Raw genomic sequence first — 111,874 nt, forward strand, 5'->3', positions numbered from 1 at the left:
AGCCGCTGGAGGCGGTCACCGACCCCGAGCAGGCCTTCACCGCTCCGGCGCTGCACCCGGACGGCAACCTGTTCCGCCACCTGCCGCTGCGCACCGGGGACCCGGACGCGGCCGGCGAGATCATCGTCGAGGGCCTCTACCAGGTCGGCCGGCAGGACCCGGCGCCGCTCGGCGCCGAGGCGGGCCTGGCCGTGCCGCGCCCGGACGGCGGCGTCGAGCTGCACCTGTCCTCCACCGACCCGCACGGCGACCGCGACCGCACCGCCACCTGCCTCGGCCTGGAGCCGGACCGGGTCCGGCTGGTCGTCACCGGCGTGCCCGGCGCCACCTCGGACCGCGAGGACCTCTCGTTCCAGGTCACCCTGGCGCTGCTGGCGCTGCGCACCGGCCGGCCGGTGAAGATGACGCTCACCCGCGAGGAGTCCTTCCACACCCACACCTCCCGCCACCCCGCGCTGCTGCGCTACCGCCACCACGCCGACGCCGAGGGCCGGCTGGTCAAGGTCGAGGCGCAGATCCTGCTGGACGGCGGCGCCTACGCGGACGTCTCCGCCGAGGCGCTGGCCGCCGCCACCGCCTTCTCGGTCGGCCCCTACGTCTGCCCGAACGTCTTCGTGGACGCCTGGGCGGTGCGCACCAACAACCCGCCGGCCGGCCGGATGCGCGGCGAGGGCGCCCTCCAGGCCTGCTTCGCCTACGAGTCCCAGCTGGACCAGCTGGCCGCCCGGGTCGGCGTCGACCCGGTGGAGATCCGGCGCCGCAACGCGATGGCCACCGGTGACCCGATGCCCACCGGACAGGCCGTCACCTGCCCCGCGCCGGTGGCCGCGCTGCTGGAGGCCGTCTCCTCCGAGCCGCTGCCGGCGCTGCCGGTGGACGACCCGGACGCCGAGTGGCTGCTGCCGGGCGGGCCCGGCGGCGCCGGCGACCCGGCGGCGGTGCGTCGCGGCATCGGCTACGCGGTCGGCATGGTGCACATGCTGGGTGCCGAGGGCGAGGACGAGGTCTCCACCGCGACGGTGCGGGTCAGCGGCGACCACGCCACGGTGATCTGCGCGGCCGTCGACTCCGGGCAGGGCTTCGCCACCCTGGCCCGGCAGATCGTGCAGTCGGTGCTGGGCGTCAGCGAGGTGTACATCGCGCCGGCCGACAGCGACCAGTCGATCGCCGGGCCCTCCGCCCGGGGCCGGCACACCTGGGTCTCCGGCGGTGCGGTCGAGCGGGCCGCGCTGATGGTCCGCCACCAGCTGCTCCAGCCGATCGCCGCCAACTTCGGGATGTCGGTCGAGCTGCTCCAGATCTCCGACGGCAAGATCACCTCCTACGACGGGGTGCTCGGCATGCCGGTCGCCGAGGCGCTGGAGGGCAAGGAGCTCTGGGCCACCGCGCAGTGCCGCCCGCACCCGACCGAGCCGCTGGACGAGGCCGGGCAGGGCGACGCCTTCGTCTCCATCGCGTTCTGCGCGATGCGGGCCGTGGTGGACGTGGACATCGAGCTCGGCGCCGTCCGGGTGGTCGACATGACGGTGGCGCAGGACGTCGGCCGGGCGCTCAACCCGCGCCAGATCGAGGACCGGATCGAGGCGGGCGTCGCCCAGGGCGTCGGCCTGGCCCTGCTGGAGGACCTGCGCACCGAGGGCGGCCTGCTGGTCAACCCCTCCCTCACCGGCTACCGCATGCCGACCGCCCTGGACACCCCCGAGGTCCGGATCGCCGCCCTGCTGGAGGAGCGCGACGTGGTCGCGACCTTCGGCGCCAAGGCGGTCAGCGCCGCCCCGGCGGTGGTCGCCCCCGCCGCCGTGGCCGCAGCCGTCCGCGCCGCCACCGGCCTCCCCGTCGGCCGCCTCCCCATCCGCCCGGAGGACGCCGTCGCCGACTGACCCGCCGGGGGTGGCCCGGCCGGCCACCCCCGGGAATTTCTCCGGGAAATGGAATGACGAATTGCCGGTCGGCGTGATGACGCCGACCGGCAATTCGCTTTCGTGGAGGCCATGACGGGAATCGAACCCGTGTAAACCGCTTTGCAGGCGGTTCCCTAAACCACTCGGGCACACGGCCGTGGGGTGGAGCTGTACTGCGGGTGCGGCTCAGGCGCAGCGGCAGCAGCGACAGGCGCGACAACACAGCGGAGCGGGGACGCAGGCGCGGAGGGCCGCGGGGGCCGCCGTCTTCCTGTCCATTGCCGACTCCTGTCGTCGTTCGCCGTGTTGGTGAATTCATCTTGGCGGAATGGGCGGCGGAACGTCAATATCCCTTTGTAAATTCCGTATGGCGGGTTGTGCTACCGTCGAAGGCAGGTGGTCGTTTTCCGGCCGCCCCGGACGAGCGCGTCGTACCCGGTGACGACAAGACGGCGCAGCACAGCGGCAATCCGGCCGCTGCTGACTGCGGAGGTGCTGTCGTCGTGGCGTGGCTCGTTCTGATTATCTCCGGCGTCCTGGAGACCGTCTGGGCGGTGGCCCTGGACTCGTCCAAGGGGTTCTCCCGGCTCGTCCCCACCGTTGTCTTCGGCGTCGCGCTGGCGCTCAGCATGGGCGGGCTGGCGTACGCGATGCGGTCCATCCCGATCGGCACCGGCTACGCGGTCTGGGTCGGCATCGGTGCGGTCGGGACGGCGCTGTACGGCATGGCGGTGCTCGGGGACGCGGTCACGGCGGCCCGGATCGGCTGCCTGCTGCTGATCGTCTCCGGTGTGGTGGGCCTCAAGGCGCTCCACTGAGGCGCGGCCTAGGTCCTTCGGAGTAGTCGATCACCGACCCGGGTCAGGGGTCATACCACCGGACGGGTCTTACGATGTTACGTATGACCACTGCCTCCCCCACCTCGGTCGATTCCGTCCCGACACCCCGCGAGGAGACCGACGCCGGCGGCGGGGTGCTCGGCGACCGCTACCGGGCGCTGACCCTGGGGATCGTCTCGGTGGTCCTGCTGCTCGCGTTCGAGGCGACGGCCGTCAACACCGCGATGCCGGTGGCGGCCCGTCAGCTGAACGGGCTCGGGCTGTACGCGTTCGCGTTCTCCGGCTACTTCACCACCACGCTGTTCGCCCTGGTCGTGTCCGGCCAGTGGTGCGACAAGCGGGGCCCGATGCAACCGCTGTTCACCGGTATCGCGGTGTTCGGTGCGGGCCTGGTGGTGGCCGGGGCGGCGCCCGGGATGTGGGTCTTCGTCGCGGGCCGGGCGATCCAGGGCCTGGGCGGCGGGCTGGTGATCGTCGCGCTGTACGTGGTGGTCGGCCGGGCCTACCCGGAACGGCTGCGGCCGGCCGTCTTCGCGGCCTTCTCCTCGGCCTGGGTGCTGCCCTCGATCGTCGGCCCGGTGGTGTCCGGCGCCGTCACCCAGCACCTGGGCTGGCGCTGGGTGTTCCTCGCCGTCCCGGTGCTGATCCTGCTGCCGCTGATGGTGATGGGCCCGGCGCTGCGCCGCTCGGAGAAGGAGCGGCCGGTGCTGAGGGGCGCCGACCTCGACCGCCGCCGTACCCGGCTGGCCGCGATGGCCGCGCTCGGCGCGGGCCTGCTGCAGTACGCCGGCCAGCGGCGGGACCTGATCGGGCTGATCCCGGCGGTCGCGGGTATGGCGTTGCTGCTACCCGCCGTACTGGGGCTGCTGCCCACCGGGACGCTGCGCGCGGGGCGTGGGCTGCCGACGGTGATCCTGCTGCGGGGGGTGGCGGCGGGGGCGTTCTTCGGGGCCGAGGTGTTCATCCCGCTGATGATGGTCACCGAGCGGGGCCTCTCCCCGACGCTGGCCGGGCTGACGCTGACCAGCGGCGGCCTCTCCTGGGCGCTCGGGTCCTGGCTGCAGGGCCGGCCGGGGGCGGAGCGGTTCCGGGAGGCGATGATCCGGGGTGGTTTCGTGCTGACCGCGCTGGCGATCGCGGGTGCGGCGCTGGTGCTCGTCCCGGCGGTGCCGGCCTGGGTGGCGGCGGTGGCCTGGGGTGTCGGCGGGATCGGCATGGGGCTCACGGTGGCGAGTGTCAGCGTGCTGATGATGAAGCTGTCGGCGCCGGAGGACGCCGGGGCCAACTCGGCCTCGCTGCAGGTGAGCGACGCGCTCGGCAACGTGTTGCTGACCGGCCTCTCGGGGGTGCTGTTCTCGGCGCTGGGCGGCGGCGCGGTGGCCGCAGCCCATGAGGGGGCCGAGGCCACCGGCTCGACCGGCGCGTTCGCGGTGGTCTTCCTGACGATGACCGGGGTGGCGCTGCTCGGAGCCCTGGTGGCCGGCCGGGTGCGCAGGAGCTGACGGTCACTTGCCCCCGGCGACGGGGGAGGCCGCGGCGGCGGTGGCACTCGCCGGGGCGGCGGAGCCGAGGAAGGTCTCCCAGCCGCCGGCCGGGGCCTGGCCGGGGGCGAGGCTCTGGAGCTTGCGCAGCACCGCCGGGTCCTGCGCCTCCAGCCAGTTCACCAGCTGGCGGAAGGAGACCAGCCGGACGTCGGGCCGGCCGGCGATGGCCCTGAGCGCGTCCTCGACGGCGTTCATGTAGATGCCGCCGTTCCACTGCTCGAAGTGGTTGCCGATGATGTACGGCGCCCGGTTGGTGGTGTACGCCCGCTCGAAGCCCATCAGGTAGGAGTCCCGCGCCTGCGTCTGGTACGCCGGGTGCAGCGAGGGGTCGGCCTTGGTGTTGCTGCCGGACTGGTTGAACATGATGTTGTAGTCCATCGACAGCACCTGGAAGGTGTGCCCGGGGAAGGGGATGGACTGCAGCGGGAGGTCCCAGAGCGCGCCGCCCTGGATCTTCTGCGGCCAGATCTGGGTGCCGTTGCCGCTGCTGTCGTACTTCCAGCCGCGCCGGGCGGCGGTCGGCAGCAGGTTGCGCTGGCCCTCCAGGCACGGGGTACGGCTGCCGATCAGCTCCTTGCGGTAGTCGAAGGGCAGCGCGGGCAGGTCGGTGAAGCCGGTGTTGGTCTTCCAGTTCATAACGAAGTCCATCGCCTGCTGGATCTCGCTGTCCCACTCCTGCGGCGACCACTGGCCGACGCCGGTGGCGCCGCAGAAGTGCCCGTTGAAGTGGGTGCCGATCTCGTGCCCGTCCAGCCACGCCGCGTGCAGGTTCTCCAGCGTGTCGTGGATGTGCTGGTCGCTCAGGTAGCCGATGTCGGAGGCGCCGACCTTGTGCTGCGGCGGGCGGTAGAGGTCCTTCTTGGACTCGGGCAGCAGGTAGAGGCCGCTCAGGAAGAAGGTCATCGACGCGTTGTGCTCCCGCGCGAGCTTGCGGAACCGGCCGAAGAGGCCGTTGTCCAGCTCGCCGGCGCCGTCCCAGGAGAAGACCACGAACTGCGGCGGGCGCTCGCCGAGCTTCAGGGGTTCGGCGGTGGGCTGGCCCGGCTGCGGGCCGGTGTCCGAGGTGGAGCCGTCGCCGATCAGGATGGCGGGGGGCTTGTGGGTCTCGGATGTGGGTGCGGCCTGGTCCGCCGCCGGGCTGGCCGGTACCGGTACCGGCGTGGCCGCCTGCTCGCCGCCCGTCCCGCTGGTTCCGCCGCAGCCGGCCGCGAGGGTGGCTGCGGTCGCGGCACCGGCGGCCAGTAGGGTGCGGCGGGAGAGAGCGTCCATGGTCACTCCGTTCGTGAGGCGTGCGGGCGGCGTGCGACAGCCGGGTGGAGGGGAGTGGTCACACGTCCGGTCAGACAAGTGCGGTGATAGACCTTGGGGCGGGGTCAGCATGGCATGTGGTCGCGATCGGTCGGCGATACACCACGGACGGTCGGAAGTGATCGCCCGATTGATGCAACCGGACTGGCGGCTGAGGTTGTCGATGTCCATGCGGGTGGAACCGGGTGGGTCACTCCGGCGCCCGCTGCTCTCTCTGGGTGGTCGACGGCCTACTCGGAGCACACCTCGGGCCCCCGACCCTGCCAATCGGGGGGTGTCAGTACGACCCTCGTACTGATGTGCCTTAAGGTCCGGTCCGGTTGAATTGGTTCTCAGGGAACTCCCAGGAACCAGCACGTCGTCAGCAGAGGGGAGCGCCGGGTGGGCGCCCAGCAGAGCAGGAGCCCGTGGCCGGGCACCCTGGCGGTCGGCGCCGCGCTCGTCCTCGGTGCCTGGCTGCTGAACCAGGGCGGCCACCTCGAACTGCCCCCGGCCCCGGCCGCCGGCCAGGCCCTCTCCGGCTTCGCCCCGGTCTCCGTCGCCCCTCCGCTCGGCCCCTCCGCCCCCACCCGGATCCGGATCCCCGCCGTCAAGCTCGACGCCCCCGTCACCGGCCTCGGCCTCGACGGCGAGGGCCACCTCCAGACACCCCCGGAGGCCGACCGGAACCTGGCCGGCTGGTACCGCGGCGGCGCCACCCCCGGGCAGCGCGGCACCGCGATCATCGCCGGGCACGTCGACAACCGGACCGGGCCCGCCGTCTTCTATCATCTGGGAGCCCTGCATCGCGGCGACCGGATCGAGATCGCCCGCGAGGACGGCGCCACCGCCGTCTACCAGCTCTACGCCATCGAAGTGCACGACCGAAAGGACTTTCCGGACGACCGGGTGTACCGCCAGGCCGCCGACGCCCAGCTCCGGGTGATCACCTGCGGCGGCGGGTACAGCGAGGAACGCGGCTACCAGGGGAACGTGGTCGCCTACGGCTTCCTGGCCGACACCACCCGGCCGGGAAAGAAGATATGACGCCCGTCTCGCTCGCCGTCCGCTGGAACCCGATCGACTGGCCGCTGACGCACGGCCCGATCCCGCAAGCCGTGCTCGCCGCCGGCTGGGGAGCCCTGCTCCTGCTGGCGCTGGCCCGCGGCCGCGCCTGGTGGAGCCGCCGGCTGCCCGCCGCGCTGCTCGCTGCCGCCGTGCTCAGCCTGCTGGTGGACACGGTCGTCGACGGCTGGTGGCACCCCTTCCCGGAGGGACTGCCGCGGTACGTCCGGTGGTGGATAGCCGTCGCGCTCCTCGCCTGCTGCCTGGCCGGCTTCCGGGCGCCCAGGCTGCCCCGCCGGGGCAAGCTGCTGGCGGTCGGCGGCGCGGCGCTGGTCCTGCTGATGTCCTCCTCGCAGGTCAACCGCGGCTTCGACCAGTACCCCAGCGGCCGGGTCATGCTCGCACCCTGGCTCAACAAGACGCAGGAGCTGACCACCAGCAAGAAGGCCGACACGGTGGCGGCGCCGCCCGGCAAGGCGCTCTCCGAGGTCTGGCACGCCCCGCCGGGGCTGCCGGCCAAGGGCACCGTCTCCCGGACACCGATCCCCGGGACCAAGTCCGGCTTCAAGGCCCGCGACGCCTACGTCTACCTGCCGCCCGCCTACCAGGTCTCCCCCCGGCCGCTGCTGCCGGTGGTGGTCCTGCTGGGCGGCCAGCCGGGCGTGCCCGAGGACTGGGTGAACACCGCCCAGGTGAACGAGTCACTGGACGCCTTCGCCGCCGAACACGAGGGCCTGGCGCCGATCGTGGTGATGCCCGACCAGCTGGGCTCCACCTGGGCCAACACCCTCTGCTTCGACTCGAAGATCGCCAAGGTCCAGACGTACCTGGCGGAGGATGTCCCGGACTGGGTGCACCAACACCTCCAGGCCGCCAAGGGCCGGGGCTCCTGGTCGATCGGCGGCGCCTCCATGGGCGGCACCTGCGCCCTCCAGCTCGCGGTCAACGCCCCCGAGGTCTACGGCTCCTTCCTCGACATGTCCGGCCAGGACGAGCCCACCCTGGGCACCCGGGCGGAGACCGTCAACGCCGCCTTCGGCGGGGACAACGCGGCGTTCGAGGCCGTCGACCCCCTGCACCTCATGGCCCGCAAGCAGTTCCCGGACACCGCTGGCGCGATCGTCGTCGGCCGCACCGACGAGCAGTTCCGCGGGCAGCAGGAGAAGGTCTACCAGGCGGCACTGGCGGCGGGCATGAAGGCCAAGTTCGAACTGCTGCCGGGCGGACACGGCTGGGTGATCTTCCGGCCCGGAATCATCAGCCAACTGCCGTGGCTGGCCCAGCAGACCGGGCTGACGCCGTGATACGGCTCGGAACGGCCCCGGCACTGCCCGCCCACCGGATCGGCCCCGCCGCCCCGGTGCCCGAAACCGCCCGGGAACCGGGCCCGCAGCCCGGCCGGCGGGCCCCCGCCGGGCCGGCCGCCCGGCTGCGCGCCGCGCCGCTGACCCTCACGCTGCTCGCCGTCCTCTGGGCGGTCGGCGGTGCCACCGGCAGCCTGGCCCACGGCCCCTCCCGGGGGCTGCTGGCCCAGGTGGGCGTCGGCCTGCCCACGCTCACCGAGGGGCGCTGGTGGACACCGTTCACCTCGCTGTTCTGGTGCCCCAGCCCCACCTCGTACGTCTTCACCAGCCTGCTGCTGCTCCTCGTCGGACCGGCCGCCGAGAGCCGGCTCGGGCAGCTGCGGACGGCCGGCGTGCTGGTCACCGGCCAGCTGGTGGGCACCCTGCTCGGCACCGGGGTGGTCGCGGCCGGCTCGCGGACCGGCGAGCAGTGGACCGCCGCCGTTGCCGGGCAGACCGCCATCGGCCCGGCCACCGGCCTGTTCGCGCTGGCCGGAGTGCTCGGCTTCCGGCTCACCGTGCTCTGGCGGCGCCGGCTGCACCTGCTGGTGGTGCTCGTCCCGCTGGTGATGACGCTGTACGTCGGCCACCTGCAGAGCGTCCAGCGGTTCGCCGGCGCGCTGCTCGGCCTCGGCGCCGGCGCGCTGCTGGCCCGGGGCCGGTGGCAGCTGCGCCAGCACCGCTCCTCGCACACCGAGACCCGGGTGCTGGTCGCGCTCTGCCTGGTGGCCGCCGCCCTCGGGCCGCTGATCGCCTCGCTGTACGACAACGCCGCCGGGCCGTTCAACACCTTCTCCGAGCTGTACTTCTCCCACCGCCTCACCCCCGACGAGGTGGCCGACTTCTGCGCGCTCTCCGCCCACGACTGCGCCCGTGCGCACGCCGTCGAGCGGATCTTCGACACCCCGGCCCGGCTGATGGCCGCGCTCTTCCCGGCCCTGCTGCTGGTCCTCGCCGAGGGGCTGCGGCGCGGCCTGCGGCTCGCCTGGCGGATCACCGTCGCCACCGAGCTGCTCTGGGCCGCGCTGCTGGTCTGGCTCTTCACCGAGACCGGGACGGGCTCCGGGGACGTCGTGCAGTACTTCGTCGAGGCGCTGCTGCTGCCGCTGCTCACCACCGGCCTGCTGCTGGCCACCCGGCAGCGGTTCGGCCTGCGGCTGCCACGCGCGGTGCTCGGCCGGCTCGCCGCCCTGCTCGGCGGTGCGATGCTGGCCGCCTCCGCCGCGTACGCGGGCCTCGGCCTGCTGCTGGCCGGGCAGTTCGAGCCCGGCGCGACCTTCCGCGGGCTGGTCTCCGGGCTGCCGGCGCAGTTCCTGCCGCCCGCCTACAACGACCTGCTGCCCGACTACCCGATAGCCGTCGGCGGGCCGGCCCGGCTGTTGGAGACGTACTGCGGCCTGACCTTCTGGCTGGTCGCGCTGGCCGCGCTGCTGGTGGCCTTCCGGCGGCCGGTGGTACACGCGGACGCCGCGGACGCGGCCCGCGCCCGGGCACTGCTCACCGCGTACGGCGGCGGCACGCTCTCCTTCATCACCACCTGGGACGGCAACCACTACTGGTTCGACGAGGAGGGCCGGGCGGCCGTCGCCTACCGGGTGCTCTCCACCGTGGCGCTGACCACCGGCGACCCGTTCGGCGAACCGGAGGCCCGCCGCCGGGCGGTGGCCGGCTTCGCCCGCTACTGCGACGCGCGCGGCTGGACGCCGTGCTTCTACAGCGTCACCCCGGAGACCAGGGCCGCCGCCGGACAGCTCGGCTGGCGCTCGCTGCAGGTCGCCGAGGACACCGTGGTCGCGCTGCCCGAGCTGGCCTTCACCGGCCGCAAGTGGCAGGACATCCGCACCGCCCTCAACAAGGCCGGCAAGCAGAGCATCACCGCCGAGTGGTGGTCCTACCACGACGCGCCGCTCGCGCTGCGGGACCAGATCCGCTCGATCTCGGAGGAGTGGGTCTCGGAGAAGGGCCTGCCCGAGATGGGCTTCACCCTCGGCGGTCTGGAGGAGCTGGACGACCCGGCGGTCCGGCTGCTGATCGCGGTGGACGCCGACCGCACCGTGCACGGGCTGACCAGCTGGATGCCGGTGTACGAGAACGGGGCACCGGTCGGCTGGACGCTGGACTTCATGCGCCGGCGCTCGGACGGCTTCCGCGGGGTGACGGAGTTCCTGATCGCCTCGGCCGCGTTGGGCTTCAAGGAGGAGGGTGCGCGCTTCCTCTCGCTCTCCGGCGCACCGCTGGCCCGCTCCGGGCAGGAGACGGCGCCCACCGGCCTGCAACGGATGCTGGACTGGATGGGGCGGGTGCTGGAGCCGGTGTACGGGTTCCGCTCGCTGCTCGCGTTCAAGGCGAAGTTCCAGCCGGAGTACCGGCCGCTGTTCATGGCCTATCCCGACCCGGCGGCGCTGCCCAGCATCACCCGGGCGATAGGCAAGGCCTACCTGCCGCACCTGACGGCCGCGCAGGGCGTCCGGCTGATGCGCCGGCTCTCCTCCTGACCCGTCCGGGCCGGCCCTCCCGGGCGGGGGAGCGGGGCGGCCGCCGACGGGCTCGGCCCTTCTCCCCCGGCCTTCGGCCGGGGGTGCCCCAGCCCGATGGTGGGCGAGGAGGGCGGGACGCGGCCGCGCTCCCGGACACCGGGGCTCCGGCGACCCGCCCTAACCGAGGAGCTCGGCCAGGGCCCGGTCGGCGTCCAGGTGCAGGTGCTCCTCGCCCTCGGGGACGACCAGCCGGCTGCGCCAGAGGAAGCGGCGCAGGTCGGTGGTGTCGAACTGGAGCAGCGCGGTGCCCTCGGGCGCGCGCAGCTCCACCATGGTGCGCCGGCCGATCGCGGGCCGGATGTGGACGTCGCCTACGCCGGCGGGCAGCTCCAGGCCCGCCGAGAGCAGCTGGCGGGCGAAGACCCAGACGATGTCCGGGCCGCCGTCCCGGTCGCCGTCCTGGCCGGTTTCCTGGCCGTCGGCGGGGCCGGGCCGGTCGGCCGGCTCGTCCAGCGAGAACTCGGCCGGGAACGCCATCCGGACGGCGAGCGGGTCCTCCGGGCGGTAGGACAGGGTGACCCGCAGCCGGGCGGAGCGGTGGGTGGAGAGGATCAGGCGGGCCTGGACGTTCTCTTCGACGGCGGTGTGCACGGCGCGTCCTTTCTCAGTGGTGTGGGGCCTTCTCGGTGGCGTGAGGCCGTGGTGACGGCTGTGGAGGGTGGGGCGGCCTCACCTTGGTGAGAGTCGGCCGGGGCGGTTGCGATTACCCGCTTTTCCCGGTCGATTGCCGTGACCCGCGTCACATCCATTTCCGGCCGCGCGGGCCGCGCGCGGGCCGGGCCTGGCCGCCCGAACGGCGCCGGGCCGGGTAGGCTGGGCGGGTTGTCCGATTGCCTCCCGACCGCGGATCAGGGCTGCCAAACCGCCTCTGACCTGCGATGATCCCCCCTCGGAGACCGTGAGTACTGCCGCCGCCTCCTCGATGCCGCTCTTCTCCGACGCGCATGAGCCGCACGCGCCCGTCCGGGCCGCCGGCCATGCGTCGTCCGCCGGCTCGCACCACCTGTCGCCGGCCTTCCCCGGCCGGGCCCCCTGGGGTACCGCCGGCAAGCTGCGGGCCTGGCAGCAGGGGGCGCTGGACAGGTACATCGAGAACCAGCCGCGCGACTTCCTCGCGGTCGCGACCCCGGGCGCAGGCAAGACCACCTTCGCGCTGACCCTCGCCTCCTATCTGCTCCACAACCACCTGGTGCAGCAGATCACCGTGGTCGCGCCGACCGAGCACCTGAAGAAGCAGTGGGCCGAGGCCGCCGCCCGGATAGGCATCAAGCTGGATCCGGCGTACTCCTCCGGACCGCTCTCCCGGGAGTACCACGGCATCGTGGTCACCTACGCGGGCGTCGGCGTGAACCCGATGCTGCACCGCAACCGCACCGAGGCCCGCAAGACGCTGGTCATCATGGACGAGATCCACCACGCCGGTGACTCCAAGTCCTGGGGTGAGGCCTGCTTCGAGGCCTTCGAGCCGGCCTCCCGCCGGCTGGCGCTGACCGGTACGCCGTTCCGCTCCGACACCAACCCGATCCCGTTCGTCCAGTACGAGGCGGGCGGCGACGGCATCCGCAAGTCGGTCGCCGACTACACCTACGGCTACGGGCACGCGCTCGCCGACCACGTCGTCCGCCCGGTGATCTTCCTCTCCTACAGCGGCAACATGCGCTGGCGGACCAAGTCCGGCGACGAGCTGGAGGCGCGGCTCGGCGAGCCGATGACCAAGGACCTGATCGCCCAGGCCTGGCGCACCGCGCTGGCCCCGCAGGGCGAGTGGATCCCCAGCGTGCTCCAGGCGGCCGACCGGCGCCTCACCGAGGTCCGCAAGGCGATCCCGGACGCCGGCGGGCTGGTGATCGCCACCGACCAGAACGTGGCGCGCGCGTACGCCAAGATGCTGCGCGAGATCAGCGGCGAGAAGGCCACCGTGGTGCTCTCCGACGAGGCGGAGGCGTCCAAGCGGATCTCCGACTTCGCGGCGGGCGACTCGCGCTGGATGGTCGCCGTCCGGATGGTGTCCGAGGGCGTCGACGTGCCGCGCCTGGCCGTCGGCGTGTACGCCACCTCGATCTCCACCCCGCTGTTCTTCGCCCAGGCCGTCGGGCGTTTCGTGCGCGCCCGCAAGCGCGGTGAGACGGCGTCCGTCTTCCTGCCGACCATCCCGACGCTGCTGGGCTTCGCCAACGAGATGGAGCTCCAGCGCGACCATGTGCTGGACCGGCCGAAGAAGGAGGGCGAGGGCCTCTTCGACGAGGAGGACCGGCTGCTCGCCGAGGCCGAGCGGGCCAATGACGGGCCGGACGGCGCCGGCGGCGACGAGTTCTCCTACGAGGCGATCGGCTCCGACGCGGTCTTCGACCGGGTGCTGTACAACGCCATGGAGTTCGGCATGCAGGCGCACCCGGGCAGCGAGGAGGAGGAGGACTACCTCGGCATCCCGGGCCTGCTGGAGCCGGACCAGGTGCAGATGCTGCTGCAGAAGCGCCAGCACCGCCAGATCCAGCGCAGCAAGGCCAAGCCGGCCGAGGAGGCCGACCTGCTGGAGCTGCCGGCCGAGCAGCGGCCGGTCGTCACCCACCAGGAACTGCGCGAGCTGCGCAAGGAGTTGAACGCGCTGGTGGCGGCCTGGCACCACCGGACCAGTCAGCCGCACGGCACCATTCACAACGAACTGCGCCGCCAGTGCGGCGGTCCGCTCACCGCGCAGGCGACCGTCAATCAGCTGAAGGCGCGGATTGAACGAATCCGGGAATGGGCGAAGTAACGGTCCGCCAGCCGGTAATCCGACATATCCCTAAGGCCATGTGACAGTCAGGTATACGCGAAGGAATTGTAGAGACATCCGGTGTGATGATCGGCTAGTGTTCCGCGTGCCACGCCGCCCTTCGGGCCGTCAGAGCTGTGCGCCGACCCGCCCGGGACGGCCGCCGCAGCCCCCGATGCGTCAGGCCGGCAACCTCACCGACCCGAGGACGCGACAACCGTCGAGCCCGGGCCTGTCGTCACAAGGAGCACACCGAACGTGTCGTACCCCCCCTACGCCCAGCAGCCCGAGCTGTCCGACAAGTCGAAGATCGTCGCGGGCATCCTGCAGCTCTTCCTCGGCGGGTTCGGCGTCGGCCGCTTCTACACGGGCCACATCGGCATGGGCATCGCCCAGCTGCTGACCTGCGGTGGTCTCGGCTTCTGGGCCCTGATCGACGGCATCATGTTCCTCGTCAGCAACGACCGCACGGACGCCCAGGGCCGTCTGCTGCGCGGCTGACCTTGGGCTTGCCACGCCTGGCGCGCCGCCCCGGCTCCGGCCGGGGCGGCTTCGCCGTGCCCGAGCCCCCGGCCGGCCGGTCTGCCCCGCCCGCCCGGCTCGCCCTGCCCGCCCGTCTCCGCACCGCGGGGCCGCCGCTGGCGGTGGCCGCCGGTGGCCTGGCCGGCTCCGCGTACCTGTGGTCGCGCAACCCGCACCTGCCCGGGCAGGTGCTGCCGTTCTGCCCGTGGCGGAAGATCACCGGGCTGCAGTGCCCCGGCTGCGGCGGCACCCGGATGACGTACGACCTGCTGCACGGTGACCTCGCGGCGGCCTGGCACGACAACGCAGCGCTGCTGCTCTCGCTTCCGCTGGTCGCGCTGCTCTACCTCACCTGGCTGCGGCACGGGCTGGCCGGGCGGAGCTGGCGGCCCCCGCTCGAACGCCGCGGCACGGCGGTGCTGCTCGGCGTCGCGGTGGCCTGGACGGTGCTGCGCAACCTGCTCTGACCCGCCGCGCGGGTGGCGGCGCCCCCACCGGCCCGGCTGTCCGGACTTCGGAGTGTGCTCGAACCTGCGCCCGGTCGGCGCCGGTGAAATATTCGCATTTGCCCGTATTTGGCATGCCGGGCGAAATTGATCATGCCCGAATTTTGGACAAGCACTTCCGCCGCGACAATTCCTTCACTACCTTTCCCACACGCTCTCCCGCCGGGAAACCCCCCGCGAGACGGGCGCCGCAGGACCGCCAGGACGTCAAGGACGACACACCGCGGCCCGAGCGCGGCCACCCGCCTGCGTGCGACACCTTGAGTCCCGGACCGGCGCCGCCGTTCCGGCGACCCGCCGCGGAAAGGAATTGCGCGTCGTGACTGCAGAGACCTCCCAGACCTTGGACCGTGGCGTCCGGGTCCTCAAACTCCTCGCCGACTCCGAGCGTGGGCTGACCGTCACCGAGCTGGCGGCCCGGCTCGCCGTCAACCGGACCGTCGTCTACCGGCTGCTGGCAACCCTGGAACAGCACGGGCTGGTCCGCCGGGACATCGGCGGGCGGGCCCGGGTCGGCCTCGGCGTGCTGCGGCTGGCCCACCGGGTGCACCCACTGCTGCGCGAGGCGGCGTTGCCGGCCCTGCGCAGTCTGGCCGAGGACCTCGGCGCCACCGCCCACCTCACCCTGGTGGACGGCAACGAGGCGCTGGCCGTCGCCGTGGTCGAGCCCAGCTGGACCGACTTCCACGTCGCCTACCGGACCGGGCTGCGCCACCCGCTGGGCGAGAGCGCCGCCGGGCGGGCGATCCTGGAGGCGCGCGGATTCCCCAGCCAGCGCCGTCCGGAGCAGGGCTTCGTCATCACCCGCGCGGAGGAGCAGTCCGGGGCGTGCGGCGCGGCTGCCGCGCTGGTCGGGCTGAGCGGGATCGAGGGCAGTGTCGGCGTGGTGATGCTGAACGGGCTGGTCCCCGAGCGGGTCGGCCCCCGGGTGGTGGAGGCCGCGACGGAGGTCGCCGACGCCCTGCGGTAGCTCCCGGTGTGTTTGGATGCCTCTGTGTCCGACTCCAAGCTGCCCAAGGCCCTGACCTCGCCGCGGACCCGCGCGCTGACGCTCTGCGGGGTGCTGGTCGCCGCGCTGTTCGGCGTGGCCGCCTTCGTCCCGCTGCCGTACACGCTGACCTGGCCGGGTGTGACCGCGGACACCCTCGGCAGCTACCAGGACGAGCCGGTGATCACCATCACCGGCGCGCCGGTGCGGACCACCGAGGGCCAGCTGCGGATGGTCACCATCTCGGCGACCAACCCGGGCGAGCGGACCACCCTCTGGCGCTCGCTGCGGGCCTGGTTCGACCAGGACGAGGCGATCCGGCCGACCGAGACGGTCTACCCGCAGGGCGACCCCGCCAAGGCGGAGGAGGTGACGGCCCAGCAGATGGCGCAGTCGCAGGACAGCGCCACCACGGCCGCGCTCTCCTACCTCCACCTCTCGCCGGCCCAGGTCAAGGTGAAGGTCGACCTCGGTGACATCGGCGGCCCGAGCGCCGGCCAGATGCTGGCGCTGGGCATCGTGGACAAGCTCGCCGGGGACGGCAAGGGCGGCGACCTCACCGGCGGGCTGAAGATCGCGGGCACCGGCACCATCGACGACCAGGGCGTGATCGGCGCGGTCGGCGGCGTACCGCTGAAGACCCAGGCCGCCGCCCGGGACGGCGCGACGGTGTTCCTGCTGCCCAAGGACGAGTGCACGGACGCCAAGGTGAACACGCCCCAGGGGCTGCGGCTGGTCCCGGTGGGCACGCTGGGCGAGGCGGTCTCCGCACTGGACGCGCTGCGCAGCGGCGGTGACGTCCCCAGCTGCTGAGGACGCGGCCCCGGCCCCCGGGCTATTCGGCGGCGGCCTGGTCCACCAGCGGCAGGATCCGGTACGGCACCGGATTCTCCAGTGCGATCGCCGTCGACGACCGGACGATCCCGTCGAAGCCGACCACCCGGTCGATCACCCGCTGGAGATCGGCGTTGGACCGGGCCACGATCCGCACCATCATGTCCCCGCGCCCGGTGATCGTGTGCAGCTCCAGCACCTCCGGCACCGCCGCCAGGTGCGCCCGCACGTCGGCGCCCTGCCCCTGGGAGATCTCCAGCGTGGCGAAGGCCGTCACCGGGTAGCCCAGCGCCGCCGGGTCCACCTCCGGCCCGAAACCGCCGATCACCCCCTTGGTCTGGAGCCGGTCCAGCCGGGCCTGCACGGTGCCCCGCGCCACCTGGAGGCGGCGAGAACACTCCAGCACCCCGATCCGCGGCTCCTCGGCGAGCAGCCTGATCAGCCGGCCGTCCAGCACGTCGATCGCGTCGTTGCTGCCGCCCGCCGGGGCGGAACCGGACTGCTCGGCAGGGGAGTTGGGGTCGCTGGGTGAGTGGGCGGGGGGCATCGCGGGCTCCGTCCTCCGGTGGGCAATCTGTACAGCGGTGCGGCCGATTCTCCCGCCCCGGCGCACACCTTGACCAGGAGGAAACGGAACAGTTGCGCGGCGGTCGGCGCGGCGCCACCCTCCAGCCACAACCCCGTGAGCCGGGCCCCACACCGGCCCGCGGGGTCAGAACGTGGTCCCGTACGCCTACCGGGAGGGCCGTCATGACCGACACCGCCGCCGAACCCGTGCTGCTCACCGCGGGCCGGGAGGAACCCGACCTCGTCCCGATGGGGCGCGCCGACGCGGTGGTCTTCGCGGTCGGCGACGCCGGGCGGGCGGCCCGCCGCTACGCCACCGCCCTCGGGCTGCGCTGTACCGCCTACGCCGGCCCCGAGACCGGCGAGCCGGAGACCGTCTCCTACGTCCTGCACGCGCCCGGGACCAGGTTCGTGCTCACCTCGCTGGTCCAGGTGATCGGGCCGCGCGGCCGGGAACTGGCCGGGCACCTGGCCCGGCACGGCGACGGGGTGGTCGACCTCGCGGTGGCCGTGCCCGACGTCTACTACGCGTACGACTACGCCGTGGACCGCGGCGCCGGCTCGCTCGCCGAGCCCTACGAGGTGCAGGACCGGTACGGGACGGTGGTGCTCGCCGCGATCGGGGTGCCCGGCGGCACCCGGCACACCCTGGTCGACCGCTCCCGCTACCGCGGCCCCTACCTCCCCGGGTACGTGCCGTTCGCGGGGTGGTAGCCGGTCACCGGACGACGGTCTCCACGGTCGGCGGGTGCCCGTTCCAGGCGACGAAGACCGAATTGGCCTGGTCGCCCTTGGTGAAGTCCACCCGCAACCACTGCGGACCGTTCCAGACCTGCATCTGCCAGCCAGGGTCCGGCGTGGCGGAGACCAGCGAGGCGCTGTCCGCCCGGAGGTCCAGCGCCACCCGGCCGCCCGGCACCGGGTAACTGCGCACGGAGGACGTGGTGGTGGCGGTCGGCGCGGGGCGGCGTGAGGAGGGCTGGGCGGTGGTGGGCGGGGCCGCGCTGTGCGAGGTGGCCGTCGAGGCCGGGGCGGACGTCGGGGCGGGCGGCTCCGGCGCGGGTGCGGACTGCGCCTGGGCCGTCGCGGTGGGTGCCGGGGCGGCAGGGGACGGCAGCGGCAGCGCCGTCGGCTGCTCGAACGCGGCGCCGGTCAGCACCGCGTGCACGCCGAACCAGGACAGCGCCACCGCCGCCCCGGTTGCCGCCACCCAGGCGCCGAGCTGTACCAGTCCGTTCCGCATCGTCCGCACATCCTGCCGTATTCCGGGGCACAGCAGGTGGGCACCCCTGCTATTCAGCAGGGAAGTTGCACAAACCGCGAGGGTCGCACCGGAACGGTCCGGGGCCCGGCCCGGGCACCTCTCCCACGGCCGGTCCCGTCGCCGGTCCGGACCCACCCGAGGTACAGACCACCGGAGGCCGATGGCGTACCGTGCAGGGCCATGGCAACAGTGCTCGTGGTCGAGGACGACCCCTTCGTACGCTCCGCCCTCATCCGGCACCTGACCGACACCGGTCACGCGGTCCGCAGTGTGGGCACGGCACTTGAGGCGCTGCGCGAGGTCGCCCAGGTCGGCTGTGACCTGGTGATCCTCGACCTCGGCCTGCCCGACCTGGACGGCAGTGAGGCGCTGAAGATGATCCGCGGGCTGACCAACGTGCCGGTGATCATCTCCACCGCCCGGGATGACGAGGCCGAGATCGTCCGGCTGCTCAACGACGGTGCCGACGACTACCTGGTGAAACCTTTCTCCGGGGAACACCTCAGCGCCAGAATGGCCGCCGTGCTGCGCCGGCTCGGCGGCGGCGCCGCACCGGTCGCCCAGGTGCTCAGGGTCGGCGGGCTCGCCATCGACCTCCAGCGCCGCGAGGCCGCCCTGGACGGCAGGCCGCTCGACCTGACCCGGCGTGAGTTCGACCTGCTGGCCTTCCTCGCCGCCCGGCCCGGCGTGGTCGTCCCGCGCAAGGAGATCCTGGCCGAGGTGTGGCGTCAGACCTACGGCGGCGACCAGACCATCGACGTCCACCTGTCCTGGCTGCGCCGCAAGCTCGGCGAGACCGCCTCCAGCCCCCGCTACCTGCACACCGTGCGCGGCGTCGGCGTCCGGCTGGAGGCGGCCGCGCACCCCGCCGGGCCCGGGCCCGCCCCGGCGGAGCGCCGGACATGAGGAGGTTCGGGCACTCGCTGCGCTGGGCCCTGATCAAGGCCGCCGTGGCCGGCACCACCATGGTCGCGCTGGCCTTCCTCATCCCGCTCGGGCTGATGGTCCAGCAGACCGCCCGGGACCGGGCGTTCACGGCGGCCGAGCGGCAGGCGGCGGCGCTCGGGCCGGCCCTCGCCATCACCACCGACCAGGACGCCATCGCCCGCGCTGTGGCCAGTACGGACGCCGGTGCGCAGCGGCGGATGGCGGTCCACCTGCCGCTGCCGACGGGGGTGGCCGCCCCGGTTCCGCCGGCCTCCCCGGTTCCGCCGGCCTCCCCGGCGCCGTCCGCCCCGCCCGGCGGGCCGGCGGCGATACCGCCCGCGATACCGCCCGCGGCGATACCGCCTGCGGCGACGGCATCCGGAGCGACGGCGATGGTGGGGCCGGACGGCGGCGCGACCATCGGCGAGGCCCGCGCGCTGGCCGCCGACGTGGCCACCGCGGGTGGCCAGGGCCGCTCGTTCACCGTCGAGGTGCCCGGCGGCTTCGCCCTGCTCCAGCCGGTCGCCGTCGACACCGGCCGGACCGCCGTGGTCGAGGTGTTCGTCGCCGACGGCGACCTCACCCGGGGCGTCTCCACCGCCTGGCTGGTGCTCTCGGCGGTCGCACTCGCCCTGGTGGCCATCTCGGTGCTGGTCGCCGACCGGATGGGCGCGCGGATCGTGGCCTCAGCCCGCCGGCTGGCCGCCGCCGCGCGCTCGCTCGGCGCCGGCAACCTCGCCGTCCGGGTGCCAGTCGACGACCGGCAGAGCGCCGGCAGCCCCGAGGAGCTGCGCGAGGCCGGTCACGCGTTCAATGCGATGGCCGACCGCGTCGTCCAACTGCTCGCCGCCGAGCGCGAGTTGGCCGCAGACCTGTCGCACCGGCTGCGCACCCCGCTCACCGTGCTGCGGCTCAACGCCGCCTCGCTCGGCGAGGGTGACGCCGCCGACGCCACCCGCCACGGCGTCTCCCAGCTGGAACGCGAGGTCGACCAGATCATCCGCTCGGCCCGCCGCGCCCCCGAGGACGCTCCCGCCGTCACCGTCGGCTGCGACGCCGCCGAGGTGATCCAGGAGCGGGTCGGCTTCTGGTCCGCGCTCGCCGAGGACGAGGGCCGCCGCTGGCAGCTGGCCGGCGCCGACCAGCCCGTCCCGGTGCCGGTCCAGCGGGGCGACCTCGCCGCGGTCGTGGACGCGCTGCTCGGCAACGTGTTCCGGCACACCACCGTCGGCACCGCCTTCTCGGTGGACGTGCTGGCCACCGAGAGCTCCGTCATCGTCCTGGTCGGCGACGCCGGTCCGGGCTTCACCGACCCGGAGTCCGCCCTCCAACGCGGCCAGGGCCACGGCGGCGACGGCTCCACCGGCCTCGGCCTGGACATCGTCCGCAAGCTCGCCGAGGCCACCGGCGGCGACCTCGCGCTCGGCCGCTCCGCCGTGCTCGGCGGTGCCGAGATCCGGCTGAGGCTCCAGGCCCGGCCCGACGGCGCCCCGGCCCGCGCCAGCCGCCGGCGCAGCCGCAACACGCTGTTCCAGCGGTGAACGCCCGCGGGTGGCGAGCCCAGGTCGGGATCTCGCCCGCTCATTCCGGGCGGTCTCCCTTCCGGGGCTGTCCTTCCCCTCTTTCTTAAGCGGGCCCTAAGGGAGCTGTACCCCTCGCTCAGGGGGCCGGTTTCGGCCATCCGGCACCGCTAGCGTCATCCGCGTCGGTCACCCGACCGAGCCGGGGCACGCCGCCCGCAACGGGTCCACGGACCCCTGCCCGGCCGCGGCGACCCCATCCGGCCCAGCTGCCACCCGCGGAGGTACGCCCACCATGACGACTCAGCCCAACCGCCGTTCAGGCCACCGCCGGCGCAGCCGCAAGGGCGTCGCCATCGGGGCCTCGGCGGTCGCCGCCGCGCTGGTCGCCGGCGGTGTCATCGTCCTCGCCTCCTCGGCCAGCGCCGCCTCGCTCGGCGCCGTCTACAGCCGCACCAGCACCTGGGACGCCGGCTACACCGGCCAGTACCTGGTCACCAACCCGGACGCCGGCGCGATCGAGAACTGGACGCTGGCCTTCGACCTGCCGGCCGGAGCGAAGATCGACTCGCTCTGGAACGCCACCTTCAGCGCCGAAGGCCAGCACATCACCGTCAAGCCCGAGTCGTGGAACAAGCGCCTGGAGCCCGGCAAGAGCGTGGTGGTCGGCTTCGTCGCCCAGGGCGCCGGCGCCGCCCAGGCCGAGCCGGGCAACTGCCTGATCAACAACGTCTCCTGCAAGGCCGGCGACGGCACCGCGCCGACCCCCTCGGGCCGTCCGACCACCACGCCCACCGTCTCGCCGACCGCGACCACGGCCCCCACCGCGACGCCGACCGCGACCGCGACCGCGACCGCCAAGCCCACCACGGCGCCGCCGAGCCCGACCGCCACGGCCAGGCCCACCACCGCCTCGCCCAGCCCCACCGCCGCCCCCACCAGCGCCACCCCGAGCCCCACCGGAACCCCCACCCCGGCGCCGGGGGGCGCCGGGTTCGCCCCGTACGTGGACACCTCGCTCTACCCGCCGTACGACCTCGTCGCCACCGCCAGGGCCACCGGCGTCAAGAACTTCAACCTCGCCTTCGTGGTCTCCGGCGGCGGCTGCACCCCGAAGTGGGGCGGCGTCAGCGACCTCGCCGCCGACGCGGTGGCCGCCCAGATCGGCGCGCTGCGGGCGGCCGGCGGCGACGTCCGGGTCTCCTTCGGCGGCGCCAACGGCAACGAGCTGGCCCTCGCCTGCTCCTCGGTGGCCGACCTCACGGCCGTCTACCAGAAGACCGTCGACACCTTCGGCCTCACCAAGGTCGACTTCGACGTCGAGGGCGGCGCGATCGCCAACGCCGCGGCCAACACCCGCCGCGCCCAGGCCATCGCCCAGCTGCAGAAGAACGCCGCCGCCAAGGGCAAGGCCCTGGACGTCTCCTTCACCCTGCCCGCGCTGCCCTCCGGCCTGACCCAGGAGGGCGTCAACCTGGTCGCCGACGCCAAGAACAACGGTGTCGCGATCGGCGCGGTCAACATCATGGCGATGGACTTCGGCGACGGCGTCGCCCCCAACCCGCAGGGTCAGATGGGCAAGTACGCCATCGCCGCCGCCACCGCCACCCAGGCCCAGGTGAAGAGCGTCCTCGGCGTGGACGACGCCGCCGCCTGGCGCAAGGTCGCCGTCACCCCGATGATCGGCGTCAACGACGTGGCCAGCGAGATCTTCACCGTGGCCGACGCCAAGCAACTCGCCGACTTCGCCAGGACCAAGCACCTCGCCTGGCTGGCGATGTGGTCCGGCACCCGCGACAAGGCCTGTGAGGGCGGCGCCAAGGCCTACGCCGACGCCTCCTGCAGCAGCATCGTCCAGCAGCCGCTGGACTTCACCAGGGCCCTCGGCGCCTACACCGGCTGAGCCCGGCCCCCGGCGGGCCCTTCCCGACGCCTCCCCGGGACCCCGGCCGGCCGTGCTCCGCCCGCAACGGAGCACGGCCGGCCGGGGTGTTCGCCCACCGGCCTGTTCTCGCCCCCTGCCGCCCCCCCTCTCGCTCACTCTCCGTGACGGCTCTGTCGGGGCCAGCCCGACGGGCATCCGGTATCGTCGCTGGTTGGCCCAGCGGTGGACGGAGCGAACAGTGACAGCGGTGCAAGACGAGCGCAGCCCGGTGCAGACCGCACCCGACCCGGCGCCCGCTCCCCTGTCGGACCGCCTCAGGGACGCCATCGGCGCACCCGTACGGGCCCTGCGCGAGGCCCCGCGCCGCCCGCTGCTGGCCGTCTCCGCCGTGGCACTGCTGTCCCTGGTGGTCTACGCGGTGGTCCGGCACTTCGTCCACACCTCGATGGTCGACATGATCGTCTACCGGGCCGAGGGCGCCGCGGTGGCCGACGGCCGCGACCTCTACGGTCTGCGGGTCACCGAGTGGAACCTGCCCGCCACCTACCCGCCGTTCGCCGCGATGCTGTTCGTGCCGACGACCTGGTTCCCGGTCCCGTTCCTCCGGGTCGCGATCACGCTCGGCAACCTCGGGCTGCTCGCGCTCCTCACCCACCTGTCGTTCAAACTCGTCGGCTGGCCGCGCCGCGAACTGCGCCCGCTCGGCGTGATCCTGGTCACCGGCGGCGGGGTCTGGCTCGAACCCGTCTTCACCACGCTGCGCTACGGCCAGATCAACCTCGCCCTGGCCTGCCTCATCCTCTGGGACCTCACCCGCCCGGACGGCCGCCGCAGCAAGGGCGTCGCGATCGGCATCGCCGCCGGCATCAAGCTCACGCCCGGCCTGTTCGCCGTCTACCTGCTGCTCACCGGCCGGATCCGGGCCGCCTTCGTGGCCGGCTTCACCTTCCTCGGCACCTTCCTGATCGGTGCGCTGGTGCTGCCGGACGCCACCTGGGGCTTCTGGACCAAGTACCTCTACGACTCCACACGGGTCGGCAAGACCGAGATCGTCGACAACCAGTCGCTCCGCGGCGCCTTCGCCCGGCTGCTGCACACCGCCGACCCCGGCACCGTCGCCACCCTGGGCGCCGGCCTGATCGCGGTGGCCGGCCTCGCCGTCGCCGCCTGGGCCTCCGCCAGCTCCCGCTGGCTGCCGCGCGCCGAGGCGTGGGGCGTCTGCTGCGCCGCCGTCACCGCGGTGCTCATCTCGCCGATCAGCTGGACCCACCACTGGGTCTGGTGCGTGCCCATGCTCGCCCTGCTCGCCTGTGAGGCGGCGGTCGAGCAGGGCCGTCCGGCCGCCGTCCGCAAGGTGCGCTGGCGCGCCGCCTTCGGGGCCACGCTGGTCGCCTTCCTCTCCTTCGCGATGTGGGCCGCGAAGCCGGTGGGCGCACTCATCCTGCAGCTCTCGCCGCTCCGCCAGATCCCGACCTCCGTCTACCCCCTGGTCGGGATCTGCTTCCTGCTGGCCGCCGCGCTACGGATAAGGGCACGGCGGCGGTCCGCCGGCGCTCCGCTCGTCCGGCTGCCCGGGCAGCGGGCGGGCGGCGGCCACCCGGGCCCCGCACGCGACCGTCAGCAGGCCCCCGCGGCCCGCTGAGTCGTCGGGGCCGGCCGGGACATCGGGGGCTGCCGGGCCGTTGGAGCCCGCTGGGCTGCCGGAGCCTGCGGGGCTCTTGGAGCCTGCCGAGTCGTCGGAGCCTGCCGGGTCGGGCTGCGCGAGCAGGTCGCGCGCACTCACGCGAGCAGCTCGGCGAGCGAGCCGTCCATGTCCAGCGCGGCCATCTCGCTGCCCGGCGGCACCAGTCGGTGCGCCCGCTCCAGCCAGGCGGCCACCGCCGGCAGCGGTGCCTCCAGCAGCGCGTCCCCGGCCGGCGAGCTCAGCGCCATGCAGAGCACGCTGCGCCGGCCCGACCGGGTCGGCCAGATCCGCACGTCGCCCTGCCCGCACGGGCGGAAGGTGCCCTCCACCAGCAGCTCGCGGGCGAACACCCAGGTGACCGGCGAGCCGGTGTCCAGGTGGAAGGTGATGTGCACCGCGTACGGGTCGTGGCTGCCGTAGGACAGCCGCGCCGGGACGGGGACGCTGTGCTCGGGGGAGAGCACCAGGTTGAGCTCCAGCTCGTGCTCCACCACGCTCATCGGGCGCTCCATGATCGGTTCCTCTCTGCCTGCGGTTCGTGCCCGGTTTCGGGCCCTGTGACCTTGGAGAGCGCGGGCCGGGAGCGTTCTTACACATGTTTCCGGGATTTCTTCGCAGAGTTCTGCGGACTGCGGACCGGGTGGGGTGAAAGCGGGGGAGCGGGCGCGCGATCGCCCGTGCGCGCCCTCGTCCTTACCCCGGTAGGGCCAGGGCTGTCCGGTGATTGGCCAAGTTCCAATCTCCGAGCTTCCGAGGTACTACCCTTTGTGACTGCCCGGCGACTGTCCGCCCATCCGGCGGTACCCTCGCGCGCGCCGACGGCGAAGCCACCCGTGTCGCCCGACCCGCCACGCGTGTACTGCTCGCCGGGTGCGCCGCATCGGCCCTGCCAGGAAAGAAGACCCCCATGACGGACCGGCCCTTCGCCGGCGGCGCGGACACGGCCGTCGGCCCCACGCCGGGCTACTACCCCGACCCCTCCGTCCCCGGCTTCGTCCGTTACTGGGGCGGCACGGCCTGGGTGCCCGGGACCAGCCGGCCCGCGCCGGCGGAGGGCGAGGTGCTGGAGCCGCCGCGGTTCGTGGCCCGCCGCAGCGGCATGGCAGCGGCAGCGGGCGCGGCTGCGGGCGTCGGGGCGCGGTACGTGCCGCCGCCTGCGGCTCCGGCGGTTCCGGCTCCGGCGGTTCCGGCGGCGGAGGTTCCGGCGGGCGAGGTGGCTCCGGCGGATGGGGTGGCTCCGGCGGATGGGGTGGACACGACGGACGAGGCGGCTCCGGTGGGCGGCGTGGATGCGGCGGCCGTCATGGAGTGGGCGCCGGAGCCGATGCCCGGGGAGACCGGGCCGGTGTACCTCGACCAGACGGTGGGCGGCGCATCGTTCACCTTCGGGCCGCAGCCGGCAGGCGGGCCGGTGTTCCGGCCGGCGGGCGCGGAGGGTGAGGCGGAGGGGGAGGTGGACGGCGGGGCCTGGGCTGCGGGCGAGGACCCGTCCGGCTGGCAGGCCGATCCGCGGGCGCAGCGGGGCCTGATGGAGACGGGTGGTACGCCGCGCTGGGTCTCCTGGGGTGTGCTGCCCGGGGTGGAGCCGGCGGCGGAGGCGGGCGTGCCGGTGGCCGAGCCGGTGGCTGCGCCGACCGTTGCCGACGTCGAGGTGGAGCCCGTGCCGGTGCCGGTGGTCGTTCGGGCCGCCGATCCGGTACCCGCGCCGGTGGCCGAGCCCGGGTGGGGGCCGGAGCCCGAGCCGGAATCCGTCACCGAGCCCGAGTCGGAGCCCGTCACCGAGCCGGCACCCGTCCCGGTGCAGGAGGCGGCCCCCGCGTCCGCCCCTGCCCCGGCGCCCGCCGCTGCCCCGGCGCCTGCCGCCCGCCAGGTGCGCACGGTGCCCGCAGCGCGTCCGGTGCCCGCCGCGTCCGCGCCGCGCCCGGCCGCCCGCCGTCGGCCCGCCCCGCCGGTCCCGGCCGGCCTCGGGCGCAGGCTGGCCGCGCGGCTGGTGGACACCGCCGTGCTGGCCGTCGTCGCCACCGCCGCAGCCATCCCGCTCGTCAGCTCCGTCCGGACCCACCTCCAGGACAAGCTCGACCAGGCCCGGATGGCCAGCTCGCTCACCCGCCACCAGGTCGATGTCTGGTTGGTGGACGGCGTGGTGGTCGGCAAGTTCGCCGTCCTGCTCGGCATCCTCGCCTTCGTCGGCTTGCTCTACGAGGTCCTGCCGACCGCCCGCACCGGCCAGACCTTCGGCAAGCGGCTGGCCCGGATCAAGGTGATCGACGCGGCCCCCTCCGCCGCCCGCGTGCGGCTGACCTTCGGCCGCTCGCTCTGCCGATGGCTGGTCAGGAACGTCTCGGCGGTCCTGCTGCTCGGCCTCGTCTGGCCGGTGTTCGACCGCCCCGCCCGCCGCGGCTGGCACGACCGGGCCGGCCGTACCCGGGTCGTCCGGGCCTGACCCGGCCCGACGGAGGTTACCGAGCAAAACGGACTAAATATCCGAAGTCCAGAGAATGTGTGATGTTCTACTCGGGACATGAGCACCTACAATCCCTCAGGCCCCGAGCCGGAGGGGGGCGGCAAGCCCTCCTTCGACAAGCAGCCCCCGCAGCCGGCCGGCGGCACGCCGGAAGGTGCGCCGTCGGACCCGGACGGAAACCCACAGCCCGGCGGCCCCGGCGACCGCCCCGGCGCGTACGGCGGCAACTACGGCGGTACCCCCGGCGGTTCGCCGTACGGGCAGCCACCGTACGGCCAGAGCCCCTACGGTCAGTCGCCCTACGACCAGCCGCCGCCCGGCTACGGCCCCACCGGCCACGGCACGCCGGGCGCCGGGCCCGTCCCCGGGATGCCGCCCCTCGGCAGTTGGCCCAACCGCATCCTCGCGCAGCTGATCGACTACGTGCTGGTGCAGGCCGTGGCACTCCTCCTGGTACTGCCCTTCGCCAGCCTCAGCGACCGCTCCGGCTCGGCCGGCGCGTTCTGGCTCGCCTGTCTGCTGTGGCTGGTCTACGGCGGCCTGATGCTCAGCCGGGACGGCCAGACCCTCGGCAAGAAGGCCATGAAGATCCGCGTCGCCATGCTGATCGACGGCAGCACGCCGACCCCGTCCGCCGCCTGGACCAGGGTCGCCGTCTTCATCCTCCCGGCGGTCATCTGCTGCGCCGCCCTCTGGTGGCTGATCGACGGCCTGTTCGGTGTCTTCGACAAGCCCTACCGCCAGTGCGTGCACGACAAGGCCGCGAAGACCGTGGTGGTCTCCACGGTCTGAGCGTCGGTGCACCCGGTACCGCCCGGTGGCGCCTCAGCGCTGCCGGGCGTACTCGTGTCCGGCGGGAGCAGGAGCAGGAGCAGGAGCGGGTATGGGTGCGGTGGCGGGGGCCGGTGCGGGTGCCGGCTTCCGCACGCGGGCCCCGCGCTGCGCGGCGGTGGACAGCGACAACAGCGTCACCAGCGTGCCGAGCGCGAGTGCGAACCCCACCAGCACCGCGACCTCCAGGACGCCCGAGACGCCCGAGACGGCCAGCAGCGCCACGGTGGCGGCGACGACGGTGAAGGTACCGAGGCAGATCTGAGCGGTGGTCGGGCGCGGCATGGCGTCGGTCCTTCGCACGTCGGGGGAAACGGGCGGGTGGTGCCGTACCGAATGTTCCTACCCTGTACGGGAGTTCGGTAAGTGCAGCCTAACCCGCCGGGTCCGGGGCACAGGGGGCGCACAGGCTCACCGCGGGGTCGTCCGACCCGCTCGGTACCGTGATCACGACCGGACCGTCCACACACCCAGGGGGAACCGCCGTGCCCGTCGCCGACTGGCCCACCACCGAGACCGAGGCGATCGCCGAACAGGAACGGCTTCGCCCGCTCGTCCAGCCGCACGGCCCCGCCCCCTCCGGCGCGGCGGACGACCGGCTGATCGCCGGCGTCGACGTCGCCTACGACGACGAGCGGGACCTCGTGGTCGCCGCCGCCGTCGTCCTCGACCTCGACAGCCTCGCCGTCGTCGAAGAGACCACCGCCGTCGACCGGATCGCCTTCCCCTACGTCCCCGGCCTGCTCGCCTTCCGCGAACTCCCCACCGTCCTCAGCGCCCTGGAACGGCTCACCCACACCCCCGGCACCGTCGTCTGCGACGGCTACGGCCTCGCCCACCCACGCCGCCTCGGCCTCGCCAGCCACCTCGGCGTGCTCACCGGCCTGCGCACCATCGGCGTCGCCAAGACCCCGTTCACCTTCGACCACCGCGAACCCGACGCCCCCCGCGGCTCCTGGACCCCGCTCACCGACCCCGTCACCGGCGAAGAGGTCGGGCGCGCCGTCCGCACCCGGGCCGGCGTCAAACCGGTCTTCGTCTCCGTCGGCCACCGCATCGGCCTGTCCGAAGCCGTCGACACCACCCTGGCCCTCGCCCGCCGGTACCGGCTGCCCGAGACCACCCGCCACGCCGACTCGCTCTGCCGCCGCACCCTCGCCGCCCTGCCGGAGGGGACGCCCGCGAACTGACGGCGCAGCAGGTAACCGCCAGGCCGGCCGGCGGTTCGGCCGAAGCGGCATTCTCCCGGCCCGGAGCATGTGTTAGACATGTGTCTCCGGGAGCTGTACAGGACAGCGGAACGACGGACGCACGGGGGAGGCGCCGGAAAGTGGCAACGGGGACCGGATCGACCGGCGGAGCCGGCCGCGGCTACCAGGTCGAGGTCGAACAGCTACGGGCCTTCGCGGCCCAGGTACGCGGACTGCTGGCCGAGTTCCAGCACCACGCCGACGGCACCACCACACACGGCCAGAGCGCCGTCGGCAAGAACGCCCTCGGCACCTTCGCCGAGGCCACCGAACTGCACGGCCGCTACGAGACCATGCGGGACGGCCTGCGCGACGTCCTCAACCAGCTCCAGGACGCCGTCGACGAAGCCCAGAAGAAGGCCGAGCTCACGGCCACCAACTACGAGGAGCAGGAACACCGCACCTCGGGCAAGCTGAAACTCGGCGACGACGGCTGGTCGGTCGCCAGCCCCTCCGCCACCAGCACCGCCGCCTACGCCCAGACCGTCACCCCCGCCAAGCACGGCGGCGGGAAGTCCGAGCGATGAGCGCCCCACGCCGGCAGCCCCGGGAGAACGGAGAAGGCCACCGATGAGCGGCTCGGGCTACACCAAGTTCAACGAGTACAGCCACGCCGAACTCCGGAAGATGGCGCAGGCCCTCAACCCCGGCGAGGTGATGGCCGCCAGCGACCCCTGGCGCCGCGCCGCCGACACCCTCAAGGCCATCCGCGCCACCCTCACCCGCGCCAGCACCGAGGCCGCCGTCAGCTGGGAAGGCAGCACCAGCGACGCCTTCCACAAACGCATGCTCCAGCTCGCGGCCACCATCAACAACGCGTCCTCCTACGCCAACGACGCGGCCAACACCCTCAAGCACCTGTCCGAGGCCATCTCCCAGGCCAAACGCGACATGCCCGAAGAGCCCAGCGGCTGGGAGCAGTTCACCGACGGCGTCGGCGACACGGTCTCGTCCGTCTTCGGCGGCGACGACGAGGACACGAAGACGGCCGTCGCCGAGCAGAAGAAGGCCGAAGCGGCAGCGGTCATGCAGACGCTGGCGATGCACTACCGGGTGGCTACGCCGATGTTGAAGCCGCCGCCGGCTTACTACCGCGGCGACGACGTTCGCGATGTCACCGTGGCCCCTTCCGACCCGTCGGCAGGGGCGCCGGCGCTCAGCGCCGTCATGGCTGGCATTGGCTACACCAGTACGGGAACGGCGCCGACCACCGGCGGGGGTTCGGCGCCGTCGCTGGGCAAGCCTGCTGAGCGACCTGCCCCGAAGCCCGCTGCGACGAAGGCGGCGCCGACGCCGCCGAGGACAGATTCAGGCATCAAGGGTGGCACCGCTCAGGCAGCTCCCAAGCCTCAATCCGTCACGAACTACGGACCGGGCACCGCGATCGACGGTACGACGATCACTCCCTCCAGTACGCCCGGGACCAGCCCGCTGTCCATCAACCCCGGTAACCCGACCTCCAATCCCGGAACGCCTATCGGCGTGCCGGCGGGCGGCAACGGTGGCGGGCCTGGCCCGACCGGCGGTGGGCCGATCATGGGCGGCAAGGGATTGCAGGGCAACGACCCGGGCAAGGGCGGCGTGACGCAGAGCAAGGACGCCTTCGGCCGCACGACGAGCGCTCCCGGCAAGGCCGTCGCCCGCGGGGGCAAGGCCTTCGGCGTGGGCGAGGCCTACGAGGGCGGCTTCGGCACGGGAGGCCGCGCTGCCGCAGGGGCTCGCCCCGGAAGCGGTGTGCCGGGGCGGACCGGAGGCATCGTCGGCGGGGGCGCGCGTCCGGGCAGTGGGTCAGGCGCGAAGCAGGCCTTCACCGAAGGCGGTTCCGGGCTCGGGGCCCGCGGCCGGGCCAGAGGAGAGTTGGGCGCGAACTCCGGCGCCGGCATGGGACCGGGCATGCCGATCGGGGATGGCCAGCGCCGTAAGAAGGACAAGGAGAAGGACGGCAAGCGCCCCGACTATCTCGTCGAGGACGAGGAGACGTGGGCGTCGGACAAGCCGGCCAACCCGAACGTGGTGGAATGAGTCCTGTTTGCTGGTGGACAGGCCAATGATCGGTCGTCCCGTAGGTCGGTGACCTGCGGGACGCCTTGCTGGGTGAGGTGACCAGGCTTGACGAGCGGTCGGGTAGGGCGTGGAGCAGCCGTGCTCGCTGCCGGTGCCTTGATGTGGGGGATGGCTTCATCGCCCGCGGCAGCGGATCAGATCAGGGACTCACAATGGCCGCTGAGGATCTACGAAGCCGAGACGAAGGTCTGGCCGATCAGCCAGGGCGAGGGCGTCATCGTTGCCGTAGTGGACGGTGGCGTCAACCAGGATCACCAGGATCTCATCGGCCAGGTGTTGCCTGGTGCTGACTTCTCCGGAGGAACGTCGGACGGGCGGTTTGATGCAGACGGCCACGGCACTGCGATGGCAGGTCTGATCGCCGGTACCGGACACGGCTCGCAAGCGGGGATTAAGGGTCTCGCGCCTAAGGCGAAGATTCTTCCGGTCAAGCTCACGAGCAAGGACGGGCAGTGGGGGGACCAGGGGCCTGACTTTGCGCGGGCCATCAAGTTCGCAGCTGACCACGGGGCAAAGGTCATCAACATCTCCCTTGGCGGATATTTCCGGACCTCCCAGGAGGCGCGTGACGCGATCAAGTATGCGGTGTCTAAGGACATCGTCCTTGTGGCGTCCGCCGGAAATAGCGGGAACAGATCCTTGCCTGTCGAGTACCCGGCTGCGTTTCCGGGAGTGATGGCCGTCGTGGCAGTCGATCAACAGGGCCGCTCCTGGGAGAAGTCCACCTTTGGACCTGAAACCACGATTGCCGGCCCAGGGGTCGATATTTATCAGGCCACTGCCAAATCGGCATCGGCATACGGCGTCGGCAACGGAACCTCCGATGCCACCGCCTATGTTTCCGCCACGGCAGCCCTCATCCGTTCGAAGTACCCCAGCCTCTCCGCCGGTCAGGTCATCAATCGGATGATCAAGAGTGCCACTCCGCCTCCGGACGGTTCGGCAGTGCCAAATGCCCATTACGGCTACGGGACTGTCTCCCCGGCCAAGGCGTTGGAGCCGAATCCCGCTGTTGACGGGGGCCCGAAGGACAACCCACTGCTGGGCCGGGTCGAGTCGCAGGGGGCTCCGGACGATGGAGCGGGTGACCCGTCCGAAGTGCCGCCCGCAGCGCCGCCTGCCGCGGCGAAGGGGAACCCGGGGATCACGTACACGCTGATCGGTGCAGGGGTGCTGTTCGGGCTGGTTCTGGTCGCCGTCTGTGTGCTGGTGGTGGTGCGTGGGCGGCGGCAGCGGGGGGCGGCTGCGGCGGTGCCCGGTGGCGCCGGGTATCCGTATCCGGTGCCACCGCCTGCCGGTCCTCCCGGGCAGCAGGGCTACGGCTATGGCCCGCCGCCGCAGCAGCCTCCGGTGCCGCCGACGGGGAACCCGTACCAGTAGGTCCGAGCCTGACTCGCGAGCCACTCGCCCCGTAGGGCGGCCGTGTGCAGGACGTCGTGGTACTCGCCGGTCCAGTGGTGGGGGCCTGGCGGGTGCGGCACCGAAGGCGTGCGGGCGTGCTCCGCGGGTGAGCAGGGTGCGCTTGGTGCAGAGGGCGCACACGGGGCTCACCATCGACCGGAGCGCCCCGGTTGACCGGGATTCTGGCCGGGCGGCCCCTGCCGACAGGCCGCGCCGCCTACTCGGCGACGGCGATCTGCTCGCGGTGATGGGCGGGGGCGGTGAGTTCGTCGACCACGGCCACCGCGAGGTCGGCCTGGGCAATCCGCTCGCCGAGGACCTTCGGGCCGCCGGTCCGGTAGCGGCCGGTTCCGGGGGCGGTGCGGTCGAGGTCGAGGGGCGGGGTGACGACGACCCAGTCGAGGGAGGCGTCCGACTCCCGCAGCAGGTCCAGGGCGACGGCGTGGCCGAGCGAGAAGGCGCGGTAGGCCTCGGGGAAGGCGGGGTCGTCGTGGACGGCGGTGCCGGGCGCGGTCTCCAGGGTGGTGGCGACGCCGACGTGGACCAGCCGGCGGACCTCGGCGGTGCCGAGGCCGGTCACCAGGGCGTCGGCGGTGGCCCGGTAGAAGTCCTCGGAGGGCACGTCGGGCGTGTAGACGGTGGAGACGGCGGCGGTGTGCCCGTGCGCCGCGGCGGCGACGTCGGCCGGGTCGGTGACGTCGCAGCGGACGAGGGTGACGCCCTCGCCGGCGAGGTCCCGGTGGCGCTCGGGGTCGCGGACGGCGGCGGTGACCGCCAGCCCGCGCTGCCGGGCCTCGGCGACGACGGCGCGGCCGACCTGCCCGCCCGCGCCGTAGACGACGATGCTGCGGTCAACCTGCTTGCGGGTGCTGCTCATTGCGCTCTCCGTCCGTTCGCCGGGGGGCTTTGTCGCCCGCCGTTGCCGTGACGGTAGACCGGGGGGTGCCGGTTACTTCAACGGTACCGGCGGGGGCCCGCAGGGATACGGGGTCGGCTACCGTCGGTGCCATGACGCAGACCGTGCTCGAACCCCTGGCGCTCGCACCCCTGTCGGTGGACTTCTTCGACCCGGACTGCCCGGTGCAGACGATGCCCGTGCTGGGCGGCAAGAAGTGGACCTGGAAGCTGATGCGCTGTCTGGAGAGCGGCCCGCGCCGCTTCTCCGAGCTCCGGGTGCCGCTGGTGGGCATCACCGCGAAGGTACTGGCGGAGACGCTGCGCGCGATGGAGCACGACGGGGTGGTGAGCCGGACCGAGTACGACGAGAACCCGCCGAGGGTGGAGTACGCGCTGACGCCGCTCGGCCGGTCGCTGCTGGGGCCGATGGACGCGGTCTGCGCGTGGAGCCGCGAGCACCTGGCCGCCCTGCTGGAGGCCCGCGAGGCGTACGAGCGGGACGAGTAGAACGAGCGGGACGGGCAGGACGGGCAGGACGGAGCGGGACGCGTAGGACGTGCGGGACGCACGCGAGGCCGGGCGGCCCGGCTGAGCCTGGCAGCATTTCGGCGGCCGCTGGCGTTATGACCGCTGGTGGGGGCGGTACCCGGGCGGCCATCCTGGGCACATGACCACTCCCGAGAACGCCCCCGCCGCCCCCGCCGACAGCATCGTCCCGGACACCAAGGACTGGACGTGGGTCCTGGAGCGCCCCTGCCCGGACTGCGGACTGGAGTCCGCTGCCGTGTCCCGTGAGGCCGTCCCCGGGCTCATCCGGGACAACGCCGACGCCTGGGTGGCCGTGCTGGCCGGGGACGAGGAGGCGCTGCGCCGCCGTCCCCGCCCGGAGGTCTGGTCGGACCTGGAGTACGCGTGCCACGTGCGGGACGTCTTCCGGCTGTTCCACTTCCGGTTGAACCTCATGCTCGACCAGGAGAACCCGGACTTCCCGAACTGGGACCAGGACGAGACGGCCGTCGCCGGGCGCTACGGGGAGCAGCAGCCGGGGGCGGTCGCGGCGGACCTGGCCGAGGCCGCGCGGGTCCTCGCGGACGCGTTCGAGCAGGTGTCCGGTGACCAGTGGCAGCGCACCGGCAACCGCAGTGACGGCGCGCGCTTCACGGTGGAGTCGTTCTCCCACTACCTGGTCCACGACCCGGTCCACCACCTGTACGACGTGACGGGCGAGCGGGTCTGAGCCTGCGGGTCGGCAGGCGACGCGGGGGAGTCGGGCGCACAGGCCCGGCCGGGATCACCAGCCGGAGGCCTCACGGAGCATGGTGCGGCGGAGTCGGCCGGCCACGCTGGCGGTGTCGGTGCCGATGACGTCGGCGATCTCCGGGGCGGCGAGGCCGACGATGTAGTGCAGGATCGCCAGGTCGTCGTCGGCGGGGTGGCTGGGCCGGGCCGGCGGGTCGGCCCGCAGGGTGTGCTCGTTGACCGTGCCGCGCAGGATCTGCCAGGCGTGCGCGGTCGGATTGGAGCTGCCCAGTAACTCGCGCCACTGGACGGCGATTTCGGCGAAGGCATGCTGGACGGCGCCGGTCGCCTCGGCGTGGTCCGGCAGCCAGACCCGGGCGTAGCTGAGGTAACGCGGTCGGTGCAGCTCGCAGAACGCCGCGAACTCCAGTGGTACGGCGGACGGTTCGCCGGGCGCCGGGGGAGGCTCGGCGGTGCTGTCATGACGGTTGGTCATCTCGGCTTCTCGGCAAGTGAGATGGGCTTCTGACGGTCGATCATCTGTGCTCACTCTACGGTAGGCGCTCGGTGCTCTGGGTTACCAATCGGATTGAATGCCCGGAACGTGCTGCCGCTCGGCCGGTTCCGGCGGTGGCCGGGTGTGGGCCGACGGGCGGCGGGGTGGCGCGGGGCCGGTGGTAGGGGTGGTGCACAGCGCTGCCAGGGTCGCGAGAGTGAGGGCGTCATGGCCGGTCAGCCAGGGTGGTCGGCGAGGGGTGGTGGAGCGGTTGATGGGCCACCGTAGGCGGTCCGGTGGCTCACGTCCACACCCGAGGCGTGAAGCCGCGCCCGCGCCACCGGTCGCGCGCGCGGAGGGTGGGAGCGGGCGCGGATGCGGGTGCGCGGGTGGGTGGTGCGCTCCCGGGGGCGGCGGCGCGCCGGGGGTGGGCGGGGCCGCGTTCCCGGGGTGGCGAAGGGCCGGGGCCGGGGTGGCGGAGGGCCGCCCGGCGCCCGCCGTCCGCCCCCGTCCACGCTGGTTCAGCCGGACTGCCGGGCCTCCGAGGGGGAGAGCCGGTCGTCCGCCGCGGTGCTCCGGCCGAGCTGGGCGGGGAACGAGTCGACGGCCCTCCGCCGCGCCAGTCCGGCCGCCGCACTCTCCTCCCGCCGCCGGACGGCCCCGTTGGCCCCATTGGCCTCGTCGGCTCCGTCGGCCCCGTTCCGCCCCCGGCCGACGGTCGTGCGGGCGGCCTGTTCCTCGGCCGCCTGTCTCGCGGCCAGGTAGGCCTGGACGGCGGCCATCCCGTAGACGGGCTGGATCAGCTGGTGGCCCTTGAAGAAGGGTCTGGCCGGGGCGAATCCGGCGGCGACCACGAGGTCGCGGATCTCGGCTATCTCGGCCTCGCTGCGGGCCGTGAAGCGGACCTCCCAGCCCTTCTTGTACGTATGGCCCTGTTCGCCGCTGCGGCGGGCCGGGTCCGGCCGGCGGACGTATCCGGGCAGGCGGCCGAGGCGGAGCTGGGCCGCGCGGAGGCCGGCGGTCTCGTCACGTGACATGAACTAAGGGTAGGCAATCCGGGGAGCCGGAGTGACGCCCGGAGGCGCTTCGGCGTATGCCCTTGGTCACGCACGGTCAGAAGTGCTGGTCGCCGGTCGGCTTCGGCCGGTGCCGGTGATCCCGTGACCTCCCATTACTCCGAATGGGTGAGGGTATGGGGACTTTAGTGCAGGCTGGTCCCGGTTTCACGACGGTTGGGTAACAGTGCGTCAGGCGGCCGATGGCCGGTCCTGGCCGTTGGGGATGGTGTCGGCATGAGCTACCGGATTCCCTCGCCGCCGCCTTCCCTGGAGGAACTGGCGAAGCGTCAGCAGAACGTCATCACCGCCAGCCAGCTGCGCGCCCGGGGCGTGCCGGCCCGGGTCGTCAGCGGGCACTGTCGCCGGGGCGGCCCGTGGCAGCGACTGCTGCCCCGGGTCTACCTGCTGCAGTCCGGCGAGCCGACCCCGGAACAGCGGATGTGGGCCGCGCTGCTGTACGCGGCGCAGAACGGCCGCGAGGAGGGCCGTGGCGAGGGCGCGGTGATCACCGGCACCGCCGCACTGGCGCTGTACGGCTTCGCCGCGGTGCCCCGGCTGCCGGCCGTCACCGGGGTGGACGTCCTGGTGCCCCGTCAGCGCCGGCTCAAGGATGCCGGGGAGGTGCGGATCCGGCGCACCGAACGGGAGTTGGTGGCCCGCTCGGTGCACGGGCTGGCCTGTGCGCCGGTCGCCCGGGCGGTGGCGGACGCGTTGCGCGAGTGGACGGCCGAGGGTGCGGCGCCGGAGTTCGGCGAGGGTGCCGCGCTGCCGGTCCGCGAGGTGCTGCGGGAGGCCGTGGGCCGGCCCGGCGCCCGGGTGGGGCGGCCCGAGGCCCGCTGCACCGCGCGGGAGCTGGTCGCCGAGCTGACCGAGTCCGGGCTCGCCGCCGACCTGCGGGTGCGGGCCGCGCTGGACGAGCTGCTCTCCGAGGAGCGGGACGCCGTGCTGGCGCGGCTCGGCGAGCTGGCCGACGAGTGGCTGCTGCCCGTCCCGCTGGCCGGCCCGGAGCTGCGGATGCGCGGCGGCACCTACATCGCCGTGCCGGACCTCTACTGGCCGCAGGTCGGCGTGGCGGTGGAGGTCGACTCGGAGCTGCGCTGCGTCAGCGAGGGCGAGGCCGCCTGGGTGCGCGGTGGCCAGCACCGGATGGAGTACCTGGGGATCCGGGTGGTCTACCTCTCCGGTGTCCGGCTGGCCGCCGAGCCGGACGCGGTCGGCGCCGAACTGCGCGAGGCCTTCCGGCAGGGCGGCACCGACGTGGTGGAACTGCTGGTCGGTGAGGGCTGACCGGGCTCAGCCGCGCACCGTCGGCGTGCCGACCAGCTCGACGCCGGCCGCCCGCAGCTCCTCCAGCGCGGCGGCGGTGGTCTGCGGCGCCACACCCGCCGTCAGGTCCAGCAGGACGCGGGTGGTGAAGCCCGCCCGGGCCGCGTCCAGCGCGGTGGCCTTGACGCAGTGGTCGGTGGCCAGGCCGACCACGTCCACCTCGGTGACCTGACGCTCGCGCAGCCAGTCGATCGGCCCGCGGTTGTTCTCGTCCAGCCCTTCGAAGCCGCTGTACGCCGCCGCGTAGGCGCCCTTGTCGAAGACCGCCTCGATCGCGCCGGAGGTGACGGAGGGCGCGAAGTTGGGGTGGAAGCCCACCCCCTCGGTGCCCGCCACGCAGTGCACCGGCCAGCTGTTGACGTAGTCCGGGTGGTCGGAGAAGTGGTCGCCCGGGTCGACGTGGTTGTCGCGGGTGGCGAGGATGTGCTGGTATCCGGGGCGGGCCTCGGCGATCAGGTCGGTGATCGCGGCGGCCACCTCGGCCCCGCCGGCGACGGCCAGACTGCCGCCCTCGCAGAAGTCGTTCTGCACGTCGACGACGATCAGTGCCCGGTGCATGGCTCGCATCCTCGGTTGTGGGGGGCGGTGCGCTGGTTCTGTGCGCTTCCGGTGGGAACTCTACGGTCGACTGTAGGCAGTGGCACCCGGGGGCGGAAGGCCCGGGGCGCACCCGGGTCCGTGCCCCCGGGAGCCCGGCGACCGCGCAGTGGTGTCACAGGATCAGTTCGGTCGGCAGCACCGGGTCGCCCTTGGAGAGCTGGGTGGCCGACAGCGGCAGCCCCGCCCGGGCCCGGACGTGCCGCTCGCGGGCCGCGCTCAGCGGCTCCCGGCCGACCACCTCGCCGGCCAGCACCAGCGGCACCTGCATCAGGTGCGGTTCCAGCTCGGCCGGGACCGGCCCGGTGCCGACCACCTCGGCCTCGGCCACGCCGTCCGCGTCGGGCCGCCGGGCCGCCCACTTGCGGCCGCCGATGCTGGTCTTGCCGCCGGCGGCGCGCTTGGCGACCGGCACCAGCGGCCCGTCCGCCGACTCCGCCCGGGCGACCAGCTTGTAGACCATGGCGCAGGTCGGGTGGCCGCTCCCGGTGACCAGGCTGGTGCCGACGCCGTAGCCGTCGACCGGGGCGGCGGCCAGCGCGGCGATCGCGTACTCGTCGAGGTCCGAGGTGACGATGATCTTCGTCTTGTGCGCGCCGAGCTCGTCCAGCTGGCGGCGGACCCGGTGTGCCAGCAGGGTGAGGTCGCCGGAGTCGATCCGTACCGCGCCCAGCTCGGGGCCGGCCACCTCGACGGCCGTGCGGACCGCCTCGCGCAGGTCGAAGGTGTCGACGAGCAGTGTGGTGCCCTTGCCCATCGAGGCGATCTGCGCCCGGAAGGCGTCCCGCTCGCTGTCGTGCACCAGTGTGAAGGCGTGCGCGGCGGTGCCGGTGGTCGGGATGCCGTGGGTGAATCCGGCCTCGAGGTCGGAGGTGGCGGAGAAGCCGGCCACGTACGCGGCCCGGGCGGCCGAGACGGCGGCCTGCTCGTGGGCGCGCCGGGCGCCCATCTCGATCACCGGGCGCCCGCCGGCCGCGGCGGTCATCCGGGAGGCGGCGGCGGCGATCGCCGAGTCGTGGTTGAGGATCGACAGGATCACCGTCTCCAGGATCACCGCCTCGGCGAAGGTGCCCTCGACGGTCAGCAGCGGCGACCCGGGGAAGTAGGCCTCGCCCTCCGGGTAGCCGTGGATGTCACCGGTGAACCGGTAGTCGGCCAGGAAGCGCAGGGTGTCGGTGTCGACGACGTTCTGGGCGGCCAGCCAGTCGAGCTGCACCGCGGTGAAGCGGAAGTTCTCGACGGCGTCCAGCACCCGGCCGGTGCCGGCCATCACGCCGTAGCGGCGGCCACCCGGCAGGCGGCGGGTGAACACCTCGAAGACGGAGCGGCGGGGCGCGGCCCCGCTCTGCAGGGCGGCCTGCAGCATGGTGAGCTCGTAGCGGTCGGTGAGGAGCGCGGTCGAACCGGCCGCGCGCACTGAAGTGGCGTCCATGGAGATGATGCTACTACCACTTAGCGTCAGTTTGACGATTTCTCGTGCGGGGCGTTCGCGCGGCCATGGGGCGGAATCGCCCCGAGGTCCCCCGGATGGCAGCATGGGGGCTGAAGGTGCAGGTATCCGGAGGAATAGCGAGGAGGACCCGGCGGTGAGTGTCGCGCCCGCAGAGATCGAGCGCCCGGAGGTCGAAGGCCTACCGGTGGCTGAGCCGGACACGCCCTGGGTGACCATCGTGCACAACGACCCGGTCAACCTGATGAGCTACGTCCAGTACGTCTTCCAGGCCTACTTCGGCTACCCGAAGGACAAGGCCCGGAAGCTGATGATGGAAGTGCACACCAAGGGTCGGACGGTGGTCTCCAGCGGGTCCCGCGAGGAGATGGAGCGCGACGTGCAGGCGATGCACGGCTACGGCCTCTGGGCCACGCTCCAGCACGACTGAGCCGCGGGCCGCGCCCCGGCATACCACCGAAGACGACGAAGACGGGCTGACCGATACAGATGGCTGGGTTGTTCGAGAGTGGCGGCGGCGGGAGCGCGGCGATCGCGCTTGACGAGGTCGAGGCCTCGATCCTGCGCTCCCTGGAAGTGCAGATGCTGGAGCTGATCGGCCCCGGCCCGGGCGGTGAGGGCGGGGACCCGCTCGCCGCGCTGTTCGCCGAGGGGCCGAGTGAGGCGCCCTCCGACCCGGCGCTGGCCCGGCTCTTCCCGGATGCCTACCGGGACCCGGAGAAGCCGCAGGACGCCGAGGGCAAGGCGGCCTCCGGCGAGTTCCGCCGCTACACCGAGCTGGACCTGCGGGCCCGCAAGCGCGAGGACGCGCTGCAGGTGGTGCGGGCGCTGGACGGGCTCGGCGGCGAGGGCGGGGTGCTCAAGCTGCCCGCCGGCGACTGCCCGCGCTGGCTGGGGGCGCTCAACGACCTGCGGCTGACCCTGGGCGTGCGGCTGGAGATCACCGAGGAGGACGAGCAGGGCCTGTACGACCTGCCGGACGCCGACGAGCGGAAGCCGCTGGTGATGGCGTACCTGTGGCTGGGCGCCCTCCAGGAGTCGCTGCTGGAGGCGCTCTCGGACTGAATCCTGCCCGGTTCCGGGCAGCCCCGACCCCCCGTCCGCATGCTGGACGGGGGGTCGGGGCTTTTCCGTTCAAAACGGTCGAAACCCTATGACTCCATGCTCAAATATCGCTCAGATGGACACCGCTATACGGAGTGCGCGTGGTACGACTTCTCCACCCCACGAGACCCACCCAGGACGGTGCGCCATGGCCGAGAAGCTCTACGACGAAGTGGTCGACACCAAACCGGAACCGGACGAGGAGGGCTACGAGCGGGGGCTGGGCAGCCGCCAGATCCAGATGATCGCGATCGGCGGCGCCATCGGCACCGGCCTCTTCCTCGGTGCCGGCACCGCGATCTCCAAGTCCGGCCCGAGCCTGATCCTGTCGTACGCGGTGGCCGGCGTGGCGATCTTCGCGATCATGCGGGCGCTCGGTGAACTGCTCACCTACCGCCCGGTGTCCGGCAGCTTCGCCGAGTACGCCCGGGAGTTCCTCGGCCCCTTCGCCGGCTATGTGACGGGCTGGACGTACTGGCTGTTCTGGGTCGTCACGGGCATGGCGGAAACCACCGCGGCCGCCGTCTACGTGAAGTTCTGGGCGCCCGGCATCCCCCAGTGGCTCAGTGCGCTGACCTTCCTGGTCATCCTCTACGCGGCCAACCTGATCTCGGTGAAGCTCTTCGGCGAGATCGAGTTCTGGTTCTCCATGGTCAAGGTCACCGCCATCATCGGCATGATCCTGATCGGCATCGGCGTGCTCACCCTCGGCTTCAGCGACGCCGGTGACACCGCGTCGATCACCAACCTCTGGCAGGACGGCGGCTTCTTCCCCAAGGGGATCGGCGCCACCGTGATGACGCTGCAGATCGTCATGTTCGCCTACCTCGGCGTGGAGCTGGTCGGCGTCACCGCCGGCGAGAGCGAGAACCCGCAGAAGACCCTGCCGCGCGCCATCAACACCCTGCCGTGGCGCATCGCGCTGTTCTACATCGGCGCCCTGGTGATCATCCTCTCGCTCGTCCCGTGGACCGAATTCCAGCCCGGCGTCAGCCCGTTCGTCGCCGCTTTCGGCAAGATCGGCATCCCCGCCGCGGCCGGCATCATCAACTTCGTGGTGCTCACCGCCGCGCTCTCCTCCTGCAACTCCGGCATGTACTCCACCGGCCGGATGCTGCGCGACCTCGCCCTGCGCGGCCAGGCCCCCGGGCAGCTCACCAAGCTCAACTCCCGCCGCACCCCCGCCGCCGCGATCACCCTCTCCTCGCTGCTGATGGGAGCCGGCGTCGTCCTCAACTACCTCGTCCCGGCCAAGGCGTTCGAGTACATCACCTCGGTCGCCACCGTCTGCGGCCTCTGGACCTGGGCGATGATCCTGATCTGCCAGATCCGCTACCGCAAGGCCTGGAAGGCCGGCCACCTCCCGCCGCCCGGCTTCAAGGCGCCCGGCGGCGTCTGGAGCAGCTGGGCCGCGCTTGCCTTCCTCGTGCTGGTCGTCGTCCTGATTGCCCTGGACGAGGACAACCGCATCTCGCTGTACGTCTTCCCCGTCTGGGCCGTCGTGCTGGTGGTCGGCTACCAGGTGCTCAAGCGCCGCAGCCCGGCCGCCGTCCACGCCGTCGCCGACGACCACCTGCACGCCCGCAACGGCGGCTGACGGCCCGGCGGACCACGCCGTGGACGCCCCGGCGGACACCCGCCGGGGCGTGGCTATCCTGACCGCATGCTGACCATCACCCGAGAACTGCGCGACGCGATCGTCGCCCACGCCCGCGCCGACCACCCGGACGAGGCCTGTGGCGTGGTGGCAGGCCCGGCCGGCACCGGACGGCCCGAGCGGTTCATCCCGATGCTCAACGCCGCCCGCTCGCCCACCTTCTACGAGTTCGACTCGGGCGACCTGCTCAAGCTCTACCGCGAGATGGATGACCGGGACGAGGAGCCCGTGATCGTCTACCACTCGCACACCGCGACCGAGGCCTACCCCTCGCGCACCGACGTGAGCTACGCCTCCGAGCCGTTCGCCCACTACGTCCTGGTCTCCACCGCCGACGGCAACGGCCCGGACGACCCGTTCCAGTTCCGCTCGTTCCGCATCGTGGACGGCGAGATCACAGAGGAAGACGTCCAGGTCGTCGAGGCCTACCAGGCCTGACCAGCACCCACCTGGGCGCGGCCCGCCGACTGCCCGCGAGCGGTCGGCGGGCCGGTGCCATCTCAACAGAAGAAACAGAAACATCCGGATCGCGAGACGGGCATGTCGGAGCGCGGTCGGGAATCTATACGATGAGCCCATGCGTTCCGTCGATGTGAGCACCCAGGCCCCGGGCACCCGCCTCGTGGCGCGCCTGCACATCGACCTGTGCCGGCTCGCCAGTGCGATCTGTCCCGGCACGCCCGCGCGCTCTCGCTGAGCCGCCCGCCCAGGCCCGCCGCACACCCCGGGCCCACCCCGCCCTGCCGCGCGCTGCGGCCCACCCACCTCACGACTCGCACAGGAGCGCACCCATGGCCATCGAGGTCCGCATCCCGACCATCCTCCGCACCTACACCGACGGCGCCAAGGCCGTCGAGGGCACCGGCAGCAACCTCGGGGAACTCTTCCAGGACCTCGACGCCCGCCACCCGGGCATCGCCTCCCGCCTGCTGGAGGGCGGCGAGCTGCGCCGCTTCGTCAACGTCTACCTGAACGACGAGGACGTCCGCTTCCTGGCGGGCATCTCCACCGCCCTCGCCGACGGCGACAGCGTCACCATCCTGCCCGCCGTGGCCGGCGGCGCCCGCTGACCTCCCGCTCTCCCGCCCGCCCCGCGCGGGCGGGAGAGCCGCCGCTCCCGACCCTCACCGCCGTTGCCGGAGGCCCCCCTTGCGTTACGACAGCCCGCTCGAAGCCGTCGGCAACACCCCGCTGGTCCGGCTGCCCCGACTCTCCGCCGCCGTCCCCGGCAACACCGACGGCCAGGTCACCCTCTGGGCCAAGCTGGAGGACCGCAACCCCACCGGCTCCATCAAGGACCGCCCGGCGCTGCACATGATCGAGCGCGCCGAGGCCGCCGGACTGCTCACCCCCGGCTGCACCATCCTGGAGCCCACCAGCGGCAACACCGGCATCTCGCTCGCCATGGCCGCCAAGCTCAAGGGCTACCGGATGGTCTGCGTGATGCCCGAGAACACCAGCGAGGAACGCCGCGAACTGCTGCGCATGTGGGGCGCCGAGATCATCGCCTCCCCGGCCGCCGGCGGCTCCAACACCGCGGTGCGGATCGCCAAGGAGATCGCCGCCGAGCACCCCGACTGGGTCATGCTCTACCAGTACGGCAACCCGGACAACGCCGGCGCCCACTACGCCACGACCGGCCCCGAGATCCTCGCCGACCTGCCCACCGTCACCCACTTCGTGGCCGGCCTCGGGACCACCGGCACCCTCATGGGCGTCGGCCGCTTCCTGCGCGAGAAGGTCCCCGGCGTGCAGATCGTCGCCGCCGAGCCGCGCTACGACGACCTGGTCTACGGCCTGCGCAACCTCGACGAGGGCTTCGTCCCCGAGCTGTACGACGCCGAGGTGCTCACCACCCGGTTCTCGGTCGGCTCCGCCGACGCCGTCCGCCGCACCCGCGAACTCCTCCAGCAGGAGGGCATCTTCGCCGGCGTCTCCACCGGCGCCATCCTGCACGCCGCGCTCGGCGCCGCCCGCAAGGCCGCCGCGGCCGGGCAGCGCGCCGACATCGTCTTCGTCGTCGCCGACGGCGGCTGGAAGTACCTCTCCACCGGCATCTACACCGCCGAGTCCACCGAGGCCGCGGTCGAGGCGCTCCAGGGCCAGCTCTGGGCCTGACGGCTCACTGACCGGCCGACATCGCCCGCTGCGCGCGGGCCCAGATCTGCCGGTCCACCACGCCGGCCCGGCGGCGGAAGTCGGCGACCGCCACCTCGCGCAGCTCGTCCGTCTCCAGCCAACTGGTCCGGCCCTGGCGGTCGCCCACCGAACCCGGCGGCAACGGCAGCACGCCCGGGCGGTCGGCATGGTGCTTGCTGGTGATCTTCGCGACGGTCGCGGTACGGCCGTTCACCCGCAGCACCAGGCAGGGGCGGTCCTTCGCCCCCGGGCCGTCCTCGAACGGCACCTGCGCCCACCAGATCTCCTGCGGCGCGGGGCCCGGACGGCGGGGCCCGGGCGGCAGCGGCCGACGCGGCTGCCCGGCGAGGCGGCGCGCCCGGATCCGGGTGCTGATCCAGCCCGCCACCAGCACGCAGACCGTCCACAGCGCGAGCCACCAGTAGTTGGTCATGCGGCAGACCGTACCGGCCACCCCCCGGGGCCACCAGTGTGACCGCTGTGACAGTCGAGTATTTATCCGTCCGCTGCTCCCGGTTCGTCACGGATTGACCACGGCGCCCGTTCCGGGCCGAAGCCGCCCCCGGCGCCCGGGAGGCTGGGCAGGCACCGCCCCCACGCATCCCGGAGGCCCCGTGAGCCGCAGCACCGACCTGTGGTCGTACGCCGAGATCGCCCGCCACATCAACGTCCAGCCGGAGACCGTCCGCAACTACCGCCGGCACGGCCTGCTGCCTGACCCGGACGTCATCGACGGCAGCGGCCACCCCCGCTGGTACCCCGACACGATCACGGCCTGGGCCCGCCGGCGCCCCGGCCACCGCTGAACCGGCACCCCCGGCCCCCGCCGGACCGCCGCCCCGGCGTTCTGGTGATTCCAGCCACAGCGCGGCACGGAGACGGGGGCAAAGTGCCCCTCCGCCCTTACCCTCGACACACGCGAGGGCAGCGCTGCCGGCCGGTTCGCCGGCCGCACTGTCATGACCAGCGGCAGCCAGGACGTGTCGGGGCGGAGGGGCTCGGATGAAACTGACCGTGGTGGGGTGCTCGGGGAGCTTCCCGTCCGCCGACTCGCCGTGCTCCAGCTACCTCGTGGAGGCCGACGGCTACCGCGTCGTGCTCGACCTCGGCAACGGCGCACTCGGCGCCCTGCAGAAGTACGTCGACCTGTACGAGGTCGACGCCGTCCTGCTCAGCCACCTGCACGCCGACCACTGCGTCGACCTCTGTGCCTACTGGGTCGCCCGCAACTACCGCGCCGAGGGCTGTCCCGACCCGATGCCCGTCTACGGCCCGGCCGGCACCGCCGAGCGGCTCGCCCGCGCCTACGACATGCCGGAGAACCCCGGGATGAAGGAGGTCTTCGACTTCCGCACCCTCACCCCCGGCACCTTCGACCTCGGCCCGTTCCGGATCGAGGTCGCCCAGGTCAACCATCCCGTCGACGCCTTCGCCTTCCGGCTCGAACACGACGGCCGCAGCCTCGTCTACTCCGGCGACACCGGCGAGAGCGCCGAACTCGTCGAGCTCGCCCGCGACACCGACCTCTTCCTCTGCGAAGCCGCCTACATGGACGGCCGCGACACCTACCGGGCCGTCCACCTCAACGGCCGCGAAGCCGGCGAGCACGCCACCGCCGCCCACGCCCGCCGGCTCGTCCTCACCCACATCCCGCCGTGGACCGACGCCGAGCACAACCGCCGCGACGCCGCCGCCGCCTTCACCGGCCCCGTCGATATCGCCCGGCCCGGCGCGGTGTACGAGATCTGAGCAGGTAGGCGGGACTTTCGCGGGCGCACGAAAAAACATCCGGGACCACCCGCCCCCCTCCGCCCGGCCCCGGGCGGAGAGGACGACCCGCTCAGGCCACCGGCGTCAGCCAGTGCCGGTAACGCGGGTCGGCGCCCGAGACCGCGGCCTCGTACGCCCCGCGCAGCCGGCCGGTGACCGGGCCGGGCGCGGCCGGCAGCTCGCGGTCGTCGAGCGAGCGGACCGGGACGACACCCGCAGCCGTACCGCAGACGAACACCTCGTCCGCCGCGTAGAGGTCCGAGCGCAGCAGACTCTCCACCCGCACCGCCAGGCCGAGATCGCGGGCCAGCGTCAGCACGGTGTCCTGGGTGATGCCCTCCAGAGCCCCCGCACTGCTCGGCGGCGTGCGCAGCACCCCGTCGCGGACGGCGAACACGTTCTCCCCGGTGCATTCGCTCACCGAACCGTCCGGGCCCAGCAGCAGCGCCTCGTCATAGCCCGCGTCGTTCGCCTCCCGCCGGGCCAGCACCGAGTTCAGATACGGGCCGGTGGCCTTCGCAGCCGGCGGCACCGCGTTCGGGTCGTTCCGCCGCCAGCTGCTGGTCTTCAGGGTGATCCCGGCCTCCGCCTGCGGCAGTTGGCCATGCCACTCCCAGCTCGCGATCGACACGGCGACCGGCGAGTGCCGCATGTCGATGCCCATCGAGCCGTAGCCCAGGAACGCGAAGTGCCGCAGATAGCAAGCCCGGTGGCCGTTGGCACGCACCAACTCCACCGTCGCCTTCGCCAAGTCGTCCGCACTGTACGGGAGTTCCATGCGGATCATGCGGGCGCTGCGGTCCAGCCGGCGCAGATGCTCGGACAGCCGGAACACCGCCGGACCATCCGCCGTCGCGAACACCCGGGTGCCCTCCAACACACCCGTGCCGTAGTGCAGGCCGTGCGTCAGCACATGCGTCCGCGCCTCGTGCCAGGGCACCAGCGCGCCGTCCAACCAGATCGTCGAAGCCTCGGAAAGAGCCATGCGCCCCATCCTGGCCACCGCTGCGCCGCAGGTCAGCCACCCCGGCACTGCCGGAACCGGCCATGACCGGGAGCGGAAACGGCGCCGTCTCGCCCCTCGGAAACCCCGGCCCGGCCAGCCCCCGCCTCACTAGGCTGCGCCGATGGAGCGCACGGAAAGCGCGGGGAACCCCGCCGACAGCGATGCCACCCGGCTCTACGCCCGCCTGCTCGCCGAACCCGGACGCCCGCCCGCCACCCCGGGCCCCGACTGGGACGCGAACCGCCTCGCCGCCGCCACCACCGAACTCCTCGCCCTCGGGCTCCTCCAGCCCACCGCCGCCGAGGCCGGCGGACACGCCGCCGTCTCCGTCGACACCGCCGTCCGCCAACTCCTCCTCGACACGGACACCCAGGTCACCGCCCTCGTCGCCGCACTGGGCCGGGCCCGCGACGCCGTCGACCGCCTGCACACCGGCTACCTGCCGGTCCAGCACCGCCACCACACCGGCACCGCCCTCGAACTCGTCCGCGGCGCCGACCGGATCGCCGCCCTGCTGGAGGACGCCGCCCGTGGCGCCCGCACCGAAGCCCTCTCGCTCCGGCCCGGCCAGGACCTCTCCGGCACCGCCCTGGCCGGCAAACTCGCCCGCGAACGGCTCGCCCTCGCCCACGGCGCCACCCTGCGCACCATCTACCCGGCCGCCGTGCTGCGCCGGCCCGCCGTTCTGGCGCACGTGCGGGAGCTGACCGGGGCCGGCGCCCGGATCAGGGCCGCGCACTCGCTGCCGCTCTGGCTGATCGTGGTCGACGCCCGGCTGGCGATCCTGCCCGCGCCGGGAGCCGGCCCCGGCGGGGACGCCCCGGTCGCCGACTCGGCGGTGGTGGTCCGCGAGCCGGCCCTGGTCGCACTGGTGGCGGAGCTGTTCGAGTACTTCTGGTCGGCGGCCTGGATCCCGCCGGAACTCCTGTCCAGTGCTTGTGGCATGACGGATCGTCATCAAGAGGTGCTGCGACTGTTGGCGGCCGGGCTGACCGACGCGGCGATCGCCAGGAAGCTGGAGGTCTCCGAGCGGACGGTGCGCCGGCTGGTCGCCGAGCTGACCGCCGACCTGGGCGCGGAGAGCCGCTTCCAGGCCGGCGTGCATGCGGCCCGCCTCGGCCGGATCTGAGACTCGGATCCGCTCTCCGGCGTCCGTCGCGGGCCGCCTGCCGTACGGCTCAGCGCTGCCCGGGCGCCGGCAGGCCGAGGTGCTCGCGCAGTGTCGTCCCGGTGTACTCGCTGCGGAAGACCCCGCGCTCCTGGAGCAGCGGCACCACCTGGTCCACGAAGTCGTCCAGCCCGCCCGGGGTGAGGTGCGGGACGAGGATGAAGCCGTCCGCCGCGTCGCTCTGCACATGCTCGTCGAGCTGGGCGGCGATCGTCTGTGCGCTGCCGATGAAGGACTGCCGGCCGGTCACCTCGATCACCAGCTCGCGACTGCTGAGCTTCTTCGCGGCCGCCACCGCGCGCCACTTGGCGGCGGTCTCCAGCGGGTCGCCGATCCTGGTCCGGCCCTGGACGAGGGCGCTGTCCACCACCGGGTCGACGGTGGGCAGCGGGCCGTCCGGGTCGTGGTCGGAGAGGTCGATGCCCCAGACCTGCTCCAGGTAGGCGATGGTGGTCTGCGGCCCGACCTGGGCCCGGCGGATCTCGGCGGCCCGCTCGGCGGCGTCGGCGTCGGTGTCGCCCAGCACGTAGGTGACGCCGGGCATGATCTTCAGCTCGTCCGGCTTGCGCCCGTACGCGGCCAGCCGCCGTTTCACGTCGGCGTGGAAGGCCCGGCCGGCGGTCAGGGTGGCGTGCCGGCTGAAGATGATGTCGGCCGCGGCGGCGGCGAACTCCCGCCCCTCGTCGGAGTCCCCGGCCTGGATGACCACCGGGTGCCCCTGCGGCGGGCGGGGCAGCGAGAGCCGGCCCTCGACGTCGAACTGCGGGCCCCGGTGCCGGACGGTCTCGTCCCCGGCGTCCCAGAACTCCCGGGCCAGCTGGACGAATTCGGCGGCCCGGGTGTACCGGTCGGCGCGGTCGAGGTAGCCGCCGCGGCGGAAGTTCTCGCCGGTGAAGGCGTCCGAGGAGGTGACCACGTTCCAGGCCGCCCGGCCGCCGGAGAGGTGGTCCAGCGAGGCGAACCGCCGGGCCAGCTCGTACGGTTCGTTGAAGGTCGCGTTGACCGTGGCGGCCAGGCCGAGGTGAGTGGTGACGGCGGCCAGGGCGCCCAGGACGGTGATCGACTCGGGCCGGCCGACCACGTCCAGGTCGTGGATCAGGCCCTTCACCTCGCGCAGCCGCAGGCCCTCGGCGAGGAAGAGGAAGTCGAACTTACCGCGCTCGGCGGTCTCCGCGAGATGGCGGAAGGAGGCGAACTCGATCTGGCTCCGCGAGGCCGGGTCCGTCCACACCGTGGTGTTGTTGACGCCCGGGAAGTGCGCGGCGAGGTGGATCTGCTTGAGCGGTCGGTCCGTCATCGGGTCACCTCGGAGGCGCTGGTCAGAGCGGTGGCGGCGGCCGGCACGGCAGGCGCGCCGGCGGCGGGGGTGTAGCGGCCGGCCGGGCGGGCCAGGCCGAGGTGGTCGCGCAGGGTGCGGCCGGTGTAGCCGGCGCGGAACAGTCCGCGCCCGCGCAGCGCCGGGACGACGCGGTCGGCGAGGGCGGCCAGGTCGCGGGCCGGGTCGGCGGGTGCCAGGTGGAAGCCGTCGACGCCGCCCCCGCCCTCGGCGAGCTCGGTGGTCAGCGTGGCGACGGCCCTCTCGTCGGGGAGGGCGGCGTCGAGCCGGGCGAGGATCCGCAGGCTCTCGCCCGCGCGCAGCCGCAGTTCGGTGGCGGCGGTCAGCCGGGTCGCCCGGTCGGGGGCGTCGAGCAGGACGACATCGGCGTGGCGGATCGCGGTCGCGACCCGGGCACGCCCGCCGGGGGAGGCGACCGGAGAGAGGTCCGCGGCGGCGACCGCCACCGCGACGACCGGCCGGCCCTGCGGCGGGCGCGGGGTGATGGACGGGCCGCGGACGGAGAAGTGCGGGCCCTCGAAGTCGACGTGGTGGAGCTTGTCGCGGTCGATGAACCGGCCGGTGGCGACGTCGCGGATCTCCGCGTCGTCCTCCCAGCTGTCCCAGAGCCGCGCGGCGACCTCGGCGGCGTCGGCGGCCTCGGCCCAGAGCACGTCGGCCGGGGCGACGTCCTTGCGGCCGAAGGCTCTGGCCTCCGCCTCGGTGTCGGAGACGCCGACCAGCCAGCCGGCCCGGCCCTCGCTCACCCAGTCCAGGGTGTTGACGGAGATCGAGGTGTGGAACGGCTCGGTGTGCGTGGTGGTGACGGTCGGGACCAGGCCGAGCCCGCGCGTTCGCGGGGCGAGCCGGGCGAAGGTGGCGAGGGCGTCGAGCCGCTGCGGCTCGGGTGCGTAGGAGTCGTCCAGGGTGACGAAGTCCAGCGTGGCCCGCTCGGCGAGGCGGGCGAGAGCGGCGAAGTGCCCGGCGTCGAAGCGGCCGGGGCTGTCGAGGGCGGCGGACAGGTGCAACTGGCGGGGCATGGCGAGGCCTTGACTTTCCTCGTACGGGAGCGGTGTGTGCGCGGTGCGGGCGGGCACGTGGCGGCGGCCCGGGTGGCGGGCGGTCACGGGCGACGGGAAGCGGGGCCGGGGCGCGGCGGGGCGTCAGCCGGGCGGTGGCGGGGGAACGGTCAGGTCAGGCGCAACACGCCGCGGACCACACGCGACCGAAGTCGATGTGGCTGCGGGTGACCAGGATGCGCCGGGCGTTCACCGCTTCAGTTGACCAGCGATCTTGCTGGTTCGTCAACCATCGTCTCACCGGACGGCTCCGGGGCTGGGACGGCGAAGGCGAGGCGCGAGGGCGGGGCGAGGGCGAGGCGCGAGGGGCGAGGCCGAAGGGAGGGTGGGGCCGGGGCAAGCGAACGACCCCGCCCTGCCGCTCGGGGGAGTGAGCGGCAGGGCGGGGCCGGGGGTGCTGCGGGTCGTACCTCGGTGTCAGGCCTTGGTGACGTCCTCGATCTCGTCGTCGTCCTCGCGACCGGGGGTCTTGAGGTTGAACTTGACGATCGCGAAGCGGAAGAGGAAGTAGTACAGCGCGGCGAACGCGATACCGATCGGGATGATCATCCACGGGTCGGTGGCCTTGTTCCAGGCCAGGGCGTAGTCGATCAGACCGCCGGAGAAGGTGAAGCCGTCGTGCACGCCGAGCGCCCAGGTGAGGGCCATCGAGACGGCGGTCAGCACCGCGTGGATGACGTACAGGGCCGGGGCGATGAAGACGAAGGCGAACTCGATCGGCTCGGTGACACCGGTGACGAAGGAGGTCAGCGCCAGCGACAGCATCATGCCGGTGACGGCCTTGCGGCGGTGCGGCTTGGCGGTGTGGGCGATGGCGAACGCCGCGGCGGGGAGGGCGAACATCATGATCGGGAAGAAGCCCGACATGAACTGTCCGGCGGTCGGGTCGCCGGCGAAGAAGCGCGTCAGGTCACCGTGGACGACGGTGCCGTCGGGCTTGGTGAAGTCACCGGTCTGGAACCAGGCGTAGGAGTTCACGAACTGGTGCATGCCGACGGGCAGCAGACCGCGGTTGACCAGGCCGAAGGCGCCCGCACCGAACGCGCCGGCGCCGATCAGGGTGTCGTTCAGGCTCTTGATGGCGTCGCCGATCGGGCCCCAGGTCAGGGCGAAGAGGACGCCGACGGCGGTGCCGACGAAGGCCATGAGGATCGGGACGAGACGGCGGCCGTTGAAGAAGCCGAGCCAGTCGACCAGCTTGGTGCGGTGGTACTTCTGCCACAGCACGGCGGAGAGCAGACCGATCACGATACCGCCGAGCACGCCCGGGTTCTGGTACGTGGCGGCGGTGTACTTGCCGTCGGCGACCACGGCCTCGGTGACCGGGAACGCGGTCAGCACGTTCTTGTACACCAGGAAGCCGACGAGCGCGGCGAGCGCGGTGGAGCCGTCCGCCTTCTTGGCGAAGCCGATCGCGATTCCCACCGCGAACAGCAGCGGCAGGTTGGCGAAGACCGCGTCACCGGCGGTGGCGAACACCGCGGCGACCTTGTTCCAGCCGAGGCCGTCCTTGCCGAACACATCGTCCTGGCCGAGGCGCATCAGCAGACCGGCGGCGGGGAGAACGGCGATGGGCAGCTGGAGGCTGCGGCCGATCTTCTGCAGACCCTGCAGCAGGTTCTGGCCGAACTTCTTGGTGGGGCTTGGCGTGGCCGGAGCCGCGGCGGGCGCCGGTGCCTGCGCAGACTGACTCATGGGGGTGGGTTCCTAACGGCAGGGCGGGTCGGTCGGGGGTAGGTGCACAGGGGGGCCGACCGCGAACTGGTCTACACCACACGTGGTGTAGACCAGTTTTGTAGCACGGGTGGAGAAGGGGGGGAACCCCTGAAAGCGGTGCTGGTGAGAAGCGCTATGAAATCGAAACCTACTTGCGGATCGACGATCATGATTACCCGCCGTGATTGGCATTTTGGCTATTTGCGCAACAAAAAGAGTCGGCCACTCGGCGGGGGTCGACCGGCGGGGCCGGGCCCGCGGGCCCGGCTGGTCCGGCGGAGGCCGCGAGGAGGCGGGCGAAGGCGCCCGGGGGCGGACCGGCCGGGTCCGGGAGTGAGGGGCGGCCGGATGCGGACCGTCCGCCGGCATGGTCGGGCGGGGGAGGTCGCGCGACGGTTGCGGTCGCCCCGGCCGTCGTCCGGTAATCGCCGCCGGATTGTCACCGCACTCCGTCGCGCCATCTCATTGCCGGGTGAAACCCGTGGCGGCGCCCGAGGGGAACAGCTGTGGCGGATCGCCGACCGGCACGCCGCGCCGCGGCGGTGATCTTCCCCCCACCCCGTTCTCCGGCCGAAGTCGTACCGGCGGGACGGGCGCCGGGCGGCGGCCGCCTGCCAGCCCGCGCAGTGCCGGGGCGGGGCCGCAGGGCACGGGCAGGGCGGGCCGCCGAATTTCGCGTACGCCAATAGCGGGAGTTCTGTATCGGGACCATCGGCCCGTTCCGGATATGCCGAAGGCCCCCGGACCAATGGTCCGAAGGCCTTTTCGGAGGGCTCGTGGTGACGCTCGGTTTATGCCTTGGTCACGTCCTCGACCTGGCCCTCGTCCTCGCGTCCGGGTGTTTTCATGTCGAATTTCACGATGATGAACCGGAACAGCGCGTAGTACACGGCGGCGAAGCCGAGCCCGATGATGATGATCATCCAGGGCTTGGTGGCCAGGCTCCAGTTGATCACGTAGTCGATCAGGCCGGCCGAGAAGCTGAACCCGTCGTGCACCCCCAGCCCCCAGGTGATCGCCATCGACGCACCGGTCAGCAGGGCGTGCACTGCGTACAGCGCCGGGGCGACGTAGGCGAAGGAGTACTCGATCGGTTCGGTCACGCCGGTGACGAAGGAGGTCAGGCCGACCGAGAGCATCAGACCGTAGATCTCCTTGCGGCGGTGCACCTTGGCGGAGTGCGCGATCGCCAGTGCGGCAGCCGGCAGCGCGAACATCATGATGGGGAAGAAGCCGGACTGGAACTGGCCGGCCGTCGGGTCGCCCGCCAGGAAGCGCGGGATGTCGCCGTGCACGATCACGCCGTCCGGCTTGGTGTACTCGCCGAACTGGAACCAGACGAAGGTGTTCAGCAGCTGGTGCATGCCGATCAGCAGCAGCACGCGGTTGCAGACACCGAAGATGCCCGCGCCGCCCGACTGCAGGTCGACGAGGTGCTGGCTGAAGTCGTTCATGGCGCGGCCGATCGGCGGCCAGGCCCAGACCGCGAGGCAGGCGGCGAGCATGCCGACCAGGGCCGTGATCATCGGGACCAGGCGGCGGCCGTTGAAGAAGCCCAGCCAGTCGACCAGCTTGGTGCGGTGGAAACGCACCCAGAGCCAGGCCGACATCAGGCCGATCAGGATGCCGCCCAGGACGCCCGGGTTCTGGTACGTCGCGGCGGCGGCCTTCGCCGAGGTGTAGTCCACGCACTGGTTGCCGACCAGGACCGTCGGCACCTTGCAGTCCTCGGGGAAGGCGTGCAGCACCTGGTAGAAGACGAGGAACCCCACCACGGCCGCCAGTGCCGTCGAGCCGTCCGCCTTCTTGGCCATGCCGATCGCGACGCCGATGCAGAACAGCATCGGAAGCCCCAGCGAGGAGTCCAGCAGCGCACCGCCCGCCGCCGCGAAGACCTTGGCGACGTTGTCCCAGCCCAGCCCGTCCTTGCCGAAGACGTCGGGCTGCCCGAGCCGGTTGAGGATGCCGGCCGCCGGCAGCACCGCGACCGGCAGCTGGAGCGAGCGGCCCATCTTCTGGAGTCCGCCGTAGAACGTGTGCCACCACACGGTCTGCGGGGCTGTGGCGCCTGCCGAACTCATCCTTCGCCCTCCGAGAGCAGTTGCCGGCCGCGGAGCCCCCGGGGGACCGCCGGGCGGGACCGAGGAACACCCGGGGCCCTTCCTGCGTTCATCGGAGTGCACATATATTGGTGTAGACCACTCTTGGGGACGCAGGCCGCGCGCGCTGGGACGGAAGCCCCGCTGATCGTCATCCTCGGACGAAGATCCAGATCGTGCGCGTCGGAATGGGCCAAAAGTGGACTAACGTGGCAGACCGGTCCTGATCGGGCGATGCTAGTCGCGCTGCCGCGCAGCGCGACGGCCGCTGAAACCACGTCAGCACCGGCAACGACCCACCCCCCCAGCCTCGGCCGGGGACCCGAGCACAGCGCAGGACGGCACCCGGCAGAGCAGCCGACGGGCCGAGACAGAGGGAGAACAACAGATGGCCAGCAAGGCTGAGAAGATCGTCGCCGGTCTGGGCGGCATCGACAACATCGAAGAGGTCGAAGGCTGCATCACCCGCCTGCGCACCGAGGTCAAGGACGCCTCCCTCGTCGACGAGGCCGCCCTCAAGGCGGCCGGCGCCCACGGCGTCGTCAAGATGGGCACCGCGATCCAGGTCGTCATCGGCACCGACGCCGACCCGATCGCCGCCGACATCGAAGACATGATGTGAGCTGAGCCCACCCGGCCCACCACCCTCCGGCCCGCCGACCCCTCCAAGGGGCGGCGGGCCGAGGACTTCCGGGCAACCCGGCCCCACCGGACGGGCAACAGCCGCAGCCCGACAAGCGCCCCGACACCCGGCCCCACAGGCACCGATCCGGACCCGTCGGGGCATACCAGGACCACCCGGCAGAAGCGGCTACGCTCGGTGCCTATGTCACGCATCGACGGCCGCACCCCCGAACAGCTCCGCCCCATCACCATCGAGCGGGGCTGGAGCAAGCACGCCGAAGGCTCCGTCCTCATCTCCTACGGCGACACCAAGGTGCTGTGCACCGCCAGCGTCACCGAAGGCGTCCCGCGCTGGCGCAAGGGCAGCGGCGAAGGCTGGGTCACCGCCGAATACTCCATGCTCCCCCGCGCCACCAACACCCGCGGCGACCGCGAAGCCGTCAAGGGCCGCATCGGCGGACGCACCCACGAGATCAGCCGCCTCATCGGCCGCTCCCTGCGCGCCGTCATCGACCACCGCGCCCTCGCCGAGAACACCATCGTCCTCGACTGCGACGTCCTCCAGGCCGACGGCGGCACCCGCACCGCCGCCATCACCGGCGCCTACGTCGCCCTCGTCGACGCCGTCGCCTGGGCCCGCGACAAGAAGATCCTCCGCGCCAAGGGCCAGCCCATCACCGGCGGCGTCAGCGCCGTCAGCGTCGGCATCATCGACGGCACCCCCATGCTCGACCTCCGGTACGAGGAAGACGTCCGCGCCGAGACCGACATGAACATCGTCTGCACCTCCGACGGCCGCTTCGTCGAAGTCCAGGGCACCGCGGAAGGCGCCCCCTTCGACCGCGCCCTCCTCGACCGCCTCCTCGACCTCGGCACCCTCGGCTGCGCCGAGCTCGACGAGATCCAGCGCAAGGCCCTGGAAGCCTGAGACCCGCTCCAGCCACGCTTCCGAAAAGCGAGGGCTCCGGGCGCCGCCGCTGTACAGGCCGGGCCCGGAGCCCTTACCGTTCCCGCAGCAACCCGAATGCGGGAACCGCGCACCCCTCACCGCGCGTCCTCCCCTACCGGAACCCGCGCACCCAGGAGGACCGGATGCCCCAGAGCATCGCCCGCCCCGCCACCCTCGCCGTGGCCGGCCTGATCGCCATCCTCCCGCTCAGCGTGGTCAGTTGCTCGGCCGCCCAGAAGGCGCTCGACTGCGGCAACACCGCCGTCCGCATCACCGGCGACATCGCCGACGTCACCAACGCCTACAACAACGCGAGCAACGACGCGGCCGCCGCCGGACAGGCGCTCCAGAAGCTCAAGAACGACCTCGACCAGCTCGGCAAGAACTCCAAGAACACCGACGTCGTCAAGGCCATCAACGACCTCAACACCCAGGTCGACAAGGTCCAGCAGGCGGTCAACAACAAGCAGGTCCCCGACCTCAAGCCGCTCGGCGACGCCGCCGGAAACCTCACCCAGGTCTGCACCGGCTGACGTCCGGTTAGGGTGGGTTCATGTCGACCCGCCTGATCCTCGCCACCCGCAACCAGAACAAGATCGCCGAGCTGCGCGCCATCCTCGGCGACGCCGGCCTGGACGTCGAACTGATCGGCGCCGACGCGTACCCCGAGATCCCGGACGTCCGCGAGACCGGCGTCACCTTCGCCGAGAACGCCCTCCTCAAGGCCCACGCCCTCGCCCGGGCCACCGGCCTGCCCGCCGTCGCCGACGACTCCGGCCTCTGCGTGGACGTGCTGAACGGCTCCCCCGGCATCTTCTCCGCCCGCTGGGCCGGCAAGCACGGCGACGACCGCGCCAACCTCGACCTGCTCCTCGCCCAGCTCTCCGACATCGACACGGCCCACCGCGGCGCCCACTTCTTCTGCGCGGCGGCGCTGGCCCTGCCCGACGGCACCGAGCGCGTGGTCGAGGGCCGCCTCCTCGGCACCCTGCGGACGGCCCCCAGCGGCGACGGCGGCTTCGGCTACGACCCCATCCTCCAGCCCCTGGGCGAAGCCCGGACGTGCGCGGAGCTGACGGCCGACGAGAAGAACGCCATCAGCCACCGCGGCAAGGCCTTCCGCGGCCTCGTCCCGGTGGTGAAGGAACTGCTGGGCTGACGAGTTGCAGGAACGACAATGGCCCGCCTGTCTTCGATTCGAAGGCAGGCGGGCCATTCCAGTCGGTACGCCCGGTGGGACTCGAACCCACGACACTGCGGACCTAAACCGCACCTCTCTAGCCAGCTGGAGTACGGGCGCACATCGGCACTAGCCTACCGGCTTGCTCTGCTGCAGGCCGCACCTTTCCCGGCTGATGGTCGTGCTACGCGGCGATGTCCTCGGCTCTGGTGCCCCGATTCATGTTCCGGCCGCAGTAGGTGGGCGTGATGGAGTGACAGTTGGGGCAGAGGAGGCGGAGGTTCTCCCGACGGTTGTCGAGCCAGTCGCCGTTGATGTGGTCGACCTCCAGGGCCATGGGGCGTCCGAGCCAGGCTGGCGGGGTACCGCACATCTCGCAGACATCGGGGTGGCCGATGTGGACGAGCATGGCCCGGAGGCGGTCGCCCGGTACCCGGTGGCTTCCTGGCGGACGCTGCACGAGCAGCTCCTCGGCCTTGCGTCGCGGCCCGGTCTTCTGGCCCTTGCTGTGCGCCTGCCCGGTGAAATGGCTGGTGTCGAGCCGGTGGAACTCGATGCACTCCTTCACCAGCACGCGCGAGGCGCCACAGTCGGTCATGCCGAGCGCCAGGATCACGGCGCGGATGCTGCGGCGGGTGGCCACGACCTGCATCAGTACGTCCTTGGGCACCGCCTGGACCTTGTGGCGGCTGTCCCCTCTGAAGGTGAAGTGCGAAGTGTCGATGCCGAATTGGGCGAGGCGCTTCTTGAGGTAGGAGTACAGGCTGTCGTAGGGCGTGACTCCCAGGTACGCCATCATGGAGTTGATGCTGTCGCTGTTGGCGGCAGCCTCGGCCAGCTGCTGTCGGGAGTACCGACGGCGCCCGTAGTCCGGTCGGCCTGCGTTGAAGTGCGAGGTGTCGATCCCGTAGAACCGCAGCCGCTTGCTCAGGTAGCTGTGCGTACCGCCCGCCATGGGCACGCCGAGCTTTCGCATGATGTCGTTGACGCTGTTCGACTCTGCCGCGAGTGACGTCAGCAGCTCACGGGTGTACTTGACTGGCATGGTTGTCCCCCTTCGGGCCTGTGTGTGCGCCCGTCCCCCATGTGTGCGAACGATTGGTGGGTCGTTCGGTTACGGCCTCACCACCAGTACTTCGGTACTTGCGGCCCGTCAGGCGGGCGGCGGGCGGGGCCGTTGCGGTGAGTCCGGGTGGCCCGGCACGGTCGTCGGCGTGCGGATGGCCGACCGGCGGACTGACGTGCGCGGTGGCCGGGGGATGGCCGGCGGGTTGGCCGAAGGTGACCGTCGGGTATCGGCCGTTCGGCCGGCGCTGTTGGGGATTTGATTACCAATTGGTACAGACCTATTGACCAATGTGGTTCAGACCACATAGCTTCAGCGCCAATCTGCATTCCCCCACGTGCGTGCTCCCCCACAGGTACGCGCCGACACTCTCTCCCGGAGGACCGAGTGTTGATCCGATCCACGGCGGAGCGGCGTCCCACCGCTGCCCGTCACTCCAAGAGCCCGGCCGCCCGTGCCGGTCTGGCCTCGCTGGCGGCTGCCGGTCTGGCCGGCCTGCTGGTGGCGACGCTGGGCGCGGCGCCCTCGCAGGCGTCCGCGACCGTCGACAACGCGGCCTGTCGGCCCGACGGCATGTACCAGACTCCCGGGGTGGACGTCCCGTACTGCAGCGTCTACGACACCGCGGGCCGCGAGAAGATGGGAGCGGACCACCAGCGCCGCATCATCGGCTACTTCACCGGCTGGCGTACCGGCAAGGACGGCACGCAGTCCTACCTGGTGAGCGACATCCCCTGGGACAAGGTCACCCACCTGAACTACGCGTTCGGGCACGTCGGGAGCGACAACAAGATCTCCGTCGGCACCGACGGCGACAAGAACGAGGCCACCGGGATCTCCTTCCCGGGTGTGCCCGGTGCCGAGCTGGACCCGTCGCTGCCCTACAAGGGGCACTTCAACCTGCTGACGAAGTTCAAGAAGCAGTACCCGAACGTCAAGACCATGATCTCGGTGGGTGGTTGGACCGAGACCGGCGGGTACTTCGGTGACGACGGCAAGCGCGTCAACTCCGGCGGTTTCTACTCGATGACCGTCAACCCGGACGGCTCCGTCAACCAGGCGGGCATCGACACCTTCGCCAACTCCTCGGTCGACTTCATCAAGAAGTACGGCTTCAACGGCGTCGACGTCGACTACGAGTACCCGACCTCGATGAAGGACGCGGGCAACCCGCTGGACTGGCAGCTGGCCAACTCCAAGCGCGCGTCGCTCGCCAAGGGCTACGCGGCGCTGATGAAGACGCTGCGCGAGAAGTTGGACCGGGCGGGTGCCGCCGACGGCAAGCACTACCTGCTCTCGGTCGCGGCCCCGTCGTCCGGCTACCTGCTGCGCGGCATGGAGACCTTCCAGGTGGCGCAGTACCTGGACTACGTCAACATCATGTCGTACGACCTGCACGGCGCCTGGAACAAGTACGTCGGCCCGAACGCCTCGCTGTTCGACGACGGCAAGGACGGCGAGCTGGCGGCGGCCAACGTGTACGGCACCGGCCAGTACGGCGGGATCGGCTACCTGAACGCGGACTGGTCGTACCACTACTTCCGCGGTGCGATGCCGGGCGGCCGGATCAACGTCGGCCTGCCGTACTACACCCGCGGGTTCAAGAACGTGACCGGCGGGACCAACGGCCTCTGGGGCACCGCGTCGGCGACGACCTGCCCGGTGGGCGCCGGGCTGACGGCGTGCGGTGACGGCGCGGTCGGCATCGACAACATCTGGAACGACAAGGACGACGCGGGCAAGGAGTCCCCGGCCGGCTCGAACCCGATGTGGCACGCGAAGAACCTGGAGAAGGGCATCGTGCCCGACTACCTCTCCGCGTACGGCGTGACCGACACCGCCCTGCAGGGCACCTACGCCCGCAACTACAGCTCCGCGCTGGTGGCGCCGTGGCTGTGGAACGACACGAAGAAGGTCTTCCTCTCCACCGAGGACGAGCAGTCGGTGGGCGCCAAGGCGGACTACATCGTCAACCAGGGCGCCGGCGGCGCGATGATCTGGGAGCTCGCGGGCGACTACAAGTGGGACGCGACGGCCAACGGCGGCAAGGGCCAGTACGTGCCGGGCTCGACGCTGACCTCGCTGATGTACGACAAGTTCAAGGCGGCCTCGCCGTACGGTGCGGTCCGCTCGACGACGGTGCTGCCGCAGCAGACCCTGCCGATCGACGTGTCGTTCACCAACTTCGCGCTGGGTGACTCGAACTACCCGATCAACCCGAAGATCCACATCGTCAACAACTCGACGGTGACCCTGCCGGGCGGCACCGAGTTCCAGTTCGACTACGGCAACTCGGCTCCGGGCAACGCGAAGGACCAGTCCGGCTTCGGGCTGACCGTCATCAAGCAGGACAACCCCGGTCCGGGCAACGTGGGCGGTCTCAAGGGCACCTACAACCGGGTGTCGGTGAAGCTGCCGGGCTGGCAGTCGCTGGCGCCGGGCGCGTCGATCGACATGGACTTCGTCTACTACCTGCCGGTGTCGACGCCGTCGAACTGGACGGTCAACGTCGGGGGCACGCTGTACGGCCTCAAGGGTGACCTGAGCCGGGGCGCCGTCGACGGCGGCACCGCGACGCCGACCCCGTCGCAGACGGCCACGCCGACCGCGACGCCGACCGTCACGCCGACGGTGACCCCGACCGTCACGCCCACCGTGACGCCGACCGCGACGCCGACTGTCACCCCGACCGCGACCCCGACCTCGGGCACCTGCGCGGGCGCGCCGACCTGGGACGCGGGCACCACCTACGCGACCACCACCAAGGTGTCGTGGAAGGGCCACTACTACCAGAACAAGTGGTGGACCAAGGGCGACGACCCCAGCGCGAGCGGCTCGTGGGGCGTCTGGAGCGACCTCGGGACCTGCTGACGACAGCGGTCCGCCGAGGTGAGAGACGGCGGTGGCGGTGCACCCGGTCGGGGGGTGCGCCGCCACCGCTTCGTTGCCGGGGCCCCGGGGGGCGGGCACCCGCCACGGACAGCGCCGGGGCGCGGCGGTGGCGAGTGCCGCACCGCCGCGCCCCGGTGGCACCTGCCGGAGCCGTTCGCTCAGGCGGTCTCGACCTTGAGGTCGCGCAGCAGCTTGGCGACGTGGCCGGTGGCCTTCACGTTGTAGAGGGCGCGCTCGACCTTGCCCTGCTCGTCCACGATCACGGTGGAGCGGATCACGCCCTGGTAGGTGCGGCCGTAGTTCTGCTTCTCGCCGTACGCGGCGTAGGCCTCCAGGACGGCGTGGTCCGGGTCGGAGAGCAGGGTCACCTTGAGGTTCTCGGCCTCGCGGAACTTGCCGAGCTTCTCCGGCTTGTCCGGCGAGATGCCGATGACGTCGAAGCCCGCGCCGGCGAAGACCTCCAGGTTGTCGGTGAAGTCACAGGCCTGCTTGGTGCATCCCGGGGTGAGCGCGGCGGGGTAGAAGTAGACGATCACCTTGCGGCCGAGGTGGTCGGAGAGGGACACCTGGTTGCCGTCGGCGTCCGACAGGCTGAAGGCGGGCGCGGTGTCGCCGGGCTGGAGACGCTCAGTCACGGGGGACTCTCCTGGTGCGTGGGCGGGTGGTCGTACCACGGCAAACCTACCTCCGATGGTGGGTGGGACCGCGCGGGCCTGCGCGGCAACTGACAAACTGGGTCAGTCGCACAGGACAACATCAGTGAATTGGGGTGGCCCGAGTGGGCGAGGCGAGCACGAAGGACAAGTCGGCACGGACGACCGCCCAGATCGAGGCGGACATCTCCCGCACCCGCACCCAGCTGGCGGCGACCCTGGACGAGCTCGCCATGCGCGTCCACCCGAGCACCATCTCCGCCCAGGTCAAGGCGAAGGCCGTGGCCTCCGTGGAGGAGAAGGCCGGTCGGGCGTACGTGGCGGCGAGCGGTCTGGTGGAGAAGGCCAAGGCGCAGTTCGTGGACGAGAAGGGGCAGCCGCGCAAGGAGCGGATCGTCCCGGCCGCGTTGGTCGGCGCCGGTCTGGTGCTGCTGGTCGCCTCGGCCCGCAAGCGCCGCAAGGGCTGAACGGCGGGTCTGCCGGGGCCGGGCACCGTCGGTGCCCGGCCTTCCGTCTGTCCGGCCCCGTTTCTCGTACTCCGGGCCAGCGTCACGCCGTGGGCCCGGGGGCGGTACCGTCGGGATCGTGAGTACGAACGACGAACCGACCCCGCAGACCACCTCGCCGGAGCACGACTCGCCGCGCCACGACCGGCTGGGCGAGAAGCTGCCGATCAAGATGCTGCACGACCGCGTCCTGGTGAAGACCGAGGGCAGCGAGGGCGAGCGCCGCTCGACCGGCGGCATCCTCATCCCGGCCACCGCGGAGCTGTCCAAGCGCTGCACCTGGGCGGAGGCCGTCGCGGTGGGCCAGAGCGTCCGCTCGGTGGAGCCGGGCGACCGCGTCCTGTACGACCCGGAGGACAAGCTGGAGGTCGAGGTCCGCGGCGCCACCTATGTGTTGCTGCGCGAGCGTGACCTGCACGCCGTGGCCGCGATGCGCTTCGGCGACACGGAGGGGTCGACCGGGCTCTACCTGTAAGGACCCGGACCGCCCGGGGCGGGCCGTCACGCCGTGGTGCGGGGCGGCCCGCCGCGTCATGTCCGGGCCCGGTTGTCGGTGGGCGGCAGTAGGGTCCCGGCATGAGCAGCGGTGTGCGTTCGAGCGGTGGTCCTTCGGTGGGTGCGCCTTCGGTCGGTGACGAGCAGCGCCGGGCCCGGATGGGGCGGCGGCACCTTCTGGCGCCGTCGGGGCGGGCGGCGCGGGTCGAGCAGGTGGCGGACGCGGTGGTCGGGCTGCATGCCACCGATGCGGCGACGGTCTACCTGTCGGCGTGCGCGCGGCTGGCGGAGCCGTCGGCGGCGGAGGTCGAGCGGGCGCTGTACGAGGACGTCTCGCTGGTGAAGCTGCTGTCGATGCGGCGGACGATCTTCGCGGTGACGGAGGAGTTCGCGCCGTACGTGAGTTCGTCCACGGCGCGGGCGATCGCGGTCAAGGAGCGGGCGACGCTGCTGAAGCACCTGCGCGACTTCGCCGAGGGCTGGGATGAGCGGCGGCTCGCCGAGACGGAGCTGGCGGTGCTGGCCGCGCTGGAGCGGCGCGGCGAGGCGACGACGAGCGAACTGGGCGCGGACGTGCCGGCGTTGCGCGAGACGATGCTGATGTCGGCGGGCAAGCCGTACGAGGCGAAGCAGAGCGTGGGCAGCCGGCTGCTGCGGCTGCTGGCCTCGGACGGGCACCTGCGGCGGTGCCGTCCGCGCGGGTCCTGGCTGAGCAGCAGCTATCCGTGGGCCCGGGTGCCGCAGTGGCCGGATGTGCCGGTGCGGGAGGCCAAGGCGGAGGTGGTGCGGCGCTGGCTGGCGGCGTACGGGCCGGCCACGGTCGAGGACGTGAAGTGGTGGACGGGGTGGACGCTGGGGGACACCCGCAAGGCGCTGGCGGACGTGGGCGCGGTGGACGTGGCGCTGGCCGGGGGTGTGGCGGGCCTGGTGCTGCCGGGGGATGTGGAGCCGGTGGCGGAGCCGGAGCCGTGGGCGGCGCTGTTGCCGGCGCTGGATCCGACGGTGATGGGCTGGCGCGGGCGCGAGTGGTATCTGCGGCCGGAGGACGTCCCGGCGCTGTTCGACCGGGCGGGCAATGCGGGGCCGACGGTCTGGTGGTGCGGCCGGGTGGTGGGCGGCTGGGCGCAGCGTGCGGACGGTGAGGTGGTGTGGCGGCTGTTCGCGGATGTCGGGGCGGAGGCGGAGGCGGCGGTCGCGGTGGAGGCGGCGCGGTTGTCGGGCTGGTTGGGGGAGGTGCGGGTGACGCCGCGGTTCCGGACGCCGCTGGAGCGGGAGTTGGTGGCGTAGCGGCTCTCCCGTGGTTTCTGCTGACCCGCGGTTTCGGCTCGCCCGTGGTTTGGGCTGACCCATGGCGTCCGGCTCACCCGGGCCGGTTGGGCTCACCGGTGGCTGTGTGGCTCACGGCGCGGGTGGGGTGGCGGCCGCCGGGTTCGGGCCCTGGCTCGGGCCGGTGGCCGAGGGGGGTGCGGTGGGGGTCGGGGTCGGGGTCGGCGTCGGGGTGGGCCTGGCCGAGGTGGGCCGGCTGGCCGGGGTGGTGGCCGGCGGCTCGGGGGTGGGTGTCGGGTGGGGAGCCTCGGGGGTGGGGGTGGGCCGGGTCTCGGTGGGCCGGCTGCTCGGGGTGGGCTCTTCCGGTGCCGGCGTCGAGGGGGCGGGGGCGCTGGGCGGTGCGCTGGTGGCGCTCGCGCTGGGGGACGGCGAGGCCGAGGCGGTGGTGGCCGGGGTGCTCGGCTGGGTGTTGCCGCGGCTGGGCTGGAGGTCGAAGTGCTGGACGTCGGTGCCGTCCAGGACGTCGGCCATGTAGGCGGTCCAGATCTCGGTGGGGAAGGCGCCGCCGTTGATCCGGGTGTAGCCGGCGGTGCCGGAGAGCGGTTCCTTGGCGTGGGTCTTCGGGTTCTCCCGGAAGAGGCCGACGGTGGTGGTGAGTTCGGGGGTGTAGCCGGCGAACCAGGCGGAGAGGTTGGAGTCGGTGGTGCCGGTCTTGCCGGCGGCGGGGCGGCCGAGGTCGAGGGCGGCGGCGCCGGTGCCGCGCGGGCTGACGACGTCGCGCAGGACGTCGGTGACGGCGTCGGCGGTGCCCCGGTCGATGGCGGTGGTCGGGACGTGTTCGGGCATCTTGGGGACGTCGATGGCGCCGCCGGTGTGGACGCGTTCGAGCTTGGTGACGGACCACGGGGTGTACGCCTGGCCGTGGTTGGCGAACGCGGCGTAGGCACCGGCCAGGTTGAGGGCGCTGGGGGTGGCGGTGCCCAGGGTCATCGAGGTGTTGGCGGGGTCCATGCCGGGGACGTTGTCGGGGATGCCGAGCCGGATGGCGGTCTCCCGGACGTGGGCGAGCCCGGCGTCGACGCCTTCCTGCGCGTACACCGAGTTGACGGACTTCGCCATGGCGTGTCGCAGGGTGATGTTGCCGTAGTCGATGTCGTCCTCGTTGGGCGGCGCGTACGGGGTGGGTCCGCCGGTGACGGGGCGTTCGCTGGTGCCGTCGTAGCGGGTCTCGGTGGTGATCGGGCGGCCGTCGCCGCTGCTACGGCCTGAGTTGAGGCCGGCGGCGAGGTCGATGGGCTTGAAGGTGGAGCCGATCTGGTTGTCCTGGCGCAGCGCGTCGTTGTAGGGCTGTTTTGCGTAGTCGGGGCCGCCGTAGACGGCGACGACGCGGCCGGTGGCGGGTTCGACGGAGGCGCCGGCGACGCGGACGTCGGTGTCGGTGGTGGGCCGCTTGGCGGGGTCGAGCTCGTCGGTGAGTTCCTGCTGGACGGCGTGGGCGAAGGCGTCCTGCTTGTCCTTGTCGAAGGTGGTGGTGATCCGCCAGCCGCCGGCCTTGAGGGTGGCGGTGTCGATGATCCCGCTGGAGATGAGGTAGTCGTCGGCGACGCCGACCAGGTAGCCGGCCTGGCCGGCGAGGCCGGTGGCGGGCTGGGGGTCGATCGGTTCGGGGAAGGTGATGGCGGCGCGGTCGACGGCGGTGAGGAAGCCGAGTTGGACCATGCCGTCGAGGGCGTAGTTCCAGCGGGCGACGGCCTTCTCGCGGTTGGCGGGGGTGGCGGTCTTGACGTCGTAGATGCTGGGGGCCTGGAGCAGGGCGGCGAGGTAGGCGCCCTGGGGGAGGGTGAGCTGGGAGACGTCGACGCCGTAGTAGGCGTGGGCGGCGCTCTGGATGCCGTAGGCGTTGCGGCCGAAGTAGCTGCTGTTGAGGTAGCCGGTGAGGATCTCGTTCTTGCTGCGCTGCTGGTCGACCTTGAGGGCGATGAAGAGTTCGCGGCCCTTGCGCTCGATGGTCTGGTCCTGGGTCAGGTAGTAGTTCTTGACGTACTGCTGGGTGATGGTGGAGCCGCCCTGCATGCCTTTGCCAGTGAGGGTGTTCCAGCCGGCCCGGACCATGCCCTTCAGGTCGATGCCGCGGTTCTGGTAGAAGGTGCGGTCCTCGGCGGAGACGACGGCGTGCTGGGTGTCCGGCGGGATCTGGGTGATCGTCACGTCGGTGCGGTTGACGGCGCCGGTGCGGGCGATCTCGGTGGTGCCGTCGGTGTAGAGGTAGATGTTGTTCTGGGCGACGGCGTGGGCGTTGGCGTCGGGGACGGGGACGATGAGGTAGAGCACGGCGAAGGAGCCGACGGCGAGGAGCAGGACGGCGGTGAGCGCGCCGAGGGTGATCCGCCAGGTGGGCAGGAGCCGGCGCCAGAACGGCTTGGCGCGGCGAGCCTCGCGACGGGCGGCCCGCTTGGCCTGACGTCGGGTGCGGTGGTCTGCCCTCAAGGTCATGCCGCGATTATGTGCTATTTGATCCGCGATCAGGCGTTGGAAAAACCGGATGCGCCGGTTGATCGTCGGCGGTACGGTGAAAGGTGCAAACCATATAGCGCACCCAGTTCTCGCGTACGCGGCTCGGGTAGCTCCGCCCGCTCGCCCGGTACCCCCGGGTGGGGACGGTCGGAGCCGGTCCGGCGTGCGCCGGTGCTCCGTGCCGGTGCTCTGTGTCCGCTGCCGGCGTTCGTGCGCCGGTGTCCGCGCCGGCGCCAGTGCTCCGTGTCCGCTGCCGGTGCCCGTGCGCTGTTTCGGGGCGCTTCCACCTGCCCATATTTGTCGATAAGGAGACAGTATGCCGAACGCTGTGCCGGCTGAGACGCAGCTCAGGCCCCCTCCGGATATCGGCGGCGCCGCCCGCCTCTACCTCGCCGTCGCCCGCGGCGGTTTCCGGCGCTACTCCACCTACCGTGCCGCCACCCTGGCCGGTGGAGTCACCAACACCGTCTTCGGCTTCATCCTCGCCTACACCTTCGTCGCCCTCTGGCAGGCCAGGCCCGGGCTCGGCGGCTACGACACCTCCCAGGCCGTCACCTACATCTGGATCAGCCAGTCCCTGCTGGCCGCCGTCGCGGTCTTCGGCGGCGGCTTCCAGGACGACATCCAGGAGCGGTTTCGCAAGGGCGACATCGCGGTCGACCTCTACCGGCCGGTCGACTTCCAGGGGTGGTGGCTGGCCAACGACCTCGGCCGGGCCGGCTTCCAGCTGCTGGCCCGCGGCGTGCTGCCGACCGTCGCCGGCTGCCTCGCCTTCCACACCCGGCTGCCGCACCACCCGTCCGTCTGGGCGGCGTTCCTGCTCTCGGTCCTGCTCGCCGTGGTGGTCAGCTTCGGGCTGCGCTTCCTGGTCTCGCTGACCGGCTTCTGGCTCCAGGACGCCGAGGGGATCCGCTCGGTCATGGTGGTGGTGACGATGTTCTTCTCCGGGATGCTGCTGCCGCTCGGCCTCTTCCCCGGCTGGCTCGGCGAGCTCGCCCGGGTGCTGCCCTGGGCGGCGATGATCCAGATCCCCACGGACGTCTTCCTGGAGCGGCACACCGGCACCGGCCTGCTCGGCATCCTCGGCCTTCAGACGCTCTGGGCGGTCCTGCTCCTCGGCGCCGGGCACGCCGTCCAGCGGCTCGCCACCCGCAAGGTGGTGGTCCAGGGTGGCTGACCTCGTCCGCACCGAGGCGCTCCCCGCCCGCGCCGAGGTGCTCTCCGTCCGGTCCGAGACCGTCGCCGCGCGGGCCCGCTGGGCGGTCCGCTCCTGGTGGCTGGTGGCCGGCATGTGGAACCGCTCCACCATGTCCTACCGGCTCTCCTTCGCCCTGATGGCCCTGGCGAGCACAGTCATCACCTTCCTCGACTTCGTCGTCATCCTGCTGATGTTCCAGCACACCCACGCCCTCGGCGGCTGGACCCTGCCCGAACTCGGGTTCCTGTACGGGACGTCGTCGTTCGCGCTGGGCTCCGCCAACCTGCTGGTCGGCACGGCCGACGCGCTCGGCGAACGGATCCGCGCCGGCAGCCTGGACACCATGCTGATCCGCCCCGCCCCCGCGTTGGCCCAGCTCTGCGCCGAGCGCTTCACCCTCCGCCGGCTCGGGCGGCCCGTCCAGGCGACGGCGGTGCTGGTCTGGTCGCTGGCGGCGCTGGACGTCCACTGGACGTGGGACCGGGTGCTGCTGGTGCCCGTCCTGCTCGTCTGCGGCACCGCCATCTTCGCGTCGGCCTTCATCGGCGGCGCCACCGTGCAGTTCTGGTGGGGCGAAGCCGGTGAGCTGCAGAACTCCCTCACCTACGGCGGCGCCACCCTGCTGCAGTACCCGCCGACGATCTTCGCCAAGGAGCTCGTCGCCGGCGTGGTCTTCGGCGTCCCGCTGGCCTTCGCCAACTGGCTGCCCGCCCTGCGCATCCTCGGCCGGCCCGATCCGCTCGGACTGCCCGCCGCCTTCCAGTACGCCTCGCCCGCCGCCGCGGTGTTCTGCTGCGCCGTCGCCGGCCTCGCCTGGCGGGCCGGCCTGCGCGCGTACCGCGGCACCGGCAGCTGACCCCCACCCCCTCGTGAAAGCGGAACTCCCATGGCACTGATCGAACTCGACGACGTCCGACGCACCTTCACCGTCCGTGCCAAGGCCGGCCGGTTCAGGCGCGAGAAGCGGGAGGTGCGCGCGGTGGACGGACTGAGCTTCACGGTGGAGGCCGGCGAGTGCGTCGGCTACATCGGCCCGAACGGCGCCGGCAAGTCCACCTCCATCAAGATGCTCACCGGCATCCTGGCGCCCTCCGGCGGCCGGCTGCGCGTCGCCGGCGTCGACCCGGCCCGGGAGCGCGTCGCGCTGGCCCGCCGGATCGGCGTCGTCTTCGGGCAGCGCACCACGCTCTGGTGGGACCTGCCGCTGCGCGACTCCTACGAACTCGCCCGCCGGCTCTACCGCATCCCCGACCACCGATATCGCGCCAACCTCCAACGCTGCATCGAACTGCTCGACCTCGGCGCCCTGCTGGACACGCCGGTGCGCCAGCTCTCGCTCGGCCAGCGGATGCGCGGGGACTTGGCGGCGGCGCTGCTGCACGACCCGCAGGTGCTCTACCTGGACGAACCCACCATCGGGCTCGACGTGATCAGCAAGGGCAAGGTCCGCGACTTCCTGCGCGAGGTCAACCGCGAACAGCGCACCACCGTGCTGCTCACCACGCACGACCTCACCGACATCGAGCAGCTCTGCGACCGGGTGATGGTGATCGACCACGGCCGGGTCGTCTACGACGGCGGGCTGGACGGCCTGCACGCGGCGGGCGAGAGCGAGCGAACCCTGGTGGTCGACCTCGCCGAGGCCCGGCCGCCGATCGAGGTGGCCGGCGCGCGGGTGGTGAAGGTCGAGGGCCCGCGGCAGTGGCTGGCCTTCCCGGCCCAGCAGAGCGCCGCCCCGATCGTCGCGGCCGTCGCCGACCGGTACCCGCTGGTCGACCTCTCGGTCCGCGAGCCCGCGATCGAGGACGTGATCGCCCGGATGTACGCGGAGGTCGCGATCGGCTGACCCGGGGCGCGCCCCCCGCTCGCGCCGGGCAACGGGCAGACTGGCGGGGTGAGTGACGAAGCCTTCAGCGGGACCGGCCCCGGCGTCCGGTTCACCGCGGCCGACGAGGAGAAGAGACGCGGCGTCCGCCGGATGAAGACCATCGCGACCGGCCTGCTGGCCTTCGCGACCCTGGTCTTCGCCCTGGCCACCTGGGCGAAGGCGGCCGGCGCCGGCGCCTGGGCCGGCTACGTGGCGGCGGCCGCCGAGGCGGGCATGGTCGGCGCGCTGGCCGACTGGTTCGCGGTGACCGCGCTGTTCCGCCGCCCGTTCGGCCTGCCGATCCCGCACACCGCGATCATCCCGACCAAGAAGGACGCCTTCGGCCGGTCGCTGGGCGACTTCGTCGGCGACAACTTCCTCTCCGGCCACGTGGTGCGCGGCCGGCTCGCCGCGCTCGGCATCGCCCGCCGGCTCGGCGAGTGGCTGGCCGCCCCCGGCAGTGCCGAGCGGGTCACCAAGGAGGCCTCGGCCGCGCTCCGCGGGGTGCTCGCGGTGCTCCGCGACGACGACGTGCAGGCGGTCGTCGGCGAGGCGGTGACCAGGCGGGCCGCCGCCACCTCGGTCGCCGAGCCGATGGGCCGGATGCTCGGCAAGGTGGTCGCCGACGGCGGCCACCACGGTGTGGTCGACCTGGTCGCCGTCCGGGTGCACGACTGGCTGGCCGAGAACCACGAGGATGTGGTCCAGAAGGTCACCCAGAAGACCCCCGGCTGGACGCCGAAGTTCATCGACCACCAGGTCGGCGAGCGCGTCTACAAGGAGCTGATGCGCTTCGTCACCGACATCCGCGACGACTCCGAGCACCCGGCCCGCGGCGCCATCGACAACTTCCTCGCCGACTTCGCCACCGAGCTGCAGACCGACCCGGAGACCATCGCCAGGGTCGAGCGGGCCAAGGCCGACCTGCTGGCCCGCTCCGAGGTGCAGGACCTGATCGCCTCCACCTGGGCCGCCGTCCGCACCCTGGTGCTGAACGCCGCCGAGGACGAGGACAGCGAACTGCGCCGGCGCATCCGCACCGGCGTGCGCGACTTCGGTGCGCGCCTGGCGACCGACCCGAAGCTCCAGGCCAAGGTGGACGGCTGGCTCCAGGACGCCGCGCAGTACCTGGTCGACACCTACCGGGCGGAGATCACCTCGCTGATCTCCGAGACGGTGGCAGGCTGGGACGCGGACGACGCCTCCCGCAAGATCGAGGCCAACGTCGGCCGTGACCTCCAGTTCATCCGGATCAACGGCACCGTGGTCGGCGCCCTGGCCGGCCTGATCATCCACACCGCTGCGGTCGCCCTCGGGGGGTGAGCCGGGCCGCGCCGGGTGGGCCGGGTGTGCTTATCCTGGCGGACACTGCTCGATACGCGCGTAGAAACGTAGAGAAGAAGGGCACCACCGTGGTCCAGCCGGACGGAAGTCGGATCGGAAACCCCAGCGGAAACCCCACCGGGAGCATGGCCGGAGGCCTCGCCGGGAAGCGGGGCATCGAGGCGTTCATCGCCGGGATGCCCAAGGCGGAGCTGCACGTCCACCACGTCGGCTCGGCCTCGCCGCGCGTCGTCGCCGAGCTGGCCGCCCGCCACCGCGGCCAGGCCAAGGTGCCGACCGACCCGGCGGCCCTCGCCGAGTACTTCACCTTCACCGACTTCGCCCACTTCATCGAGGTCTACCTCAGCGTCGTCGACCTGATCCGCGACGCCGAGGACGTCCGCGCGCTGACCTACGGCGTCGCCGAGGACATGGCCCGGCAGAACATCCGGTACGCCGAGCTGACCGTCACCCCGTACTCCTCGGTCAGCCGGGGCATCCCCGACGTCGCCTTCATGGAGGCCATCGAGGACGCCCGGCTGCACGCCGAGAAGGAGCTCGGCGTGGTGCTCCGCTGGTGCTTCGACATCCCCGGCGAGGCCGGCCTGGCCGCCGCCGAGGAGACCGCCCGGCTCGCCGTCGACCTCGCCCCCGAGGGCCTGGTCAGCTTCGGCCTCGGCGGCCCGGAGATCGGCGTGCCGCGCCCGCAGTTCAAGCCGTACTTCGACCGGGCGCGCGCGGCCGGCCTGCGCAGCGTCCCGCACGCCGGCGAGACCACCGGCCCGGAGACGGTCTGGGACGCGCTGCGGGTGCTCGGCGCCGAGCGCATCGGGCACGGCACGCAGGCCGTCAAGGACCCGGCGCTGCTGGACTTCCTCGGCGAGCACCGGATCCCGTTGGAGGTCTGCCCGACCTCCAACATCGCCACCCGGGCGGTGGAGCGGATCGAGGAGCACCCGATCAAGCAGATGGTGGACTCGGGCCTGCTGGTCACCGTCAACAGCGACGACCCGCCGATGTTCGGCACCGACCTCAACACCGAGTACGCGGTGGCGGCCCGGCTGCTGGACCTGGACGAGGCGGGCGTCGCCGCGCTGGCGCGCAACGCCGTCGAGGCGTCCTTCCTGGACGCGGCCGGCAAGGCCCGGATCGCCGGCGAGATCGACGCCTACCTCGCCGGGTGGGACCGCGGCTGACCTGCGTCCTCCTGCGCCGGCTCCGGGCCGGCCGGGTGGTGGTGACCGCCCCTGCCGGGTTCTCCCGGCGGGGGCGGTCCCGCGTCTGGCGCCACCCCTTCGAGTGATGGCGCCATAATGGCGCTTCCTATGGCGCCATCGATGTGCCATGCTGTGAGCCATGGACCTCACGCCGTACGTCGACAATCTCCGGCACGAGCTCGCGGTAGCGGCGGGTGCGGGCGGGGACGAAGCCCGCGCTCTGGCCGAGCGCCTGACGCTGCCGCTGGAGTCGGCTGCCCGGCTCACTTTGCTCAACGCCCTTTCCGCCGCCATGGGTGAGGTCACCCGTGACCTCGCGCCGGGCTCGGTGGACGTCCGGCTCCGCGGGCTGGATCCGGAGTTCGTGGTGACGGTGCCGCCCTCGGTGGAGCCGTTCCACGAGTCCGGCGAGCTCTTGGGGCCGGCGGCACCGGTGGCACCATCGGCGGCATCGATGGTGCCATCCGTGGTGCCGGACGCGGACGACAGCAACACCGCCCGGATCAACTTCCGTCTGCCCGCCCATCTCAAGACCAGGGTGGAGGAGGCCGCCGGGCAGGAGGGCCTCTCGGTCAACGCCTGGTTGGTCCGGGCTGTCGCCGCCGCGCTGGAGCCGGGCGAGCCCGTCCGCGCCGTCGGCCGGACCAGGCGGGCGACGGGCCAGGGCTACACCGGCTGGGTCCAGTAGCGCTTCTCGCCCCACCCCCTATCCACGTCACCAGTCTCAACTTCACCCCGCCCGACCGGCGGGAACACTCACCAGAGCCAAGAGGACGGGACAGCCATGCCTTCTTTCGACACCCCCGACCCGATCAACGTCACCCTCGAATTCGACATCGTCTCCGTGCGGATCACTGCCGGGAAGCGCACCGACACCGTGGTCGAGGTGCGGCCGGCCGACGCCGACGTGGAGGCGGACGTCAGGACCGCGGAGCAGACCAAGGTCAGCTGCGCCGGCGGCGCCCTGGTCGTCAAGGGCCCGAAGAAGCGCTCGTTCTTCGGCAAGCCGGGCTCGGTGGACGTCACCATCGAGCTGCCGGCCGGATCCGATGTCAACGGGGACGCACCGATCGCGGACTTCCTCTGCGAGGGCCTGCTCGGCGACTGCCGGCTGAAGACCTCGGTCGGCCGGATCCAGGTCGAGCAGGCGGCCACCGTCCGCCTGAAGACCGACCACGGAGACATCCGCCTCCAGCGCGCCGACGGGGACGCCGAGATCGCCGGCTCCGGCCGGGTCGAGGTCGGCGTCATCGAGGGCGCGGCGACGGTGAAGAACCTCAACGGCGAGACGGTCATCGGCGAGGTCGGCGGCGACCTCAAGGCCAACTCGTCCAACGGCCAGGTCAGCGTCGGCATCGCTCGCGCGGACGTCGACATCAAGTCGGCCCACGGCGCCATCCGGATCGGCGAGGTCGTCCGCGGGCAGGTGGCCCTGCAGACCGCCGTCGGCGAGCTGGAGATCGGCATCCGCGAGGCGACGGCCGCCTGGCTCGACGTCCACACCCGGCTCGGCAGCGTCCGCAACACGCTCGGTTCCGCGGACGGCCCGGGCGGGGCCAAGGAGACCGTCGAGGTCCGCGGCCGGACGCAGCTCGGCGACATCGTGATCCGGCGTTCCTGACCACCAGTCATCTGCGGCCGGTGCCCCTCGGCACTTCCTGGCACCTCTCGGCACCTCTCGGCATCGAAGGAAGCGTGACCGTCATGACCTTAGCGCCCGCCTCCGCCACGCTCACCGCGTCGGCGATCACCGCCACCGGACTGACCAAGTCCTACGGCGAGAAGACGGTGCTCCGCGGCATCGACCTGACCATCCCCGAAGGCACGATCTTCGCCCTGCTCGGGCCGAACGGCGCCGGCAAGACCACCACCGTGGAGATCCTCTCCACCCTGATCCCGGCCGACGGCGGCACCGTCCGGGTAGCCGGCCACGACCTGGTCCGCGAGGCCGACGCGGTCCGCGCGGCGATCGGTGTCACCGGCCAGTTCTCGGCGGTGGACAGCCTGCTCACCGCCCGGGAGAACCTGCTGTTGATGGCCGACCTCAACCACGTCGGCCGTCGGGAGGGGCGGAGGCGGGCAGAGGAGCTGCTGCTGAGGTTCGACCTGACGGAGGTGGCGGCGAAGCCGGCCGCCACCTTCTCCGGCGGCATGCGGCGCAAGCTGGACCTCGCCATGACGCTGGTCGGGGACCCACGGATCATCTTCCTCGACGAGCCCACCACCGGCCTGGACCCGCGCAGCCGGCGCACGATGTGGGAGATCATCCGCGCCCTGGTCGCCGACCACGGCGTCACCATCTTCCTCACCACCCAGTACCTGGACGAGGCCGACCAACTCGCCGACCGGATAGCCGTCCTGGACGGCGGCCGGATCGTCGCCGAGGGCACGGCGGAGGAGCTGAAGCGGCTCATCCCGGGCGGCCACCTGCGGCTGCGCTTCGCCAGCCCGGCCGAACTGGCTGCGGCTGCCGAGCTGTTCACCTACGCCGCGGCCGACGACGAGGCGCTCACCCTGACCGTCCCCGGCGACAACTCGATTGTCACGGTCAAGGCCGTGTTGGACGTCCTGGACAACGCCGCCGTCCGGGCCGAGTCGCTGACCGTGCACACCCCCGACCTCGACGACGTGTTCCTCACCCTGACCGAGGAGGCCTCGCGATGAGCAGCACGATGACCCACACGGTCGGCGACTCCCTGACGATGCTGCGGCGAAACCTCAAGCACGCACAGCGGTACCCGTCGCTGACCTTCGCGGTCGTGATGATGCCCGTGATGATGCTGCTGCTGTTCAACTACGCGTTCGGCGGCGCGCTCGGCCTGGGCATCGGCGCCGGCGACTACATCGACTACGTCACCCCCGGCATCCTGCTGATGGCGGCGACGTCCGGGGCTCTGGTGACGGCGATCGGCGTCTGCGTCGACAAGACCGAAGGCATCGTCAACCGCTTCCGGACGATGGCGATCTCCCGCTCGGCCTTCCTCACCGGCCACGTGGTCGGCAGCGTCATCCAGACGGCGATCGGCCTGGTCCTCGTGCTCGCCGCCGCCCTCGCGATGGGCTTCCGGCCCAACGCCACCCCGGTGGAGTGGCTCGCCGCCTCCGCGCTGCTCGTCTTCGTCGTCCTGGCCCTGACCTGGCTCGCCGCCGGCATCGGCCTGGTCGCCAAGACGCCGGAGAGTGCCAGCAACATCCCGATGCCGCTCCAGTTCATGCCTTTCATCGGCAGCGCCATCGTCCCGCCGGACTCCATGCCCACGGCACTGAGGTGGTTCGCCGAGTACCAGCCCTTCACCCCGGTCATCGAAACCCTGCGCGGCCTGCTGATGGGTACGGAGATAGGCGGCAGCGCGATGGCCGCACTCGCCTGGTGCGTCGCCCTGACCGCCGTCGGCTACCTCTGGGCGCGCAGCACCTTCCACCGCACCGCGCGGCGGTAGCCCGCCTGCTCTCCGTCCCGCAGGGCCGCCACCGCGACAGGTGGCGGCCCGGTGGCAGCTCCCGCTCCGGAGCCCCGGTCGCCGCTGCCGCCAACACCCGCCGCTGGGCGCCGAACCTCAGAAGCGCGGCAAGCGTGTCCCGAGCCGGTGGGAGGGTCGGGGAGATCCTGAGGGTGCGTCGTGCTGGTGTTGTGTCCTCGCAACACCCGTGCAGAGCAGGCGATCTGACGCCAGGCGGTGCAGTTGAAGGTGTGACGCCACCGCGGCCGGGCTGATGATCGACCGGTGTCCGCCGGACGGTAGCCTGCATCGGTCAACAACGTGTTGACCATCCATCATGCAGTCGTCACGGGGATCCCACTCATGTCCGCACCGCCGCCGCCCTACCAGAACCAGCCGCCGCAGCAGCACTACGGCGGCTACGCACCGCCACCGCAGATGCCGCACGGACAGCAGATGCCGTACGGACAGTAGCCCCAGTACGGTCAGCAGCAGCCGTACGTCGCTCCGCAGTCCTACGCCGGCCAGCAGCCGCCGGCGCCCCGGCCTCCCCAGGGGCCTCGGCGCAGGAGTCCGTTGCAATCGCTGCTCTCGATCGCCATTGTCCTGGCGGTCTTCGGCGGCGGCGCCTGGTACGTGTGGAAGTACAACACGGATCCCAACGGCGGCAAGGCCAAGGCGGAGGCCACACGGTCAGCGCAGGCCGAGGAGAACAAGAAGTACGCCCCGAAGGTCGGTGACTGCGTCAGGATCCAGGACCCCCAGGGCGAGCCACTGCCGGTGATCGTCGACTGCAAGTCCGCCGAGGCCCAGTACAAGATGGCCGACACCCTCTACGGCCCCGACCGGAGTTGCGGGTCGGCGTACGACTACGGGATCAAGTACTCCAGCAGGCGGGCCGCCGACTACACGTTGTGCTTCAAGAAGGTCTGACCTTCGGCCCGCTCTCCGGCCGCGGTCCGCAGGCGCGGGCCGCGGCCGGAACGGCTGCTCAGCGCAGCCGGGACGAGGACAGGATCGACGCGAGGTGCGCGACCACCATGCCCCAGGTGATCACCGCGATCGCGGCGAGTGCCACCCGGGTCGGGCCGATGCTGCCGACCGCCGCGTCGGCGACCGCCGTCGCCAGCAGCACCAGCGAGGCCTCGATGCCGTTGGTCACCCGGTGGATCTTGAACACGGACGCCAGCCGGCGCGCGGTGGCGATGCCCTGGGAACGCGGCTGGGTCGACTCCTCGTCGGCCGGCGCCAGCCCGCTCCGGGCCCGCGCCACATCCACCAGGTCGGTGGACGCCTTCAGCAGGACGACGCCCAGCGCCGTCGCCAGCCCGACCGACACCCACAGCTCCGACCCGCCCCTCGCCGCCCGCACGCCGGCCCCGATCATCAGGGCGGCGTCGGCGAGGTACGCGCCGAGCCGGTCGACGTAGACGCCCGCCGTGCTGAACCGGCGCTTCCAGCGGGCCACCTCGCCGTCGACGCAGTCAAAGAGCAGGAAGCCCTGGAACAGCACCGCCGCCAGCACCGCGCCCGTCAGCCCGGGAATCAGCAGGGCCGCCCCGGCGCCGACACCGCAGACCACCATCACCCAGGTCAGGGTGTTCGGCGAGACGGACGTGCGCACCAGCTGCCGCGTCGTCCGCAGCGAGATGCGGCGCATGTACAGGCGGCCCGCCCAGTGCTCGCCGTTGCGGCTCTGCAGTTTGGCCTGCGGCTGGCAGACCTCCCGCAACTCGGCCAACGACGGGGCCGCGACCACCATGACTTCCTCCACCTGTCCTGTCCGGACTCGCAACGATCAGCACAGGCTACGACCCGCCTTGACCGGGGCCCTGGTCGGGTCTTGGACCGGCCGCAGCCGCAGCCGCAGCCGCAGCCGCCGTCCGTCGGTACGCCCCGGCCCGGGCCAGGGCCGGCTCAGACCATGGCCGGCCCAGGCCGGCGCCGGATTCAGACCAGGGCCGGTACCGCCTCCGGCACCGGTGCGCCCCGGTGCAGCCAGGCGCGTTCGGCGGCGGACCACGCGGTCGTGGTCACCAGGTAGATCCCGGCGGCCAGCGGCACCAGCGCGGCGAACAGCACCGTGCCGAACGACAGGTACGGCAGGAACGCCGTCCCCGGCTGCGGGGTCGCCTGGAGCGCCTGCGCCCGGCGGGCGCGTCGGAAGCCGACGTACGCCACCGCCGCCAGCGCGGCGTAGAGCACCCCGAACACCGCCCACTGCGCCGCGCCCTGCGCACTACCCACGTGCAGGCCGAGCGGGACGCCGAACAGGGTGTGGCCGAGCAGGTCGTTCGGGGTGGTGAACAGCCGGTACATCACCGAGAAGAACGGGATCTGCACCAGCATCGGCAGGCACCCCGCGAACGGCGATGCCTTCTCCTCCTTGTACAGCTCGGCCAGCGCGGCCTGGAGCTTCTCCGGCTTGCCCTTGTGCTTGCGGTTCAGCTCGGCGACCTTCGGTGCGAGCCGGGCCCGCGCCTTCTCCCCGCGCGCCGCCGCCCGAGCCAGCGGGTGCAGGGCGAGCCGGACGCAGACGGTGAACAGGACGATCGCCAGCGCGGTCGGCAGTGCGTGGGCAAGGGTGGCGACGACATCGTGGGCCAGGCCGACGGCCGGGTCGAGGAGTGCGAAAACGGACATGGTGGTGCGAGCCCTCCGGGGTCTCAGCGTCTCAGGACATGAGTGATCTACGGAGGACGGCCGCGTTCGACGGCTCTCGGAAAGAGGGAGGGTTACGCGGCCGCCGGGGCCGCACCCGGTGCCCTGGGGCGTCGCCTGCCCCGGGCGTCCGGATCGCGCTGTGGGAGGAAGGCGGTCCGGAACGCCCGCCTGCGCAGTGTCCCGTCCCGTACGGTGGCCGGTGCCCGCGCGCCGAGCAGCCGCGCGGCGGCCAGTGTTCCGGCCACCGCGCCGGCCAGCAGCACCACGGTCGCGGCGGCCGCCACCGAGGTGAGCGTCCCGCCCTCGGTGAGCAGCTCCCCGGTCAGCACCCGGAGCATCCCGAGCAGCATCGCGACGAATCCCATGGCGTGCTCCTCTCCCGCGCTCCGGTCACCGGTTTCAGACGTTGACGACGATCGTACGGCCTGCGGGGTTCCCGTGCGTCGGGGCTGCGGGGATGATTACCGTCCGCATCCGCACCACCCTTGCGGTGGGGGCGCTCTTCGCGGGTTCGTGCGCCGTAGCCAAGGGGGCTACGCGGGGCTACCTTGGAGGGATGAAGACGATTTCCCAGCGGGAGTTCCGGAACAACTCCGCCGCGGTGATGGATGCCGTGGAGGCGGGGGAGACCTTCCACATCACCAGGAACGGGGTCGAGGTCGCGGAGCTGCGGCCGGTGGCGGGGCGGCGGCGGCTCACGGCGGAGGAGTTGGTGGCGCGCCACGTGAAGCTGCCGCGGGTGGACTACCAGCAGATGCGCAAGGAGGCCGAGGAGTACTTCGGCCCCGAGGAGCTGGTGGGGGACGAGGGCGACGACCCGTTCGAGCGGCGGCGTGGCTGAGCGGCGCAGGGCGTCCCGGCGGCGGCCGGCCGGGGTGCTGGACACCTGCGTCTACATCGACCTGGCGCTGCTCAACCCGGCCGAGCTGCCGGCCGTGCCCGAGCTCACCGCGATCACCTTCGCCGAGCTGCAGCAGGGCGTCTCGATGGCGCGCGACCCGGCCAGCCGGGCGGCACGGCTGGAGGTGCTGGGGGCGGCGATGGCGGACTTCGATCCGCTGCCGTTCGACGCGGCGGCCGCCGCCCGGTACGGGACGCTGGTCACACTCACCATCGCCGCCGGGCGCCAGCCGCGTCCGCGCCGGATCGATCTGATGATCGCCGCGGTCGCCTCCGCGCACGGGCTTCCGCTGTACACGCGCAACGTCGCGGACTTCCGCGGGTTGGGCTCGGCGGTGGAGATCATCGCGATCTGACCGGTCGGGCCGGGGCCGAGCGCTCCGCGCAGGGGCGGGTCAGTCGAGCCGGACGGTCGTCCCCGTGGCGGCCGAGGTGCGGGCGGCCTCCAGGACGGTGAGGGTGGCGGCGGCGTCGCGCGGGTCGACCGGGGGCGGGGTGCCGGGGGTGGCCAGGGCGGCGGCGATGCCCGCGTAGTAGGCGGGGTAGTCGCCCGGGTCGGTGGGGACGGGGGCGGCGGACTCGTCGGTGCCCAGGGTGCCGTAGTGGGCGGGCTGGTCGGCTCCCCACGGGGCCCCGGCGCGGCCGGTGCCGTCCGGGCGGTGGCCGGCGCGCAGGTCGGCCTCCTGCGGGTCCATGCCGGACTTCACGTAGCCGGCGGTGTCGCCGAGCACCCGCAGCCGCGGGCCGGCCAGCGGGGTGATGGCGCTGGTCCACAGGTGCGAGCGGGTGCCGGAGGCGTGGGTGAGGGCGAGGAAGGAGTCGTCGTCGACGACCGCGCCGTCCCGGCGGACGTCGACCTCCGCGTACACCGTCTCGACCGGGCCGAACAGGGTGAGCGCCTGGTCGACCAGGTGGCTGCCCAGGTCGTACAGGGTGCCGCCGACCTCGGCCGGGTCGGCCAGCTCGCGCCAGCCCGCCTTGGGCTTGGGCCGGAACCGCTCGAACCGGGACTCGAAGCGGTGCACCCGGCCGAGCGCGCCCTCGCGGACCAGCCGGGCGGCGGTGAGGAAGTCGCCGTCCCAGCGACGGTTCTGGAAGACGGAGAGCAGGACACCCCGGGATTCCGCCAGCTTGCACAGCTCCAGCGCGTCGGCGGCGGTGGCGGCAAGCGGCTTGTCGACGACGGTGGCCAGCCCGGCGTTCAGCGCGGCCCGGGCGAGCGGGACGTGGGTGCGGTTGGGGGAGGCGATGACGACCAGGTCGAGCGCGTCCGGGGCGGCGAGCAGTTGCTCGGGGGTGTCGACGGCGCGGGCGCCGGGGTGTTCCCGGTGCAGTTGGTCGCGGCGGTCGGGGTTGGCGGTGACCACCGCGTCCAGCCGGAGCCCGGGGGTGGTGGCGATCAGTGGGGCGTGGAAGGCGGAGCCGGCCAGGCCGTAGCCGATCAGGCCGACGCGGAAGGGGCCGCCGCGGTGAGGGGTGGGGCGCGAGGAGGGGCTCATGCGCCTTACTCAATCACGGTGCGCCCGGTTGGCCCTGGTTTCGGTGCGTTGTGCCCTGTGCCCTGTGCCCTGTGCTCGGTGCCCTGTGCTCGCCGGGAGGGCGCGGGGACGCGGTCTCAGCGGGCGTGCGCGCCGGGGGTGCGGCGGCGTTGGCGTCGGAGGACGGCGATGGTGGCGCCGGCGAGGAGGAAGGCGGAGCCGACCGAGGCGAGGATGCCGAGGGAGCGGTCGGAGCCGGTCTGGGCCAGGTGGTCGGGGGCGGCGACGGTGGTGGACGCGGGTGCGGGTGCCGCTGCGGCGGTGCTGGTGCTGGTGCTGGTGCTGGTGCCGGTGCTGGTGGCCGTGGTGCCGGCGGTGCCGGGAGCAGGGGATGCGGGTGCGGCGGCCGGTGCGGGAGCCGCTGCGGTGGTGGCGGGTGCGCCGGTGTGGCTGTGCTCGGCGGGGTGGCCGGCCTCGGCAGTGGAGGGCGCGGCCGTCGGCGCGCTGCCCGTGCCGTCGAAGACGACGTCCGAGCAGGCGTAGAACGCCTCCGGGCTGTCCGAGCGCTGCCAGATCGCGTAGATCAGCTGGCGCCCGGTCTTCCCCGCCGGCACCTTGCCCGGCAGCACGTACGAACCGTCCGCCAGCTGCGGGTCGGTGACCGTGAGGAACGGCTGCGGTTCCAGGTCCGCCCAGGTCAGCGGCTTGGTGGGGGAGTAGCTGCCGTTGGTGATGAACAGCTGGAAGGTGCCCTTGTGCGGGGCGGTGGCGCGGTAGCGGAAGGTGAAGTCGGCGCCGGCGGTGAGGTTGGTGGCGGGCCAGTCGGCGCGCGGCAGGTCGAGACCCTTGTACGTCTCGGAGCCCGCGCTGCACAGCTTGCCGTCCGGGATCAGCTCGCGGTGGCGCCCGGCGGCGTCGCCGATCCGCAGGCTCATCCAGTCGTACAGCGCCGCCGTGCCGCCGGCGGCCACCGCCGCCTTGCAGGCCGCCGACTTCGGGTGTTCGGCGCCCTCCAGGTAGCAGCCCTCGACCCGGCTGAGCGGGTTCTGCAGCGAGCCGTGCGCCGCGGCAGGGGTGCTGCCGAGGCAGGCGGCGAGGCCGGTGGCGGCGAGGGCGAGGACGGCGGCGGGGAGACGGCGGCGAACGGGCATGGCGGGGGACTCCTTCGAGGGAGCGTGGTGAGGGTGGTGCCGTTCACGCTAGCCGGGGGGTGAGGGGGTGCTGAGGGGCAATCAGTGCGGTTAGGGGCGGCTTAAGGAGTCGTTGAGGCGGGCGGGGCCGGTCGGGCGCGAAGGCCGCCGTTTCGGTGGGCGGCCGTTTCGAAGGGTGGCCGTTCCGGTTGGCGGACATACTGCCGTCGGCCTGGTGTGCGGATTAGGCTGTGCCCCGTTGGGGCAGCCAGTAGGACCCCCGGCGGTCCGGTGTCCCGAGGAGGGTCCGGCCGGTGGGAGGCGCAGCGGTGACGGCGGTGCGCCGCAGATTCGTACGACCATCGCTAGACGTTGCAAGAGCAAGACCTTGCAAGACTTCGGGAGACACGCACGTGGCAGACCGCAAGCCCATCGAGTCCTGGCTGACCGACATGGACGGGGTCCTCATCCACGAGGGCACGCCGATCCCCGGCGCGGAGGAGTTCCTGCGCCGGCTGCGGGAGTCCGGCAAGCCGTTCCTGGTGCTGACCAACAACTCCATCTACACCCCGCGCGACCTCAGCGCCCGCCTGGCCGGCATGGGCCTGGAGGTGCCCGAGGAGTGCATCTGGACCTCGGCCCTGGCCACCGCCAAGTTCCTCAAGGGCCAGCGCCCGGGCGGCACCGCGTACGTGATCGGCGAGGCGGGCCTCACCACCGCGCTGTACCAGGCCGGCTATGTGCTGACCGACAACAACCCGGACTACGTCGTCCTCGGCGAGACCCGCACCTACAGCTTCGAGGCGCTCACCAAGGCGATCCGCCTGATCAACCAGGGTGCCCGCTTCATCTGCACCAACCCGGACGAGACCGGCCCGTCCCCCGAGGGCGTACTGCCGGCCACCGGTTCGGTCGCGGCGCTGATCACCAAGGCGACCGGCGTCGATCCGTACTTCGTCGGCAAGCCCAACCCGCTGATGATGCGCGAGGCGCTGAACACGGCGGGCGCCCACTCGGAGACCGCCGTCATGATCGGCGACCGGATGGACACCGACATCGTGGCGGGCATGGAGGCCGGCATGGAGACCATCCTGGTGCTCACCGGTCTGACCGCCGCCGCCGACGTGGAGCGCTTCCCGTACCGGCCGACCCGGGTGGTCAAGTCGATCGCGGACCTGGTCGACCTGGTCTAGCCTCACCACTGTTTGTTCTCCGGGCCCTGCCCTGGCCGTCCCGCCGGGGTGGGGCCCGTGTGTCGTGTGCAGCTGTTGCGTGTGCGGAGGAGGGGGCGGATGAGTACGACGACGGGGTCCGGACAGGTCACCGAGGGGTTGGCCGAGCCGTTGACCGAGCCGTTCACCGACGAGAAGCGGGTGACCTGGGCGGAGCTCTACTTCGACCTGGTCTTCGTCTTCGCGATCACCCAGGTCTCCGGCCTGCTGCACCACCACCACGACTGGGCGGGCGTCGCACGGGCCCTGGTGGTGTTCGTGCCGGTCTACTGGTGCTGGGTCGGCACCACGGTGCAGGCCAACATCCGGGACGTGGACACCCCGCGGGACCGGATCGGCATCCTCGCCGTCGGGCTGGCCGGCCTCTTCATGGCGCTGGCCGTGCCCGGCGCGTACGAGGGCCGGGGTGTGCTGCTGGGCGCCGGGTACTGGGCGGCCCGGGTGGTGCTGTTGGTGCTGCTGATCCGCGTCCCGGGCGTCTGGCGCGGGCCTTACGGGGTGGGCGTGCTGGTCAGCGGACCGCTGCTGATGGCGGGCGGGTTGCTGCCGGAGGGGCCGCGGCTGGTGCTCTGGTCGCTGGCGGCGCTCTGCGACCTGTCGGGGCCGGTGCTGTTCCGCAACCGGCTGGCCAGGGTGGCCTACCACCCGTCGCACATGCCGGAGCGGTTCGCGCTGTTCCTGCTGGTCGCGCTCGGCGAGTCGATCGTCGGGATCGGCGCCACGGCCGCCGGGGCCCGGCTCGACGCGGCCGAACTGGGCGCGGTGGCGGCGGCGTTCACCATCTCCTGCGGGCTCTGGTGGCAGTACTTCGTCTACGCGGCGGACGCCATGCGGCATGCCGTCACCGTCGCGGACTCGCGCCGGGACGTGATCCGCCGGGTGTTCCAGTACGGGCACCTGGCGCTGGTGGCGGGGGTGATCGCGGTGGCGGTCGGCTTCGGCGAGACGGTGGCCGACCCGCGGCAGGTGCTCGGCGCGGGCTCGGTGGCGCTGCTGTACGGGGGCTGCGGGCTGTACCTGCTGACCTTCGGCTACACCCGGTGGATGATGTTCCGCGCGGTGTCGACGACGCGGATCGTGGCGGCGGTGGTGGTGCTGGGGCTGGCCCCGGTGATGGTGCGGCTGCCGGCGCTCGTGGTGCTGGTGACGCTGGCGGTGCTGCTGGTGGCGCTGAACGTGGTCGAGCACGTGCGGGTGCGGCGGGCGGCGGGTCCCGAGGTCCGGGAGGCTCCGGCGGAGTGAAGTGTCAGTCGGGCTGTGTAGCGTTCGGGGTGGAAAGTGGGCGTGCGGCGCGAGACCGCGGCGCGTCCGAGGGTCGGGGCGGTGCGGCGGTGAGCGGCCGTCCGGTGGGAGGTTGATGTCGTGACGGACACGGTCGAGGCGGAAGCGGTCGAGGCGGGCGTGGGCGAGGCTGGAGCGGGTGCCGGGCTGGAGCTGCCCGAAGCCTGGCGCGAGCTGCTGGGCGCCGAGACGGAGAAGCCGTACTTCGCCGAGCTGGCAGCCTTCGTGGCGGCCGAGCGCGCGCAGCACCAGGTCTTCCCGCCGAGCGGGCAGGAGTTCTCCGCGCTGGAGGCCACCCCGTACGAGAAGGTCCGCGTGCTCGTCCTCGGCCAGGACCCGTACCACGACGACGGCCAGGCCCACGGCATGAGCTTCTCCGTGCTGCCGGGCACCAAGACGCCGCCGTCGCTGCGCAACATCTTCAAGGAGCTGGATGCCGACCTCGGCATTCCGGCGCCGGACAACGGCTACCTGAAGCACTGGGCCGAGCAGGGTGTGCTGCTGCTCAACGCGGTACTCACCGTGCGCGCGCACGAGGCCAACTCGCACAAGGCCAAGGGCTGGGAGAAGTTCACCGACGCGGTGATCAAGGCGGTGAGCGCGCGCGAGGAGCCCGTGGTCTTCGTGCTCTGGGGCAACTACGCGAAGAAGAAGCTGCCGCTGATCGACACCACCAAGCACGTGGTGGTGCAGGGTGCGCACCCGTCGCCGCTCTCGGCCAAGCTGTTCTTCGGCAGCCGGCCGTTCTCGCAGATCAACGAGGCGCTGGACGGCTTCGGCGTCGACCCGATCGACTGGCAGGTGCCGAACCTCAAGCAGGGCTGACAGCCTCGCGATGAGCTGATGTCCCGTCTACTCGTCGCCGCTGCCCGCTGTTCACCGGCCTCGGCCGCCGGGCGGTACCCGGTGTGCGAAGCTGGGTGCCGACCGGGTCGCCGGACCGGGTCTGGGGAGGGGCGGTACGTGCGCCGGGTAGGGCGAGGAGCGGGGTTCCGGCTGGCTGCGGGGGCGGCGGTGCTGGGGCTGCTGGCAGGCGTTGCGGGGTGCAACGGCGGTGGCGCGTCCGGGGGTTCGGGCGGGGGGTCGGGCGGCGCTTCCGGTACGGGTGCGGCGCCCGCGCCCACCGGGGCCGGTACGGCGGGGGGCGCTGCGGGTTCGGCCGGCTCGGGGGGGTCGGCCGGCTCGGGGGGGTCGGCCGGCTCGGCCGGCGGTGCCGCCGGAGGGGCGTCCGCCGCCGGGCTCGCCCAACTGCCCGGCCAGACCTTCTACGTCTCCGACCAGACCTCCGCCGCCCAGCAGCTCGTCACCCTGCGCGGCCAGGGCCGGACGGCCGAGGCCGACACCCTGCTGAAGATCGCCGCCCAGCCCTCCTCCCAGTGGCTCGGCGACCAGGCGGCCATGGGCATCGTCGAACAGGTGAGCCGCCGCGCCGCCGCCGTGGACCGTACGCCGGTCTTCGTCGCGTACAACATCCCGCACCGCGACTGCGGCCAGTACTCGGCCGGCGGTGCGTCGGACGCCGCGGCCTACCGCGCCTGGATCACCGGCCTGGCGGAGGCGCTGGGCGACCGCAAGGCGTGGGTGGTCCTGGAGCCGGACGCCGTCGCCCACACCCTGGACTCCTGCGGGGTGAAGGGCGCGGCCGCCGCCGAGCGGTACGGCCTGCTGGCCTTCGCCGTACAGGAGTTGAAGAAGCGCCCGCAGGTGCGCGTCTACCTGGACGCGGGCAACCCGGGCTGGGCGCAGGATCCGTCGGCGATGTCCGACGCCCTGCGCAAGTCCGGCGTCTTGGTGGCGGACGGCTTCGCGGTCAACGTCTCCAACTTCTACGGCACCGACCGGAACGCGGCGTACGGCGCCGAGCTCTCCGCCGCGTTGGGCGGGAAGCACTTCGTGATCGACACCAGCCGCAACGGCAACGGCCCGCTGAGCGGCGACGCCTGGTGCAACCCGCCCGGCCGCGCGCTGGGCGAACCGCCCACCACCGAGACCGGCCGGTCCGGCGTCGACGCCTACCTGTGGATCAAGAACCCCGGCGAGTCCGACGGCGAGTGCGGTCGCGGCGAGCCCCGGGCGGGCGAGTTCTGGCTGCCGTACGCCCTGGGGCTGGCGCGCGGGGGCGCGTAGCCCCTTTGTGGGAGCCCGCTGTGCGGGCACCCCGATCCGGTCAAGCGGTCACCTTGATCCACCGGGCCACGGACGGGGTGCCGGCGCCGTCCGTCACGAACAGCATGTACCAGCCCGGCGGGAGCAGGTTCGGGTTGGCGGGAAGGGTGAGCGCGACGCCGCCGTCCGAGCGTGCGCCGACGTCCAGGGCCACCGACCGCTGCTCGACGTCGGTCGCGTGCGTGACCGAACTCGGCCGGACCAGCTTGGCGGTGACCACGCCGCCCGGCCTGGGGGACTTCACCGTGATGCTCGCGCCGAGCCTCGCGGCGGCCGGAGCGTCGGTCAACTGCGGGCGCTCGCCGTGGAACAGGTACGGCGGTGTGTAGATCTCGATCCGCTGCTCGAAGGTGCCCGGCTCGGTGTCGGCCTTGTCGGCGAAGAGCGGGTTGGACCCGAGAACCACCACCCTTCCGTCGGGCAGCAGCAGCGCCTCGGAGTGGTAGTTCCGTCCGACGGTCGGCTCGGCCGCGGCGGTGAAGGTGTTGGTGTCCGGGTGGTACGTCTGCGCCTTGAGCAGGTCGCTCTTGTGCTTGCCCCGGTAGTCGCTGGAGCCGCCGGTGGTGAACACGGTGTCGTCCGGCAGGATCACGCTGTTGAGGTAGCGGGTGCCGCCGGCCGGCAGGTCCGGGCCGGGGGTGAAGGCGGGCTTGGCGGCGGAGAGGTCGGCGATGTCGGTGCGGGCGGTGGAGAGCGGCGACTCGCCGACGCCCCCGCCGCCGAGCACCATCACCTTCTGCGCCTGGGCGGGCGGCAGCAGCACGGAGGACGAGGTCTCGGTGAGAGCGGGGTCGCGCAGGCCCGGCACCGGCTGGAAGCTGTTGTCCTTCAAGTCCCACAGGCCCGGCTCGCGGCCCTTGTCCGCCGGGCCGTAGCCCGCGTTGGAACCGGAGTAGAAGAGCTTGCCGGAGGCGGTCAGGAAGATCGACGGATAGGTGGGGAAGTAGCGGTCGGGCGCCTTGGACCAGGTCTTGCCGGCCGGGTCGTAGATCTCGTTGTCGTTGCCGCTGAGGATCTGTCCGGTGTCGTCCAGCCCGGAGACGGTGACCACCCGCCCGTCGCCCAGCCCGGTGAGCGTCGGGTACCAACGGGCGTACGCCATGTCGGTGACCTGCTCGTACATCTCGGTGTCCGGGTTGAACTCGAAGGCGGAGCGGATGCCCTGGAAGTCCTGCTTCTCCAGCGTCATGCGGTCGGCCATGCCGTAGAGGTTCCGGGCCTCGGCGCCGCTCAGGCCCTTGATCGCGTACTGGGCGGGGGAGTTGTTGACGAAGTCGGCGCCCGGCGCCACCGCCTCCACGAAGACGTGCTGCTCGCTGGCCGTGACGACGGTGCGGTCGCCGGCGCCGGTCTTGACCGCGGCCGGGACGGTCACCCCGGCGGTCGACACGTACTCGCGGCCGTTCGGGGCCGTGAACACGGTGCCCTTGGGGAACGTCCGGGCCGCGTCCGGGTTCTCGTTGCGCACCCGCATGGTGCCCGCCGCCTTCTTCACCGCTCCGTCCAGCGCCTCGTACCGCTGGGTACCGCCCGCCACCAGCAACCGTCCGTCGGGCAGCGCGGTGTGCCCGCCGCAGAACATGTCGGCCGGGGTCGGGATCAGCTTGTACGTGTTCTTGGCCGGATCCCAGAGCACGCTCTTGAAGCTGCCGGCGTCGAAGCTGCGCTGGTCGTTGCCGGAACCGGCGATGATCAGGACCTTTCCGGTGCGCAGCAGGCTGGCGTGGATGGCGTTGATCCGGAACTCGGCGGGGAGGACGACGGTCTGCCAGTGGCCGTACTCGGCCTTGTACTCGGGGCGGTTGATCACGTAGTCGTGGTACTGCGCGTCGGCGAAGCCGAGCACGGCCGGCGCGTTCATCCCGGCGACGGTCAGCGCGACCGTGCTGCCGAGGGCGAAACGCCTGGTGCGGCCGGCGTTGCGGATCTTCACGGTGTTGGTCCCCTCGTGCTGCGGGTTCGGTTCAGCGTGTGATGGTGGGCGCCGGGGCGGGTTCGGTACGGCTCTGCGCGGGGACGACGGTGGCGGCGGTGGTGGCTGCCTTCGCCGACGTCGTGGCTGTTGCTGATGCCGGTGGCGGTGGCGTGGCCGGTGCGGACGTTGGTGCCGTTGCCGATGTCGTGGCTGTCGCCGTCGTCGCGGTGCCGGTGACCGAGAGGGTGGACGTCGGCCGGGCCCGGCGGCGCCGGACGACGTCGGCGGCCAGCACCAGCATCGGCAGCACGCTGAGGAGGAACGCCAGGCAGGCCCAGGCGCGCATGGCGACGTGATCGTGGCCGGTGAAGAAGGAGGCGGTGACCGCGCCGCCGAACACCAGCGCCCAGAACAGGTGGATCCGGAACGTCGCCACCCGGTCCGGGCTGGCCGAGTCGCCCTTCGGCGTCACCACGAAGCGGCTGCGGAGACGAAGTGCCGCCTGCAGAAACGATGCTGCATAGATCGGCCCGCAGAGCGCCGACATCACCATCCCCGCCACCCCGGACGACCCGGCCGGCTCGTGCGGGCTCACGTTGTGCTTCCGGTTCCAGGTGTAGAGCAGCACCTGGAGGGCGGCCGCGTCGCTGTACAGCATCATCCAGATCTCGGACGACACATGGACGCCCGACGCCCCGAACCCCAGGTAGAGCACGCTCGACACCCCGCCGAGCAGCCAGGTCAGCGCCGCCATCGGGTAGAAGCAGACCATCAGCGTGTAGTTGAGCAGCCGGCCGGGCGACAGCCGCCACGCCGCCCGCCAGTACTGGGTGAGCAGGGTCTCGTAGGTGCCCCGGCTCCAGCGCAGTTGCTGGGAGAAGAAGTCGGTCCAGGACGACGGCCCCTCACCGACCGCCAGCACGTCCGGCGTATAGACCGACGTCCAGCGTGCGCCGGTGGCCGGGTTGCGGCGGCGGTGGAACTCCAGGCCGGTCGCCATGTCCTCGGTGATCGAGTCGTACAGGCCGCCGATCGACTGCAGCGCGCTGATCCGCACGGCGTTGTTGGTGCCGACGAACATCGGTGCGCCGTAACGATTCCCGGCCCGTTGGATCAGCGCGTGGAAGAGGAACTGCTGGCTTTCCGAGAACTTGGTGACCGCCGACCCCGAGCTGCGGTAGTTCCCGTAGACCTGCGGCCCGACCACGAATGCGACGTCCGGGTCGCGGAAGTAGCCGAGCATCCGCTCGCAGAACTCCGGCAGCGGGACGTGGTCGGTGTCCACCGAGACCCAGAAGTCGTAGGCGCCGCCATGGGCCTGGAGCCAGCTGTTGTAGTTGCCGTGCTTGGTCTTGGCGCGAAACCGGCCCTTGGACTGGTTCCACTGCTCGACCCCGCGCCGGCTGAAGTGTCGCGCACCCAGCTCGGCGCAGAGCGCGCGCATGGCAGGATCGTTTCCCTCGTCGAGCAGCCAGACGTCGTACGGACCGTCGTGCCGGACGGCCAACGCGGCGGTCAGCGTGGTGCGCACCATCTCCGGCGGCTCCTTGCCCGGCACGCAGGTGGTGATGAACGCGACCCGGGTGCCCGCCTCGGGCGTGACCGGTACCGGGTCGCAGGCGACCAGGGTGGCGTGGGTGTTGGAGACCACGTTGACCAGCCGGAACACCTCGACCACCGCGATGATCCCGATCATCACCTTGTCGCCGAGCAGCAGCCAGGCGTGCGTCTCGCCCGGCCGGACCGGCCAGTGGCCGGGGAGCAGCAGCCAGACGAGCAGCACCGCCTCGACCAGCGGCGCGGCCAGCAGGAGCAGCGCCGCCCGGATCCGATGCGGCTCGCGGCGCAGCAGGCTGCGGTAGCGGACGCGGTAGGGGCCGGCGGAGGCCTCGGACTCCTCGGTGGCCTCGGATGCATCGAGGGCCTCGGGGGCGGTGGCCGGGCCGGCCAGGCGGCTGAAGTGGACGTAGTCGTAAGGGGCTTCGGGGACCGGTATGGAGCGAAGGTCGTCCTCGACCACGGTTTCCGGAGCGGGTGTTTCCGAGGTGGCTGTTTTTGGAGCGGGTATTGCCGGGGTGGGTGACTTCGGGGCGGGTGGCTGCGGGGCGGGCGTTTCCGGGGCAGTTCCGGCTTCGGTGTCCGTCTGTCGAGAGAACAGCTTGATCATGTGTGGCTCCCCCCGTGGCCGGCCGCTTGTGCCGGCCGTTCGTGCGTGCTCCGACCGGGGGTATGCGACCTGAGTCCCGCGCTGCGAGCTGCGCGCGCAGGGATCGAACGCTCCCCCCAGAGCCTTGCTTTCGAAGCAGAACACCGCCCGGTGAACCGCGCTGTTTCCAGGCAGTTTCCGGGCCGTCAATCATTAAAACGTGTACGATCGATTTTGTTGTATGGATGCGCGGCTACCTCGAATGCGGGATCCCTGCTCGTTCTCCGGACTCCCCTCCGGGGGTGCAGGACCCTTGGCTTCCCCAACTCTCCCGGAGCGCAGGCGTGATCGCAACCGATCTGGGAAATGATCATTGCGCAAGCATGAAGATATGACGGTTCCCGGCCATTCCGGTCGCCGACGGTGCTATTGGGGTGGATTCGTGTCCGGGCATTCCCGGGTCCGTCGAAAGAATGCGCGAAGGCCGGACCGCCGCGCGGGCAGTCCGGCCTTCGGGTCCCTGCTGCATGCCGCCGCCGGGGTTGCTGTTGCGTGTCCCTGTTCGTGTCTCTGCTGCGTGCCATCGCACGCGTGCCGCTTGGGCTGTCGTCTCAGCCGATCGGCAGAAGGCGCGCCCCCGTCGCCGCTCGGACCTCTTCGAATCCCACCCCCGGGGCCGTCTCCACCAGGCGCAGTCCGGCCGGTGTGACGTCGATGACCGCCAGATCGGTGACGATCCGGTCGACGACCCGTCGGCCGGTCGCCGGAAGCGAGAGATCGTCGACGATCTTCGGCGAGCCGTCCTTCGCCGTGTGCTCCATGACGACGATCAGCCGCCGGGCGCCGTGCACCAGATCCATGGCGCCGCCCATGCCCTTGACCATCTTGCCCGGGATCATCCAGTTGGCGAGATCCCCGGCGGCCGAGACCTGCATCGCCCCCAGCAGCGAGACGTCGATCCGACCAGCCCGGATCATTCCGAACGAGAACGCGGAGTCGAAGTACGAGGCCCCGGCGGCGACCGTCACGGTCTCCTTGCCCGCGTTGATCAGATCGGGGTGCTCGGCCCCGTCCTCCGGGTACGGGCCGACACCCAGGATGCCGTTCTCCGAGTGCAGCACCACGTGGACGCCGGGCGGAAGGTGATCGGGGATCAGGGTCGGCAGGCCGATGCCCAGGTTGACGTACTGGCCGTCCCGCAGCTCGCGGGCGGCCCGCGCGGCGAGTGCGCTGCGGGGGTCGAGTGCGCTGCGGGGGTCGGGTGCGTGTCCGGGGGTGGGTGTTCTTACGGGGGTGAGCGGGGTGGGTGCCTCCGTGGGGTGGGTGTGCGCCACTGCGGACATGCCGGCGGACATGCCGGCCCTCGTCTCGGCGGTCATAGCGGTCAGGCCTCCTGGAGTGCGGTGCGGACGGTCCGGCGCTCGACGCGGCGGTCCGCGGGATCGGCGGCGACCACCCGGTCGACGTACACGCCGGGGAGGTGGACGGCGTCGGGGCCCAGTTCGCCGGGCTCGACGATCCGGTCCGCCTCGACCAGGGTGATCCGGCCGGCCGCCGCGCAGAGCGGGTTGAAGTTCCGGGCGGCGGCGTGGAAGACGCAGTTGCCGTGCCGGTCCGCCACCTTGGCGCGGACGAGGGCGAAGTCGGCCGTGATGGCCTCCTCCAGCAGGTAGCGGCGGCCGCCGAACTCCCGGACCTCCTTCGGCGGTGAGGCCTGTGCCACCGAGCCGTCCGCGCCGTACCGCCAGGGCAGCCCGCCCTCCTCGACCTGGGTGCCGACCCCGGCGGGGGTGAAGAACGCCGGGATGCCGGCGCCCCCTGCCCTCAGCCGCTCGGCGAGGGTGCCCTGCGGCGTCAGCTCCACCTCCAGCTCGCCGGAGAGGTACTGCCGGGCGAACTCCTTGTTCTCGCCGACGTAGGAGGAGGTCATCCGGGCGATCCGCCCGGCCCGCAGCAGCAGGCCGAGCCCCCAGTCGTCCACCCCGCAGTTGTTGGACACCACCCGCAGGCCGGTGGTGTCCAAGGCGGCCAGGGCGCCGATCAGGGTGCTGGGGATGCCGCAGAGGCCGAAGCCGCCGACGGCCAGCACCGCTCCGTCGGGAATGTCCCCGACCGCGGCGGCGGCGGAGTCCAGGACCTTGTCCAAGGGGTCACCTCGTGAGGGGGTGTGGGTGAACGGGATGGGTGGAGGGAGGGGAGCGCCTCGTCCGCCACCACCGTCACCGTGGGCGGCCTGCCCGTGCCATGGCGGCCGCCGCCACGCACCTACGCGGACCCGTGGCGGCCGCCCACACCGGGCGACCGTCGGCGGGCCGCGGGTGCGGCGATATGGCGGGCACAGCCATATCCGGGCGGGCTGATACGTCGACCGGGCACATGTTGCAGCCTTCGCGCCACACCTACGGTTCCGGCATCCACCCCCGCAGCACCCCCAGGAGTCGGTCACCATGCGCAGCTCGACAGCACTCACCAGGACCGCCTCCGGTGCCCCCGCGGGCGCAGCCGGAGCTGCCGGCCCCGCCCGCAAGGCAGCCGCCGGCCCCGGTCGCAGACTTGCCGCGATCGCGGCCTGCGCCCTCCTCGCGGCGGGCTGTGCCAAGGCCGGCACGGCGGGCACCACCGCGGCGGACGGTGGCGGCTCCAAGAGCCCGGTCAAGGTCGGCCTGGTCTACTCCAAGACCGGGCCGCTGGCCGCGTACGGCAAGCAGTACCTGGAGGGCTTCAAGGCCGGCCTGAACTACGCGACCAAGGGCACCGGTGCGGTTGACGGGCACAAGGTCGAGTTCGAGGAGCAGGACGATGCGGGTGACCCGGCGAAGGCGGTGTCGGCCGCCAAGGACCTGATCGGCAAGGGGCACAAGATCCTCGCCGGTTCCACCGCTTCGGGAGTCGCCCTCCAGGTCGGCCCGATCGCTGCGCAGAACAAGGTGCTCTTCATCAGCGGCCCGGCCGCTGCCGACAAGATCACCGGGTTGAACAAGTACACCTTCCGTTCCGGCCGCCAGTCCTACCAGGACATCAGGACCGCGGCCTCGTTCATCGGTGACGCCAAGGGCAAGAAGGTCACCGTGCTCGCTCAGGACAACGCCTTCGGGCAGGCCAACGTGGCCGCCGTCAAGGCCGTGCTCGGCGTGCAGGGCGCCACGGTCGACGCGGTGCTCGCCCCGCCGAGCGCGACCGATCTGACCCCGTTCGCCACCCAGGCCAAGACGGCCAAGCCCGACCTGCTGTTCGTCGCCTGGGCCGGCGACACCTCGTCGGCCCTGTGGACGGCGTTGAACCAGCAGGACGTGTTCGCCGAGACCAAGGTCGTCACCGGCCTCGACCTCGCAGCCTCCTATCCGCTCTTCGGCCCGGCGGGCGAAAAGATCTCCTTCCTCGACCACTACTTCGGCGGCGCCGCCGGCACCCCGGTGGAGAAGGCCATGGACGAAGCCGTCGTCGCCGGCGGTGGCAAGTCCGACATCTTCACCCCCGACGGCTTCACCGCCGCCCAGATGATCGTGCACGCGATCGAGGCCAACCACGGTTCGGCCGACGACACTTCGGCGCTGGTCAAGTCGCTGGAGGGCTGGAGCTTCGACGGGGTGAAGGGCCGGGCCACGGTGCGTGCCGAGGACCACGCCCTGCTCCAGCCGATGTTCCAGGTCCGGCTGACCGGCACCGGCGCCGCCGCCAGGCCGACCGTGGAGAAGACGCTGACCGCGGACGAGGCGGCGCCCCCGATCACCCCGATGGCAGGCTGATCCCGATGCCCGGTCCTGCTTCGTCCGCGATGGGCACGCCCTCGCCCACCGGGGTCGCGTCCTCGCCGGCCGGGGCCACGGCGTCATCCGCCGGGGTCGCGTCCTCGTCCTCCACGGGCACGCCGGTGCTGCGGCTCACCGGCCTCGGCTGGTCCGTCCGCGGTGTGCCGATCGTCGAAGACGTCTCCTTCTCGGTCGGGGAAGGCGAGTTCATCGCCTTCATCGGGCCCAACGGTGCCGGCAAGACCTCCCTCTTCAACCTGATCTCCGGTATCTACCCGGCGAGCCACGGCACCCTCGAACTCGACGGCACCGACATCACCGCCGAGGCCGTTCACGCCAGGGCGCGCCGCGGGCTCGGCCGCACCTTCCAGACCTCCTCCCTCTGGCCGGGCATGACGGTGGCCGACCACGTCCGGCTGGCAGCCCAGGCCGCGTCCGGGCCGCGGGCCTCGTACCGGATCTGGCGCCGCGCCGACCGCTACGCGGACCAGGTGGCCGAGACCTTGGAACGCACCGAACTCGCGCACCGGGCAGACACCTTGGCGAGTGCGCTCTCCCACGGTGAGAAGCGCAAGCTCGAACTCGCCGTCCTGCTCGTCTCCGACCCGCGGCTGATCCTGCTGGACGAGCCGATGGCCGGGGTCAGCGCGGAGGAGGTACCGGCCCTCACCGAGCTCATCCGCTCGGTGCACCGCGACCTCGGCCGCACCGTACTGATGGTGGAGCACCACATGGACGTCCTGCTCGGCCTGGCCGACCGCCTGGCCGTGATGCACCACGGCACCCTGCTCGCGCTGGACACCCCTGAAGCAGTCATGGCGGATGTCACCGTGCAGCAGGCCTACCTGGGCGAGGCGCTGTGACCGACTCTTCTATCCCCGCTGCCTCCTCCGGTGTTGTTGTCGGCGGGCCGGGTGGTGCCGCTGATACCGCCGGGCTCGCTGCGTCCTCCGGAGCAGCGGCTTCTGTCGGGGCCCTCCTCTCCGTTCGCGATCTGCGGGTGGTCGTCAACGGACTGCACATCCTGCACGGGGTCGACTTCGACGTGGCGCCGACCGGGGTCACCGCGTTACTCGGGCGCAACGGCGCCGGCAAGACCACCACGGTCAAGGCCGTGATGGGCCTGGTGCCGCGCACCGGCAGCGTCCTGTTCGCGGGTGCCGAACTCTCCTCTCTGCCCACACACCTCGTGGTCCGTCAGGGCATCGGGTACGCCCCTGAGGACCGCGGGATCTTCGCGGGCCTCACGGTCGCCGAGAATCTGCGGCTGGCTGAGCGGGACCACGACGCCGAGCCGGCCTACCGCCTTGTCCATGAACTGTTTCCCGAACTCAAGCAGCGGGCCGCCCAATTGGCCGGAACCCTCTCGGGCGGCCAGCAGCAGATGCTGGCGATCGGGCGGACCCTGCTCAACCGCAACCGGCTGATCATCGCCGACGAGCCCACCAAGGGCCTGGCGCCGAAGATCGTTGCCGAGGTGGCCGACGTGCTGGCACGCGCGGCCGAGGCCGTACCCGTTCTCCTGGTCGAGCAGAACCTCGCCCTCGTTCGCCGGCTCGCCGGTACCTGCGCGGTGCTGGCCGACGGCCGCACCGCCCACCGGGGCGACACCGTCGAGCTGTTGGCCGACGAGGAGGCGGCTCGCCGCCTGCTGGGCGTCGGTGGCCGCCGACCCGGATCCGGTCCCGCGGTGACCGGATCCCCGGCGGCCGGCACCACGGCCGCCGGCCGTCAGGTGGCCGGCTCCCCGGTGGCCGGCCAGGCCCCGGCCGGCCCTGCCGTCACCACGGAGGTGAACCCCTGATGGACACGATCGTCCTCCTTACCTTTACCGGGCTCGGTCTGGGTGCGCTGTACTTCCTGGTGGCCTCCGGTCTCTCGCTGATCTTCGGACTGATGGACGTGCTCAACTTCGCGCACGGCGCCCTGCTCTCCATCGGCGCCTATGCCACCTGGTGGGCCGGTGCGGAGGCCGGCTTCCCGTTCTGGCTCGCCGTGCCCTTCGGCACGCTGGTCGGGACGGCCGCCGCCGTCCTACTGGAGCTCTTCCTGATCCGGCCGCTCTACAGCCGGCCGCGCGACCAGATCCTCGCCACCGTCGGCGTCGGGCTGGCCGTGCCCGCTCTCCTGATGGGCATCTGGGGCGCGGACGCCCGCCCCTTCCCGGAGCCGGAGCTGCTCTCCGGCACCTGGCACCTGTTCGGTGCGACCGTCCCGGTCAACCGCTTCGTGCTGGTGGCCGCGGCGGCCCTGCTGCTGCTCGCTCTTCGGTTGTTCCTCGCCCGTACCCGCTACGGGCTGATCGTCCGCGCCGGCGTCGAGGACCGGGCCATGGTCACGGCGCTCGGCATCGACGTCCGCAAGGCGTTCACCCTCGTCTTCGCCATCGGTGGCGCCGCCGCCGCTCTCGGCGGTGCCCTCGGCGGCCTCTACTTCGGCTCGGTCAACCCCGGCCAGGGGACCAGCCTGCTCATCTTCGCCTTTGTTGTTGTCGTGATGGGCGGCATGGGCTCCGTCACCGGGGCCGCCGTGGCCTCGGTCTGTGTCGGCCTCGTCCAGCAGTTCGCCAACTACTACACCGCTGCGGGCCTCGGCGACCTGTCGGTCGTCGTCCTGCTGGCCGTACTGCTCCTCGTACGACCCCGCGGACTCACCGGGAGGCTCGCGTGAGCACCGACACCCCCACCACGAGCACCGGTGGCACCGCGGCCGACCGCACTGCCGCCACTTCAGCAGGGGGGACTGACACCAGCCCTGCCGAGAGACATTCTGGACGGACGGGCGAGGCCGGCGCCATCCCTCGAACAGGTGAATCAATCACTGAGCGCTCGACAGTGGTGCACCGAGGGCTACGCTGGTGGCCGATCGCTCTGCTGATCCTGCTCCTTGTCGCCCCATACAGTGCGCTTCCCGTCCCGGGACTGCTCGACGGCCCGCTCGGCAGCCCCGGAAGCCTCCAACTCATCGCCCTGTGCCTGCTCTACGGGGCCCTCGCCACCGGCTACGACCTCCTGCTCGGCCGTACCGGACTGCTCTCCTTCGGCCACGCTCTCTACTTCGCGACCGGCCTCTACGCCACCAACCTCGGCATGCTGGAGCTCCAACTGCCGTTCGCCGCATCGGCGCTCTTCGGCGTCGCCTGTGCCGTCGTGATGGCCCTGCTGCTCGGCTCGGTCAGCCTCCGCGTCACGGGCATCGGGTTCTCCATGGTCACCCTGGCCTTCGCGCAGGCCGGTTCGATCCTCGTCCAGCGCAACCCCGGCGGCATCACCGGCGGCGAGGAGGGCCGGTCCGCGCCGGCCGACCACCTGCCCTCCGCCTTCCTGGGCATCGAGAACACCGCCAACCTCTACTGGATCGCCGTCGCCTACCTGGTGCTTACCCTGGCCGCGGTCCACTGGGCCGTCGGCTCCCCGACCGGGCGGGTCTGGGAGGGCATCAAGGAGAACGAGCGCCGGGTCGAGGTGCTCGGACTCCGCCCCTACGGCTACAAGTTGATCGCCTTCGTCCTCGCCGGAGCCCTCGCCGCGGTGGGCGGGGTGGTCTACCTCCTGCTGACCGGTGGGGCCACTCCGCAGGCCGCCACCTCCGACGCCACGCTCTCACTGCTGGTCATGGTCGTCCTCGGCGGATCCGGCACCCGCTGGGGGCCGCTGCTCGGCGGCGTCATCTACACCTGGGCAGGTCACCGGCTCGGCGACCTCGCCAACAGCGAGGCCATCGCCGGCCTGCCCGCGGTCCTGCGTGTCCCGCTCTCCCAGCCGCTCTTCCTGCTGGGTGGTCTCTTCGTCGCCGTGGTCTACCTGCTGCCCGGCGGCCTGGCTAGACTGCCTGCCCGCATCCGCGCCGCCCGCTCCAGCCGGTCGGCCCGGGCCGCCGGCCGCGCCGGTGCCCCCAGTGCCCGCCCCACAGGAGGTAGCCCCGCGTGAGCCAGTCACTTCCGCAGCCCCAGCAGCTGACGGTCCCCGTTCCCGGCGGGGACTTGGCGGTGCTGCGCTGGCCCGCCACCGTGCCCGGGGCGCCGACCGTCGTGGCGGTGCACGGCATCACCGCCAACGGCCTCGCCTGGTTCGAGGTCGCCCGCCGGCTCGCCGGCCGGGCCACGCTGCTCGCGCCCGACCTGCGTGGACGCGGAGCCAGCCGGACCGTGGGCGGCCCGTACGGCCTGGCCCGGCACGCGGACGACATGGCCGCCCTGATCACCGCGCTCGACCTGGGGCCGGTGCTGGTCGTCGGGCACTCGATGGGTGCCTGGATCACGGCGCTGACGGCGGTGCGACACCCCGGGCTGGTCAGCCGCGTGGTGCTGGTCGACGGTGCGGTCAGCTTCCCGCTGCCGGAGGGCGTCCGGGAGGAGGAGGCCCTGGCCGCAGTGCTCGGCCCGGCCCTGGCCCGGTTGTCGATGACCTTCCCGGACCGCGCCGCCTACCGCGCGTTCTGGCAGCAGCACCCGGCCTTCAACGCCGACTGGTCGGAGGAGATCGACGCGTACACCCAGCGCGATCTGATCGGCACCGAGCCCGGACTGCGTTCCTCCTGCGTCCTGGAGGCGGTGCAGACCGACGGCGTGCAGGTCCTGCTGGACCAGGACGCGGCCGCTGCGGTGCACCGGCTGCCATGCCCCGGTGAACTGCTGTGGGCGGAACGCGGCCTGCTTGACGAGCCGCAGGGCCTCTACGACGACAAGCGGATCGCGATGGCAGGCCTGGATCCGGCCCGGGTGGTGGCGGCGTCGCCGGTGCCCGACACCAACCACTACTCGATCCTCTGGGGACGGGCCGGCGCCGAGGCCGTGGTGCAGCGCCTCCTCGGTACCGGGCCTGCCGCCGGATAGCAGCTGCGGGTACCGGCTGGGCGGGTTGCTTGCGGGGGGTGGCGGCCTCGTCGGCCGGCCCGGCACGGCCACGCGGGCCGGTCCGGCACGGCCTCACCCGATGGTCCGTCACGGCCTCCCCTGACGGCGGGAGCTGTGCGCCCTGCTCAGCCGGCGGTACCGAGGAAGGACTCCCACCCGCCGGTCGGCGCCTGCCCCACATTCAGCGAGCGCAGCTTGCGGATCGTGGACTGGTCCTGCACCTCCAGCCAGTCGACCAGCTGCCGGAAGGAGACCAGCCGGACGTCCGGCTTGCCCGCGATGGTCTTCAGGGCCTCCTCGACGGCGTCCATGTAGATGCCGCCGTTCCACTGCTCGAAGTGGTTGCCGATGAAGAACGGCGCGCGGTTGCTGTTGTAGGCGCGGTCGAACCCGGCCAGATAGGCGTCCCTGGCCTGGGTGCGCCAGTCGTTGTACTTGGCCGGGTCGCCCTTGGTGCTGCCGGCCGACTGGTTGGCCAGGATGTTGTAGTCCATCGACAGGACCTGGAAGGTGTGGCCCGGGAACGGGATGCTCTGCAGCGGGAAGTCCCAGACCTTGCCGTCCTGCACCTTCTGCGGCCATATCTGCTGGCCGCCGGAAGAGCTGGCGTCGTACTTCCAGCCCATCTTGGCCGCGGTCGGCAGCAGGGCCTTCTGCCCTTCGAGGCACGGGGTGCGGCCGCCGATGAGCTCCTTCTTGTAGTCGAAGGGGAGCGGGTCGACGTCGGTGAAGCCGGTGTTGGTCCGCCACTGGGTGACGAAGCCGATCGCCTGGTCGATCTCGCTCTGCCAGTCTTCCGGGGTCCACTTGTTGACGCCGTTGCCGTCCGAGCGGGTCGAGCAGAAGTGCCCGTTGAAGTGGGTGCCGATCTCGTGTCCGGCCAGCCAGGCCTGGCTGATCAGCTTGATCGTGTTCTTGACCGCGCCGTCCGACAGGTACGGGATGTCCGACGCGCCGACCGAGTGCTTCGGCGGGTGGTACAGGTCGGACTTTCCCTTCGGGAGGGTGTAGATCCCGGAGAGGAAGAAGGTCATCGAGGCCTTGTGCTCCTCGGCCAGCTTGAGGAAGCGGGGGAACTGGCCGTCGTCGGTGGCGCCGGCGCCGTCCCAGGAGAACACCACGAACTGCGGCGGACGCTCACCGGGCTTGAGCTTCTCCGCCTTCGGCTGGTTCGGCTGGGGGCCGGTGTCGGAGGTGGAACCGTCGCCGATCGGCGTCCCCTTGGGTGCACCCGTGCTCGGAGAGCCGCTGCCCGTCGGCCCGTTGCCTGCACTGCTTCCGCCCGGGCTGGGGGCGGTGCTCGACCCTGAATCCGACCCCGAGCCCGATCCGCCGCTGGAGCACGCCGTCACTGCGCCGAGGGCCACAGTCGCGGCGGTGGCACTGAGCACGGTCCTGCGCGAGATGCTGGTCATGGTCTCCCCTGGGTGCCGCTGGCCGGGTGGTGATGGCGTCCGTGGGCCGTACCGGTCAAATCAGGCAATTGATGATTTTCTGCTTTTAGCATGTTACGCGGACGCAGGGGGCACCAAGGTGCCGAGGTCCGTTGACAGTCAATACGCAGAATGCGTGCCCAGGGGCTGCGATGACAGGCCTTCTGTTGCCGTCCTGTGACGCGCGGCTCCCACCCGTCCCGTGGCTGCTCGGGTGCGTCGCCGGGTGTGTCGACGGCCTGCGGGCGGAGAACCGCCGGGGCGTCAGATGGTGGCGAGCCGGCGGTGGCGACGAACGATCCGGGCGATCGTCGTGCTGACCGCAGTGGCGGCAGTGCAGGAGACCGCGAGGCTCAGCCAGGCGGTGTCGAACCAGTGGCTGTTGAGCCAGCCCAGCGTGACGATGTAGGCGGCCCAGATCAGTGCGGCCAGCGCGGACCAGCGGAGGAATCGGTGCGGCTGGGCGGGGGAGTGGCCGATGGCCAGGTCGAGGACGGTGCGCCCGGCCGGCACGAACCGTGCGACGACCACCATCGCGGCGGCCGCCCCGGTGGTCCGCCCGTCCAGCGCCTGCTGGACCCGGGCCACGCTGGCCGCCAGCTTGGGGCGGTGTTCGAGTCGTCGCTGCACCGAAGGGGCGCCGCGGCGGGCGAGCCGCAGGAGTAGCAGGTCCCCGAGGAAGGAGGCCACCGCCACGCCGAGCCCCAGCAGCAGTGGCGCACCGTCTATCTGTGCCGTATTGAGCACGGCCAGGATGACCAGCGTCCCGCTGGGGATGAAGGGGAGAAAGGCGTCGCCAAGTACGGCGAAGAGCGCCAGGGCGCAGATCCATGAGGATCCGATCACCGCTGAGATGTCCAAGGTCCGACTCCCTCCAGGCTGCCCGGGGGAGCAGATGGCTGCAGGGGTTAACGCTAGCGCCTCGACTTTTCATGCCATGAAGCACCCCGGCTGTGCCAGGCCTCACAAAGGCGCGAACCCCCGGGGCGGGGTGCCGCTCCGGGGGTTCGTGGGGATCGATCGGCGCTGGTCCAGCCCGATGACCTTGCTGGTGAGGACGGATCCGGTTGGGTGATCCGCTCTGCTCCCTAGCCTGCCGGACGCCGGGCGCTGATCGCGAGCCCTGTGGCTGGCGACTTCCCGCGCTGGCGTGAAGTCGCCACGCGTGTCCGCCTGCTGGCTCTGAGTCAGCCGAACGGTCGGTAGGCGGCTCGTCGCATGCCGGCTCGTCGCACGCCCGCACGCCCGCACGGCGGCACGGCGCACGGCGCGCGACGAGTCGGCGCGCCGGGCAGCGGCGAACGAGACCGGGCTCCGGGAGCCGGGAACACCCGGACCGGCGGCGTGGTTGACGTCCGTCGGCAGCAGCGACCGCCGGCCAAGGACACGGTCGTTCGAGGCAGCCGCGAACACGGCCACAAACACGGCCGCGAACACGGCGGCGAAGACGGCGATGGCGATGGCCACGAGGACGGCCACCACGACGGCCACAGGAGCGGCCGCCAGGGCGGCCAGAAGGGCGGACGGCATGACCACCGAGGACCAGCAGGAGCGCGGGCCCGAGCCGCAGACCGGCGCGGCGATCCGCGGCACCGTCCGCGGCACGGCACCCGCGCCGCTCTCCATCCTGGACCTGGCCACCGTCGGTGTCGGCTACACCCCGTCCGAGGCTCTGGCAGCGACCACGACCCTGGCCCGCAGCGCGGAGGAGTGGGGTTACCACCGTTTCTGGGTCGCCGAGCACCACGGCATGCCGGGCGTCGCCAGTTCCACCCCGGCCGTCCTCCTGGCCCACCTCGGAGCCCACACCACGACGCTCCGGCTCGGTTCGGGCGGGGTGATGCTGCCCAACCACGCCCCGCTGGCGATCGCCGAGCAGTTCGGCCTGCTGGAGGCGCTGCACCCCGGCCGTGTCGACCTCGGGCTCGGCCGCGCCCCCGGTACCGACCCCGCCACCGCCCGGGCCCTGCGTCGAGGCCTGGCCGAGGGGGCCGACGACTTTCCCCAGCAGCTGGCCGAGCTGACCCACTTCCTGGACGGTGACTTCCCGGCCGGCCACCCGTATGCCCGGCTCACGGCCGTTCCGAAGGGCGACGGACGTCCGCCGGTCTGGCTGCTCGGCTCGTCCGGCTTCAGCGCCCAGCTGGCCGGCCGGCTCGGCCTTCCATTCGCCTTCGCCCACCACTTCAGCGGCGCCAACACCATCCCGGCCCTCGACCTCTACCGCTCGTCCTTCCGCCCCTCGGCCGTGCTCGACGAGCCGTACGCCCTGATCGGCGTGAGCGCGGTCGCGGCCGACGACGAGGCGTCCGCCCGCAGGCTGGCCCGCTCGGCGGCGCTCGGGATGCTCCGGCTGCGGCGCGGAAACCCGGGCCCGATCCCCACCCCGGAGGAGGCCGAGGCCTACCCGTACAGCCCGCTGGAGGCGGACTTCGTCGACGACTGGCTGGGCAATGTCGTCCTGGGCTCGCCCGGAGAGGTGGCCGACGGCCTGGAGGCGCTGCGCAAGCGGACCGGCGTGGACGAGCTGATGGTCACCTCGCACATCCACGGCCACGAGGCCCGCTACCGCTCGTACGGACTGATCGCCCAGGCCTACGGGCTGACCGGGGCGTAAGGCCCGTAGCGGCGGCGGTGGGGGCGTAGGGGCAGACCGGGCAGCCCCCTACGCCTCACCGGCAGCACAGTCGGCGGAGCCCGGCGGGCGAGCCCCTACTGCTCGGCCGCCGCCGGGCGCTCGTCCGACCCCGGGCGGCTCTCACGGAGTATGGCCGCGACGAGTTCGGCCTCGCCGGGCCGGGCGAAGTACCAGCCCTGGGCGGTGTCGCAGCCGGTCAGCCGCAGCCGTTCGGCCTGGGCCGCGCTCTCGATCCCCTCGGCGGTGACGGTCAGGCCGAGGGTGTGCGCCAGCTGCACCATCGCGCCGACGATCTGCTCGTCGGCGTCGCTCCGGCGGGAGTTGAACGCCGGGAGTTCCGGCCGGCCGGCGGGGGCCGGGTCGCGGAACCCCTCGATGAAGGTGCCGTCCAGCTTCAGGACGTGCACCGGCAGCCGGGAGAGGTACGCCAGGTTGGAGTAGCCGGTGCCGAAGTCGTCGATCGCGATCCGGACGCCCATGTCGGCGAGTGCCTGCAGAGCCTGCAGCGGTCGCCCGCCGGGGCCCAGCAACGCGCTCTCGGTGATCTCCAGTTGCAGCAGCCGGGCCGGCAGGCCGGTGCTGTCGAGCGCCTGTGCCACGTCGGCGACCACGTCCGAGTCCCAGATCTGGCGGGCGGCCAGATTGACGCTCACAAAGGTCTCGGTGTCGGGAAACTCGGTGAGCCAGCGGTGTGCCTGGCGGCAGGACTCCTCCAGCACCCACTTGCCGAGTGGCACGATCGCGCCGGACTCCTCGGCGAGCGGGATGAAGCGGTCCGGGGAGAGCGTTCCGTAGCGCGGGTGACGCCAGCGGACCAGAGCCTCAGCGCCGTGCACCGCCCCGTCGGCGAGCCCGACGAGGGGCTGGTACTCGATGGTGAACTCGCCGCGTTCCAGAGCCGGGCGGAGTGCGGTCGTGAGCAGTTGGCGGGTCAGCTGATGGGCGCCCCGGTCCGGGTCGTAGAGGGTCCAGCGGGCCCGACCGTCCGCCTTGGACCAGTAGAGGGTGGCGTCGGCGTCCTTGACCAGGTCGGTCGGCGTGGTCTCGTCCACCGAGCGTTCGACGACGCCGATGCTGGCGGTCACCACCAGCCGGTGCCCGGCCACGTCGAAGGGGCGCTCCAGCGCTTCGAGGATCCGGGCGGCCAGCTCGGTCAGCTGGTCGCTGCCCCGGCTGTCGGTCACCAGGACGGCGAACTCGTCGCCGCCCATCCGGGCCACCAGGTGGGCGCTGCGTTCGGAGAACCCGCGTCGCAGCCGGGTGGCGACGGCGATCAGCAACTGATCGCCGATGTGGTGGCCGAGGGTCTCGTTGATCGCGGCGAAGCCGTCGAGATCCAGGTAGCAGACGCCCACCCGGCGGCCGTCCGCCGCCGAGGCACCCACTCCGGCTCCACCCACCGCCGAGGCACCCGTCCCGGCGGCGGGTGCAGCCGCCCCGGAGGCCCCGCCGGGGCCCGAACCCGGGCCCGTGCCGCCAACCGTGCCGCCGCTCCCGCCCATCGGGCCGCCCGTCACCGCGAGGCAGGCGGCGTCGAGCCGTTCGAAGAAGAACGTCCGGTTGGGAAGCCGGGTCAGCGGGTCGTGCAGGGCCTGGTACTCCAGGCGGTCGCCGAGCCGGCGCTGCTCGGTGATGTCCTCGACCATCGCGAGGGTGTAGAGCGGACTGCCCGAGCCGTCCCGGATCAGCGAGATGGTCACCTTGCTCCAGACCGTGTGGCCCTCGCGGTGCCTGAGCTGCTTCTCCACACGGAGCCGTTCGCGCTCGCCGCGGACCAGCTCGGGGAAGAGCCGGTCCGGCATGCCCTCCGGGTCGATGACCTCACGGATGTGGGTGCGGACCAGTTCGCCGACCCCGCAGCCGATCAGGGCGGCGAAGGCGGGGTTGACCTCGATGATCCGGTCCTCGGGGTCGATCAGGGCCATGCCGATGCCGGCGTCGCAGAAGGCGGCGCGGAACCGGGACTCGCTCGCGCTCAGCGCGGCCAGCAGCCGATCGGTTCCCCCGGCCGACACGTCCACCACGTCGGCGGGCCGGTGCGTGCCAGTGGCGAGCGGGGCCGAGCAGGTCGGGCAGAGGACGACGCCGGCAGCGCCCACGCCGCCCACGCCGCCCACGCCACCCGCACCGCCCACGCCACCCGCGCTCTCCGTGTCCTCGGTGCCGGTGCCGGGTGGAGCCTGTGGCAGAACCAGAGGAGGGTTGCCGTTCACGGTGTCGACGGCATCGACGGTGGTTCCGCGGGTGTCGTCCAGCGCGGTGCCGACGGCCGCGCCGTTGGTCGGGCTGTCGTTGCGGGAGCTGCCGTTGCCGGGGCCGCTGTTGGTGGCGCTGCCGTTGGCGGGGCGGAGGATCGGAGACCGGAGGCGGCGGCGGTGTTGCGGTTCCTCGTGCCGCACGCCTGGGCGGTGTGCGTCGGCCCCCTCGTTCTGGCCCGGCACGGCATGCTCCCGTCCGCTGCTGACGCTTGACGCTGGTCCGGCCGGTCGCCCGGAACTGCGGCGGCCGGCTCCCGCACTCTGTCGAGGTCCTCGCAGTCCGGTGTGGAGCGCTCGCGGAGGAGCGCTCGGGTGGGGATCCGCGTGAAGAACAGGGCGTTGCGGCCGATCATAGGACGCGGCGGCAACGCGCGGTAACCGCCGCCAGGGTGATTCGCCCGCTTTCCGATCATGTGTGGCGGTACATGCGGACGCCCCTGGTGCACATCACATGATGTGCACCAGGGGCGCGTGCTTCCACAGTGCGCCCCAGGGCGCTAGTCGAGCGCCGGGAACGCGCCGTCCGGCCGGGCCGCAACGCTCTGTGGTCGCGGCCCTGGCGAAGCGTCGGGGGTTCAGGCCAGCTTGGCCGTGAGGGTGATGGTCGTTCCGGTCAGGGCCTGGCTGACCGGGCAGTTCGCCTTGGCGTCCTCGGCGGCCTTCACGAAGCCGGCCTCGTCCAGGCCGGGTACCTCGCCGGTGACGGTCAGGTGGATGCCGGTGATGCCGGTGCCAGGCTGGAAGGTGACATCGGCCTGGGTGTCGAGCTTGGTGGGCGGGGTGCCGGCGCCGGCCAGTCCGTGCGAGAGGGCCATCGAGAAGCACGCGGAGTGCGCGGCCGCGATGAGTTCCTCCGGGCTGGTCTTGCCGTTCGGCTCCTCGGCCCGGGCCGGCCAGGAGACCGGGTACTCGCCGATGCCGGACGAGGCGAAGGTCACCTGGCCCTTGCCGTCGAGCAGGTTGCCTTCCCAAGCGGTGCGTGCGGTGCGAGTGGTTGCCACGATCGGTACCTCCATCACTGAGGAACTGCTGAGTCGTCACTTCCGGTCATGCCGCGCACCAGACTACGGGCAGGCCGGGGGCGGATCACAAGAAGCGCCCGGGGGTGCCGCGGCAGCGAACCGGCGGGCTCGGGGGTCGGAGGCGGCCGTCGGTCCGTACGCTGTCCGGATCGTGGACGGATACGCCAAATGGTGCGGATCCGGACCGGGCGCCCTGTTAGATTTGCCCGGGCCTGATCCCCGGCCTCGGACGGCCGGGTGCCCACCAACCAGAGAGCCGCGGAGCCGCCCCGATGACGGATCACCCCACGACCCCCGATACCGGACTGCCCAAGGGGATCGACGATGCCGTGCGGGCCGAACTGACCAGCCTGCGCGAGAGCATCGACAACATCGACGCCGCGGTGGTCCACATGCTGGCCGAGCGGTTCAAGGCGACCCAGCGGGTCGGCCGGCTCAAGGCCGAGCACAAGCTGCCCCCGGCCGACCCGGCGCGGGAGCGCGACCAGATCAAGCGCCTGCGGGAGCTGGCCGCCGGGGCGCACCTGGACCCTGTGTTCGCGGAGAAGTTCCTCAACTTCATCATCGCCGAGGTCATCCGGCACCACGAGAAGATCGCCAGCGATGCGGTGACCGGCCAGAACGTCGCGGGCTGACGAACCCGCCGTGGCGTCCCCCGGGGCGTTCCCGGGGTGTTCCCGGGTCCTCTCGGCCCTTCCGGGGCGTTCCCGGGCCTTCCCGAGCACCGGCGGGATCTCCAGGAGATCGCCTCCGGACTCGCCCACCGCAGAGAGCATGGCGGAGCCCCCACGCCCGGGGCGTGATGTCTGCCGCGGGTAAATGCCCGATTTCGCGTGGCTTCGTGGGTGGCGTAGCGTGCAGGTTCCCCCAGCCGGAGAGGTGGAGCAGCGACGATGGCGGTGAACCTGCCCGATACGCACGGCGATGCCGGGACCGGTCAGGCCCAGGCCGCCGGCGCCGGACACAGTGATCCCGGCGCTCCCGGTGCACCCGTCGGCGGCCGTGCCGCGGCGCGGCGGGCGCGCAGCCGGAAGGCGGGCAAGGGCTCGAAATCACCGAACGGCCCGAAGCCGGCGAGAGGGTCGAAGGCGCGGCGGGCGGGGCGTCGTCAGCGGCCGTGGTGGGTGGAGATCCCCGCGATGGCGGCGGTCGGGCTGGTGGTCGCGCTGCTGATCAAGACCTGCCTGTTCCAGGTGTTCACCATCCCGTCCGGGTCGATGGAGAACACGCTGCGGATCGGCGACCGGGTCGGCGTGAACAAGCTCGCCCCGCTCACCGGATGGGAGCCGAAGCCGGGCGAGCCGGTCGTGTTCAAGGACCCGGGGGACTGGCTGCCGCCGCAGCCGACCGACGGCAACCCGGTCTCGCGGGCGGTGGGCTCGGCGCTCAGCTTCGTCGGCCTGGTTCCGCCGAAGGACGACAACTACCTGGTCAAGCGGGTCATCGCGACGGGCGGCCAGACCGTGCAGTGTTCGGGCACCACGCTGACCGTCAACGGAACCAAGGTGGACGAGCCGTACCTCCACCCCGGGGACGACTCCTGCGCGGGGCTGGACTTCGGCCCGGTGACGGTGCCCCAGGGCTACGTCTGGGTGGAGGGCGATCACCGGAGCGACTCCGCCGACTCGCGCTACCACCAGCGCGGCCCGGGCGGCGGCGCCGTGCCGGTGGACAACGTGGTCGGGCCGGTCTCGGCCGTGGTGTGGCCGCTCAATCACCTCGACTGGTTCGGCTGGGTCGGCCACTGACCCCAGGTTCGGCGGCGGGCCGGTCCTCGACGCCCTGCTCTCCGATGCCCTGCTCGGCGGCCGCACGCGCGAGCCGGTCGCCCAGCGCGGTCGCACCCGCCGCTCCGGCAGCTCCGGCCGCTGCTGCACCCGCTGCTGAACCCGTCACGGCACTCGCCGCCGCGCCGGTGTCCGGCACCTCCCTGCCCACCTCCGCAGCCGTGGTGGCGGGCTTGCCCGTCTGGGCCGCGAAGGCGCCGGCCAGGACGAGCAGGCCGCCGGCCATCTGCGGCGCGCCCAGGTGCTCGCCGAGCAGGATCCAGGCCAGGACGGTGGCGACGACCGCCTCCAGGTTGGCCACCACCCCGGCGACCGGGGGCGACAGGTGCTGGACGGCGATCACACCGGTCAGATAGGCGAGCACGGTCGCGATGAGGATCATCCAGGCGGCCGGGATCAGTGCGGGCAGCGAGTGCCCGTTCATGACGACGTTCCCGCCGAGCAGGCCCCAGTCGGCGTTCCACGGGCTGGTGAACGCGGTGAGCACGACGGCGCCGATCAGCAGGCCGAACGCGCTGAGGGCGAGCGGGTCGACCGGGCGGTCGCCCCGGCTTCCGGCGTCGGCCAGGACGAAGTAGCCGACCTGGCAGCAGGCCGCCCCGAGGGCGAACAGGACGCCCAGGGCGTCGAAGCTCAGGCCGTTCCAGACCTCCACGACGCAGGCGAGTCCGGCCACGGCGACGCCGGCGCCGATGGCCGAGCCCCGGCTGATCGGCTTGCGCTGGACGAACTTCACGTAGCCGATGAGCAGCGGCGGCCCGAGGTACTCGATGAGCAGCGCGACGCCGACCGGGATCCGGGAGATGGCCGCGAAGTAGCAGGCCTGGACGCCGGCCACGGCGAGCAGGCCGAAGCCGAGCAGCACGCCGGGCCGCCGGAGCACGGCGTCGCGGTGGCGGTAGGCGAGCGGGAGCAGGACCACGGCGGCGCCGGTCACTCGGAGCCAGACCACGTGCAGCGGCGAGAGGCCGGCCTCGATCAGTGGCTTGGCGGCTGTGCCGGAGCCCCCGAAGGAGAAGGCGGAGACCAGGGCGAGGGTGAGACCGAGGGTTCTGCCCGAGGATCGGCCGAGCAGGGGCTTTGAGCTGTACACCGACGCATTGTGACAGTCATGCCATCGGATCGGTAAGGCGCCATTCCGGCATTTGGTCCTGCCTCCAACTGTGCGCAATGGCAGATTTACGGACAACTGCCCACCACCGCGCCGCGGGCGGCCGGGCACCCGCCCAGCCGCCCGACCGGCGCCCCGCCCGTCGGCTACTGCCCCGACCCCGCCAGCGCGCCCGTTCCGGCGCCCGAACCCGACCCGCCCGTGCCGCCCGACGGCTGGGGCGCGGTGGTCGGGCCGGTGGTCGGCGCGGTGGTCGGGCCGGTCGTTGGCGTCGGCGTCCTGGTGGGCCTGCCGGTCGGCTGGGTGGTCGGCTGAGTGGTCGGCTGGGAGGTGGGCGGGGAGGTCGGCTGCTGGGTGGGCGCGGTGGTCGCCCCGCCGCCGGGTCGCGAGCCGCCCTGCCCGCCGGACGCCCCCGAGGAGCCGGACGACCCCGGGCCGCTCGGCGAGGCGCCGGCGCCCGCGCCGCCATCCGGCGAGGCCGGGGTGGAGGCCGCCCCGGACGGGGTCGAGGAGCTGTCCGAACCGCCCGACGGCGTGTCGCTGCCACCGAACGAGGAGTCGTTCCTGTCCGAGGGCGAAGGGAAGTCCGTGACCGGCCGGCCCTTCAGCGCGGCCTTCATGTAGCTGGTCCAGATCTGCGCGGGGTACTGACCGCCCGCCGCGCCGTCGATCCCGCCGGTACCGCTGAGGCTGACCTGGGCGCCGCTGGCCGGGTCCTGGCCGAACAGGGCGACCGAGGTCACCAGCTCGGGGGTGTACCCGACGAACCAGACCGACTTCTGGTCGTCGGTCGTGCCGGTCTTGCCGGCCGCCGGGCGGCCGAGGGACTTGGCACGCCAGCCGGTGCCGCCCGGGTCGCTCACCACGCCCTGCAGCATGGACGTCACCTCGCGAGCGGTCTCCTCGCTGACGGCCTGGGTGGTCTTGTGGGCCGGCAGCTGGAGCGCCTCGCCCTCGCGGTCCACCGACTGCACCAGCCAGGGGGTGATCTGCTTGCCGCCGTTGTCCAGCGTGGCGTACACGCCGGCCATGTCGAGCACGCTCGGGGTGGCGGCGCCGAGCGGGATGGACGGCACCGGTTCGAGGCCGGGGGTGCTGCTGGGCAGGCCGAGCGCGATGCCGGTGTCCCGCACCTTCTGCAGCCCGGTGTCCTGGGCGAGCTGGGCGAACACCGAGTTCACCGACCAGTCGGTGGCCTGCTGGAGGGTGATCTGGCCGTAGCTCTTGTCGCCCTCGTTCGGCGGCGCGTAGGGGGTGCCCTTCCCGCCGCGGACCTTGCGGCCGCTGGTGCCGTCGTAGACGGTGCGCGGGGTGACGGTCTGGCCGGACTGGGTCCTGGCCTCGTTCTCCAGGGCCGCCGCCAGCGCGATCGCCTTGAACGTGGAGCCGGCCTGGTAGTCCCGCCGGGTCGCGTTGTCGATGTAGTGCTTGGTGTAGTCGACCCCGCCGTAGAGGGCGACCACGGCACCGGTCTTCGGGTCCACGGAGACGGCGCCGGCCTGGGCGGCCGCGTCCTTCTTCCGCTTGTCCGGGTTGAGGGTGTCGTGCAGCTGCGCCTGGACGGAGTCCTGGAGGTCCTGCTGGCGCGCCGGGTCGATGCTCAGCTTGACGGTGTAGCCGCCCTTGGCCAGCTCGGACTCGCCGATGATCTGGTTGCTGGTGAGGTACTCGGTCGCCGCGTTGACCAGGTAGCCGGCCTGGCCGGAGAGGCCGAGCTGGGCCTGCGGGTCCCTGACCTCGGGGAAGGTGGTGGCGGCCCGCTCCTCGGCGGAGAGCCAGCCCTCCTTCACCATGCCGTCCAGGACGTAGTTCCAGCGGTTCACCGCGTTCTGCTTGCCCGCCGGGGTCGCGGTGGCGACGTCGTACGCGCTCGGTGCGTTCAGCAGGGCGGCCAGGTAGGCGCCCTGGGCGGGGTTGAGCGCGGACGCGTCGACGCCGAAGTACTGCTGGGCGGCGGCCTGGATGCCGTAGGCGCCGCGTCCGTAGTAGGAGGTGTTGAGGTAGCCGGAGAGGACGTCGTCCTTGGACTGGGTGGCATCCACCTTGATCGCTATGAAGAGCTCCTTCACCTTGCGGGTGATGGACTGCCTCTGGCTCAGGTAGGTGTTCTTCACGTACTGCTGGGTGATCGTGGAACCGCCCTGGGTGCCCTCGCCCTTGGCGGTGTTGACGGCGGCGCGGACCAGACCGGGCACGTTGACGGCGCCCTCGTGGTAGAAGTTGCGGTCCTCGGCGGCCAGTGCGGCGTGCTGGGCGGCGGGGGAGACCTTGTCGAGGGGGACGTTCTGCCGGTTGGTCTGGCCGGTCCGGGCGATCACCGAGCCGTCCTGGTAGAGCCAGGTGTTGCTCTGGGCGGTCGCGGCGGCGTGCGCGTCCGGCACCTTCACCAGGGTGATGCCCAGGGCGAAGAAGCCGACGCCGAGCAGCAGGGCGGCGGTGAAGCCGAGCAGGGTGAGCCGCCAGGTCGGGATGAGCCGACGCCAGCCGGTGCGCCTCGGGCGGCGGGCCTTCTTGCCTCCGCCGTTCCTGCCGCCGCTCGTGCCGCTCGCGCCGTCGGCGGGGCGCTGCGACGACCGCTTCAGGCTCTTCACCGGGCGGAGACGGACGGTCGGCATGCGGCAGCCGCTCTGGGCGTTTCGGGACAAAGCGGCGGCCTTTCCTGCGGGCGGACCGTGCCGGCCTGCACGGCGTGGGACATCGGGGGTCGGGGACCTTTGTCCCGTTTCCGGTTTACAGCCCAAAACGCGTCGAACGGGTCGGCTGGCTCCACCGGAGCGGCAAGCGAGACCGACATCACACACAAAACGGACGTCGATGGGCAAAAA

General features: G+C 72.4%; 103 protein-coding genes, 2 tRNA genes and 1 riboswitch (1 of these 106 running past the window's edge). Of the genes, 68 read left to right on the forward strand and 37 right to left on the reverse strand.

Translation table 11 applies throughout. The features are described 5' to 3' along the window. On the forward strand, positions 1–1,880 hold the 3' portion of the coding sequence (locus tag ACZ6NC_RS10655) for a xanthine dehydrogenase family protein molybdopterin-binding subunit (RefSeq protein WP_465731085.1). 448 nt of this gene lie to the left of the window's left edge; 1,880 of the gene's 2,328 nt are visible here — the last part of the coding sequence; its start codon lies off the left edge, out of view; its stop codon occupies positions 1,878–1,880. 103 nt (positions 1,881–1,983) lie between these two features. Here the strand turns inward: ACZ6NC_RS10655 and ACZ6NC_RS10660 are convergent. After that, positions 1,984–2,058, reverse strand: a tRNA-Cys gene (locus ACZ6NC_RS10660). A gap of 236 nt (positions 2,059–2,294) precedes the next feature. Next, positions 2,295–2,360: riboswitch (guanidine-III (ykkC-III) riboswitch) on the forward strand. Positions 2,361–2,404: 44 nt separating this feature from the next. On the opposite strand from ACZ6NC_RS10660, the gene ACZ6NC_RS10665 reads away from it, so the two are divergent. Together ACZ6NC_RS10665 and ACZ6NC_RS10670 are read left to right on the forward strand one after the other, a co-directional pair. Continuing rightward, complete coding sequence (locus ACZ6NC_RS10665) at positions 2,405–2,719, forward strand: DMT family transporter (RefSeq protein ID WP_465731087.1); 315 nt, start codon at positions 2,405–2,407, stop codon at positions 2,717–2,719. Between the two features lie 83 nt (positions 2,720–2,802). After that, complete coding sequence (locus ACZ6NC_RS10670) at positions 2,803–4,242, forward strand: MFS transporter (RefSeq protein ID WP_465731089.1); 1,440 nt, start codon at positions 2,803–2,805, stop codon at positions 4,240–4,242. Positions 4,243–4,245: 3 nt separating this feature from the next. On the opposite strand, the gene ACZ6NC_RS10675 is transcribed toward ACZ6NC_RS10670, so the two are convergent. Beyond that, positions 4,246–5,553 (reverse strand): polysaccharide deacetylase family protein, encoded by a 1,308-nt coding sequence (locus tag ACZ6NC_RS10675; RefSeq protein WP_465731091.1) that lies wholly within the window; start codon positions 5,551–5,553, stop codon positions 4,246–4,248. A gap of 420 nt (positions 5,554–5,973) precedes the next feature. On the opposite strand from ACZ6NC_RS10675, the gene ACZ6NC_RS10680 reads away from it, so the two are divergent. The 3 genes from ACZ6NC_RS10680 to ACZ6NC_RS10690 are packed head-to-tail and all read left to right on the forward strand — an operon-like array spanning position 5,974 to position 10,474. Then, complete coding sequence (locus ACZ6NC_RS10680) at positions 5,974–6,618, forward strand: class F sortase (protein WP_465731093.1); 645 nt, start codon at positions 5,974–5,976, stop codon at positions 6,616–6,618. Further along, a complete protein-coding gene (locus tag ACZ6NC_RS10685; protein WP_465731095.1) occupies positions 6,615–7,940 on the forward strand; it encodes an alpha/beta hydrolase in 1,326 nt (441 codons plus the stop codon). The genes ACZ6NC_RS10680 and ACZ6NC_RS10685 overlap by 4 nt, the downstream gene beginning before the upstream one ends. Further along, a complete protein-coding gene (locus ACZ6NC_RS10690; RefSeq protein ID WP_465731097.1) occupies positions 7,907–10,474 on the forward strand; it encodes a bifunctional lysylphosphatidylglycerol flippase/synthetase MprF in 2,568 nt (855 codons plus the stop codon). Before ACZ6NC_RS10685 ends, ACZ6NC_RS10690 begins: the two co-directional genes overlap by 34 nt. A gap of 159 nt (positions 10,475–10,633) precedes the next feature. Here ACZ6NC_RS10690 and ACZ6NC_RS10695 read toward each other — a convergent pair whose 3' ends face one another. Then, entirely contained in the window at positions 10,634–11,107 is a 474-nt protein-coding gene (locus ACZ6NC_RS10695) for an SsgA family sporulation/cell division regulator (RefSeq protein ID WP_465731099.1), read from the reverse strand. A 331-nt stretch (positions 11,108–11,438) separates the two neighbouring features. Here ACZ6NC_RS10695 and ACZ6NC_RS10700 point away from each other — a divergent pair, with 331 nt between their 5' ends. From ACZ6NC_RS10700 to ACZ6NC_RS10720, 5 genes are all read left to right on the forward strand, one after another. Next, positions 11,439–13,271, forward strand: a complete 1,833-nt coding sequence (locus tag ACZ6NC_RS10700; protein WP_465731356.1) for a DEAD/DEAH box helicase — start codon at positions 11,439–11,441, stop codon at positions 13,269–13,271. Positions 13,272–13,406: 135 nt separating this feature from the next. Beyond that, positions 13,407–13,772, forward strand: a complete 366-nt coding sequence (locus ACZ6NC_RS10705) for a TM2 domain-containing protein (RefSeq protein WP_465731358.1) — start codon at positions 13,407–13,409, stop codon at positions 13,770–13,772. Positions 13,773–13,876: 104 nt separating this feature from the next. Beyond that, positions 13,877–14,260, forward strand: a complete 384-nt coding sequence (locus ACZ6NC_RS10710) for a DUF2752 domain-containing protein (RefSeq protein WP_465731359.1) — start codon at positions 13,877–13,879, stop codon at positions 14,258–14,260. A 358-nt stretch (positions 14,261–14,618) separates the two neighbouring features. Beyond that, a complete protein-coding gene (locus ACZ6NC_RS10715; protein ID WP_380316659.1) occupies positions 14,619–15,269 on the forward strand; it encodes an IclR family transcriptional regulator in 651 nt (216 codons plus the stop codon). Between the two features lie 24 nt (positions 15,270–15,293). Beyond that, positions 15,294–16,100 (forward strand): S16 family serine protease, encoded by an 807-nt coding sequence (locus ACZ6NC_RS10720; protein WP_465731101.1) that lies wholly within the window; start codon positions 15,294–15,296, stop codon positions 16,098–16,100. Between the two features lie 22 nt (positions 16,101–16,122). On the opposite strand, the gene ACZ6NC_RS10725 is transcribed toward ACZ6NC_RS10720, so the two are convergent. Beyond that, positions 16,123–16,668, reverse strand: a complete 546-nt coding sequence (locus ACZ6NC_RS10725; protein WP_465731103.1) for an Lrp/AsnC family transcriptional regulator — start codon at positions 16,666–16,668, stop codon at positions 16,123–16,125. A gap of 203 nt (positions 16,669–16,871) precedes the next feature. Between ACZ6NC_RS10725 and ACZ6NC_RS10730 the strand changes: the two genes are divergently transcribed. Continuing rightward, complete coding sequence (locus ACZ6NC_RS10730) at positions 16,872–17,402, forward strand: VOC family protein (protein ID WP_465731105.1); 531 nt, start codon at positions 16,872–16,874, stop codon at positions 17,400–17,402. A gap of 4 nt (positions 17,403–17,406) precedes the next feature. On the opposite strand, the gene ACZ6NC_RS10735 is transcribed toward ACZ6NC_RS10730, so the two are convergent. After that, positions 17,407–17,931, reverse strand: coding sequence for a hypothetical protein (locus ACZ6NC_RS10735; protein WP_465731107.1), 525 nt, complete (start codon positions 17,929–17,931; stop codon positions 17,407–17,409). Between the two features lie 201 nt (positions 17,932–18,132). On the opposite strand from ACZ6NC_RS10735, the gene ACZ6NC_RS10740 reads away from it, so the two are divergent. The 4 genes from ACZ6NC_RS10740 to ACZ6NC_RS10755 all read left to right on the forward strand — a co-directional run bounded on the left by ACZ6NC_RS10740 (position 18,133) and on the right by ACZ6NC_RS10755 (position 23,926). After that, positions 18,133–18,858: a response regulator transcription factor gene (locus tag ACZ6NC_RS10740; protein WP_465731109.1), complete on the forward strand. Its 726-nt coding sequence runs from the start codon at positions 18,133–18,135 to the stop codon at positions 18,856–18,858. Further along, complete coding sequence (locus ACZ6NC_RS10745) at positions 18,855–20,420, forward strand: sensor histidine kinase (RefSeq protein WP_465731111.1); 1,566 nt, start codon at positions 18,855–18,857, stop codon at positions 20,418–20,420. Before ACZ6NC_RS10740 ends, ACZ6NC_RS10745 begins: the two co-directional genes overlap by 4 nt. A 274-nt stretch (positions 20,421–20,694) precedes the next feature. Continuing rightward, positions 20,695–22,302, forward strand: coding sequence for a glycoside hydrolase family 18 protein (locus ACZ6NC_RS10750; protein ID WP_465731113.1), 1,608 nt, complete (start codon positions 20,695–20,697; stop codon positions 22,300–22,302). A 220-nt stretch (positions 22,303–22,522) separates the two neighbouring features. Beyond that, entirely contained in the window at positions 22,523–23,926 is a 1,404-nt protein-coding gene (locus ACZ6NC_RS10755; protein WP_465731115.1) for a glycosyltransferase 87 family protein, read from the forward strand. 137 nt (positions 23,927–24,063) lie between these two features. Here ACZ6NC_RS10755 and ACZ6NC_RS10760 read toward each other — a convergent pair whose 3' ends face one another. Beyond that, positions 24,064–24,480 (reverse strand): SsgA family sporulation/cell division regulator, encoded by a 417-nt coding sequence (locus tag ACZ6NC_RS10760; protein ID WP_465731117.1) that lies wholly within the window; start codon positions 24,478–24,480, stop codon positions 24,064–24,066. Between the two features lie 395 nt (positions 24,481–24,875). On the opposite strand from ACZ6NC_RS10760, the gene ACZ6NC_RS10765 reads away from it, so the two are divergent. After that, on the forward strand, positions 24,876–26,411 hold the full coding sequence (locus ACZ6NC_RS10765; RefSeq protein WP_465731119.1) for an RDD family protein: 1,536 nt from the start codon (positions 24,876–24,878) through the stop codon (positions 26,409–26,411). Positions 26,412–26,489: 78 nt separating this feature from the next. Continuing rightward, positions 26,490–27,224, forward strand: a complete 735-nt coding sequence (locus tag ACZ6NC_RS10770) for an RDD family protein (protein WP_465731121.1) — start codon at positions 26,490–26,492, stop codon at positions 27,222–27,224. A 33-nt stretch (positions 27,225–27,257) separates the two neighbouring features. On the opposite strand, the gene ACZ6NC_RS10775 is transcribed toward ACZ6NC_RS10770, so the two are convergent. Continuing rightward, positions 27,258–27,548 (reverse strand): hypothetical protein, encoded by a 291-nt coding sequence (locus tag ACZ6NC_RS10775; protein WP_465731123.1) that lies wholly within the window; start codon positions 27,546–27,548, stop codon positions 27,258–27,260. Between the two features lie 200 nt (positions 27,549–27,748). Here ACZ6NC_RS10775 and ACZ6NC_RS10780 point away from each other — a divergent pair, with 200 nt between their 5' ends. The 4 genes from ACZ6NC_RS10780 (at position 27,749) to mycP (ending at position 31,957) form a co-directional block, all read left to right on the forward strand. Then, entirely contained in the window at positions 27,749–28,453 is a 705-nt protein-coding gene (locus tag ACZ6NC_RS10780; RefSeq protein ID WP_465731125.1) for an endonuclease V, read from the forward strand. A gap of 140 nt (positions 28,454–28,593) precedes the next feature. Continuing rightward, complete coding sequence (locus tag ACZ6NC_RS10785) at positions 28,594–29,040, forward strand: hypothetical protein (protein ID WP_465731127.1); 447 nt, start codon at positions 28,594–28,596, stop codon at positions 29,038–29,040. Positions 29,041–29,083: 43 nt separating this feature from the next. Further along, a complete protein-coding gene (locus ACZ6NC_RS10790; RefSeq protein ID WP_465731129.1) occupies positions 29,084–30,535 on the forward strand; it encodes a WXG100 family type VII secretion target in 1,452 nt (483 codons plus the stop codon). A gap of 120 nt (positions 30,536–30,655) precedes the next feature. Further along, positions 30,656–31,957: a type VII secretion-associated serine protease mycosin gene (mycP, locus tag ACZ6NC_RS10795; RefSeq protein WP_465731131.1), complete on the forward strand. Its 1,302-nt coding sequence runs from the start codon at positions 30,656–30,658 to the stop codon at positions 31,955–31,957. Between the two features lie 238 nt (positions 31,958–32,195). Here the strand turns inward: mycP and ACZ6NC_RS10800 are convergent, their stop codons facing one another. Then, positions 32,196–32,855, reverse strand: a complete 660-nt coding sequence (locus tag ACZ6NC_RS10800; RefSeq protein WP_465731133.1) for an NAD(P)-dependent oxidoreductase — start codon at positions 32,853–32,855, stop codon at positions 32,196–32,198. 131 nt (positions 32,856–32,986) lie between these two features. Here ACZ6NC_RS10800 and ACZ6NC_RS10805 point away from each other — a divergent pair, with 131 nt between their 5' ends. Together ACZ6NC_RS10805 and ACZ6NC_RS10810 are read left to right on the forward strand one after the other, a co-directional pair. Next, entirely contained in the window at positions 32,987–33,382 is a 396-nt protein-coding gene (locus ACZ6NC_RS10805) for a winged helix-turn-helix transcriptional regulator (protein ID WP_465731135.1), read from the forward strand. Positions 33,383–33,542: 160 nt separating this feature from the next. Then, positions 33,543–34,112 carry a DinB family protein gene (locus ACZ6NC_RS10810; RefSeq protein WP_465731137.1) on the forward strand — a complete coding sequence of 190 codons (570 nt, stop codon included), beginning with the start codon at positions 33,543–33,545 and terminating at the stop codon, positions 34,110–34,112. A 54-nt stretch (positions 34,113–34,166) separates the two neighbouring features. On the opposite strand, the gene ACZ6NC_RS10815 is transcribed toward ACZ6NC_RS10810, so the two are convergent. Further along, positions 34,167–34,610 carry an RNA polymerase sigma factor gene (locus ACZ6NC_RS10815; RefSeq protein WP_465731139.1) on the reverse strand — a complete coding sequence of 148 codons (444 nt, stop codon included), beginning with the start codon at positions 34,608–34,610 and terminating at the stop codon, positions 34,167–34,169. A gap of 521 nt (positions 34,611–35,131) precedes the next feature. Continuing rightward, the gene (locus tag ACZ6NC_RS10820; protein ID WP_465731141.1) at positions 35,132–35,647 is read right to left on the reverse strand and encodes a hypothetical protein; all 516 of its coding nucleotides are present in this window, start codon (positions 35,645–35,647) and stop codon (positions 35,132–35,134) included. Between the two features lie 255 nt (positions 35,648–35,902). Here ACZ6NC_RS10820 and ACZ6NC_RS10825 point away from each other — a divergent pair, with 255 nt between their 5' ends. Continuing rightward, entirely contained in the window at positions 35,903–36,955 is a 1,053-nt protein-coding gene (locus ACZ6NC_RS10825; RefSeq protein WP_465731143.1) for a hypothetical protein, read from the forward strand. Between the two features lie 6 nt (positions 36,956–36,961). On the opposite strand, the gene ACZ6NC_RS10830 is transcribed toward ACZ6NC_RS10825, so the two are convergent. Both ACZ6NC_RS10830 and ACZ6NC_RS10835 read right to left on the reverse strand, forming a co-directional pair. Further along, entirely contained in the window at positions 36,962–37,552 is a 591-nt protein-coding gene (locus tag ACZ6NC_RS10830; RefSeq protein WP_465731145.1) for an isochorismatase family protein, read from the reverse strand. A gap of 154 nt (positions 37,553–37,706) precedes the next feature. Further along, positions 37,707–39,023: a nicotinate phosphoribosyltransferase gene (locus ACZ6NC_RS10835; RefSeq protein ID WP_465731147.1), complete on the reverse strand. Its 1,317-nt coding sequence runs from the start codon at positions 39,021–39,023 to the stop codon at positions 37,707–37,709. Between the two features lie 154 nt (positions 39,024–39,177). Between ACZ6NC_RS10835 and clpS the strand changes: the two genes are divergently transcribed. From clpS to ACZ6NC_RS10870, 7 genes are all read left to right on the forward strand, one after another. Next, positions 39,178–39,471 (forward strand): ATP-dependent Clp protease adapter ClpS, encoded by a 294-nt coding sequence (gene clpS / locus ACZ6NC_RS10840; RefSeq protein WP_406198905.1) that lies wholly within the window; start codon positions 39,178–39,180, stop codon positions 39,469–39,471. A gap of 59 nt (positions 39,472–39,530) precedes the next feature. Beyond that, positions 39,531–40,106 carry a DUF2017 domain-containing protein gene (locus ACZ6NC_RS10845; protein ID WP_465731149.1) on the forward strand — a complete coding sequence of 192 codons (576 nt, stop codon included), beginning with the start codon at positions 39,531–39,533 and terminating at the stop codon, positions 40,104–40,106. Positions 40,107–40,293: 187 nt separating this feature from the next. After that, the gene (locus ACZ6NC_RS10850) at positions 40,294–41,742 is read left to right on the forward strand and encodes an amino acid permease (RefSeq protein WP_465731151.1); all 1,449 of its coding nucleotides are present in this window, start codon (positions 40,294–40,296) and stop codon (positions 41,740–41,742) included. A gap of 66 nt (positions 41,743–41,808) precedes the next feature. After that, positions 41,809–42,240, forward strand: a complete 432-nt coding sequence (locus ACZ6NC_RS10855; RefSeq protein WP_465731152.1) for a M67 family metallopeptidase — start codon at positions 41,809–41,811, stop codon at positions 42,238–42,240. A gap of 139 nt (positions 42,241–42,379) precedes the next feature. Further along, complete coding sequence (locus ACZ6NC_RS10860; protein WP_326846449.1) at positions 42,380–42,499, forward strand: putative leader peptide; 120 nt, start codon at positions 42,380–42,382, stop codon at positions 42,497–42,499. A gap of 94 nt (positions 42,500–42,593) precedes the next feature. Beyond that, positions 42,594–42,872, forward strand: a complete 279-nt coding sequence (locus tag ACZ6NC_RS10865; RefSeq protein ID WP_465731155.1) for a MoaD/ThiS family protein — start codon at positions 42,594–42,596, stop codon at positions 42,870–42,872. 79 nt (positions 42,873–42,951) lie between these two features. Continuing rightward, positions 42,952–43,920, forward strand: a complete 969-nt coding sequence (locus ACZ6NC_RS10870; protein WP_465731157.1) for a PLP-dependent cysteine synthase family protein — start codon at positions 42,952–42,954, stop codon at positions 43,918–43,920. A 4-nt stretch (positions 43,921–43,924) separates the two neighbouring features. Here the strand turns inward: ACZ6NC_RS10870 and ACZ6NC_RS10875 are convergent, their stop codons facing one another. Further along, positions 43,925–44,374 (reverse strand): type II toxin-antitoxin system PemK/MazF family toxin, encoded by a 450-nt coding sequence (locus ACZ6NC_RS10875; RefSeq protein ID WP_465731159.1) that lies wholly within the window; start codon positions 44,372–44,374, stop codon positions 43,925–43,927. 181 nt (positions 44,375–44,555) lie between these two features. Between ACZ6NC_RS10875 and ACZ6NC_RS10880 the strand changes: the two genes are divergently transcribed. Together ACZ6NC_RS10880 and ACZ6NC_RS10885 are read left to right on the forward strand one after the other, a co-directional pair. Continuing rightward, complete coding sequence (locus tag ACZ6NC_RS10880) at positions 44,556–44,747, forward strand: MerR family transcriptional regulator (protein ID WP_465731161.1); 192 nt, start codon at positions 44,556–44,558, stop codon at positions 44,745–44,747. A 196-nt stretch (positions 44,748–44,943) separates the two neighbouring features. Continuing rightward, positions 44,944–45,690 (forward strand): MBL fold metallo-hydrolase, encoded by a 747-nt coding sequence (locus ACZ6NC_RS10885; RefSeq protein WP_465731162.1) that lies wholly within the window; start codon positions 44,944–44,946, stop codon positions 45,688–45,690. Positions 45,691–45,781: 91 nt separating this feature from the next. Here the strand turns inward: ACZ6NC_RS10885 and ACZ6NC_RS10890 are convergent, their stop codons facing one another. Next, positions 45,782–46,696, reverse strand: coding sequence for a branched-chain amino acid transaminase (locus ACZ6NC_RS10890; RefSeq protein WP_465731164.1), 915 nt, complete (start codon positions 46,694–46,696; stop codon positions 45,782–45,784). Positions 46,697–46,838: 142 nt separating this feature from the next. Here ACZ6NC_RS10890 and ACZ6NC_RS10895 point away from each other — a divergent pair, with 142 nt between their 5' ends. Then, a complete protein-coding gene (locus ACZ6NC_RS10895; RefSeq protein ID WP_465731166.1) occupies positions 46,839–47,846 on the forward strand; it encodes a helix-turn-helix transcriptional regulator in 1,008 nt (335 codons plus the stop codon). A 49-nt stretch (positions 47,847–47,895) separates the two neighbouring features. On the opposite strand, the gene ACZ6NC_RS10900 is transcribed toward ACZ6NC_RS10895, so the two are convergent. The 4 genes from ACZ6NC_RS10900 to ACZ6NC_RS10915 all read right to left on the reverse strand — a co-directional run bounded on the left by ACZ6NC_RS10900 (position 47,896) and on the right by ACZ6NC_RS10915 (position 54,076). After that, positions 47,896–49,182 carry an LLM class flavin-dependent oxidoreductase gene (locus ACZ6NC_RS10900; RefSeq protein WP_465731168.1) on the reverse strand — a complete coding sequence of 429 codons (1,287 nt, stop codon included), beginning with the start codon at positions 49,180–49,182 and terminating at the stop codon, positions 47,896–47,898. Continuing rightward, entirely contained in the window at positions 49,179–50,240 is a 1,062-nt protein-coding gene (locus ACZ6NC_RS10905) for an LLM class flavin-dependent oxidoreductase (RefSeq protein ID WP_465731170.1), read from the reverse strand. The genes ACZ6NC_RS10900 and ACZ6NC_RS10905 overlap by 4 nt, the downstream gene beginning before the upstream one ends. A 456-nt stretch (positions 50,241–50,696) precedes the next feature. Continuing rightward, on the reverse strand, positions 50,697–51,974 hold the full coding sequence (locus tag ACZ6NC_RS10910) for a PTS transporter subunit EIIC (RefSeq protein WP_465731172.1): 1,278 nt from the start codon (positions 51,972–51,974) through the stop codon (positions 50,697–50,699). Between the two features lie 812 nt (positions 51,975–52,786). Continuing rightward, positions 52,787–54,076, reverse strand: a complete 1,290-nt coding sequence (locus ACZ6NC_RS10915) for a PTS transporter subunit EIIC (protein ID WP_465731174.1) — start codon at positions 54,074–54,076, stop codon at positions 52,787–52,789. Between the two features lie 286 nt (positions 54,077–54,362). On the opposite strand from ACZ6NC_RS10915, the gene ACZ6NC_RS10920 reads away from it, so the two are divergent. The 4 genes from ACZ6NC_RS10920 (at position 54,363) to rdgB (ending at position 56,826) form a co-directional block, all read left to right on the forward strand. Then, entirely contained in the window at positions 54,363–54,716 is a 354-nt protein-coding gene (locus tag ACZ6NC_RS10920) for a PTS sugar transporter subunit IIB (RefSeq protein ID WP_465731361.1), read from the forward strand. 204 nt (positions 54,717–54,920) lie between these two features. Beyond that, positions 54,921–55,646, forward strand: coding sequence for a ribonuclease PH (rph, locus tag ACZ6NC_RS10925; RefSeq protein WP_405359964.1), 726 nt, complete (start codon positions 54,921–54,923; stop codon positions 55,644–55,646). 164 nt (positions 55,647–55,810) lie between these two features. Then, on the forward strand, positions 55,811–56,200 hold the full coding sequence (locus ACZ6NC_RS10930; protein ID WP_465731176.1) for a hypothetical protein: 390 nt from the start codon (positions 55,811–55,813) through the stop codon (positions 56,198–56,200). 20 nt (positions 56,201–56,220) lie between these two features. Beyond that, positions 56,221–56,826, forward strand: a complete 606-nt coding sequence (gene rdgB / locus ACZ6NC_RS10935; RefSeq protein WP_465731178.1) for an RdgB/HAM1 family non-canonical purine NTP pyrophosphatase — start codon at positions 56,221–56,223, stop codon at positions 56,824–56,826. A 66-nt stretch (positions 56,827–56,892) separates the two neighbouring features. Here the strand turns inward: rdgB and ACZ6NC_RS10940 are convergent. Together ACZ6NC_RS10940 and ACZ6NC_RS10945 are read right to left on the reverse strand one after the other, a co-directional pair. Then, positions 56,893–56,967 (reverse strand) — tRNA-Leu (locus ACZ6NC_RS10940). 64 nt (positions 56,968–57,031) lie between these two features. Beyond that, a complete protein-coding gene (locus ACZ6NC_RS10945; RefSeq protein WP_465731180.1) occupies positions 57,032–57,892 on the reverse strand; it encodes an HNH endonuclease signature motif containing protein in 861 nt (286 codons plus the stop codon). 411 nt (positions 57,893–58,303) lie between these two features. Between ACZ6NC_RS10945 and ACZ6NC_RS10950 the strand changes: the two genes are divergently transcribed. Further along, on the forward strand, positions 58,304–60,784 hold the full coding sequence (locus tag ACZ6NC_RS10950; protein WP_465731182.1) for a chitinase C-terminal domain-containing protein: 2,481 nt from the start codon (positions 58,304–58,306) through the stop codon (positions 60,782–60,784). Positions 60,785–60,963: 179 nt separating this feature from the next. Here ACZ6NC_RS10950 and bcp read toward each other — a convergent pair whose 3' ends face one another. Then, a complete protein-coding gene (bcp, locus tag ACZ6NC_RS10955) occupies positions 60,964–61,440 on the reverse strand; it encodes a thioredoxin-dependent thiol peroxidase (protein ID WP_465731184.1) in 477 nt (158 codons plus the stop codon). Between the two features lie 143 nt (positions 61,441–61,583). On the opposite strand from bcp, the gene ACZ6NC_RS10960 reads away from it, so the two are divergent. The 3 genes from ACZ6NC_RS10960 (at position 61,584) to ACZ6NC_RS10970 (ending at position 63,746) form a co-directional block, all read left to right on the forward strand. After that, the gene (locus ACZ6NC_RS10960; RefSeq protein ID WP_465731186.1) at positions 61,584–61,925 is read left to right on the forward strand and encodes a DUF3618 domain-containing protein; all 342 of its coding nucleotides are present in this window, start codon (positions 61,584–61,586) and stop codon (positions 61,923–61,925) included. A gap of 211 nt (positions 61,926–62,136) precedes the next feature. Further along, positions 62,137–62,439, forward strand: coding sequence for a GroES family chaperonin (locus ACZ6NC_RS10965; protein WP_148645002.1), 303 nt, complete (start codon positions 62,137–62,139; stop codon positions 62,437–62,439). 101 nt (positions 62,440–62,540) lie between these two features. Beyond that, positions 62,541–63,746 carry a winged helix DNA-binding domain-containing protein gene (locus ACZ6NC_RS10970; RefSeq protein ID WP_465731188.1) on the forward strand — a complete coding sequence of 402 codons (1,206 nt, stop codon included), beginning with the start codon at positions 62,541–62,543 and terminating at the stop codon, positions 63,744–63,746. A gap of 111 nt (positions 63,747–63,857) precedes the next feature. Here the strand turns inward: ACZ6NC_RS10970 and ACZ6NC_RS10975 are convergent, their stop codons facing one another. Further along, complete coding sequence (locus ACZ6NC_RS10975) at positions 63,858–66,218, reverse strand: transglycosylase domain-containing protein (RefSeq protein ID WP_465731190.1); 2,361 nt, start codon at positions 66,216–66,218, stop codon at positions 63,858–63,860. A 337-nt stretch (positions 66,219–66,555) separates the two neighbouring features. Between ACZ6NC_RS10975 and ACZ6NC_RS10980 the strand changes: the two genes are divergently transcribed. The 10 genes from ACZ6NC_RS10980 to ACZ6NC_RS11025 all read left to right on the forward strand — a co-directional run bounded on the left by ACZ6NC_RS10980 (position 66,556) and on the right by ACZ6NC_RS11025 (position 76,217). After that, positions 66,556–67,416, forward strand: coding sequence for an ABC transporter permease (locus ACZ6NC_RS10980; protein WP_465731192.1), 861 nt, complete (start codon positions 66,556–66,558; stop codon positions 67,414–67,416). 112 nt (positions 67,417–67,528) lie between these two features. Continuing rightward, the gene (locus ACZ6NC_RS10985; RefSeq protein ID WP_465731363.1) at positions 67,529–68,293 is read left to right on the forward strand and encodes an ABC transporter permease; all 765 of its coding nucleotides are present in this window, start codon (positions 67,529–67,531) and stop codon (positions 68,291–68,293) included. A 30-nt stretch (positions 68,294–68,323) separates the two neighbouring features. Beyond that, the gene (locus ACZ6NC_RS10990) at positions 68,324–69,283 is read left to right on the forward strand and encodes an ABC transporter ATP-binding protein (protein ID WP_465731194.1); all 960 of its coding nucleotides are present in this window, start codon (positions 68,324–68,326) and stop codon (positions 69,281–69,283) included. A gap of 48 nt (positions 69,284–69,331) precedes the next feature. Beyond that, positions 69,332–70,627: a DUF445 domain-containing protein gene (locus ACZ6NC_RS10995; protein ID WP_465731196.1), complete on the forward strand. Its 1,296-nt coding sequence runs from the start codon at positions 69,332–69,334 to the stop codon at positions 70,625–70,627. Positions 70,628–70,773: 146 nt separating this feature from the next. Beyond that, positions 70,774–71,823 (forward strand): adenosine deaminase, encoded by a 1,050-nt coding sequence (locus ACZ6NC_RS11000; RefSeq protein ID WP_465731198.1) that lies wholly within the window; start codon positions 70,774–70,776, stop codon positions 71,821–71,823. Between the two features lie 160 nt (positions 71,824–71,983). Then, positions 71,984–72,532 (forward strand): hypothetical protein, encoded by a 549-nt coding sequence (locus ACZ6NC_RS11005; RefSeq protein ID WP_465731200.1) that lies wholly within the window; start codon positions 71,984–71,986, stop codon positions 72,530–72,532. 96 nt (positions 72,533–72,628) lie between these two features. Next, a complete protein-coding gene (locus ACZ6NC_RS11010; protein ID WP_465731202.1) occupies positions 72,629–73,465 on the forward strand; it encodes a DUF4097 family beta strand repeat-containing protein in 837 nt (278 codons plus the stop codon). Between the two features lie 83 nt (positions 73,466–73,548). Beyond that, the gene (locus ACZ6NC_RS11015; protein WP_465731204.1) at positions 73,549–74,508 is read left to right on the forward strand and encodes an ATP-binding cassette domain-containing protein; all 960 of its coding nucleotides are present in this window, start codon (positions 73,549–73,551) and stop codon (positions 74,506–74,508) included. Further along, positions 74,505–75,284 (forward strand): ABC transporter permease, encoded by a 780-nt coding sequence (locus ACZ6NC_RS11020; RefSeq protein ID WP_465731206.1) that lies wholly within the window; start codon positions 74,505–74,507, stop codon positions 75,282–75,284. The genes ACZ6NC_RS11015 and ACZ6NC_RS11020 overlap by 4 nt, the downstream gene beginning before the upstream one ends. Before the next feature lie 576 nt (positions 75,285–75,860). Then, positions 75,861–76,217, forward strand: coding sequence for an LppU/SCO3897 family protein (locus ACZ6NC_RS11025; protein WP_465731208.1), 357 nt, complete (start codon positions 75,861–75,863; stop codon positions 76,215–76,217). 58 nt (positions 76,218–76,275) lie between these two features. Here ACZ6NC_RS11025 and ACZ6NC_RS11030 read toward each other — a convergent pair whose 3' ends face one another. The 3 genes from ACZ6NC_RS11030 to ACZ6NC_RS11040 all read right to left on the reverse strand — a co-directional run bounded on the left by ACZ6NC_RS11030 (position 76,276) and on the right by ACZ6NC_RS11040 (position 78,313). Next, positions 76,276–77,046, reverse strand: coding sequence for a CDP-alcohol phosphatidyltransferase family protein (locus ACZ6NC_RS11030; RefSeq protein WP_465731210.1), 771 nt, complete (start codon positions 77,044–77,046; stop codon positions 76,276–76,278). Between the two features lie 188 nt (positions 77,047–77,234). Next, entirely contained in the window at positions 77,235–77,927 is a 693-nt protein-coding gene (locus ACZ6NC_RS11035; protein ID WP_465731212.1) for a YidC/Oxa1 family membrane protein insertase, read from the reverse strand. A gap of 92 nt (positions 77,928–78,019) precedes the next feature. Further along, positions 78,020–78,313: a DUF6412 domain-containing protein gene (locus tag ACZ6NC_RS11040; protein ID WP_465731214.1), complete on the reverse strand. Its 294-nt coding sequence runs from the start codon at positions 78,311–78,313 to the stop codon at positions 78,020–78,022. A 191-nt stretch (positions 78,314–78,504) separates the two neighbouring features. Between ACZ6NC_RS11040 and ACZ6NC_RS11045 the strand changes: the two genes are divergently transcribed. Both ACZ6NC_RS11045 and ACZ6NC_RS11050 read left to right on the forward strand, forming a co-directional pair. Further along, positions 78,505–78,789, forward strand: coding sequence for a type II toxin-antitoxin system Phd/YefM family antitoxin (locus tag ACZ6NC_RS11045; RefSeq protein WP_396322684.1), 285 nt, complete (start codon positions 78,505–78,507; stop codon positions 78,787–78,789). After that, positions 78,782–79,204, forward strand: a complete 423-nt coding sequence (locus ACZ6NC_RS11050; RefSeq protein WP_465731215.1) for a PIN domain-containing protein — start codon at positions 78,782–78,784, stop codon at positions 79,202–79,204. Before ACZ6NC_RS11045 ends, ACZ6NC_RS11050 begins: the two co-directional genes overlap by 8 nt. Before the next feature lie 39 nt (positions 79,205–79,243). On the opposite strand, the gene ACZ6NC_RS11055 is transcribed toward ACZ6NC_RS11050, so the two are convergent. Both ACZ6NC_RS11055 and ACZ6NC_RS11060 read right to left on the reverse strand, forming a co-directional pair. After that, complete coding sequence (locus ACZ6NC_RS11055) at positions 79,244–80,347, reverse strand: Gfo/Idh/MocA family protein (protein ID WP_465731216.1); 1,104 nt, start codon at positions 80,345–80,347, stop codon at positions 79,244–79,246. A 116-nt stretch (positions 80,348–80,463) separates the two neighbouring features. Next, positions 80,464–81,477 (reverse strand): lytic polysaccharide monooxygenase auxiliary activity family 9 protein, encoded by a 1,014-nt coding sequence (locus ACZ6NC_RS11060; RefSeq protein WP_465731218.1) that lies wholly within the window; start codon positions 81,475–81,477, stop codon positions 80,464–80,466. Between the two features lie 392 nt (positions 81,478–81,869). On the opposite strand from ACZ6NC_RS11060, the gene ACZ6NC_RS11065 reads away from it, so the two are divergent. The 4 genes from ACZ6NC_RS11065 to ACZ6NC_RS11080 all read left to right on the forward strand — a co-directional run bounded on the left by ACZ6NC_RS11065 (position 81,870) and on the right by ACZ6NC_RS11080 (position 86,096). Beyond that, positions 81,870–82,649: an HAD-IIA family hydrolase gene (locus ACZ6NC_RS11065; protein ID WP_465731220.1), complete on the forward strand. Its 780-nt coding sequence runs from the start codon at positions 81,870–81,872 to the stop codon at positions 82,647–82,649. Positions 82,650–82,748: 99 nt separating this feature from the next. Then, positions 82,749–83,930 (forward strand): low temperature requirement protein A, encoded by a 1,182-nt coding sequence (locus ACZ6NC_RS11070; protein WP_465731222.1) that lies wholly within the window; start codon positions 82,749–82,751, stop codon positions 83,928–83,930. 186 nt (positions 83,931–84,116) lie between these two features. Beyond that, positions 84,117–84,794, forward strand: coding sequence for a uracil-DNA glycosylase (locus tag ACZ6NC_RS11075; RefSeq protein WP_465731365.1), 678 nt, complete (start codon positions 84,117–84,119; stop codon positions 84,792–84,794). A 138-nt stretch (positions 84,795–84,932) separates the two neighbouring features. Then, positions 84,933–86,096, forward strand: a complete 1,164-nt coding sequence (locus tag ACZ6NC_RS11080) for a glycoside hydrolase family 6 protein (protein WP_465731224.1) — start codon at positions 84,933–84,935, stop codon at positions 86,094–86,096. A 40-nt stretch (positions 86,097–86,136) separates the two neighbouring features. Here the strand turns inward: ACZ6NC_RS11080 and glxA are convergent, their stop codons facing one another. The 4 genes from glxA to ACZ6NC_RS11100 all read right to left on the reverse strand — a co-directional run bounded on the left by glxA (position 86,137) and on the right by ACZ6NC_RS11100 (position 92,342). Then, positions 86,137–88,068 carry a radical copper oxidase GlxA gene (gene glxA, locus ACZ6NC_RS11085; RefSeq protein WP_465731226.1) on the reverse strand — a complete coding sequence of 644 codons (1,932 nt, stop codon included), beginning with the start codon at positions 88,066–88,068 and terminating at the stop codon, positions 86,137–86,139. Between the two features lie 31 nt (positions 88,069–88,099). Beyond that, positions 88,100–90,070: a glycosyltransferase family 2 protein gene (locus ACZ6NC_RS11090; RefSeq protein ID WP_465731228.1), complete on the reverse strand. Its 1,971-nt coding sequence runs from the start codon at positions 90,068–90,070 to the stop codon at positions 88,100–88,102. 737 nt (positions 90,071–90,807) lie between these two features. Further along, on the reverse strand, positions 90,808–91,575 hold the full coding sequence (locus ACZ6NC_RS11095; RefSeq protein ID WP_465731230.1) for a 3-oxoacid CoA-transferase subunit B: 768 nt from the start codon (positions 91,573–91,575) through the stop codon (positions 90,808–90,810). Between the two features lie 5 nt (positions 91,576–91,580). Then, entirely contained in the window at positions 91,581–92,342 is a 762-nt protein-coding gene (locus ACZ6NC_RS11100; RefSeq protein WP_465731232.1) for a CoA transferase subunit A, read from the reverse strand. Between the two features lie 301 nt (positions 92,343–92,643). On the opposite strand from ACZ6NC_RS11100, the gene ACZ6NC_RS11105 reads away from it, so the two are divergent. The 6 genes from ACZ6NC_RS11105 to ACZ6NC_RS11130 all read left to right on the forward strand — a co-directional run bounded on the left by ACZ6NC_RS11105 (position 92,644) and on the right by ACZ6NC_RS11130 (position 98,779). Further along, positions 92,644–93,942 (forward strand): substrate-binding domain-containing protein, encoded by a 1,299-nt coding sequence (locus ACZ6NC_RS11105; protein ID WP_465731234.1) that lies wholly within the window; start codon positions 92,644–92,646, stop codon positions 93,940–93,942. Between the two features lie 5 nt (positions 93,943–93,947). Then, entirely contained in the window at positions 93,948–94,808 is an 861-nt protein-coding gene (locus tag ACZ6NC_RS11110) for an ABC transporter ATP-binding protein (protein ID WP_465731235.1), read from the forward strand. 137 nt (positions 94,809–94,945) lie between these two features. After that, the gene (locus ACZ6NC_RS11115; RefSeq protein WP_465731237.1) at positions 94,946–95,749 is read left to right on the forward strand and encodes an ABC transporter ATP-binding protein; all 804 of its coding nucleotides are present in this window, start codon (positions 94,946–94,948) and stop codon (positions 95,747–95,749) included. Then, complete coding sequence (locus ACZ6NC_RS11120) at positions 95,749–96,615, forward strand: branched-chain amino acid ABC transporter permease (RefSeq protein ID WP_465731239.1); 867 nt, start codon at positions 95,749–95,751, stop codon at positions 96,613–96,615. Before ACZ6NC_RS11115 ends, ACZ6NC_RS11120 begins: the two co-directional genes overlap by 1 nt. A gap of 167 nt (positions 96,616–96,782) precedes the next feature. Further along, on the forward strand, positions 96,783–97,874 hold the full coding sequence (locus tag ACZ6NC_RS11125; RefSeq protein ID WP_465731241.1) for a branched-chain amino acid ABC transporter permease: 1,092 nt from the start codon (positions 96,783–96,785) through the stop codon (positions 97,872–97,874). Then, positions 97,871–98,779: an alpha/beta fold hydrolase gene (locus ACZ6NC_RS11130; RefSeq protein ID WP_465731243.1), complete on the forward strand. Its 909-nt coding sequence runs from the start codon at positions 97,871–97,873 to the stop codon at positions 98,777–98,779. Before ACZ6NC_RS11125 ends, ACZ6NC_RS11130 begins: the two co-directional genes overlap by 4 nt. 146 nt (positions 98,780–98,925) lie before the next feature. On the opposite strand, the gene ACZ6NC_RS11135 is transcribed toward ACZ6NC_RS11130, so the two are convergent. Both ACZ6NC_RS11135 and ACZ6NC_RS11140 read right to left on the reverse strand, forming a co-directional pair. Further along, positions 98,926–100,215 (reverse strand): polysaccharide deacetylase family protein, encoded by a 1,290-nt coding sequence (locus ACZ6NC_RS11135; RefSeq protein WP_465731245.1) that lies wholly within the window; start codon positions 100,213–100,215, stop codon positions 98,926–98,928. A 282-nt stretch (positions 100,216–100,497) separates the two neighbouring features. After that, a complete protein-coding gene (locus ACZ6NC_RS11140) occupies positions 100,498–101,094 on the reverse strand; it encodes a DedA family protein (protein ID WP_465731247.1) in 597 nt (198 codons plus the stop codon). A gap of 667 nt (positions 101,095–101,761) precedes the next feature. On the opposite strand from ACZ6NC_RS11140, the gene ACZ6NC_RS11145 reads away from it, so the two are divergent. Then, positions 101,762–102,850, forward strand: a complete 1,089-nt coding sequence (locus ACZ6NC_RS11145) for an LLM class flavin-dependent oxidoreductase (RefSeq protein ID WP_465731249.1) — start codon at positions 101,762–101,764, stop codon at positions 102,848–102,850. Positions 102,851–102,945: 95 nt separating this feature from the next. On the opposite strand, the gene ACZ6NC_RS11150 is transcribed toward ACZ6NC_RS11145, so the two are convergent. Further along, complete coding sequence (locus ACZ6NC_RS11150; RefSeq protein ID WP_465731251.1) at positions 102,946–105,312, reverse strand: putative bifunctional diguanylate cyclase/phosphodiesterase; 2,367 nt, start codon at positions 105,310–105,312, stop codon at positions 102,946–102,948. Positions 105,313–105,704: 392 nt separating this feature from the next. Next, complete coding sequence (locus ACZ6NC_RS11155) at positions 105,705–106,130, reverse strand: OsmC family protein (RefSeq protein WP_465731253.1); 426 nt, start codon at positions 106,128–106,130, stop codon at positions 105,705–105,707. A gap of 293 nt (positions 106,131–106,423) precedes the next feature. On the opposite strand from ACZ6NC_RS11155, the gene ACZ6NC_RS11160 reads away from it, so the two are divergent. Together ACZ6NC_RS11160 and lepB are read left to right on the forward strand one after the other, a co-directional pair. Next, positions 106,424–106,786: a chorismate mutase gene (locus ACZ6NC_RS11160; RefSeq protein WP_465731255.1), complete on the forward strand. Its 363-nt coding sequence runs from the start codon at positions 106,424–106,426 to the stop codon at positions 106,784–106,786. Positions 106,787–107,290: 504 nt separating this feature from the next. After that, entirely contained in the window at positions 107,291–107,899 is a 609-nt protein-coding gene (lepB, locus tag ACZ6NC_RS11165; RefSeq protein WP_465731257.1) for a signal peptidase I, read from the forward strand. On the opposite strand, the gene ACZ6NC_RS11170 is transcribed toward lepB, so the two are convergent. Continuing rightward, positions 107,862–109,031 (reverse strand): EamA family transporter, encoded by a 1,170-nt coding sequence (locus tag ACZ6NC_RS11170; protein ID WP_465731258.1) that lies wholly within the window; start codon positions 109,029–109,031, stop codon positions 107,862–107,864. The two genes, lepB and ACZ6NC_RS11170, sit on opposite strands and share 38 nt — an antisense overlap. Positions 109,032–109,195: 164 nt before the next feature. Next, entirely contained in the window at positions 109,196–111,664 is a 2,469-nt protein-coding gene (locus ACZ6NC_RS11175; protein ID WP_465731260.1) for a transglycosylase domain-containing protein, read from the reverse strand. Between the last annotated feature and the right edge of the window lie 210 nt (positions 111,665–111,874).

The sequence above is a fragment of the Kitasatospora sp. NPDC041988 genome (genome assembly GCF_055588525.1).

Excerpts from the sequence above, each read along its gene's own strand:
- ACZ6NC_RS10850 (WP_465731151.1), top strand. The coding sequence starts at position 40,294 with ATGGCCGAGAAGCTCTACGACGAAGTGGTCGACACCAAACCGGAACCG.
- ACZ6NC_RS10905 (WP_465731170.1), bottom strand. The coding sequence starts at position 50,240 with ATGCCCCGCCAGTTGCACCTGTCCGCCGCCCTCGACAGCCCCGGCCGC.
- ACZ6NC_RS10865 (WP_465731155.1), top strand. The coding sequence starts at position 42,594 with ATGGCCATCGAGGTCCGCATCCCGACCATCCTCCGCACCTACACCGAC.
- ACZ6NC_RS10770 (WP_465731121.1), top strand. The coding sequence starts at position 26,490 with ATGAGCACCTACAATCCCTCAGGCCCCGAGCCGGAGGGGGGCGGCAAG.
- ACZ6NC_RS10790 (WP_465731129.1), top strand. The coding sequence starts at position 29,084 with ATGAGCGGCTCGGGCTACACCAAGTTCAACGAGTACAGCCACGCCGAA.
- ACZ6NC_RS10990 (WP_465731194.1), top strand. The coding sequence starts at position 68,324 with ATGGCACTGATCGAACTCGACGACGTCCGACGCACCTTCACCGTCCGT.
- ACZ6NC_RS10825 (WP_465731143.1), top strand. The coding sequence starts at position 35,903 with ATGAGCTACCGGATTCCCTCGCCGCCGCCTTCCCTGGAGGAACTGGCG.
- ACZ6NC_RS10675 (WP_465731091.1), bottom strand. The coding sequence starts at position 5,553 with ATGGACGCTCTCTCCCGCCGCACCCTACTGGCCGCCGGTGCCGCGACC.
- ACZ6NC_RS11030 (WP_465731210.1), bottom strand. The coding sequence starts at position 77,046 with ATGGTGGTCGCGGCCCCGTCGTTGGCCGAGTTGCGGGAGGTCTGCCAG.
- ACZ6NC_RS10760 (WP_465731117.1), bottom strand. The coding sequence starts at position 24,480 with ATGGAGCGCCCGATGAGCGTGGTGGAGCACGAGCTGGAGCTCAACCTG.
- ACZ6NC_RS11135 (WP_465731245.1), bottom strand. The coding sequence starts at position 100,215 with ATGACCAGCATCTCGCGCAGGACCGTGCTCAGTGCCACCGCCGCGACT.
- ACZ6NC_RS11105 (WP_465731234.1), top strand. The coding sequence starts at position 92,644 with ATGCGCAGCTCGACAGCACTCACCAGGACCGCCTCCGGTGCCCCCGCG.
- ACZ6NC_RS10970 (WP_465731188.1), top strand. The coding sequence starts at position 62,541 with ATGAGCAGCGGTGTGCGTTCGAGCGGTGGTCCTTCGGTGGGTGCGCCT.
- ACZ6NC_RS11040 (WP_465731214.1), bottom strand. The coding sequence starts at position 78,313 with ATGGGATTCGTCGCGATGCTGCTCGGGATGCTCCGGGTGCTGACCGGG.
- ACZ6NC_RS11145 (WP_465731249.1), top strand. The coding sequence starts at position 101,762 with ATGACCACCGAGGACCAGCAGGAGCGCGGGCCCGAGCCGCAGACCGGC.
- ACZ6NC_RS10930 (WP_465731176.1), top strand. The coding sequence starts at position 55,811 with ATGCCCCAGAGCATCGCCCGCCCCGCCACCCTCGCCGTGGCCGGCCTG.
- ACZ6NC_RS11110 (WP_465731235.1), top strand. The coding sequence starts at position 93,948 with ATGCCCGGTCCTGCTTCGTCCGCGATGGGCACGCCCTCGCCCACCGGG.
- ACZ6NC_RS10815 (WP_465731139.1), bottom strand. The coding sequence starts at position 34,610 with ATGACCAACCGTCATGACAGCACCGCCGAGCCTCCCCCGGCGCCCGGC.
- ACZ6NC_RS10980 (WP_465731192.1), top strand. The coding sequence starts at position 66,556 with ATGCCGAACGCTGTGCCGGCTGAGACGCAGCTCAGGCCCCCTCCGGAT.
- rph (WP_405359964.1), top strand. The coding sequence starts at position 54,921 with ATGTCACGCATCGACGGCCGCACCCCCGAACAGCTCCGCCCCATCACC.
- ACZ6NC_RS10810 (WP_465731137.1), top strand. The coding sequence starts at position 33,543 with ATGACCACTCCCGAGAACGCCCCCGCCGCCCCCGCCGACAGCATCGTC.
- ACZ6NC_RS11035 (WP_465731212.1), bottom strand. The coding sequence starts at position 77,927 with ATGTCCGTTTTCGCACTCCTCGACCCGGCCGTCGGCCTGGCCCACGAT.
- ACZ6NC_RS10915 (WP_465731174.1), bottom strand. The coding sequence starts at position 54,076 with ATGAGTTCGGCAGGCGCCACAGCCCCGCAGACCGTGTGGTGGCACACG.
- ACZ6NC_RS10945 (WP_465731180.1), bottom strand. The coding sequence starts at position 57,892 with ATGCCAGTCAAGTACACCCGTGAGCTGCTGACGTCACTCGCGGCAGAG.
- ACZ6NC_RS10985 (WP_465731363.1), top strand. The coding sequence starts at position 67,529 with ATGTGGAACCGCTCCACCATGTCCTACCGGCTCTCCTTCGCCCTGATG.
- ACZ6NC_RS11015 (WP_465731204.1), top strand. The coding sequence starts at position 73,549 with ATGACCTTAGCGCCCGCCTCCGCCACGCTCACCGCGTCGGCGATCACC.
- ACZ6NC_RS10765 (WP_465731119.1), top strand. The coding sequence starts at position 24,876 with ATGACGGACCGGCCCTTCGCCGGCGGCGCGGACACGGCCGTCGGCCCC.
- ACZ6NC_RS11005 (WP_465731200.1), top strand. The coding sequence starts at position 71,984 with ATGGACCTCACGCCGTACGTCGACAATCTCCGGCACGAGCTCGCGGTA.
- ACZ6NC_RS11020 (WP_465731206.1), top strand. The coding sequence starts at position 74,505 with ATGAGCAGCACGATGACCCACACGGTCGGCGACTCCCTGACGATGCTG.
- ACZ6NC_RS10830 (WP_465731145.1), bottom strand. The coding sequence starts at position 37,552 with ATGCACCGGGCACTGATCGTCGTCGACGTGCAGAACGACTTCTGCGAG.
- rdgB (WP_465731178.1), top strand. The coding sequence starts at position 56,221 with ATGTCGACCCGCCTGATCCTCGCCACCCGCAACCAGAACAAGATCGCC.
- ACZ6NC_RS10745 (WP_465731111.1), top strand. The coding sequence starts at position 18,855 with ATGAGGAGGTTCGGGCACTCGCTGCGCTGGGCCCTGATCAAGGCCGCC.
- ACZ6NC_RS11055 (WP_465731216.1), bottom strand. The coding sequence starts at position 80,347 with ATGAGCCCCTCCTCGCGCCCCACCCCTCACCGCGGCGGCCCCTTCCGC.
- ACZ6NC_RS10855 (WP_465731152.1), top strand. The coding sequence starts at position 41,809 with ATGCTGACCATCACCCGAGAACTGCGCGACGCGATCGTCGCCCACGCC.
- ACZ6NC_RS10895 (WP_465731166.1), top strand. The coding sequence starts at position 46,839 with ATGGAGCGCACGGAAAGCGCGGGGAACCCCGCCGACAGCGATGCCACC.
- ACZ6NC_RS11000 (WP_465731198.1), top strand. The coding sequence starts at position 70,774 with ATGGCCGGAGGCCTCGCCGGGAAGCGGGGCATCGAGGCGTTCATCGCC.
- ACZ6NC_RS10900 (WP_465731168.1), bottom strand. The coding sequence starts at position 49,182 with ATGACGGACCGACCGCTCAAGCAGATCCACCTCGCCGCGCACTTCCCG.
- ACZ6NC_RS10805 (WP_465731135.1), top strand. The coding sequence starts at position 32,987 with ATGACGCAGACCGTGCTCGAACCCCTGGCGCTCGCACCCCTGTCGGTG.
- ACZ6NC_RS10820 (WP_465731141.1), bottom strand. The coding sequence starts at position 35,647 with ATGTCACGTGACGAGACCGCCGGCCTCCGCGCGGCCCAGCTCCGCCTC.
- lepB (WP_465731257.1), top strand. The coding sequence starts at position 107,291 with ATGGCGGCGGTCGGGCTGGTGGTCGCGCTGCTGATCAAGACCTGCCTG.
- ACZ6NC_RS10860 (WP_326846449.1), top strand. The coding sequence starts at position 42,380 with ATGCGTTCCGTCGATGTGAGCACCCAGGCCCCGGGCACCCGCCTCGTG.
- ACZ6NC_RS11060 (WP_465731218.1), bottom strand. The coding sequence starts at position 81,477 with ATGCCCGTTCGCCGCCGTCTCCCCGCCGCCGTCCTCGCCCTCGCCGCC.
- ACZ6NC_RS11070 (WP_465731222.1), top strand. The coding sequence starts at position 82,749 with ATGAGTACGACGACGGGGTCCGGACAGGTCACCGAGGGGTTGGCCGAG.
- ACZ6NC_RS10975 (WP_465731190.1), bottom strand. The coding sequence starts at position 66,218 with ATGACCTTGAGGGCAGACCACCGCACCCGACGTCAGGCCAAGCGGGCC.
- ACZ6NC_RS10670 (WP_465731089.1), top strand. The coding sequence starts at position 2,803 with ATGACCACTGCCTCCCCCACCTCGGTCGATTCCGTCCCGACACCCCGC.
- ACZ6NC_RS10735 (WP_465731107.1), bottom strand. The coding sequence starts at position 17,931 with ATGCGGAACGGACTGGTACAGCTCGGCGCCTGGGTGGCGGCAACCGGG.
- ACZ6NC_RS11010 (WP_465731202.1), top strand. The coding sequence starts at position 72,629 with ATGCCTTCTTTCGACACCCCCGACCCGATCAACGTCACCCTCGAATTC.
- ACZ6NC_RS11095 (WP_465731230.1), bottom strand. The coding sequence starts at position 91,575 with ATGACCGCCGAGACGAGGGCCGGCATGTCCGCCGGCATGTCCGCAGTG.
- ACZ6NC_RS10700 (WP_465731356.1), top strand. The coding sequence starts at position 11,439 with ATGCCGCTCTTCTCCGACGCGCATGAGCCGCACGCGCCCGTCCGGGCC.
- ACZ6NC_RS10875 (WP_465731159.1), bottom strand. The coding sequence starts at position 44,374 with ATGACCAACTACTGGTGGCTCGCGCTGTGGACGGTCTGCGTGCTGGTG.
- ACZ6NC_RS10685 (WP_465731095.1), top strand. The coding sequence starts at position 6,615 with ATGACGCCCGTCTCGCTCGCCGTCCGCTGGAACCCGATCGACTGGCCG.
- ACZ6NC_RS11120 (WP_465731239.1), top strand. The coding sequence starts at position 95,749 with ATGGACACGATCGTCCTCCTTACCTTTACCGGGCTCGGTCTGGGTGCG.
- ACZ6NC_RS11175 (WP_465731260.1), bottom strand. The coding sequence starts at position 111,664 with ATGCCGACCGTCCGTCTCCGCCCGGTGAAGAGCCTGAAGCGGTCGTCG.
- ACZ6NC_RS10965 (WP_148645002.1), top strand. The coding sequence starts at position 62,137 with ATGCTGCACGACCGCGTCCTGGTGAAGACCGAGGGCAGCGAGGGCGAG.
- ACZ6NC_RS10835 (WP_465731147.1), bottom strand. The coding sequence starts at position 39,023 with ATGGACGCCACTTCAGTGCGCGCGGCCGGTTCGACCGCGCTCCTCACC.
- ACZ6NC_RS10725 (WP_465731103.1), bottom strand. The coding sequence starts at position 16,668 with ATGCCCCCCGCCCACTCACCCAGCGACCCCAACTCCCCTGCCGAGCAG.
- ACZ6NC_RS10800 (WP_465731133.1), bottom strand. The coding sequence starts at position 32,855 with ATGAGCAGCACCCGCAAGCAGGTTGACCGCAGCATCGTCGTCTACGGC.
- ACZ6NC_RS10775 (WP_465731123.1), bottom strand. The coding sequence starts at position 27,548 with ATGCCGCGCCCGACCACCGCTCAGATCTGCCTCGGTACCTTCACCGTC.
- ACZ6NC_RS10740 (WP_465731109.1), top strand. The coding sequence starts at position 18,133 with ATGGCAACAGTGCTCGTGGTCGAGGACGACCCCTTCGTACGCTCCGCC.
- ACZ6NC_RS11160 (WP_465731255.1), top strand. The coding sequence starts at position 106,424 with ATGACGGATCACCCCACGACCCCCGATACCGGACTGCCCAAGGGGATC.
- ACZ6NC_RS10910 (WP_465731172.1), bottom strand. The coding sequence starts at position 51,974 with ATGAGTCAGTCTGCGCAGGCACCGGCGCCCGCCGCGGCTCCGGCCACG.
- ACZ6NC_RS10890 (WP_465731164.1), bottom strand. The coding sequence starts at position 46,696 with ATGGCTCTTTCCGAGGCTTCGACGATCTGGTTGGACGGCGCGCTGGTG.
- ACZ6NC_RS11045 (WP_396322684.1), top strand. The coding sequence starts at position 78,505 with ATGAAGACGATTTCCCAGCGGGAGTTCCGGAACAACTCCGCCGCGGTG.
- ACZ6NC_RS10750 (WP_465731113.1), top strand. The coding sequence starts at position 20,695 with ATGACGACTCAGCCCAACCGCCGTTCAGGCCACCGCCGGCGCAGCCGC.
- ACZ6NC_RS10845 (WP_465731149.1), top strand. The coding sequence starts at position 39,531 with ATGGCTGGGTTGTTCGAGAGTGGCGGCGGCGGGAGCGCGGCGATCGCG.
- ACZ6NC_RS10885 (WP_465731162.1), top strand. The coding sequence starts at position 44,944 with ATGAAACTGACCGTGGTGGGGTGCTCGGGGAGCTTCCCGTCCGCCGAC.
- ACZ6NC_RS10730 (WP_465731105.1), top strand. The coding sequence starts at position 16,872 with ATGACCGACACCGCCGCCGAACCCGTGCTGCTCACCGCGGGCCGGGAG.